102 protein-coding genes (1 of these 102 running past the window's edge) are annotated in these 115,343 nt (G+C 62.3%); 34 read left to right on the top strand and 68 right to left on the bottom strand.

The genetic code is table 11. From position 1 onward, the window contains the following. The 4 genes from MA07_RS16430 to MA07_RS27905 form a co-directional block, all read left to right on the top strand. Positions 1-1,131, top strand: partial view of a gamma-glutamyltransferase family protein gene (locus MA07_RS16430; protein ID WP_036353173.1) — the 3' portion only. The gene continues 663 nt to the left of window position 1, outside the view; the window shows 1,131 of its 1,794 coding nt (coding positions 664-1,794); the start codon falls outside the window, past its left edge; it ends in the stop codon at positions 1,129-1,131. A 12-nt stretch (positions 1,132-1,143) separates the two neighbouring features. Continuing rightward, positions 1,144-1,866, top strand: a complete 723-nt coding sequence (locus tag MA07_RS16425; RefSeq protein WP_036353172.1) for a DUF1028 domain-containing protein — start codon at positions 1,144-1,146, stop codon at positions 1,864-1,866. 79 nt (positions 1,867-1,945) lie between these two features. Then, complete coding sequence (locus MA07_RS16420; RefSeq protein WP_036353169.1) at positions 1,946-2,797, top strand: sulfite exporter TauE/SafE family protein; 852 nt, start codon at positions 1,946-1,948, stop codon at positions 2,795-2,797. A 46-nt stretch (positions 2,798-2,843) separates the two neighbouring features. Beyond that, positions 2,844-3,323 (top strand): opioid growth factor receptor-related protein, encoded by a 480-nt coding sequence (locus MA07_RS27905; RefSeq protein ID WP_052003236.1) that lies wholly within the window; start codon positions 2,844-2,846, stop codon positions 3,321-3,323. Positions 3,324-3,336: 13 nt separating this feature from the next. Here MA07_RS27905 and MA07_RS16410 read toward each other — a convergent pair whose 3' ends face one another. From MA07_RS16410 to MA07_RS16385, 6 genes are all read right to left on the bottom strand, one after another. Further along, positions 3,337-4,860, bottom strand: coding sequence for a carboxypeptidase M32 (locus MA07_RS16410; protein ID WP_036353167.1), 1,524 nt, complete (start codon positions 4,858-4,860; stop codon positions 3,337-3,339). A gap of 15 nt (positions 4,861-4,875) precedes the next feature. Further along, positions 4,876-5,880, bottom strand: coding sequence for an ABC transporter ATP-binding protein (locus MA07_RS16405; RefSeq protein ID WP_036353165.1), 1,005 nt, complete (start codon positions 5,878-5,880; stop codon positions 4,876-4,878). Then, complete coding sequence (locus tag MA07_RS16400) at positions 5,832-6,851, bottom strand: ABC transporter ATP-binding protein (RefSeq protein ID WP_036353600.1); 1,020 nt, start codon at positions 6,849-6,851, stop codon at positions 5,832-5,834. The genes MA07_RS16405 and MA07_RS16400 overlap by 49 nt, the downstream gene beginning before the upstream one ends. After that, on the bottom strand, positions 6,848-7,759 hold the full coding sequence (locus tag MA07_RS16395; RefSeq protein ID WP_036353163.1) for an ABC transporter permease: 912 nt from the start codon (positions 7,757-7,759) through the stop codon (positions 6,848-6,850). The genes MA07_RS16400 and MA07_RS16395 overlap by 4 nt, the downstream gene beginning before the upstream one ends. Next, positions 7,756-8,730, bottom strand: a complete 975-nt coding sequence (locus tag MA07_RS16390) for an ABC transporter permease (RefSeq protein WP_036353161.1) — start codon at positions 8,728-8,730, stop codon at positions 7,756-7,758. The genes MA07_RS16395 and MA07_RS16390 overlap by 4 nt, the downstream gene beginning before the upstream one ends. A 143-nt stretch (positions 8,731-8,873) precedes the next feature. Then, complete coding sequence (locus MA07_RS16385) at positions 8,874-10,454, bottom strand: ABC transporter substrate-binding protein (protein ID WP_052003235.1); 1,581 nt, start codon at positions 10,452-10,454, stop codon at positions 8,874-8,876. Positions 10,455-10,640: 186 nt separating this feature from the next. Between MA07_RS16385 and MA07_RS16380 the strand changes: the two genes are divergently transcribed. From MA07_RS16380 to MA07_RS16340, 9 genes are all read left to right on the top strand, one after another. Beyond that, positions 10,641-11,627, top strand: coding sequence for a GntR family transcriptional regulator (locus MA07_RS16380; protein WP_036353159.1), 987 nt, complete (start codon positions 10,641-10,643; stop codon positions 11,625-11,627). After that, positions 11,624-12,319: a creatininase family protein gene (locus MA07_RS16375; RefSeq protein ID WP_036353157.1), complete on the top strand. Its 696-nt coding sequence runs from the start codon at positions 11,624-11,626 to the stop codon at positions 12,317-12,319. Before MA07_RS16380 ends, MA07_RS16375 begins: the two co-directional genes overlap by 4 nt. Beyond that, positions 12,319-13,335, top strand: coding sequence for a 2-dehydropantoate 2-reductase N-terminal domain-containing protein (locus MA07_RS16370; protein ID WP_036353154.1), 1,017 nt, complete (start codon positions 12,319-12,321; stop codon positions 13,333-13,335). Before MA07_RS16375 ends, MA07_RS16370 begins: the two co-directional genes overlap by 1 nt. After that, positions 13,332-14,087, top strand: coding sequence for an SDR family NAD(P)-dependent oxidoreductase (locus MA07_RS16365; protein ID WP_036353151.1), 756 nt, complete (start codon positions 13,332-13,334; stop codon positions 14,085-14,087). Before MA07_RS16370 ends, MA07_RS16365 begins: the two co-directional genes overlap by 4 nt. A gap of 47 nt (positions 14,088-14,134) precedes the next feature. Next, complete coding sequence (locus MA07_RS16360) at positions 14,135-15,031, top strand: polysaccharide deacetylase (RefSeq protein ID WP_036353147.1); 897 nt, start codon at positions 14,135-14,137, stop codon at positions 15,029-15,031. Continuing rightward, positions 15,031-16,065, top strand: a complete 1,035-nt coding sequence (locus MA07_RS16355; protein WP_036353144.1) for a P1 family peptidase — start codon at positions 15,031-15,033, stop codon at positions 16,063-16,065. The genes MA07_RS16360 and MA07_RS16355 overlap by 1 nt, the downstream gene beginning before the upstream one ends. Before the next feature lie 25 nt (positions 16,066-16,090). After that, positions 16,091-17,065 carry an isoaspartyl peptidase/L-asparaginase gene (locus tag MA07_RS16350; protein ID WP_052003234.1) on the top strand — a complete coding sequence of 325 codons (975 nt, stop codon included), beginning with the start codon at positions 16,091-16,093 and terminating at the stop codon, positions 17,063-17,065. Positions 17,066-17,159: 94 nt separating this feature from the next. Beyond that, positions 17,160-18,014 (top strand): oxidoreductase, encoded by an 855-nt coding sequence (locus MA07_RS16345; RefSeq protein ID WP_036353142.1) that lies wholly within the window; start codon positions 17,160-17,162, stop codon positions 18,012-18,014. Between the two features lie 105 nt (positions 18,015-18,119). Beyond that, on the top strand, positions 18,120-18,578 hold the full coding sequence (locus tag MA07_RS16340) for a YbaK/EbsC family protein (protein ID WP_036353139.1): 459 nt from the start codon (positions 18,120-18,122) through the stop codon (positions 18,576-18,578). Positions 18,579-18,640: 62 nt separating this feature from the next. Here MA07_RS16340 and MA07_RS16335 read toward each other — a convergent pair whose 3' ends face one another. Together MA07_RS16335 and MA07_RS16330 are read right to left on the bottom strand one after the other, a co-directional pair. Then, positions 18,641-19,789, bottom strand: coding sequence for a glycerophosphodiester phosphodiesterase (locus MA07_RS16335; RefSeq protein WP_036353136.1), 1,149 nt, complete (start codon positions 19,787-19,789; stop codon positions 18,641-18,643). A gap of 105 nt (positions 19,790-19,894) precedes the next feature. After that, positions 19,895-20,632 (bottom strand): FCD domain-containing protein, encoded by a 738-nt coding sequence (locus MA07_RS16330; protein ID WP_052003233.1) that lies wholly within the window; start codon positions 20,630-20,632, stop codon positions 19,895-19,897. 377 nt (positions 20,633-21,009) lie between these two features. Between MA07_RS16330 and aldA the strand changes: the two genes are divergently transcribed. From aldA to MA07_RS16295, 7 genes are all read left to right on the top strand, one after another. Further along, positions 21,010-22,482: an aldehyde dehydrogenase gene (aldA, locus tag MA07_RS16325; RefSeq protein ID WP_052003232.1), complete on the top strand. Its 1,473-nt coding sequence runs from the start codon at positions 21,010-21,012 to the stop codon at positions 22,480-22,482. 77 nt (positions 22,483-22,559) lie between these two features. Then, complete coding sequence (locus MA07_RS16320) at positions 22,560-23,540, top strand: ABC transporter substrate-binding protein (RefSeq protein WP_036353132.1); 981 nt, start codon at positions 22,560-22,562, stop codon at positions 23,538-23,540. 71 nt (positions 23,541-23,611) lie between these two features. Next, the gene (locus MA07_RS16315; RefSeq protein WP_036353129.1) at positions 23,612-25,141 is read left to right on the top strand and encodes a sugar ABC transporter ATP-binding protein; all 1,530 of its coding nucleotides are present in this window, start codon (positions 23,612-23,614) and stop codon (positions 25,139-25,141) included. Further along, entirely contained in the window at positions 25,134-26,135 is a 1,002-nt protein-coding gene (locus MA07_RS16310) for an ABC transporter permease (RefSeq protein ID WP_036353126.1), read from the top strand. The genes MA07_RS16315 and MA07_RS16310 overlap by 8 nt, the downstream gene beginning before the upstream one ends. 8 nt (positions 26,136-26,143) lie before the next feature. Beyond that, positions 26,144-27,118: an ABC transporter permease gene (locus MA07_RS16305; protein ID WP_036353123.1), complete on the top strand. Its 975-nt coding sequence runs from the start codon at positions 26,144-26,146 to the stop codon at positions 27,116-27,118. 36 nt (positions 27,119-27,154) lie between these two features. After that, positions 27,155-28,243, top strand: coding sequence for a mandelate racemase/muconate lactonizing enzyme family protein (locus tag MA07_RS16300; RefSeq protein ID WP_036353121.1), 1,089 nt, complete (start codon positions 27,155-27,157; stop codon positions 28,241-28,243). A gap of 43 nt (positions 28,244-28,286) precedes the next feature. Next, on the top strand, positions 28,287-29,975 hold the full coding sequence (locus tag MA07_RS16295) for a GMC family oxidoreductase N-terminal domain-containing protein (protein ID WP_036353117.1): 1,689 nt from the start codon (positions 28,287-28,289) through the stop codon (positions 29,973-29,975). A 46-nt stretch (positions 29,976-30,021) separates the two neighbouring features. Here the strand turns inward: MA07_RS16295 and MA07_RS16290 are convergent, their stop codons facing one another. The 3 genes from MA07_RS16290 to MA07_RS30920 form a co-directional block, all read right to left on the bottom strand. Next, complete coding sequence (locus MA07_RS16290) at positions 30,022-31,332, bottom strand: HlyD family type I secretion periplasmic adaptor subunit (RefSeq protein WP_036353114.1); 1,311 nt, start codon at positions 31,330-31,332, stop codon at positions 30,022-30,024. Between the two features lie 16 nt (positions 31,333-31,348). Continuing rightward, a complete protein-coding gene (locus tag MA07_RS16285; RefSeq protein WP_244445270.1) occupies positions 31,349-33,055 on the bottom strand; it encodes a type I secretion system permease/ATPase in 1,707 nt (568 codons plus the stop codon). A gap of 163 nt (positions 33,056-33,218) precedes the next feature. Then, positions 33,219-40,931, bottom strand: a complete 7,713-nt coding sequence (locus MA07_RS30920) for a peroxidase family protein (protein ID WP_052003231.1) — start codon at positions 40,929-40,931, stop codon at positions 33,219-33,221. A 512-nt stretch (positions 40,932-41,443) separates the two neighbouring features. Between MA07_RS30920 and MA07_RS16270 the strand changes: the two genes are divergently transcribed. The 4 genes from MA07_RS16270 (at position 41,444) to MA07_RS16255 (ending at position 47,505) form a co-directional block, all read left to right on the top strand. Then, positions 41,444-42,745: an ATP-binding protein gene (locus MA07_RS16270; protein WP_036353108.1), complete on the top strand. Its 1,302-nt coding sequence runs from the start codon at positions 41,444-41,446 to the stop codon at positions 42,743-42,745. Beyond that, positions 42,735-43,394: a response regulator transcription factor gene (locus tag MA07_RS16265; RefSeq protein ID WP_036353105.1), complete on the top strand. Its 660-nt coding sequence runs from the start codon at positions 42,735-42,737 to the stop codon at positions 43,392-43,394. The genes MA07_RS16270 and MA07_RS16265 overlap by 11 nt, the downstream gene beginning before the upstream one ends. A gap of 328 nt (positions 43,395-43,722) precedes the next feature. Beyond that, complete coding sequence (locus tag MA07_RS16260; RefSeq protein WP_036353102.1) at positions 43,723-44,391, top strand: response regulator transcription factor; 669 nt, start codon at positions 43,723-43,725, stop codon at positions 44,389-44,391. 261 nt (positions 44,392-44,652) lie between these two features. Next, positions 44,653-47,505: a peroxidase family protein gene (locus MA07_RS16255; RefSeq protein ID WP_036353099.1), complete on the top strand. Its 2,853-nt coding sequence runs from the start codon at positions 44,653-44,655 to the stop codon at positions 47,503-47,505. Between the two features lie 121 nt (positions 47,506-47,626). Here the strand turns inward: MA07_RS16255 and fdhD are convergent, their stop codons facing one another. The 3 genes from fdhD to MA07_RS16240 form a co-directional block, all read right to left on the bottom strand. Then, entirely contained in the window at positions 47,627-48,442 is an 816-nt protein-coding gene (fdhD, locus tag MA07_RS16250) for a formate dehydrogenase accessory sulfurtransferase FdhD (RefSeq protein WP_152568892.1), read from the bottom strand. Continuing rightward, positions 48,439-50,751, bottom strand: coding sequence for an FdhF/YdeP family oxidoreductase (locus MA07_RS16245; RefSeq protein WP_036353096.1), 2,313 nt, complete (start codon positions 50,749-50,751; stop codon positions 48,439-48,441). Before MA07_RS16245 ends, fdhD begins: the two co-directional genes overlap by 4 nt. A 151-nt stretch (positions 50,752-50,902) precedes the next feature. Next, positions 50,903-51,985, bottom strand: coding sequence for a D-TA family PLP-dependent enzyme (locus tag MA07_RS16240; protein WP_036353093.1), 1,083 nt, complete (start codon positions 51,983-51,985; stop codon positions 50,903-50,905). Positions 51,986-52,355: 370 nt separating this feature from the next. Between MA07_RS16240 and MA07_RS16235 the strand changes: the two genes are divergently transcribed. The 4 genes from MA07_RS16235 to MA07_RS16220 all read left to right on the top strand — a co-directional run bounded on the left by MA07_RS16235 (position 52,356) and on the right by MA07_RS16220 (position 59,067). Continuing rightward, positions 52,356-53,690 carry a dienelactone hydrolase gene (locus MA07_RS16235; RefSeq protein ID WP_036353090.1) on the top strand — a complete coding sequence of 445 codons (1,335 nt, stop codon included), beginning with the start codon at positions 52,356-52,358 and terminating at the stop codon, positions 53,688-53,690. Positions 53,691-53,930: 240 nt separating this feature from the next. Further along, entirely contained in the window at positions 53,931-55,718 is a 1,788-nt protein-coding gene (locus tag MA07_RS16230; RefSeq protein WP_052003229.1) for a FlgO family outer membrane protein, read from the top strand. 32 nt (positions 55,719-55,750) lie between these two features. Next, complete coding sequence (locus MA07_RS30505) at positions 55,751-56,968, top strand: phosphatase PAP2 family protein (protein ID WP_152568891.1); 1,218 nt, start codon at positions 55,751-55,753, stop codon at positions 56,966-56,968. 38 nt (positions 56,969-57,006) lie between these two features. Continuing rightward, positions 57,007-59,067, top strand: coding sequence for a hypothetical protein (locus tag MA07_RS16220; RefSeq protein WP_036353088.1), 2,061 nt, complete (start codon positions 57,007-57,009; stop codon positions 59,065-59,067). An 87-nt stretch (positions 59,068-59,154) separates the two neighbouring features. Here the strand turns inward: MA07_RS16220 and MA07_RS16215 are convergent, their stop codons facing one another. Next, positions 59,155-59,511 carry a DUF2934 domain-containing protein gene (locus tag MA07_RS16215; protein WP_036353084.1) on the bottom strand — a complete coding sequence of 119 codons (357 nt, stop codon included), beginning with the start codon at positions 59,509-59,511 and terminating at the stop codon, positions 59,155-59,157. 218 nt (positions 59,512-59,729) lie between these two features. On the opposite strand from MA07_RS16215, the gene MA07_RS16210 reads away from it, so the two are divergent. Beyond that, a complete protein-coding gene (locus tag MA07_RS16210; protein ID WP_152568890.1) occupies positions 59,730-59,957 on the top strand; it encodes a hypothetical protein in 228 nt (75 codons plus the stop codon). A gap of 67 nt (positions 59,958-60,024) precedes the next feature. Here the strand turns inward: MA07_RS16210 and glgB are convergent, their stop codons facing one another. The 4 genes from glgB to otsA all read right to left on the bottom strand — a co-directional run bounded on the left by glgB (position 60,025) and on the right by otsA (position 70,507). After that, entirely contained in the window at positions 60,025-62,232 is a 2,208-nt protein-coding gene (glgB, locus tag MA07_RS16205) for a 1,4-alpha-glucan branching protein GlgB (RefSeq protein ID WP_036353078.1), read from the bottom strand. Beyond that, positions 62,229-65,543, bottom strand: a complete 3,315-nt coding sequence (gene treS, locus MA07_RS16200; protein ID WP_036353076.1) for a maltose alpha-D-glucosyltransferase — start codon at positions 65,541-65,543, stop codon at positions 62,229-62,231. The genes glgB and treS overlap by 4 nt, the downstream gene beginning before the upstream one ends. Positions 65,544-65,548: 5 nt before the next feature. Beyond that, positions 65,549-68,833: a maltotransferase domain-containing protein gene (locus MA07_RS16195; RefSeq protein ID WP_036353571.1), complete on the bottom strand. Its 3,285-nt coding sequence runs from the start codon at positions 68,831-68,833 to the stop codon at positions 65,549-65,551. Positions 68,834-69,073: 240 nt separating this feature from the next. Continuing rightward, positions 69,074-70,507, bottom strand: coding sequence for an alpha,alpha-trehalose-phosphate synthase (UDP-forming) (gene otsA / locus MA07_RS16190; RefSeq protein WP_244445269.1), 1,434 nt, complete (start codon positions 70,505-70,507; stop codon positions 69,074-69,076). Between the two features lie 469 nt (positions 70,508-70,976). On the opposite strand from otsA, the gene MA07_RS16185 reads away from it, so the two are divergent. Beyond that, a complete protein-coding gene (locus tag MA07_RS16185) occupies positions 70,977-73,460 on the top strand; it encodes a glycogen/starch/alpha-glucan phosphorylase (protein WP_052003226.1) in 2,484 nt (827 codons plus the stop codon). Positions 73,461-74,774: 1,314 nt separating this feature from the next. On the opposite strand, the gene MA07_RS16180 is transcribed toward MA07_RS16185, so the two are convergent. From MA07_RS16180 to ugpC, 11 genes are all read right to left on the bottom strand, one after another. Continuing rightward, complete coding sequence (locus MA07_RS16180) at positions 74,775-75,545, bottom strand: sulfite exporter TauE/SafE family protein (RefSeq protein WP_036353072.1); 771 nt, start codon at positions 75,543-75,545, stop codon at positions 74,775-74,777. Between the two features lie 3 nt (positions 75,546-75,548). Then, positions 75,549-77,552: an alpha-glucosidase gene (locus MA07_RS16175; RefSeq protein ID WP_036353069.1), complete on the bottom strand. Its 2,004-nt coding sequence runs from the start codon at positions 77,550-77,552 to the stop codon at positions 75,549-75,551. Between the two features lie 7 nt (positions 77,553-77,559). Beyond that, positions 77,560-78,324, bottom strand: a complete 765-nt coding sequence (locus tag MA07_RS16170; RefSeq protein ID WP_036353065.1) for an SDR family oxidoreductase — start codon at positions 78,322-78,324, stop codon at positions 77,560-77,562. Positions 78,325-78,336: 12 nt separating this feature from the next. Beyond that, positions 78,337-79,218 (bottom strand): SMP-30/gluconolactonase/LRE family protein, encoded by an 882-nt coding sequence (locus tag MA07_RS16165; RefSeq protein WP_036353061.1) that lies wholly within the window; start codon positions 79,216-79,218, stop codon positions 78,337-78,339. Next, positions 79,215-80,102: an aldose 1-epimerase gene (locus tag MA07_RS16160; protein WP_036353059.1), complete on the bottom strand. Its 888-nt coding sequence runs from the start codon at positions 80,100-80,102 to the stop codon at positions 79,215-79,217. The genes MA07_RS16165 and MA07_RS16160 overlap by 4 nt, the downstream gene beginning before the upstream one ends. A 21-nt stretch (positions 80,103-80,123) precedes the next feature. Next, positions 80,124-80,933: an aldolase/citrate lyase family protein gene (locus tag MA07_RS16155; protein WP_036353057.1), complete on the bottom strand. Its 810-nt coding sequence runs from the start codon at positions 80,931-80,933 to the stop codon at positions 80,124-80,126. Positions 80,934-80,943: 10 nt separating this feature from the next. Further along, the gene (gene araD / locus MA07_RS16150) at positions 80,944-82,677 is read right to left on the bottom strand and encodes an L-arabinonate dehydratase (protein ID WP_036353054.1); all 1,734 of its coding nucleotides are present in this window, start codon (positions 82,675-82,677) and stop codon (positions 80,944-80,946) included. 12 nt (positions 82,678-82,689) lie between these two features. Then, a complete protein-coding gene (locus MA07_RS16145) occupies positions 82,690-83,541 on the bottom strand; it encodes a carbohydrate ABC transporter permease (RefSeq protein ID WP_036353052.1) in 852 nt (283 codons plus the stop codon). Between the two features lie 5 nt (positions 83,542-83,546). Next, positions 83,547-84,485 (bottom strand): sugar ABC transporter permease, encoded by a 939-nt coding sequence (locus tag MA07_RS16140; RefSeq protein ID WP_244445268.1) that lies wholly within the window; start codon positions 84,483-84,485, stop codon positions 83,547-83,549. Positions 84,486-84,563: 78 nt separating this feature from the next. Continuing rightward, positions 84,564-85,823, bottom strand: coding sequence for an ABC transporter substrate-binding protein (locus tag MA07_RS16135; protein WP_036353050.1), 1,260 nt, complete (start codon positions 85,821-85,823; stop codon positions 84,564-84,566). A gap of 65 nt (positions 85,824-85,888) precedes the next feature. Next, positions 85,889-86,962 (bottom strand): sn-glycerol-3-phosphate ABC transporter ATP-binding protein UgpC, encoded by a 1,074-nt coding sequence (gene ugpC, locus MA07_RS16130; RefSeq protein WP_036353048.1) that lies wholly within the window; start codon positions 86,960-86,962, stop codon positions 85,889-85,891. Positions 86,963-87,224: 262 nt separating this feature from the next. Here ugpC and MA07_RS16125 point away from each other — a divergent pair, with 262 nt between their 5' ends. Further along, positions 87,225-88,283, top strand: a complete 1,059-nt coding sequence (locus MA07_RS16125) for a LacI family DNA-binding transcriptional regulator (RefSeq protein WP_036353046.1) — start codon at positions 87,225-87,227, stop codon at positions 88,281-88,283. Positions 88,284-88,396: 113 nt separating this feature from the next. Next, positions 88,397-89,251 (top strand): alpha/beta hydrolase, encoded by an 855-nt coding sequence (locus MA07_RS16120; RefSeq protein WP_036353044.1) that lies wholly within the window; start codon positions 88,397-88,399, stop codon positions 89,249-89,251. Positions 89,252-89,302: 51 nt separating this feature from the next. On the opposite strand, the gene MA07_RS31210 is transcribed toward MA07_RS16120, so the two are convergent. The 3 genes from MA07_RS31210 to MA07_RS16110 all read right to left on the bottom strand — a co-directional run bounded on the left by MA07_RS31210 (position 89,303) and on the right by MA07_RS16110 (position 91,687). Beyond that, complete coding sequence (locus MA07_RS31210) at positions 89,303-89,428, bottom strand: hypothetical protein (RefSeq protein ID WP_280114244.1); 126 nt, start codon at positions 89,426-89,428, stop codon at positions 89,303-89,305. Positions 89,429-89,521: 93 nt separating this feature from the next. Further along, positions 89,522-91,261: an ATP-dependent zinc metalloprotease FtsH gene (gene ftsH / locus MA07_RS16115; RefSeq protein WP_244445267.1), complete on the bottom strand. Its 1,740-nt coding sequence runs from the start codon at positions 91,259-91,261 to the stop codon at positions 89,522-89,524. Between the two features lie 150 nt (positions 91,262-91,411). Further along, positions 91,412-91,687 carry a GNAT family N-acetyltransferase gene (locus MA07_RS16110; RefSeq protein ID WP_036353042.1) on the bottom strand — a complete coding sequence of 92 codons (276 nt, stop codon included), beginning with the start codon at positions 91,685-91,687 and terminating at the stop codon, positions 91,412-91,414. A 148-nt stretch (positions 91,688-91,835) separates the two neighbouring features. Here MA07_RS16110 and MA07_RS16105 point away from each other — a divergent pair, with 148 nt between their 5' ends. Next, on the top strand, positions 91,836-92,303 hold the full coding sequence (locus MA07_RS16105; RefSeq protein ID WP_036353040.1) for a hypothetical protein: 468 nt from the start codon (positions 91,836-91,838) through the stop codon (positions 92,301-92,303). 10 nt (positions 92,304-92,313) lie between these two features. On the opposite strand, the gene MA07_RS16100 is transcribed toward MA07_RS16105, so the two are convergent. Next, the gene (locus tag MA07_RS16100) at positions 92,314-92,904 is read right to left on the bottom strand and encodes a GNAT family protein (protein WP_036353038.1); all 591 of its coding nucleotides are present in this window, start codon (positions 92,902-92,904) and stop codon (positions 92,314-92,316) included. A gap of 124 nt (positions 92,905-93,028) precedes the next feature. Next, a complete protein-coding gene (locus MA07_RS16095) occupies positions 93,029-93,490 on the bottom strand; it encodes a hypothetical protein (RefSeq protein WP_036353036.1) in 462 nt (153 codons plus the stop codon). A 206-nt stretch (positions 93,491-93,696) separates the two neighbouring features. Between MA07_RS16095 and MA07_RS16090 the strand changes: the two genes are divergently transcribed. Continuing rightward, positions 93,697-94,305, top strand: a complete 609-nt coding sequence (locus MA07_RS16090) for a hypothetical protein (protein ID WP_052003255.1) — start codon at positions 93,697-93,699, stop codon at positions 94,303-94,305. A 4-nt stretch (positions 94,306-94,309) separates the two neighbouring features. Here MA07_RS16090 and MA07_RS16085 read toward each other — a convergent pair whose 3' ends face one another. From MA07_RS16085 to tuf, 33 genes are all read right to left on the bottom strand, one after another. Next, complete coding sequence (locus tag MA07_RS16085) at positions 94,310-95,569, bottom strand: RluA family pseudouridine synthase (RefSeq protein WP_036353034.1); 1,260 nt, start codon at positions 95,567-95,569, stop codon at positions 94,310-94,312. Between the two features lie 42 nt (positions 95,570-95,611). Beyond that, on the bottom strand, positions 95,612-95,998 hold the full coding sequence (crcB, locus tag MA07_RS16080; protein WP_036353032.1) for a fluoride efflux transporter CrcB: 387 nt from the start codon (positions 95,996-95,998) through the stop codon (positions 95,612-95,614). Between the two features lie 9 nt (positions 95,999-96,007). Next, a complete protein-coding gene (locus MA07_RS16075; protein ID WP_036353030.1) occupies positions 96,008-96,721 on the bottom strand; it encodes a hypothetical protein in 714 nt (237 codons plus the stop codon). Between the two features lie 55 nt (positions 96,722-96,776). After that, entirely contained in the window at positions 96,777-98,084 is a 1,308-nt protein-coding gene (locus tag MA07_RS16070) for a replication-associated recombination protein A (protein ID WP_036353027.1), read from the bottom strand. A 61-nt stretch (positions 98,085-98,145) separates the two neighbouring features. After that, a complete protein-coding gene (locus tag MA07_RS16065; RefSeq protein ID WP_036353024.1) occupies positions 98,146-99,552 on the bottom strand; it encodes a Do family serine endopeptidase in 1,407 nt (468 codons plus the stop codon). Between the two features lie 145 nt (positions 99,553-99,697). Beyond that, positions 99,698-100,120, bottom strand: a complete 423-nt coding sequence (gene rplQ, locus MA07_RS16060) for a 50S ribosomal protein L17 (protein ID WP_036353021.1) — start codon at positions 100,118-100,120, stop codon at positions 99,698-99,700. A gap of 123 nt (positions 100,121-100,243) precedes the next feature. Next, positions 100,244-101,260: a DNA-directed RNA polymerase subunit alpha gene (locus tag MA07_RS16055; RefSeq protein ID WP_036353551.1), complete on the bottom strand. Its 1,017-nt coding sequence runs from the start codon at positions 101,258-101,260 to the stop codon at positions 100,244-100,246. A gap of 95 nt (positions 101,261-101,355) precedes the next feature. Beyond that, positions 101,356-101,745: a 30S ribosomal protein S11 gene (rpsK, locus tag MA07_RS16050; protein ID WP_036353018.1), complete on the bottom strand. Its 390-nt coding sequence runs from the start codon at positions 101,743-101,745 to the stop codon at positions 101,356-101,358. A gap of 80 nt (positions 101,746-101,825) precedes the next feature. Beyond that, the gene (rpsM, locus tag MA07_RS16045) at positions 101,826-102,194 is read right to left on the bottom strand and encodes a 30S ribosomal protein S13 (protein ID WP_036353015.1); all 369 of its coding nucleotides are present in this window, start codon (positions 102,192-102,194) and stop codon (positions 101,826-101,828) included. Between the two features lie 198 nt (positions 102,195-102,392). Continuing rightward, positions 102,393-102,974, bottom strand: coding sequence for an adenylate kinase (locus MA07_RS16040; RefSeq protein WP_036353549.1), 582 nt, complete (start codon positions 102,972-102,974; stop codon positions 102,393-102,395). Between the two features lie 54 nt (positions 102,975-103,028). Next, positions 103,029-104,366 carry a preprotein translocase subunit SecY gene (gene secY / locus MA07_RS16035; RefSeq protein WP_036353013.1) on the bottom strand — a complete coding sequence of 446 codons (1,338 nt, stop codon included), beginning with the start codon at positions 104,364-104,366 and terminating at the stop codon, positions 103,029-103,031. Positions 104,367-104,472: 106 nt separating this feature from the next. Further along, the gene (gene rplO / locus MA07_RS16030; RefSeq protein WP_036353009.1) at positions 104,473-104,946 is read right to left on the bottom strand and encodes a 50S ribosomal protein L15; all 474 of its coding nucleotides are present in this window, start codon (positions 104,944-104,946) and stop codon (positions 104,473-104,475) included. Between the two features lie 10 nt (positions 104,947-104,956). Further along, the gene (gene rpmD, locus MA07_RS16025) at positions 104,957-105,163 is read right to left on the bottom strand and encodes a 50S ribosomal protein L30 (RefSeq protein ID WP_036353006.1); all 207 of its coding nucleotides are present in this window, start codon (positions 105,161-105,163) and stop codon (positions 104,957-104,959) included. 14 nt (positions 105,164-105,177) lie between these two features. Beyond that, positions 105,178-105,747, bottom strand: a complete 570-nt coding sequence (gene rpsE / locus MA07_RS16020; protein WP_036353003.1) for a 30S ribosomal protein S5 — start codon at positions 105,745-105,747, stop codon at positions 105,178-105,180. 64 nt (positions 105,748-105,811) lie between these two features. Next, entirely contained in the window at positions 105,812-106,174 is a 363-nt protein-coding gene (gene rplR, locus MA07_RS16015; RefSeq protein ID WP_036353000.1) for a 50S ribosomal protein L18, read from the bottom strand. A gap of 12 nt (positions 106,175-106,186) precedes the next feature. Next, positions 106,187-106,720: a 50S ribosomal protein L6 gene (rplF, locus tag MA07_RS16010; RefSeq protein ID WP_036352996.1), complete on the bottom strand. Its 534-nt coding sequence runs from the start codon at positions 106,718-106,720 to the stop codon at positions 106,187-106,189. A 36-nt stretch (positions 106,721-106,756) separates the two neighbouring features. Beyond that, positions 106,757-107,152: a 30S ribosomal protein S8 gene (gene rpsH, locus MA07_RS16005; protein WP_036352993.1), complete on the bottom strand. Its 396-nt coding sequence runs from the start codon at positions 107,150-107,152 to the stop codon at positions 106,757-106,759. Positions 107,153-107,167: 15 nt separating this feature from the next. Beyond that, on the bottom strand, positions 107,168-107,473 hold the full coding sequence (rpsN, locus tag MA07_RS16000) for a 30S ribosomal protein S14 (RefSeq protein ID WP_036352989.1): 306 nt from the start codon (positions 107,471-107,473) through the stop codon (positions 107,168-107,170). A 39-nt stretch (positions 107,474-107,512) separates the two neighbouring features. Then, a complete protein-coding gene (rplE, locus tag MA07_RS15995; protein ID WP_036352985.1) occupies positions 107,513-108,079 on the bottom strand; it encodes a 50S ribosomal protein L5 in 567 nt (188 codons plus the stop codon). Continuing rightward, entirely contained in the window at positions 108,072-108,389 is a 318-nt protein-coding gene (gene rplX / locus MA07_RS15990; protein WP_036352982.1) for a 50S ribosomal protein L24, read from the bottom strand. The genes rplE and rplX overlap by 8 nt, the downstream gene beginning before the upstream one ends. Next, positions 108,389-108,757 carry a 50S ribosomal protein L14 gene (rplN, locus tag MA07_RS15985; protein WP_009764309.1) on the bottom strand — a complete coding sequence of 123 codons (369 nt, stop codon included), beginning with the start codon at positions 108,755-108,757 and terminating at the stop codon, positions 108,389-108,391. Before rplN ends, rplX begins: the two co-directional genes overlap by 1 nt. Positions 108,758-108,920: 163 nt before the next feature. Then, positions 108,921-109,160, bottom strand: coding sequence for a 30S ribosomal protein S17 (gene rpsQ / locus MA07_RS15980; protein ID WP_036352979.1), 240 nt, complete (start codon positions 109,158-109,160; stop codon positions 108,921-108,923). Positions 109,161-109,172: 12 nt separating this feature from the next. After that, positions 109,173-109,385 (bottom strand): 50S ribosomal protein L29, encoded by a 213-nt coding sequence (gene rpmC, locus MA07_RS15975; RefSeq protein ID WP_036352976.1) that lies wholly within the window; start codon positions 109,383-109,385, stop codon positions 109,173-109,175. A 10-nt stretch (positions 109,386-109,395) separates the two neighbouring features. Next, on the bottom strand, positions 109,396-109,809 hold the full coding sequence (gene rplP, locus MA07_RS15970) for a 50S ribosomal protein L16 (RefSeq protein WP_036352973.1): 414 nt from the start codon (positions 109,807-109,809) through the stop codon (positions 109,396-109,398). A 24-nt stretch (positions 109,810-109,833) separates the two neighbouring features. Beyond that, positions 109,834-110,538 (bottom strand): 30S ribosomal protein S3, encoded by a 705-nt coding sequence (rpsC, locus tag MA07_RS15965; RefSeq protein WP_036352970.1) that lies wholly within the window; start codon positions 110,536-110,538, stop codon positions 109,834-109,836. Positions 110,539-110,549: 11 nt separating this feature from the next. Then, a complete protein-coding gene (rplV, locus tag MA07_RS15960) occupies positions 110,550-110,930 on the bottom strand; it encodes a 50S ribosomal protein L22 (protein WP_036352967.1) in 381 nt (126 codons plus the stop codon). Between the two features lies 1 nt (position 110,931). Continuing rightward, the gene (gene rpsS, locus MA07_RS15955; protein WP_036352963.1) at positions 110,932-111,210 is read right to left on the bottom strand and encodes a 30S ribosomal protein S19; all 279 of its coding nucleotides are present in this window, start codon (positions 111,208-111,210) and stop codon (positions 110,932-110,934) included. Positions 111,211-111,225: 15 nt separating this feature from the next. Beyond that, a complete protein-coding gene (gene rplB / locus MA07_RS15950; protein WP_036352960.1) occupies positions 111,226-112,062 on the bottom strand; it encodes a 50S ribosomal protein L2 in 837 nt (278 codons plus the stop codon). A 20-nt stretch (positions 112,063-112,082) separates the two neighbouring features. Beyond that, the gene (locus tag MA07_RS15945; protein ID WP_036352957.1) at positions 112,083-112,379 is read right to left on the bottom strand and encodes a 50S ribosomal protein L23; all 297 of its coding nucleotides are present in this window, start codon (positions 112,377-112,379) and stop codon (positions 112,083-112,085) included. Continuing rightward, positions 112,376-112,996, bottom strand: a complete 621-nt coding sequence (gene rplD, locus MA07_RS15940; RefSeq protein ID WP_036352955.1) for a 50S ribosomal protein L4 — start codon at positions 112,994-112,996, stop codon at positions 112,376-112,378. Before rplD ends, MA07_RS15945 begins: the two co-directional genes overlap by 4 nt. Then, positions 112,996-113,724 (bottom strand): 50S ribosomal protein L3, encoded by a 729-nt coding sequence (gene rplC / locus MA07_RS15935; protein WP_036352952.1) that lies wholly within the window; start codon positions 113,722-113,724, stop codon positions 112,996-112,998. The genes rplD and rplC overlap by 1 nt, the downstream gene beginning before the upstream one ends. Before the next feature lie 47 nt (positions 113,725-113,771). Then, the gene (gene rpsJ, locus MA07_RS15930) at positions 113,772-114,080 is read right to left on the bottom strand and encodes a 30S ribosomal protein S10 (RefSeq protein ID WP_009764298.1); all 309 of its coding nucleotides are present in this window, start codon (positions 114,078-114,080) and stop codon (positions 113,772-113,774) included. Positions 114,081-114,148: 68 nt separating this feature from the next. Next, complete coding sequence (gene tuf / locus MA07_RS15925; protein WP_036350570.1) at positions 114,149-115,339, bottom strand: elongation factor Tu; 1,191 nt, start codon at positions 115,337-115,339, stop codon at positions 114,149-114,151. Between the last annotated feature and the right edge of the window lie 4 nt (positions 115,340-115,343).

Genomic DNA, 115,343 nt, shown 5'->3' with positions numbered 1-115,343 from the left:
TTCGTGGCCGAGGCCATCGACGCATTCGTGCGCAAGACGGAGGTGATGGACCAGAGCGGATCGCGCCATCGCGGCGTGCTCACCGCCGACGACATGGCGAAGTGGCAGGCGTCCTACGACGCTCCGCAGACCTATGACTACCATAACTACCGGGTCAACAAGATCAGGCCTTGGGGCCAGGGTCCTGTGTTCCTGCAGACACTGGCGCTGCTGAAGGGCTTTGATCTTGCTGCCATGGGCCCCACCAGCGGCGAGTTCGTTCACACGGTGGTCGAAGCCATGAAGCTCGCATTTGCGGACCGTGAGGCCTATTACGGCGATCCCGATTTCATCGACGTGCCGATCCAGACGCTGCTGTCGGACGCCTATAATGACGAGCGCCGCAAGCTGATCACCGACAAGGCCTCCCTCGAACTCCGCCCCGGCCGCGTCGAGGGCTACGAGGCCCAGGTCGAGCGTACCCTGAAGGCGCTGCGCGAACTCTCCACCACGGACAAGAAGGTTTCGGGCGGCGAGCCGACTCTGGCTTCCATGCGCTCAGCCCGGCGCGGCGACACGGTTCATATCGACGTCGTCGACCGCTTTGGCAACATGATCGCCGCCATGCCTTCCGGCGGCTGGCTCCAATCCTCTCCGGTCGTTCCGGAACTCGGCTTCATGCTCAACTCCCGGGCCCAGATGTTCTGGCTGGAAGAGAACCTGCCCGCGAGCCTCGCGCCGGGCAAGCGGCCGCGCACCACGCTCACACCGACCCTCGCGGAGAAGGACGGCGAGCCCTACATGGTGTTCGGCTCCCCCGGCGGCGACCAACAGGAGCAGTGGCAGATGCTCCTCTTCCTGCGCCACGCCCACCACGGGCTGAACCTGCAGGAATCTATCGATCTGCCGATGTCGCACACGGCGCACTTCCCCTCCTCGTTCTACCCGCGCGAGCAGAAGCCCGGCCACTTGATGGCGGAGGAGACCTACGGGGCTGAGGTTCTCGATGATCTGCGCGCCCGCGGGCACGAGGTCGAGGTTGCGCCGGCTTGGACGGTCGGACGCCTTGTGGCTGCCAGCCGCGACAAGGACGGACTGCTCCATGGCGCCGCCACCCCGCGCCTCATGCAGGCTTACGCAGTCGGACGCTGAGGAGCCCAGATCATGACTTGGTCGATCATCGCAAAGGATCCCGAGACCGGCTCATTCGGGGTTGCCGTCACCACCAAGTTCTTCGCCGTGGGAGCACTCTGCCCCCATGGCACGGCGAAGATCGGCGCACTTGCCACGCAGGCCCTCGTCAATCCACTTTACGGAACCGACGGCATGAGATTCCTGGCCGAGGGACGGAGCGCCGAGGAGATCGTGACGGTTCTCACTGCACAGGATCCTGGACGGGAATCCCGCCAGCTCCACGTAATCGACCGGGACGGCAGGACCGCGGCGCATACAGGCCGGGACTGCGTCGACTGGTGTGGGCACCTCACGGATGAGGGCGTGTCGGTGGCCGGCAATATGCTGGCTGGCCCGACAGTGGTCCAGGCCACCCTCGACACTTACAAGGAGCGCATGGACCTACCGTTTGCCGACCGGCTTCTGACCGCACTCGATGCGGGACAAGCCGAGGGCGGCGACAAACGCGGCAAGCAATCAGCTGCGCTCAAGGTCTGGCGCGATGAGCCTTACCCCATGCTGGATCTTCGCGTCGACGACCACGCTGAACCGCTGGACGAGTTGCGCCGCCTGTATGGTGTGGCCCACGAGCGTTTCCTGGCCTTCATGGACGCCATGGCAACCCGCTCCAACCCTGGCGGAGTCACGGATCGTGCCTGGATCGACCAGAGAGCGAGCGAGTATCAGGCGCGGCTTGCCGGAAGCGCGTCTTAGAGCGGCTTCTGCAGCACTCTCACTTGCCGTAGGGTCCAAAAGATCCTACGGCCGTTCTGCTTTGTAAGGTGACCTTCCGATGTTCGGCATACCTCTCTTCGACCTCGCCTGGCTCGTGGTTGCGCTCCTGGCGGCTGGCGCCATCACCGGTCTGCTGGCGGGCGTGTTCGGCGTCGGCGGCGGTGCCGTTGCAGTGCCGATCCTTTACGAACTGTTCCGGATCCTAGAAGTGCCGGAGGACGTGCGCATGCCACTCTGCGTCGGCACGTCGCTGGCGATTATCATTCCGACCTCAATCCGCTCCTTCAATGCCCATCGGGCTAAGGGCGCCGTCGACATGACGATCCTTCGCATCTGGGCCGTGCCTGTGGTGCTCGGCGTTGTGATCGGAAGCGTCATCGCCCGCTATGCCCCTGCCGACCTGTTCAAGGCGGTGTTCGTGGTAGTGGCGGGCATATCGGCCATCCGCCTGCTCTTCGGCAAGGATACCTGGCGCTTCGGGCTCGACATGCCGGCAAAGCTCATCATGATCGCCTATGGCTGGCTCATCGGCATTCTCTCGGCGCTCATGGGCATTGGTGGCGGCCAGCTCTCCAACCTGTTCATGACCTTCTACAACCGTCCGATCCATCAGGCAGTGGCTACCTCGTCAGGGCTCGGCATTCTCATCTCGATCCCTGGCGCCCTCGGCTATATCTACGCAGGGTGGCCGCACATGGCTGACTATCCCGACGTAGTCGCCTTTCAGCTGCCCTTGGCTCTCGGCTATGTCTCGCTTCTCGGTTTCGTGCTGTTCATCCCCACCAGCACCTGGATGGCGCCCGTGGGGGCGCGTCTGGCTCATCGCCTCTCGAAGCGTCGGCTCGAAGTGGCTTTCGGCATCTTCCTGCTCCTTGTCTGCGCCCGCTTCGCCGCTAGCCTCCTCACTTGAGCCATGAAAGATCTCCAATCTGCAACGCCAGAAAGGAGATGGCGCGATGACTGAAGCAACGGCAGGACCCCTGCATGCCTTCCTTTCTGGCGTGGGGCGGGACGGTCGCGGGCGCCTGGCTGCCGATGTGCTCGGCTTTCCCGATAAGAATCTGGAAGCCGTTCACGACTACATTCAGTGGCTGTTCCCGCTCCCGACCCGCAGCGCAGCACAGCCGCACTCTCCTATTCTCACACCAGCCGAAATCGCAGCAATCAGAGCCGATCCGCGCGCTGTCGACACCCTCAAGGCGGCGACTGGGCGTATGCTGTGCTTCTATCGGGACACGCGCTGGTGGCTGAGCTCGCACGACCACAATCACCTGCGGATCACGCGAATTCTACACAGCCTTCGGCTGCTCGTAGGGCCCGGCGAGGCGAGGGCTTTTCACAAGGCGATCCTCGCTCTGCACGCGGCGGCCGGAGCCCCCGTCAATCCCCGCAGCCTGCATTATTGGGCTGAGGCCGCAGGCGGCGTGGGCTCTTGAGCGGCCACGTTACTCAGGAAGCATACTTGTTGTGCAGATAGGTAAGGTAAGGCGCCGGGTCGAGACGGCGGCCCGTTTCCCGCTCCAGCAGCTCGTCGCGCATGAAGCGGCGCCCATGCTGCCAGATTCTGGTGCGAAGCTCCTCGGACAGAACACTGTAGTCGCCCGCTTCGATGGAAGAATCGACAGATGGGTTCTGCCTGCGCAGGGTCTCCATCACCTGCGCACCCATGACGTTGCCGATGGTGTAGGTCGGGAACGAGCCGATATAGCCGGTCGACCAGTGGACATCCTGCAGCACGCCGTTGGCGTCGTTCGGAACGGTCAGGTCGAGATCACGCTTGATCGCTGCGTTCCAGGCACCGGGAAGGTCGGAGACCGGAAGCGAGCCGTCCATCAGCGCGCATTCGATGTCGACGCGCAGCATGATATGGAAATCGTAAGTGAGTTCATCCGCCTCGACCCGGATGAAGCCGGGCTCGACTCGCGTGACGGCGCGATAGAACTCCTCGGCACTCACGTCGCCGAGTTGATCGGGGAAATGCCGCTGCAGGTCAGGGAAGTGCCGCTCCCAGAACGTGCGGCTGCGGACGATGTGGTTCTCCCAGAGGCGCGACTGGGATTCGTGGGCGCCGAAGCTGGTGCCGCCGACTGCGTAAAGCCCCACAAGATCCGTCGCCAGGGTCGTGCGGGTATAGGCCGGGTCGACGCCCTGCTCGTAGAGCCCGTGGCCGACCTCGTGAGCCGTGCCGAACATTGATGCAGGAAGATAGTTGCGGTTGTAGCGGGTGGTGATCCGCACGTCGTTGCGAGTGAACGAAACCTCGAAGGGATGTACGGTGGTATCGAGACGTCCGCGCTGGAGATCATAACCGAGCTTCTCCGCGAGGCTCAGGCCGAAAGCCCGCTGCCCCTCATCCGGAAAATCGCGGAACAGGAAATCCGATCGCGGCCGCGGCCGTGAGCGGGCGGCGGCGAGGATCGGCAACAATCCGTCCCGCAGCTTCGAGAACAGTCCCTTGAGGCTCGCTGCGGTTTCGCCGGGCTCGTAGATCGACACCATGGCATCATAGGGATGCTCGGACCAGCCGATGCAATCGGCATAGGCACGGGAGAGCTCGACGGTCTTTGCCAGATGAGGCTCATAGATCGAGAACTCGCTCTTAGACCGCGCCTCGATCCAGGCCGACTGCGCCACGGTGCGTAGGGACGCCCGTTCCTGGATCAGGGATGCCGGCACGCTGCGGTGATGCTCAACGGCGTGCCGCGTCTGCTCGACCATGCGCCGCTCGGCCGCGTCCGCCGGCACTCCTTCGAGAGCCCGCTCGGCCTCGTTGAGAGCCCTTTCCGTCTCGGATGCGAGAAGAAGATCGCGGGCGACGCGGGTCAAGGTCGCGATCTGATGGCCACGGGTTTCCGCGCCGCCCGCAGGCATCATGGTGCGGGAGTCCCATGTGAGCAGGGAGGTTGCGTTCAGCACGTCGTTGACGGCGGCAATGCGCTCCTGGAGCGCTGCGAAGGAGGCTTGCTGGGTCATTGTCGATCTCTGATCTTATTCAGTGCCGCCGGTGTTGAGATGGCAGGCGGAGAAGCGGCCGGGCCCGATGGCCGCCAGCGGCGGGGCCTCGCGCTTGCAGCGTGGGCCGGCGAAGGGGCAGCGGGGGTGGAAGTGGCATCCGCTCGGCGGATTGAGCGGAGATGGAATTTCGCCCGCGATGGGGCGGAAATTCTTTCGGCCCACGCCCACACGAGGAACGCTCTCGAACAGCGCTCGGGTATAGGGGTGATTGGGATTGGCGTAGAGCTCGCTGGTGGGCGCCAGCTCGACGATGCGCCCGAGATACATGATCGCGACACGGTCGGACACGTGGCGCACCACGCCGAGATCGTGGCTGATAAAGATACCTGTCAGGTCGAGATCCCGGCGCAGATCCATGAACAGGTTGAGCACCTGTGCCTGGATCGACACGTCGAGCGAGGCCACGGGCTCGTCGAGCACGAGGAGATCCGGCTTCATGGCGAGCGCACGCGCAATCGCGATGCGCTGCCTCTGCCCGCCGGAGAACTGGTGCGGGAAACGGCGGCGGTAGCTCGGGTCAAGACCGACGCGGCCGAGCATGTCGGCCACGTAGGAATCGGCCTCTCGCGACTTGACGATCTTGTGCGCGACCGGACCCTCGGCCACCGTATCGCCGATGCGGATGCGCGGGTTGAGGCTGGCAAACGGATCCTGATGGATCATCTGAACGCGTGTCGTCAGCTTCTGCGTGCGCCGCCCCTGCTCCTTAGCAACGGGAGCGTTGCCGAACAGAATCTTGCCGTCGCTCGGCGTATAGATCCCGGCAATCATGCGCCCCAAAGTCGACTTTCCGCAGCCGGACTCGCCGACGAGGCCCACGACCTCGCCCTTGCCGACGCTGAGGCTGACATCCGTCACGGCACGGACGACCTCGGTGGTTCGGCCGGCGCCGAGGAGGCCTGCGATCCGCTCCCCGAGATTGGGGTGCTTTACGAAGCGCTTCGATACGTGGTCGATGTCAAGGAGAGCGGCTGGCATGAAACGGGCTCGATCGGGTAATGGCAGAGGGCGGTGCGTCCGTCCTCGAAATGCTGGACAGGCGGAGTGGTGGTGCAGGCAGGCCCTGCTTTGGCGCAGCGAGGCGCGAAGGCGCAGCCTTGCGGGAGATTGGCAAGGGACGGAGTCGAGCCGGGAACCTGCGGCAGCTTCGTGCCGGGCTCGTGCTCGGCCGGCACGGAGGCCAAGAGCCCTGCCGTGTAAGGATGACGCGGCGACGCGATGACGTCGGCGGCAGGACCGCTTTCGACTACACGTCCCGCATACATGACGCAGATATCGTCTGCGAGGCTCGACACAACGGCGAGATCGTGTGTCACCCACACGAAAGCTGTGCCCGTCTCATCGGCGAGACGTCGCACCTCCGCGAGAATCTGGCCCTGGATGGAAACGTCAAGCGCTGTGGTAGGCTCATCGGCGATGATGACCGCCGGGCTGTGCAGAAGCGCCGTCGCAATGGCTACACGCTGACGCATGCCGCCGGAGAGCTGATGCGGATAGGCCTCGAGACGCTCCTCAGGACTCGGAATGCCGACCTTGGCGAGCGCATCACGTGCCTTCAAACGAGCAGCCTTGCGGGAGACCTTTGCGTGCGCCCGCACTGCAGCGATCATCTGCGTCCCGATCTTTAGAACCGGGTTCAGCGTCATCATCGGGTCTTGGAAGACCATGGCGATCTGGGCGCCGCGGACCTGACGCATGGCATCGCCCTTGAGGCGGGTGATATCCTTGCCATTGAGAAGGATTTCGCCGCCTGCGACTTTGCCAGGTGCTTCGATCAGACCCAGGATCGAGTAACCCGTCACGCTCTTGCCCGAGCCGGACTCGCCCACGAGCCCAAGGATGCGGCCGCGGGCTACCTCGAAGCTGACGCCATCGACTGCCCTCAGAACGCCAGCTCGTGTCTGGAACTGTGTCTGCAGATTGTTGACGCGAAGAACGGCATCGCTCATCGGCTGTTCCTCGGGTTCAGAATGCTGCGAACTTGGTCGCCCACGAGATTGATGGCAACGACCGTCAACATCAGGGCGATGCCCGGGTAGATCGAGATCCAGTAGCGGCCGGACAGCAGGAACTGGAAGCCGTTGGAGATCAGTGAGCCAAGCGACGGCTGGGTGATTGGAAGGCCGAGGCCGAGGAAGGACAGCGTCGCTTCGAGCGCAATGGAATTTGCCACCTGCACCGTCGCCACGACAATCAGAGGCGGCAGCGCGTTGGGAAGGAGGTGTCGGAACAGAACATGGCGCGCTGGAAGCGGTGTCGAAAGCGCGGCCTCGATATAGTCCTTGCGCCGCTCGGCACTCGCCGCGCCATGGGTAGTGCGGGCGAAGTAAGCGTATTGCGCGGCGACCAGCGCGGCAACGAGCTGCATGAGCCCCTGCCCAAGCATTGCAACGAGAACCAGTGCCAAAAGGATCGCCGGCAGGGAGAGCTGCAGGTCGATGACGCGCATGATCAGCGCCTCGACGCGGCCGCCGTAATAAGCAGCGATGAGGCCGACCGTGGTGCCAAGGACCAACGCCAGGGTGCCGGCCATGACGCCGACGATCAGGCTCGTGCGCAGTCCGTAGAGGATCGCGGAAAAGATGTCGCGCCCGGCAGCATCGGTGCCGAGCCAATGGACATAGCCGCCTGATCCCACCTCACCGGGCTCAAGTCGCGCATCGAAGAGGTCGAGCGCCTCCTGATTATAGGGGTCCTGAGGCGCCACGAAAGGGGCGAGGACGGCCATGAGCACCACGACCACCACGACGATCAACGCGGCTACAGCGACGGGACTCTGCCGATAGTCCGACCAGAAGCTGGAAAAACGAGTCCAGGTCGTCTCGGCAGGCAGAGTAAGTGCGGGAGAGCTAGTCATGAGGCGGCCTTTACGCGAATGCGCGGATCGAGTTGGCCGTAGATGAGGTCGACCACGAGATTGATCATGACGAAGAGGAACACCACAAGGATGAGATAGGCGACCATTACAGGACGGTCGAGCACGGTGATGGAATCGATGATCAGCTTGCCCATGCCAGGCCAGTTGAACACCGTTTCCGTCACCACCGCGAAGGCAAGGGTCGAGCCGAGTTCAAGGCCAAAGACCGTCACGATCGGGATCGAGATGTTCTTCAGCACATGCAAGCCCACGACTTTGCCTTCGGAGAGGCCCTGGGCGCGGGCGAAGCGCACGTAGTCTGAGCTCATCACCTCGACGGTGCCGGCTCGCGTCAGGCGAATGAGGAGACCGAGCTTGAACAAGGCAAGATTCAACGCTGGCAGGAGGATGTGGCTCCACCCTTCAAGCGAGGTAATCGACAGGTTCATGCCGAGCACTTCCGTCGTCGGCCCACGCCCTCCGGAGGGCAGCCATCCCAGTTCGACGGCGAAGACCATGATGAGTAGCAGCCCGACCCAGAAGCTGGGCACGCTGAAGCCGAGAACCGAGAAGCCCATGATCGCCTTGGCGGATAGCGAGTCCGGCTTGTATCCGGCCCACAGGCCGAGCGGAATTCCAAGGCAGGTGGCAATCAGCATCGCCGTCAGCGCGAGCTCCAGTGTTGCCGGCAAGCGCGACAGGATCAGGCTCAGCACGGGGAGGCGGTAGATGAACGACTCGCCCAGATCTCCGTGAAGCATGTTGTTCATGAAGACGAAGTACTGTTCGACCAACGGACGGTCGAAGCCGTAGCGCTGGATCAGCGCCTCGCGAAGCGCTTGGTCGGAGGCCGGATCGATCATCACGTCGATCGGGTTGCCGATAGCATAGACGCCCAGGAACACGATGATCGACATGGCGATCACGACCATGAGTGCCTGCAGAACGCGTTGAATGAGAAAACCGATCATGCTGTCCCGTGAGTGGACTTCAATCTGGGTGCCAGGCGACCACCACCCGGCATTCCACGAATGTCACCAATGAAAAAGCCGGAGGGAAAGCTCTTTCCCTCCGGAAGAAACCAGCCGGATGGCTCCGGCTGATGGTGTCGGGATCAGCTCTTCGGCTTGATCTCGTAGGCCAGGGTTTCCTGGTCAACCCGCGGCGGGATGGTCAGCATGCCCTTCTTGGCAGCCCAGACCGTCTGGATCTGCACGGTCGGGATCAGCGCGCGGTCGTTCATGGAGACCTCTGTAACCTTCTCGAACAGGGCGCGCCGCTTGGTGTCATCCATCGTGCGTGAGCCTTCCTGCAGCAGCTTGTCCACCTCCGGGTTGGAGTAGCCCTGCTTGTTGAAGGCGCCGAGGCCAACCTGCGGGTCTGCCGTGTGAACGAGCGAGCCATAGGTGTAGCTCGCCTCGCCGGTCAGCGTGCCCCAGCCGCTCATCCAGAGCGAGAACTCGCCCTTCTGCTGAGCCGGGAAGAACACAGTGCCGTTAAGGGCATTGGCATTCACCTTCAGGCCTGCACGAGCCCACATCTGCGAGAGAGCCTCGCACACCGCCGCATCGCCCGGAAGACGGTTGTTGGTGCAGTGGAAGTCGATCTCGAAGCCCTTGGGATAGCCCGCATCGGCCAGAAGCTGCTTCGCCTTCGCCAGATCGTAGGGCTTCTCCGGCAGGTTCTTGTTGCCACCAAAGAAGGTAGCGGGCATCAGCTGGTTGGCCGGACGGCCCAGGCCCTCGAGCACGACCCGCACGAGCGTCTTGCGGTCGATGGCGAGATCCATGGCTTCGCGAACCTTGGGATCGCGCAGCGGGTTGGCATCGATCTCCTTGCCGTCGACCTTGACCTTCTTGGGCAGGGTCTCCTTCACGTTCGGCGTGAGATTCAGGAAGTAGACCGAGTCGGCCACGAAGGTGTCGACCGACTTGTCCTTCTGCATCGCGGCATAGTCGGTGGCCGGCACGTAGTTGACGAGGTCCACCTGGCCGGATTTCATCGCCGCCATGCGGGCCGGATCGCTCGGGATCTCCTTGCGGACGACCTTCTGCCAAGGCTGCTTGCCGCCCCAGTAATTCTCGTTCCGCTCGAGGACGAGGTCGCCCTTGGGCTCCCAGGAGACGAACTTGTACGGGCCGGTGCCGATGGCAGCCTTGCCGGAGTTGAACTGCTCGTTACGAGCTTCCATGCCGACATTCTTCGAAACGACGAAGAGGCGGATGAAATCGTTCGGCAGAGTCGGAGCCGGGGCCTTCGTCTTCACGTGCAGGGTGTACTTGTCGGCGACTTTCGTCTCCGCCACCTGCTTCGTGTAGATCGTCATGCTCATCGGGCCGGTCACGACCGGAATGCGGTCGATCGAGAACTTCACGTCCTCGGCTGTGAGCTCGGATCCGTCGTGGAATTTTACACCCTCACGGATCTTGAACTCCCAGGTCGTATCGTCGATCGGCTTCCACGAGGTCGCAAGACCTGGCTTCAGACCGAGATTGTCGTCCGACATGACAACGGTATCGAAGATATGGCGCAGAGCCTCCGCCTGGCTGCCCAGGGTCGACCAATGCGGATCGATAGAGTCCGGACCGGCACGCAGACCCATGGTGAGAGTTTGCGCCGATACCCCGCCGCTGAGCACGGTACCAAGGACGAGAGCTGCTGCGAGTGTTCCGCCCAGCTTGAAGTTTTGTTTCAATTCACTTCCCCTCTTGCTAAGACCCTGGCTTTTCGTCCAAGGTGTTCTTATCGATTAGAACGGTAGGTCACCCGAACAAGAAAAGTCAACAGCACCTTGCCCAAACTCCAATCAGCACCTGACGCTTATGAAGGCATCCGTTATAGTGAAACGGAACAGAGCCCTGATGAGCGGATTCTTGCCAGCTTGGCGGGAGCGCTTGATCGCACTCTCCCTGTGCCGCTTGGCACGCAGCTGCGTGGACTGATCGAATTCGGGATTGCTCTGGGCGAATTGCCGACCGGCCAGCGCCTGCCCTCCGTGCGTGAGTTGGCGGAGCGGGCTGGGATCGCGCATATGACCGTCGCCACGGTCTACAGGGAGTTGCGCGAGTCCGGCCTCATCGAGGCAAAGCCAGGAGCCGGCACCTATGTAGGCGATGGGCATAACAGCGACGGTCTGCGCTCCCTTGCCATTCGGAAAATCCAGCGTCGGGTTGAAATGCTCTTCAATGAGGCGGAACAACTGGGACTTGCTCCATCGGTTGTGTCGTCGCTCGTGAATGCCCGCGCCGCGCGCGGCCCCACGCCGACGCGCCCGCTGCGTCTCGTCATGGTCGGCAACTTCATCGAGACAACCCAGCAATACGCCAACCGCATTCAGGACCATCTCGGCTCTGAAGACACTATCGCCGTCACGACGGTGGACGCCCTTCATGCAGGAGAGGCCTTTCCCCTGCCCTGTGACATCTGCGTGACGCTGGCGCATCGTCGCGGCGAAGTCGAACACCTCGTACCAACCGGCATCCCGGTCGTCGGGCTGAGCTTCATCCCTGCCGAGGAGACGCGAGCCCAGCTCGCGATGCTCGATCCCATGGCACGGGTTGGCCTCGTGTCGATCTTCCCCGAATTTGCCGCTTTGATGAAGCCCGGCGTTCTGCGCTTTGCGCCTCACGTATCGGCGGTGGACGTCCGGCTGATCACGGCCCCCGATCTTGCGACCTTTCTCACCCAGGTCGACGTGGCGATCTACGCCAGTGGCGCCGAATCGGCAGTGAGAAAGCTCCTACCGCCCGGTCGGCAGGCCCTGGAATTCCGTTATGTGCCGGACCCGCATGCAATCCGCGCCACGCTGCTGCCCGTGATCGAGCGTCTGCGCTCGTCGATCGTGTTTCAAGAGGAAGTGCCTTCATGAAAATCAGTGAGATGAACTGGCTTCAGGTGGAAGAATACCTGAAGACGGATGATCGCGCCGTCGTACCGCTGGGCTGCACGGAGCAGCACGCCTATCTAAGCCTTTCGGTTGACAGCATCCTAGCCGAGCGTGTGGCCTCTGAAGCCGCTGCACCGACGGGCGTTCCGGTCTTCCCGGTTCAGGCCTACGGCATCACCCCTTATTTCATGGCTTATCCCGGCACGGTCTCGCTGAAGGCCGACACTTACCTGCGGATCATCACGGATATTCTCGATTCCCTGAAACGCACCGGCTTTCGCCGCATCCTCTTCGTCAACGGGCATGGTGGCAATACGCCGGGCCATACAGCAGCTATCGAATGGATGGGCGAGAATCCCGAGTGCCGTGTGAAATTCCACAACTGGTGGAATGCTCCCCGCACCTTCGAGAAGGTGAAGGAGATCGACCCAGTCGCCTCGCATGCCTCCTGGATGGAGAACTTCCCCTGGACACGCCTGCCCGGCATCGAGCAGCCGTCTCATCAGAAGCCCATGGTCGACTTGGAGCGCATGCGGACCTTCGGCCCTGAGGGCGTGCGCGAGATCCTGCAGGATGGCAATTTCGGCGGATACTTCCAGCGGTCCGACGAGGACATGAACGCCATCTGGTCGGTGGCCATCGACGAGACCCGCGCGTTGATCGAGAACTGGTGATGAACGAGAACACGATCCTGATCTGGGGCGCCGGCGCTATCGGCGGCACGCTCGGCGCCTATTTCGCCCGCGCGGGCGAAGATGTGCTTCTCGTCGACCTCGTCGAGCCACATGTGGAGGCGATGAAGCGCGACGGCCTATTCATCGAAGGTCCTGTGGAAACCTTCCGCCAGCCCGTGCAGGCCGCGGTGCCCGCCGAGGTGACGGGGCAATTCAAACGCATCATTCTCGCGGTCAAGGCGCACCATACCCGTGATGCCGTGCGCGCCTTGAAGCCCCATCTGGCGGAAGACGGCACCGTGCTCTCCGCCCAGAACGGGTTGAACGAAATCATCATCGCCGAAGAGATCGGCGCCGAGCGCACGGTCGGATGCTTCGTCAATTTCGGCGCCGACTGGCTGGAGCCTGGGCGTATTCTTTTCGGCAACCGCGCGGCCGTTGCGGTTGGCGGGCTAGACGGACAGGCGACGGACATAGTGCGCGACTATCACCGCCTGCTCTCAATCTTCGAGCCCAGGGCGGTGCTCACCGACAACATCTGGGGCTACCTCTGGGGTAAGCTCGGTTACGGCTCCCTGCTCTTCGCGACTGCGCTGACGAATGCCTCCATGTCGGAAAACCTGGCTTCGGAGTGCCACTTCCCGGTCTATCACCTTCTTGGTCAGGAAGTGATGGCGGTGGCGAAAGTCCGCGGCGTAAAGCCTCTGGGCTTCAATGGTTTTGATCCCGACGCCTTCATGCCCGGCTCGGACGAGGCCGCCGCGAGGCGCTCCGTTGCCGACATGGCCGAATTCAATCGTCACACGGCGAAGACCCATTCCGGCATCTGGCGCGATCTGGCCGTGCGCAAGCGCAAGACCGAGGTTGACGCACAAATCGCCATCATTGGCACCCTCGGCCAGGAGGCGGGCATCCCCACGCCGGCCATCAACAAGCTTGTTGCGCTGATCCACGACATCGAGGACGGCCGCCGAGAACAATCCTGGTCCACGCTCGACGAGATGCTCAACCTATGAAACTCGACTTTACCAACCGCCGTGTTGCTGTCACCGGGGCGGCACAGGGCATCGGGCGCAGCATCGTCCAGTCTCTTGCAGCTGAGGGCGCTCATGTATGGGCCCTCGATCTTGATGAAGCCGGCCTGCGTGTAGCCACCGAAGCTGGAGCCAACGCAACCCGAACCCTCGACCTCGCGGATCGCGCTGCCGTCACGGGTGTCTTCGCCGATATGGCGGAGGCGCTTGGGGGCATCGATATCCTCGTCAACTGCGCCGGAGGCGTCCGGGGCCAGGTGGCGAGGCCCATCGAGGAGGTGAGCGAGCAGGATTGGCTCGTTCTGTTCGAGGCTAATGTGCATGGCGCATTCTGGTGCTCGCAGGCAGCGGCTCCTCACATGAAGCGTGGACAATTTGGGCGCATCGTCAACATCTCGTCCGGCGCCGGACTGCGTCCGAGCCTTACTGGCATTCAGGCCTACACCGCCTCCAAGCACGCGCTCGTCGGTCTGACCAAGCAGCTGAGCTTCGAACTTGGCCCGTTCGGGATCACCGTGAACAGCGTGGCGCCCGGCTTCGTGCTGTCGAACCCTGCCACGCAGCGTCAATGGGAGAGCTACGGCCAGGAGGGGCAGGCGCGCTTGGTGGAAAGCATCCACACCCGCCGCCTTGGGTATCCGCAGGACATTGCCAACGCAGTGATGTTTCTCGCGTCCGATGCGGCTGCCTGGATCTCGGGGCAGATCATCTCCGTGGATGGCGGGCGATCCTGAACCGCCACCGAACCTCAGATGACGTCAGACAAGGAATTGTGAGCACCATGGACGATATGAGCAGCCAGCCCTGGACATGGGATGAGCAGACCTGGCGCGACAAGGTAGACCATGTGCGCGCCGGGCGCTCGTTGAAGCCTGCTCGATGGAAAAACGGTGCCCGCTGCGCCGTCGCCTTCTCGTTCGATTCCGACCATGAGACGAACGAGCTGCGCGATGGCGGTAAGTCCATCGGCCGCATGTCGCAGGGCCAGTACGGCAACCGCCAAGGCGTGCCGCGTATTCTGAATGCTCTTGCCAGATACGATGCCAAGGCGACATTCTTCGTCCCGGCCGTCGCTGCCCTGCTGTATGAAGACGAGCAGCGGCGCGTCGTGGCGGAGGGTCACGAGATCGGCATCCATGGTTGGATCCACGAGCTCAACAGCCAGCTGCCGTACGAGATCGAACGGGACCTGATGTTCCGCGCGACGGACACCCTGGAGCGGATCACGGGCGTGCGCCCGGTCGGCCTGCGCACTCCTTCCTGGGATTTCAGCCCGAGCACGTTGCGGATCGAGCGCGAGCTCGGGCTCCTGTATGATTCTTCTCTGATGGCCGACGATGACCCTTACGAGCTGCTGGAACAGGGAGAGCCGACAGGCATCGTGGAACTGCCCGTGGAGTGGATCCGCGACGACGCGGTCTATTTCAACATGCACCGCTTCAACGGCCTTCGCCCGCATACCCCGCCGACCGCCGTCTACGACATCTTCTTCCGCGAGTTCGAGCGGGCCTATGAAGAAGGTGGCCTGTTCCTTCTGACCATGCACCCGCACGTGACCGGTTACCGCTCCCGCATCTGGATCCTGGAAAAGCTTCTGGAGGAAGTCACACGACGGTCGGACGTATGGGTAACAACCCATGCGGAGATCGCAGCTTTCGTGAAGGAGCAGGGCCTCTGATGGAGCGTCCTGCTCATGCCCGCGATGTCGGCCTCGCCTGCGGCGCTCTGCCGACGGGTGAGATGAACAGCATCACAGATGTGCCGGGTGTTCGTGTCGGTCACCGCACCCTCGTGGATGGGGAGATCCGCACCGGAGTGACAGCCATCATCCCCCATGCCGGAAACCTCTATCGCGAGAAGCCGATGGCGGCCGTTCACGTGCTCAACGGCTTCGGAAAGAGCGCCGGCTTGGTGCAGGTGGAGGAGCTGGGCACGATCGAGACCCCGATCCTTCTGACCAACACCCTCTCGGTCGGCACCTGCTGCACAGCGCTGGTGCGTCACGCAATTGAACACAACCCAGACATCGGTCGGGAGACCGCCACGGTGAATCCCCTCGTGTTCGAATGCAACGACGGCTATCTCAACGACATCCAGGCGCTCGCTGTTACCGAGGAGGATGCACGCATCGCTCTGGCGAACGCCTCCTCCCACTTTGATGTCGGCTCGGTGGGTGCCGGCTGCGGCATGAGCACCTTCGGCTTCAAAGGTGGCATCGGCACCTCGTCCCGGCGCCTCGACCTCGAAGGCCATAGCTATCACCTGGGCATTCTCGTCCTGTCCAATTTTGGGCGGGCCGGCGATCTGCGCCTCCCTGACGGCAGGGTCATCGCTCCACCTCAAATAGCGACCGACGGGCGGGCCACGGAGAAGGGCTCGATCATCATCATTGCAGCCACTGATGTTCCAATGAACGATCGACAGCTCAAGCGCGTCATCCGCCGCTCCGGTGTCGGACTCGCGCGCCTCGGATCCTTTTGGGGCCACGGCAGCGGTGACATTGCGCTAGGTTTCACAACGGCCAATGTTCTCTCACACGACGAGAGGACGGCGCTGATCGGCATCCGCATCCTGAACGAGAACCGCATCGATCTGCTCTTCGAGGCCATGGCCGATGCCACGCAGGAGGCCGTTCTCGATGCGCTCGTCGCCGCCGGCTCCATGACCGGCCGCTCCGGACACCATCGACCCGCCCTGACCGACGCTCTTTAACTCTTTTCAGAGGACGCCCGACCTCATGACCAGCAACAGCATATCCGGCAACGACTTCGCCCTGGCCGTTCATGGCGGTGCGGGAACGATTCTGCGCAGCAAGATGACGCCCGAGCGGGAGGCGGCCTACCACGCTGGCCTGCGCCGTGCCCTCGCAGCAGGCCGTGTCATTCTCGCCGACGGCGGCAGCGCGCTCGATGCAGCGACCGCCGCCGTAATGGCTCTCGAAGACGAGCCGCTTTTCAACGCCGGACGAGGTGCGGTCTATACCTCGGCCGGCAAGCAGGAAATGGATGCAGCCGTCATGGACGGGCGCGACCGCTCTGCCGGTGCAGTTGCCGGAATCTGCGGCCCACGCAATCCGGTTCTCGCCGCCCGGGCCGTGATGGAGCATTCCGGCCACGTGCTGCTCATCGGTGAAAGCGCCATGGAGTTCTGTCGCCGGCAGGGCTTGGCTTTCGAGGAGACCTCCTACTTCTACACCGAGCAGCGCTGGCAGGCCCTGCAGGAGACGCTCGCCATGCGCCAGAGCGGCGCGGACGACCAGGACGAGTCGCGCAAGCACGGCACGGTCGGGGCAGTGGCCCGCGACCAGCATGGCAATCTCGCAGCTGCCACCTCCACGGGCGGCATGACGGCGAAATCCCCTGGGCGGGTGGGCGACAGCCCCGTCATCGGCGCCGGAACCTGGGCGGACAACGAAACCTGCGCCGTGTCGGCGACCGGCCATGGAGAGATATTCATTCGCTACGCAGCCGCGCACGAGATCGCCTCCCGCATGCGCTATGCCGGCCAGAGCTTGGACCAGGCATCGCGTGCCGTCGTCATCGACATGCTCGCTCCGGCAGGCGGCTCGGGCGGCATCATTGCCGTGGATCGCGCCGGGAATGTGTCCCTGCCCTTCAACTGCTCCGGCATGTACCGCGGCATCGTCAGACAGGATAGCAGGCTCCTCACGGGGATCTACGACGAGCCCCTCGTCGAATTCCAAGAAGCTTAGCCCTCCTGAAAATCGAGAGGAAGGAGCCGGTTCATCGCCATGGATCCGGCCCTATATGCCCTTGCCGTACCCGTCCGAGCAGAGGAGACCGCGCATGCCACTGAACGACAATCCCGTCTGGTTCATTACGGGTTGCTCCACCGGCTTCGGGCGAGAGCTCGCCCAGGCTGTCCTGCGCCGGGGGTGGCGCGCGGTCGTCACGGCCCGCGACGTCGGCAGGGTGCAGGATCTGACACAGGGGCATGAGGATAACGCCCTCGCCCTGTCGCTCGACGTTAACAAGCCCGGTCAGATCGCCGCTGCCGTGAAAGCGGCGGAGGACCGCTTCGGGTCCATCGACGTGCTGGTGAATAATGCCGGCTACGGCTACCAATCCTCCATCGAGGAAGGCGACGACGCCGAGATCCGGGCTCAGTTCGATACCAACGTCTTCGGCCTTGCGGCCATGACCCGGGCCGTGCTGCCCGGCATGCGTGCCCGCCGCCGCGGCCATATCATCAATATCTCCTCCCAGGCGGGCTTCATCGGCTTCGAGGGTTCCGGATACTATGCGGCGACCAAGCATGCCGTGGAGGGCATGTCCGACTCGCTCTCCCGGGAGGTAGCTCCGCTCGGCATCAAGGTGACCTGCGTCGAACCGGGGCCGTTCCGCACGGACTGGGCCGGTCGATCCCTGCAGCAACGGCGCCCGATGATCGCCGATTACCAGAACACCGTCGGAGCACGGCTCGAGGCCACCGCCAATATCAGCGGAAAGCAGCCGGGCGACCCAGTGCGGGCGGTGGAGGCGATCATCAAGGTGGTCGAGGCGGAGGACCCACCCAAGCATCTGGTGCTAGGCTCCATCGCTCTCGAAGGGGTCCGGAGCAAGCTGAAGGAAACCCTGGCGGAGATCGAAGCCTGGGCCGAAACGAGCCGGGGCGCGGATTACCCTGAGGGTGAACGCTAGGAGCGGTTTGCAGTCCCGGCAAGCCGGCGGTTATCATAAGAGCAGTCCTGGCGCCTGTGAGGCGCACCCGCATATCCCCGCTATCCTGAAGGGAGTTGACCGGCCATGAGCCTTGAATCCGTTCGCGCCTTTCTCGCCCAGAACGCACCGGATCTCGAGATCATGGAAATGCAAACGAGCACCGCCACTGTTGCCCAGGCGGCGGAAGCTCACGGTGTCGGGCCGGAGAGAATCGCCAAAACCCTGTCCTTGAGAGTCGGCGAGAAAAGCTTCCTCGTAGTTACGAGCGGCACTGCGCGGTTGGACAACAAGAAGGTGAAGGCGACGTTCGGAGGCAAGGCGTCGATGCTGGATGCGGTGCAGGTCCACGCGTTGACAGGACATCCCGTCGGCGGCGTCTGCCCTTTCGGCTTGGCAACGCCCTTGCCCGTCTATTGCGACATCTCGCTGAAAGCCTACGACGAGGTCGTGCCGGCTGCGGGCTCTACCCATACGGCCGTGCGCATCGCCCCCCAGCGCATGGCCGATCTTGTCGGCGCCGACTGGGTGGATGTGTGCCAGTAACGTGCTGAGCATGCAAAAACCCGGCATCTTACGATGCCGGGCTTATCAGAAAATCCTGGAGATCAGCGGGCCTTCATGGCCGTATCGGGGAAGTCGCTGAAGAGGCCGTCGACGCCGAGTGCGTAGAACGCCTTGTACTCGGCCGCCGGATCGCCCTTGAAAGTCGAGGCCAGACGCTTCGCCTCGTTGCGGAAGGTCCAGGTGAACACTTGGAGGCCCGCGGCATGGGCGTCCTTCACGACGCTGGACGGTTCGGCGAGAACACGATCCTGCTCGTCGGCTTTTCCGTCACCGTTGAGATCATCCGCCTTACCGTCGTTGTTCTGATCGACCTGCTTGGTTGGGAGGATGTAGGGCTTCCACGGCGCCAGGATGTCGGCGTAGGACTTGACCTCGGCCAAACCTTCCTTCGTCAGAAGGTCCTTGTAGGTGCGCTTGTCGCCGACCACGACGAAGTCATAGGGTTGGGCGTAAGGCGCGCTGAGGACGATGTTGCCGTCCTTGTCAACGTCCTCCGCGTCCAGCAGCTGCGCCAGCTTAACGTCGATTCGCGTATTCAGGTACTTCAGGTTTGCCACCTCGAAACTCTGGATGACGACGGGGGCAGATGCATCGGCCCAGCCGGCCTCCTTCAGGACGTTCACCAGCCGGTCTTCCATCGGCAGGCCGAGAGCGGCATGGAAGGTGGAGTGCTTGGTCTCTGGAGCGATGCCAACAGCCCTCCCCCTTGCAGAGCCCTCCTTCTTGGCGAGATCGATCACCTCCTGCAGGGTCGGAACCTGGAATTGGCCGTTCTTCGATTGATCGCGATCAGCCATGGCCTGCTTGGCGCGAAGCTGCTTGATCTCGGCGAGGGTGAAGTCGCTCGCGAACCAGTCGGTCGTATCGACACCATCGACCTTGCGGGTGGTCTTGCGGGACGCAAACTCGGGCCGGTTCGCCACATCGGTCGTGCCGCTCAGCATCGGCTCGTGCCGAGCGATCAGCACGCCATCCTTGGTTACGACGAGATCGGGTTCGATGTAGTCGGCCCCCATGTCGATGGCCATCTTGTAGGCCTCAAGGGTATGTTCGGGCAGATAGCCGCTGGCGCCACGATGGGCAACCACGATAGTCGGCGCACCGGTCAGTGTTTTTTCCTGAGCCTGGGACGATCCGATCATTGTCGGCAGAATGACAGTGACGGATCCGAGCAGTGCAAGATAGTTCATGATATCTCCTCCTGGACAGGTCTCTAGCGACGCTTCTGTGACGCCGTGATGACCATCGCATCGCCGCAACTATCGCAGTCGAAATCTGATGCAACAAGCGCCGGTTCAGCTATCAGACGGAAAGGTGGACCTCACGAATTCCCATGCGGCCACGAGATGGCGGCGCATGGCCTCCTCCGCGTTGTCGGGATCACGGGCGAGGATGGCTTCGAAGATAGCTTCATGTCCGGCGCAGTTCATCTGGTCGATGCCCGCACCGCGCTTCATGGAGCGCCAATGCTGGGTCAGCCAATCCACATAGGCCTTATGGATCGCCGGGTAGATCGGGTTTCCAGGGATTCGATAAAGGACCGCGTGAAACGCAGCGTCGGTCTCGTCAAACAGAACTGAATTTCCGATTGCCTCCCGGTTGGCGTCGAGGGACGCCCGGAGATCTTCGAGGTCGTCACGCCGCGCGTGCTTGGCGGCCCAGCGCGCGAGCGCCGTCTCCATGAAGATCCGGGTCTCGAAGAGATTCCAGACACCTTTCCGGTCGACCATAAGATGACCGACAAGATTACCCACTTTGTCGACGGCGATCTCATAATCGGGTTTCCGGACGATGGGGCGGTGTCCGAGGCGAGTTTCGACGAGACCACGATTAGCGAGCGAGACGATTGCTTCTCGGACGGCCGCCCGACTCACACCGTAGCGCTGCATCAGGTCGCGCTCCGCCGGAAGGCGTTCACCCTCCTGAAGGCCGCCGGTTTCGATCATCCGCACCAGTTCGGCCGCCACAGCATCCGACCGCCGCGTGCCTGCCCCTGTGGCCGCGTGGCCATGCAGCTTCTCGCTCTGGTCCATGCTCCCCTCGTTCCTGTACACATCCAGCCCTCGGTGGGAATTCTACGCGAGCCAAACCTGATCTGCCGGCAAGTGAACGTAGCACATGGTCCGACCAAAATCCATGGACCCATACCTGAGGCGCCTAACATCCGCCTGAATTAATCAGCAGAAACGCAGCATCTGAGTGAGAAGGCTGGAAACGATAGGCCTTGACAGCTCACGACCGTCTGACCATCCTAATTTCGGTCGAACCAAATAGACCAGAAATTGACGTTTGGTTTGACATTGCTCAGCTTGAGCAAACAGGGAGAGAGACTGGTGACGCCAACGCAAGGCACCCCGCTGTCGAACTCTAGCCTGCAACTCCCCTGGAGGGGATTTGGCGAGGGCCGGCTATGACCACCTCGGTTCAGGTTGGCCCCCAAGAGGCTGTGACCCATTATCAGATGTATATCGACGGGGCTTGGACCGAGGGCCGGTCTGAAGGACGCTCCGAGGTTGAGAACCCCGCCAACGAAGTCGTCTTTGCCTCTGTGCCGGCGGGAACCGCCGAGGACGCAAATGATGCCCTGGAGGCGGCACGCCGCGCCCAGCCGGCTTGGGCTGCTCTTCCGCCTATCGTCCGCGCCGGTTATGTCAGCGATCTCGCTGCTGCGGTGAAACGGGACAAGGCACATCTCGCCCGCATTGTGGTGCTGGAGCAGGGCAAGCCCCTGAATCAGGCCGAAGGCGAAATCGATGCTGTCATCACGTTTCTGACGTTCGCCGCCGAGAGCGCACGCCGCATCGAAGGCGATATTCTCCCTTCTGACTTTCAGAACGAAGAGGTCTGGATCCGTCGGGTGCCCTTTGGTGTGGTCGTCGGCTTGACGGCCTGGAACTATCCCGCCGCCTTGGCGGCTCGCAAGATCGGCCCTGCCCTCGTGGCCGGCAACACCATGGTGGTCAAGGGGCACGAATCAACGCCCCTGTCGGCACTCGAAATCGCCCGCCTCGCACACGAGGTCGGAATTCCGAAAGGCGTGCTCAATGTGGTGACCGGTGACGGGCGTACGGTCGGCGACGCTCTGGTGCGCTCGCCCATCAGCGCCATGATCACCATGACAGGCAGTGTTCGCGCCGGACGGGAGATCTATGCCGCTGGCGCTCATGAGCTCAAGGTCGTGCGCCTCGAACTCGGCGGCAAGGCGCCATTCATCGTCCTTGACGATGCCGACATCGAAGCGGCGGTAGAGGCGGCCATCGTCTCGCGCTTCACCAATTGTGGTCAGATCTGCACCTGCAACGAACGCATGTACCTGCACCGCGACATCGCGGAGCTCTTCCTCGACAAGTTCGTCTCCCGGGTGAAGCAGATGCGGGTCGCCGACCCCATGACGAACCCCGACATGGGGCCGAAGGTGAACCGGCCTGAGGTCGACAAGGTCGAGGAGATCGTGAACGACGCCATCGCGGCCGGCGCCGAAGTTCTCGCCGGCGGGCGCCGTCTGACGGAGGGAGACTTCTCCCGTGGCCATTGGTTCGAACCCACGGTGCTGCGGGTCGACACCAACAAGGCTTCGGTCATGCAGCGGGAGATCTTCGGTCCGGTTGCGCCGGTCATGACCATCGACAGCTTCGAGCAGGCGCTGAGCTTCGCCAACGACAGCAGCTACGGCCTGTCGGCCTATGTCTATACCAACGACCTGCGCCGGGTGATGCGGCTCTCGCGGGAGCTCTCCTTCGGCGAGCTCTATGTCAACCGCCCTTGCGGCGAGCTGGTTCAAGGCTTCCACAGCGGCTGGAAGCATTCTGGCCTCGGCGGCGAGGATGGGAAATATGGTTTCGACGGATACCTGCGGAAGCAGACCACTTATGTCCGTTGGTGACGACCCGCAGCCATAAAGAGCAGCGGCAATACCTCAAGAACCCCGAAAAGGGGCATAAAAAAACCTGATGGAGGAAGATGATGCTGAGAAGGACTTTCCTTGCCCTCGCAACGGGTGTTGCTGCCATTGGTCTGGGACTTGGCGGCGCGTCCGCGCAGGACCTACCCAAGCTGAAGCAGAAAGAGAAATACAAGGTCGGCTTCGCCCAGACCGAGTCGAACAATCCCTGGCGCATTGCGCAGACGGAGAGCATGAAGGCTGAGGCCGCCAAGCTTGGACATCAGTTGGTCTACACGGATGCTGCCGGTTCCGCCGCCAAGCAGGTGGCCGACGTCAACTCGATGATTGCCCAAGGTGTCGACTTGATTTTTCTTGCCCCCCGCGAGGAGAAGCCCTTGATCCCGGCTGTGATGGCCGCCAAGCGTGCTGGCATTCCGGTTGTTCTGCTTGATCGCAACGTAGACCAGAGTCTCGCCAAGGCCGGCCGCGACTACGTCACTTTCATTGGCTCCGACTTCGTGGACGAAGGCAAGCGTGCCGCCGAGGCTCTCACCAAGGCCATGAACGGCAACGCCAAGATCATCCAGCTCGAGGGCACCACGGGATCGTCGCCGGCCAATGACCGCCGCAAGGGCTTCGAGGATTACATCAAGGCCCATTCCGGCATGAAGGTCGTGGCGTCGCAATCCGGCGACTTCGCCCGTGACAAGGGTCGACAAGTAGCCGAGACGCTGTTGCAGGCGCACCCCGACGCGACTGCCATCTATGCGCACAACGACGAAATGGCCATCGGTGCGATTGCGGCTCTTGAGGCGGCTGGCAAAAAGCCCGGCAAGGACGTGATCGTCGTGTCGATCGACGGCACGCGCGATGCACTGCAGGCCATCATCGACGGCAAGATGCTCGCCACCGTGGAGTGCAATCCGAAGTTCGGGCCTAAGGCCTTCGAGACCCTGGCCCGCTATGCCAAGGGCGAGCAGATCGAGCCTTGGGTGGTGAACACCGACCGCTTCTTCGATAAGTCGAACGCGGCTCAGCTCATCGCGGACGCCTACTGAACCTCAAAGGCGCTGCCCATGACACTGGGCAGCGCCTTTCTTATATGGCTGAACCCATGAACGGAGCTTCCATGGCGCCGCTTCTTTCCATGCATGGCATCGACAAGCGCTTCGCCGGCATACCGGCGCTGCGCTCGGCCGAGCTCGTAGTGGAGAGAGGCGAAATTCATGCACTGATCGGTCAGAACGGCGCCGGCAAATCCACGATGATCAAGGTCCTGACCGGCTACTACAGGAAGGATGCCGGCGAGATCCTGTTCGACGATAAGCCGGTGGAGTTCTCCTCACCACAGGAAGCGCAGCGCTCCGGCATCAGCACGATCTATCAGGAAATCAACCTGGTGCCTTACCGCTCGGTGACGGAGAACATCTGCCTTGGCCGTGAGAAGCGCCGCTTTGGTCTCCTCGACTGGTCCGCCATGCATGCGGAGGCCCGGGGTCTGCTTGCCCGTTTCAATATCGATATCGACGTCCGCCGCGCGCTTGTGACCTATCCCACGGCCGTGCAGCAGATGGTCGCCATCGCACGCGCCATCGGTTTCGAGGCCAAGCTGGTCATCATGGACGAGCCCACCTCCTCTCTCGACGAGCGGGAGGTCGAGGTGCTGTTCGGCGTGATCCGTCAGCTTAAGGAGGCCGGCGTCTCGGTGATCTTCGTGAGCCATAAGCTCGACGAACTCTACGCCGTGTGCGATCGGGTCACCATCATGCGCGATGGCCGCACCGTGCAGGTCGCCCCGATGACCCAGCTCTCCCGGCTCGATCTCGTCACCTCCATGCTTGGGCGCGAGCTGTCGCAGGTTTTGCACGAGGGCCGTGACATGGCCGATGCGGCGGGCGAAGCACGTGAGCCCGTGCTGAAAGTCCGGAACCTCGCTGTCGGCCGCAAGGTCAGCGATGTCACTTTCGATGTCAGGCCTGGCGAAATCGTGGGTCTCGCCGGTCTCCTTGGAGCGGGCCGAACCGAGTCTGTGCGGGCGGTGTTCGGAGCGGACAAGCCGGATGCCGGCACGATCGGCTTCGCAGGCCGCGAGAATGCCATCGCGGCGCCTTCGGACGCCATCCAGGCCGGCATGGGTTTCTGTTCGGAGGATCGAAAGCTCGAAGGCATCATCCCTGACATGTCTGTACGCGAGAACCTGACGCTCGCCCTCATGCCGCAACTGGCCCGGCGCGGCATCGTGGATGAGACTCGCAGCCGAGAGATCGTCGACCGCTTCATTAAACGTCTTGGCGTCCGCTGCACCGGACCGGAACAGCGGATCCGCGAACTCTCCGGCGGCAACCAGCAGAAGGTGCTGCTGGCCCGCTGGCTCTGCATGAATCCCAAGCTCCTTATTCTGGACGAGCCGACCCGGGGCATCGATGTCGGCGCAAAAGCAGAAATTCTCAGCCTGATCCGGGAGCTGGCGGGACAGGGCATCGGCGTCCTGATGATCTCTTCGGAGCTGGAGGAGGTCGTGGAGGCGGCCAGCCGCATCTTTGTCCTTCGCGACGGCCGCACTGCAGCCGAGTTGAGGGGCGACGCCGTGAACGAGCAGAGTGTGATGACTGCCATGGCCCATGGGCACGACAACGCCCGGGAGACCGCTCATGGCTGATACGGCGACCACCCTGCCTCCGGCACATAGAGCGCCTCGGTTCGACATCAGAACCGTTTTAACGCGCTACGGCGCCTGGATTGCGCTGGCGCTCCTGATCCTGGTCAACCTTGCCATCACGCCGAATTTTGCCACGTGGCAGACGCTCAACGTCAATCTCACCCAGGTCTGCGCCATCGTGATCGTCGGCGTTGGGATGACATTGGTGATCGCCACAGGCGGTATCGATCTCTCGGTCGGCGCCCTCATGGCGATTGCAGGCGCGCTCGCGCCGCTGATCTTCCTCGGCAAGCTCTTCCCCCTGCCCCACCCGGCCATCGGCATCGCGCTGGCCTTCATGGTGCCGGTTCTCGTTGCAGCGGCACTCGGCTGGTTCAATGGCTGGCTCGTGACTCGCCTGCGCATCCAGCCGATCATCGCGACGCTTGTGCTCTTCATTGCTGGGCGCGGCATTGCCCAGGTCTTCACCAACGGCAATCTGCAGGTGTTCAACCTGCCGAGCTTCCAGTTCATCGGCCTCGGGCGCGTTTTCGGCATCCCATTCCAAGCCATCCTGATGATTGTCATTGTGGCTGCAGCAGCCTGGATGCTCCGGCGGACCGTATTCGGCCGACAGATCCTTGCCATCGGCGGCAATGAGAAGGCCGCCCGCCTGTCCGGTATTCCAGTGGCATCCGTAAAACAGCGCGTCTACCTGATCAGCGGTCTTCTCTCCGGCATCGCGGGTCTGATCGTCATCGCCCGCAACTCCGCCGCAGACGCCAATCTCGTCGGGCTCGGCATGGAGCTCGATGCCATCGCGGCAGTAGCTGTGGGCGGAACGCTTCTCACCGGCGGCCGGGCCACGGTCATCGGCACGCTGGTCGGAGCGCTGATCATCCAGCTCGTCCGTTATACGCTTCTGGCAAACGGCGTCCCCGATGCGGCCGCCCTTGTGGCGAAGGCCGCGATCATCGTGCTGGCCGTCTGGCTGCAGCGGCAGAGCCACCGCTGAGGTCGCCGATGCATACAACATCTCTCAAGCTGTTTCAGGGGATCGGTCGCTACGGGGTGCTCCTCGCCCTTATCGCCCTCGTCCTGTTCGGTTGGCTGCGCTACGAGAACTTTCTCGGCGCCTTCAACGTACTCTCCGTGCTGCGCTACAACAGCATGTTCGCCCTGGTGGCGCTCGGAATGTGCTTCGTCATCATCACCGGTGGTATCGACCTCTCAGTTGGTTCGACGGCAGCCCTCGGCAGCGTCGTCGCTGCCCTGCTCTCCCCCTATGGCGCGGTACCCGGACTTCTCGGCGGCTTGGCGGCTGGCCTGGCGGTCGGCGCCTGCAATGCGTTCATCATCACCCGGCTCAATATACTCCCCTTTATCGTAACCCTTGCCACGATGCTGGCGGCAAGCGGCTGCGCACTGCTGCTGGCCGGCAACCAATCGGTCTCCGTGTCCTATGAGACCGGGTTTGTGGAACTCGGCCAGGGTGATTTCCTGGGCTTTCCCATTCCGGCCTGGATCGCGCTGATCGCTTATCTCCTGGCTTCGATCATTCTCAACTTCACCTCGTTCGGCCGTACCGTTCTGGCGATCGGCGGCAACGAGGATGCGGCCCATCTCATGGGGCTTCCCGCTCGGCGGGTGAAGGCGCTTGTATACCTGGCGAGCGGTGGGCTCGCGGGCCTTGCGGGCGTGATCCTCGCGGCGCAATTCGGCGCTGGCCAACCCATCGAGGGTGTCGGCTGGGAGCTGTTCGCCATCGCGGCCGTCGTGGTAGGCGGAACACTGCTCACGGGCGGCGTCGGCTCGGTCGGCTCGACGTTGGCCGGCGTGCTCCTTCTCGGCCTGATCTTCAACATTCTGAATTTCGAGAACGGCCTCGGCTGGATCAGCCTCTCGGCCTATTGGCAATCCGTCATACGCGGCGCGTTCCTGCTGCTCGTCGTCGCCATTCAGGCCCGGCTGAGCATGCGCGCGGAAGAGGCCGCCTGACGACTCCGCATATCATTGAGCAAGTGAAGGACAACCATGCCCCGGATCACCTCCATCGAACCCGGCTTCTACCGCATCCCGCTGCCGACCGTTCTGACCGATTCCATGCATGGCGAGATGCGTGCTTTCGAGCTGAACACGGTACGCATCCGCGATTCCGACGGCGCCGAGGGCGTCGGCTACACCTTCACGGTCGGACGCAACGGTGCTGCCATCGACACGATCCTCGCTCGAGAGCTGCCCGAGATCATGGACGGCGAAGAGGCTGACGAGATCGAGCGCCTTTGGCACAAGGCCTGGTGGGCGCTCCATTACGGAGGCCGCGGCGGTCCGACGGTCCTGGCGCTCTCGGCATTCGACATGGCTCTTTGGGACCTCAAGGCCAAGCGCGCCAACCTTCCGCTCTGGAAGGCGCTTGGCGGCTTCGATGCCAAAGTGCCCTGCTATGCGGGCGGCATCGATCTGGACCTGCCTCTCGACAAGCTCCTGCGCCAGACCGATGACAACCTCGGAAAAGGTTTCCGTGCCATCAAGATGAAAGTCGGCCGCGCCAACTTGTTCGAGGACGTCGAGCGCGTGAAGGCTATGCGCGAGCATCTCGGCGCCGGCTTCCCGCTGATGGTCGATGCGAACATGAAATGGAGCGTTGATGGTGCCATCCGGGCGGCCCGCGCGCTCCGGCCGTTCGACCTTACATGGCTTGAGGAGCCGACCATTCCCGACGATCCGGCGGGCCATGCCCGCATCGTGCGCGAGGGCGGATTGCCGATCGCCGCCGGCGAGAATCTCCGCACCCTGTGGGAGTTCAAGCTCTATGTGGCGGGCGGCGCGGTGACCTATCCGGAACCGGATGTCACAAATTGCGGCGGCGTCACCCCCTTCATGAAGATCGCCCATCTGGCGGAGGCATTCAATCTGCCGGTCACCAGCCACGGCGCTCACGACGTGACCGTGCATCTCCTCGCCGCCTGTCCAAACCGTTCCTACCTTGAAGCCCATGGTTTTGGACTCGAGCGCTATATCGCCGAGCCCTTGAAGATCGAGGATGGCTTCGCATTGGCGCCCGACCGGGCTGGCCACGGCATCGACTTCGACTGGGAAGGCCTTGAGAGGATCAGAGCCTGAGGGATCCGACATCCTTCGGCCCAACGTGAAGCAGGATGCACGAATGAAAGAGCGTTTCGACTATATCGTGGTGGGCGGCGGGTCTTCAGGGTCTGTGGCTGCCGCGCGGCTCGTCAATGAGGGCAGGCGCGTTCTGCTCCTCGAGGGCGGGTACTCCCATCGCCATCCGCTTCTCGACATGCCACCGGGCATCTTCAAGATGATCAACGGCAGCAAGTATATGCGCTACCATCACACGGTGCCGCAGGAGCATCTCGACGGGCGCGTGCACGACATCCCGCAGGCCAACGTTCTCGGCGGAGGCTCCTCCGTCAATGCACAGGTCTACATGCGCGGCCGGCCGTCCGATTACGATGAATGGCATGAGACGCTGCACGGGGAGAACGACTATCCCGGATGGAGTTGGGCCGACGTTCTCCCCCACTTCCGTACCATGGAAGGCAACAACAGGTTCTACAATGAACTGCATGGCGCCGATGGACCTCTGCTGGTGTCGGATCCGGGTCACATCAACGACATGTCACGCTGGTTCGTGCAGGCTGTTCAGGGCCTGGGTGAGCCCTTCAATCCGGACTTCAATGGCCCCAAGCAGCGGGGCGTCGGCTTCTACCAGTTCATGAACCGGCGCGGCCGGCGCAGCAGCGCGGCCTATGCCTTTCTGGCGCCGCTGGCCGAAAATCCGAACCTCGTCATCCGCCTGCAATCGCGGGTGCGTAAGATCGAGATAGAGAACGGACGAGCCGTTGGCGTGACCTATCGCGACGCCAAAGGATTGGACCATCAGGTCTATGCGGACGGTGAGGTGATTGTAGCGTCCGGCGCGCTCGTGACGCCACAGCTTCTGATGCTCTCAGGCATCGGTCCGGCCGATCAGCTGCGGGAGCACGGCATCTCGTGTGTCGCCGATCTCCCTGGCGTCGGTGAGAATCTGATCGACCACCCGGAGGTTCCGCTGATCGCGAAAGCCAACGGGCCCTATGGCTATTACAAGCAGGGTGTCGGCTGGCGCATGCTGCTCAACGGCATCCATTTCCGGCTGTTCGGCTCCGGGCCGATCCTCTCGGCCGGCGTCGAAGCCGGCGCCTTCGTCAACCCGACCGATCCCGAGGCTGAGCCGACGATCCAGGCCTTCTGCGTGCCCATCGTCTACCTGGACCGGGATACCCTCACCCTCGTGGATGACACCTATGGGCTGACGATCACGACAGTCGTCGTGAAGCCCAGGTCCCGAGGCTATGTTCGCCTGCACTCGGCCGATCCGGACGATATGCCGCTCGTCTCACCCAATCTGCTGAGCCATCCTGACGACGCCCGCGCAATGATCGACGGGCAGCGTTTCTTCCTCCGCGCTTTCCAGACCACTCCTCTCGCCGAGCGAATCGAGCGCATTTCCATTCCCGACCCGAGCGACCTCAGCGACGAAGCTATCATGAAGCATTGCCGCCGCTTCGTGAAAACGAACTATCACCCGAGCGGAACCTGCCGGATGGGCAAGGCCAGCGATGAGATGGCCGTTCTCGATTCCAGGCTGCGCGTCCGCGGAGTCGAGAACCTGCGGGTCTGCGACCTCTCGGCCATGCCCAACATCAATGCGGGCAACACGAATGCGCCCGCAATGATGCTCGGAAGCCGTTGCGCAGAACTCATCACCGGCCGTCCGACCATCAGCACCTCCCAGTTCGGCCCTCGTCTGTCCGAACAGGGGGACATGAGCGTCGCCACCCTGAGCTGAGGCGGAAAGAGGAACCGGAGCTTCAGAGCCCCGGCTCCCTCCACCGCTACTCCTCGCGGAATGCTTTGGCCATGTTGTCGGCGACGGGCTTGGTCAGGTAAGAGAACACGGTGCGGTATCCTGTCTGGATCAGTCCTTCCACGGGCATTCCGGGAACCAGCTTGAGATCGCCCAAACGCGCACGCTCGCCGTCTGCGAATGCTACGCGCACGGGATAATACTGCATGCCCGAGCGCTGATCCGTCACCAGATCGGCCGCAATCATGCTGACTTTGCCCTTGAGTTCCGGCGTACTCCGCTGGTTGAACGCCGACATGCGCAGCACCGTGTCGAGACCGGGGCGGAGCTGATCGATATCCTGCGGCATGACCTTCACCTCGATGGACAGCTCGTCCGCCTCGGGAACGATCAGCATCAGAGGCTCGCCGGCATTGATCACACCGCCGACCGTGTGCACGATCGACTGGTGCACGACGCCGTCCTGTGGGGCCCGGATGTCAATGCGCTTGAGCTGATCCTCGGCCGTGGTCTTACGCTCCACGAGTTCCGCAACCTTGGCCTGCACCTCGCGCAGCTCCTTGGACACCTCGCTCCTGAGATCCTGGTCGATCTGGAGAATCTGGAGCGATGTTTCGCTGATCCGCCCCTTAGCTTGCGCGATGTTCGAGATGAGCTGCCCGCGCTCTCCCCGCAGCCGCGTCTCCTCACGCTTGAGAGATGTGACGCGGGTAATCGGCACGAGGTTCTTGCGCCAGAGCTGTTCCACCCCCGTCAATTCGTCCTGGATCAGCTGGATCTCGTCCCCTTTCGCAGAGGCCTGCAGCTTGAGGCCGTCGATCTGTTCCTGCAGCTGTGCGATGCGCTCCTGCAGCTGCGCCTTCTGGCCGGCCCGGGCTTCGCGGCGATCCTGGAACACGTTGGTCTCGCCCTTGATCAGACCTGCGAGCTCGGGATCCTGCAAACGGCTCTTGAACCCAAGCGGAAAGGCGATCTGCTCCGATCCGTCTCGCTCAGCTTCGAGGCGGCTCTGACGGGCTGCCAGCTCGTCCAAGCTCTTCGACACCATCGACAGGCTTGCCCTTGCAACGGTCTCATCCAGGCGAACCACCACATCGCCAATCCTGACGCGGTCACCGTCGCGGGCGAGAATCTCACCGACAACGCCACCGGTGGGGTGCTGAACCTTCTTGACGTGGGTGTCGACCACGATGGACCCTGGCGCCACCACGGCTCCAGACAGTTCCGTCACGGCGGCCCAGCCTCCGAGCCCGCCGACAAGGAAGAAGGCGGAGGAGAGGCCGACCAGAGAGTAGCGGCGGATCGCCGTGCGGGCACTTGTTTTGCGTTCGGACTTCATGACAGACCCCCAGATTCTAGACAGCTTTCAGCGAAGTGGCGGTAGCCACCCGTGGCTCGGCGCTTTGCGGGGCCGGGACCGCGCGCAGCACCTTGCTCAAGACTTCTTCCTTCGGGCCGAAGCTCTGCATCCGACCCTCGCCCATCACGAGCACCAGATCGACGCCGGCAAGGGCACTCGGTCGATGGGCGATGACCACCACGACTCCCCCGCGCGCCCGGATGCTCATAATCGCAGCCGTCAGGGCCTGCTCGCCTTCGTTGTCGAGATTCGAGTTCGGCTCGTCGAGCACCACCAAGAAGGGATCGCCATAGAGCGCGCGGGCAAGAGCCAGGCGCTGACGCTGCCCGCCGGACAGGGCGGCGCCTGCCTCGCCCACTTGAGTCTCATAGCCATCCGGGAGTTGCAGGATCATCTCGTGGACGTTGGCAGCCTTGGCAGCTGCAATGATTGCTTCGGCCTTAGGCTCCGGATCGAAGCGCGCGATGTTCTGCGCCACCGTTCCGGCGAAGAGTTCCACATCCTGGGGGAGATAGCCGATGTGCTGGCCAAGATCCTCCGGCAGCCATTGCTCGACGGCGGCTCCGTCGAAGCGAACCTTGCCGCGCCATGTCGGCCACACGCCGACGATCATGCGGGCGAGGGACGACTTGCCGGAGGCGCTGGGGCCGATGATGCCCAAGCCGCTTCCAGCTCTCAGTTCAAAAGACGCGTCCTGCACCGAGAACCTCTGCCCGCCGGGCGCTCCGGTGCCGGCATTCTCAACCGAGAGAACAGACCGAGGCGCTGGCAGCTTCAGGGGCTCCTCGGCCTGGACATTCGCTTCAAGGAGCTTCTTGAGGCGGTGCCAGCCCTGGCGGGAGCTGACGAAGCCCTTCCAGTTGCCGATGGCGAGTTCGACCGGTGCCATGGCACGTGAGGTAAGGATCGAGCTGGCAATCATGATGCCGCCCGTCGCCTGTCCGTCGATCACCAGGTAGGCACCGATTGCGAGCACCATGGATTGGAGCAGCATCCGGAGAACTTTCGACATGGCGCCGAAGCCGCCCGCCACGTCTGATGCGCGCTGCTGGTGAGAGAGGTAATCTGCATTGGCATCCCCCCAGCGAACGCCGATGCGCCTGGCCATGCCCATAGCCTGGACGACTTCCGCGTTACGGCGCGCGCCCTCGGAGATCCCATTGCGAACGAGGGCTGCACTCACGGCTGCTTTCGATGCCCCTTTAGTCAACACCTCCGTCAGAAGCGTGATCACTACGAGAAGACATGCTCCGCCGAGGGCCGCAAGGCCGATCCAGGGGTGAAAGGCGAAGCAGATGAACAGATAGAGTGGCATCCACGGCAGGTCGAAGAGTGCGGACGGCCCGCCGCCGGCAAGGAACGCCCGCAGTTGGTCAAGATCGCGCAGGGGCTGCTGACCGTCGCCATCGACCTTCCCCTTGAGAGGGGCCTTGAGCTGGCCCTGGAAAATCTGCTGGCTCAAGTCTTCGTCGAGGGCTGCACCGACACGCGCCATGATCCGGCCGCGGAGCGCGTCGAAGAGACCTTGAAAGAGGTAGAGCACCACGATGATCACGGAAAGACCGACAAGTGTCGGGATGCTCTGGCTTGGGAGAACCCGGTCGTAGACTTCCATCATGAAGATGGAGCCCGAGAGATAAAGCAGGTTGATCAGGCCGCTCAACACTGCGACGCCCAGGAAGGCACCGCGACAGGAGGCCATGATACTGAGGCGTTTCTTGAGAGGGCTGGTCATCGACTTGTACCTTGGGAAGTTTGCGTCACATAAAGTACCTTCAAAGGCACCGGACTTGTTTGAGTAACCCCGCCGGGAGCTTTGGGGGGCATAGCTCCCGGCGAGGTCACACCGATGTCGAGCGGCAGCGTCAGAAGATGAAGTCGCTGCTGTCGAGATCGGATTCCTTGACGCCATTGAGGACAAGGACGGCGGACTGGTGCCAGATCACGGTGCTGCTACCGGACTGCCACATGTACAGATCGGACATGTTGTCCACTCCGGACAGGCCACTCACATCCACCCTGTCATGACCTGCTCGGAAGTCCGTCACCGTGTCCGTGCCATGCTGCTTGTTGAACACGAAGATGTCGTCGCCCGAGCCGCCCGTCAGCCTGTTGTTGCCACCGCCGCCGTCGATACGATCGTCGCCGGAGCCGCCGTTCAGGCGATCATTGCCCTTTCCACCGTAGAGCTGATCGTCGCCGCCTCCACCTTCGAGCTTGTCGTTGCCGGACCCGCCATACAGCTTATCGTTGCCGGCCATGCCCTTGAGCGTATCGCGGCCCCCTCCGCCTTCGAGGACGTTGTTCCCGCTGTTTCCGATGAGGCTGTTGTTCAGGCTGTTGCCGGTGGCGTTCAGGTTGGCCGAACCCGTCAGCACGAGTTTCTCGACGTGAGTTCCAGCCAAGGAGTAGGACACGCTTGCCTTGATCGTGTCGAAGCCCTGGTTGCGGCTTTCGTGGACCCGGTCGTTGCGGTCGTCAACGATATAAGTGTCGTTGCCGCGGCCGCCCCACATCCTGTCGGCACCGGCACCACCATCGAGATGGTCGTGTCCGCTACCGCCCCTGATCTGGTCGTCTGCATCGTCCCCGACGAGCCGGTCCTGACCGCGACCGCCTGTCACGGACATGGGAGCCGGTTTATCGACGGTGATGGACACCTTGCCTTCGGTGTAGCCGCCCTGACCGTCCGACACCATGTAAGTGAAGGATGCCTCGCCCGTGAAGCCGGCCCGCGGCGTGAAGGTGATGGTTCCGTTGCTGTTGAGAACAACCGTCCCGTGCTCGTCCTCATCGAGTGCGACGATGGAGAGCGTTCCGCCGTCGATGTCGAGGTCATTGGCGAGCAGCTGCGCTGCCGTCAGGTTGAGCACCTCTCCTTTCCTGATCGTGAAGCGGTCGTCGGTGACAACGGGCTTTCTGTTGTCGCTCGGCGCCTGGTTGTCGTCTGGATCCTCCTCGTGTTCATGGTCGTCGTCATCTCCATATTCCCTGATGACCGGATCCTCTTCGCACAGGTAGGTGACCGAATGGGTGGCGCTTGCCAGGGTCGTGGTTCCATTCGCGTTTACCGTCTTGGTGTAATCACCAGCGGTGAGGCCCGGTGCCAGCTCGATCACATCTTGGGCCCGCAGCGTGCCGACGATGGTATCGTGACCGCCATTGGACTTGAACACCACGCGGTGAGCCGACTGCAGAGAGCTGATGTCGACCGTATCGTCCCCTTCGGTTCCCTCCAAGGTGATTGTGCTGGTCAGCAGACTGGTCCCAGCAAAGTTGCCGATCGGCAGGAAGGTGTCGCCACCACCCATGCCGTTGATCACGATCTCCTCAACGTTGTCGAGTTCGGCAACGATCGAGGCAGCGTTAGTGCCATTGCGGGTGACAACGATTTCCGTATTGCCGTTGATCTGGGCCGCGGTGTTGCCCTGGGCTGCCAGCCATTCGGCTCGCGAGTAGATTCGGAAGGTTTCCGCTTCCGTCGCGCCTTCCAGCCGGTATGTGTCGATCCCGGTTCCACCATCGACCCGATCCCGTCCGCCGACGCCAGCAACCTGAACGATCAGATCGTTGCCTGTACCGGCGTTGATGATGTCGTTGCCAGCACCGCCGAAGATGGTGTCGTTACCGCCGGCGGCCTCAACGGTCGTGCTGGTATTATTCACCAGGATGATGTTATTGCCGTTCGTGCCGTTGAGCGCTCCGACCGTGTCCCGGTCGATCGTGACGCGGCCCGTGTTGGTGGCATTCGCAGTCCCGGTGCCATCGTTCACGGTGTAGTCGAAGACGCCACCCGTGCCGTTGGCCTGATCGACCACCGTCACCGATCCGGGATTGGTCGCCAGAGAGGCACTGACAAGAGTATTTCCGACAACGCTCACTCCGTTGATGTCGAGGGAGTTTCCATCGACGTCGCTGTCGTTCGCCAGCAGAACCCACTTCGGTATCACAATCGGCCCGGTCGTGTGGTTTGTGATGACGGAGTCGTTACCCGCTACCGGCCTGTCATTGACCGCCGTGACAGTAATCGTCGTCGTAGCGACGTTGCTGTTCAGGAAGCCGTCATTGACCGTCACCGCAATCGTGCGCTGTCCCTCCGCAGGGTTCTGGGAAGTGCTACGGTAGGACACTGCCTGAATGGCATCCTGATAGGCTGCCGTTGACGCCGCACCTGTGAGGGTGACGGTGATCGTCCCCGGCAAGGTGCTGACGATGGTTCGAGTGATCCCTGCCGGGAGCGTGCCGACGAGGAGCTCATCGCCAAGCTGCGCATTGGTCAGGACGATCCGTGCCGATGCAATCTCGCCGCTATCCTCTACGATGCCCGGACCATCAGCGATGGTGATGGGTGCACCTCCTTCAGTGAAGCTGGTGGCGAGGTTCACGGACGGATTCGGATCCGGCAGAGCAGGTCGTACGACAAGGTTGTCGATACTAACCCCCTCGCCCGCATTCATGCTCGTCCCAGCGAACTTGATCTTAGCGTCGGCACTGAATGGGCCAGTCAGAGTGAAGGTATAGCGCTGGCTTCCTCCATCGCCTCCAATCGTCGCCAGCGACACGAAGTTTATGCCGTCGGCTGCAAAGAGGAACTGAACGTTCTCGCCCGCATCCAGATCGTCGGGATCGGCATCGAAGCTGATCGTCACCGATCCCGCCGTCGAGAGATTGACGCTACGGGTGATTTCGGCACCGTCGGCGACACCGGCTGTATTGGACCCCACGAACTGCAACTGGTTGGTCGAGAACAGGTTCAAGAACCCTGTCGGCGCATCGAGCTGGATCTGCCCGGTGGTCAGGCCACCGCTGTCGTTGGATTCGACCCAATCCGGCCCCCAGGCCGTCGCGCCATCCGAATTGCCCCAGCTGCGGTCATCGAAGTCGTCCCGATAGTCGAGATAGTCGAAGGCGCGCAGCTTGAGTTCCGGCGGGGTAAGAACCACATCGCCATCGGCGAAGCGGAGAACCTCGATGTTGGACAACCGGTCGGTGCCATCCGAGATACGGTTGCTGCCGGTCAGCGGGTCGGTCCCTTCCGTTACCGTGACGTGCCGCACGGTGATGCTACCGTCCGCGTTGCTGGTAATGGAATAGTTTGCCCGGACATCGTTATAAATCGCGATGTCGGTATCCCCAGCTCCGTCGTCCTTAACGATCTCGCGAACGATGGAGAGGGCACTCGGCTTGACTTCGCCGCTGAGCATCAGCGAGTTGAGCGTTCTTCCGGAGAAGGCCGGGGCCTCACCAGGAACAGGCCGCCCATCCTTGTAGTTGGCGATGGCATAAACCTTTCCGCCCATGCTGTCGGCTGTGTACTCCACTCCGTTGTGCAGGATCTTGATGCGAACGTTCAGCCAGCGGTCACCGTCGATCACGTCATCTCCGCCTCGGCCCTGCAGGATGTCGCTGCCGCCGCCGCCGAGCAGAATGTTACCGTGGAACACGTTCTTCACGGCGCCGGTGCTGTCCGCCCAATACCTGTCCTGGTGCAACAGGTCCGGAGTTACGATTTGGCTCAGGCCTGCAATTCGGGCAATGCCCGCCTCGTCCAGTTCATTGTACTTGAAGGTGGAGTCGGCATTGGCGCCGGGAGCGACTTCGGCATTCGGATCGCCACGGTTGTCGCCTCTTAGCACATCGTTCTTGTCCCAGCCTGAAAGGGCCTCAACTTGGTCGAACCGATTGCGGAGGATGTCCTGCTCGTCCGTGGTGAAGATGGGAGTCAACAGGTCGGCATCGGCGGCCTTGTTGCTACCCTTGTAGATGGACCAGTCATAGCCGAACATGCCCTCGTTGCGCATGACGCTCTCGCCCTGGACCATGATGTCGTCGCCGGACTCGGCGTCGAAATCGTGCTCGTCCTGCCCGGCGAACATGACGTCGTGGCCGATAATGGTCGAGTTGAAGTTCAGTTCGGAGTTGTCGCCAGCGGTCGTGTCGAAGCCGGGTCCAGCCTCGATCCAGTCGTCACCTTCGTTGCCGAGGAGGAAGTCTCCGCCCTCCCCGCCCATGATGAAGTCATTGCCGGTTCCGCCGAACACCTCCTTGCCGTCAGGGCCGGCGATCAGGTAATCGCGCCCCTCATTGCCGAAGACCAGGGCAAGGCCGCTGCCGCCGTGGATAACGTCATCGCCACCTTCGCCGTGAAGCATGTCGACCTCACCGATATCCGTGCCGGAATTGGTGATGATGTCGTTGCCCTCACCGCCATGGATCTTGTCGACGCCGTATCCTGCTTCGATGGTGTCGTCGCCACCCATGCCCCATACCGAGTCATCGCCGCCGCCGGCCACGATTTTCTCGGAAGCACCTGTGCCCTGGATGAGCACATGGTCATTGCCGTTGTACCGGAGGTATTCGGCAATACCGTCATTGTTGGCGTCAACTCGTTCCACGAGCTTAGAAATCGCCTGAAGGTAGGGGTCGTCGTGCTTTGGATCCACGTATCCGAATTTGGTCTGGATGGCTTTGTCCATGTACAGGACGTGGTCCGGCACCGAGAAAATATCGCCAGGCAAGGCGTAACCCAGTTCTCCAAGATCAGTGTTGTTCAGCACCATCTTGGCGAAGGAGTTATTCTCCAGCTCGTTCAACAGGTTGAGACCCTGAACGCGGGACAGGTAATAGAAGCGGTCGGCATTCTGGAGGTTCTCGAGCTGAAGCTCGAAGATGAAGGAGAAGGTCGAGCCCAGCATACCGCCGAACGCCATCTTCTTCTCGGCCATGCCGCCGACCCAAAGGTCGACATCCTCAAGGCCACCAAGCTTCTGCGCATACTGGCCCGTGCCGTTGAGGAAGGCTTGGCGGTCGGCCTCATCAAGGCTTGGATCGCCAAAGACGAGCTTCATGGCTGCGTCGCGCTTCGCCTGGGCAGTGGTTGCACTGGTGATTGTTCCATGCGTGCCGTAGGCCGCGATGAAGTTCACGATCGAAGCCGGGTTCTTCAGGTTGAGCATGAAGTCCGTCCAGCCCGTATAGGCGTCGAGCTGGGTATCGCCGTTTGCTATGACCTGGAACTCGCGACGAGCCTGGTTCAGCGGCGGTATGCCGGTATCCCGACCACGAGCGATGTTGAGAGCCGCGAGGTCAAGCGGGATGCCAAGGAGTTTGTTCCGGAGCACGTCCGTGACGAACTCGTCAATCTCGCTACCGACTTGGCTGGTCATGCCGCGGACGATCGCGCCGGCAGCAGTGTCGTGGTTGATGCCATTGCCGCCGAATGCCAGCGGGTTCAGGAAGGCATCGAAGAGGTTCATCGGCGTGAAATTGCCGTCGTTATCAATGAGGTCGACGGTTTCGCGGAGCATCGAGTGGCCGAAGCGGTACACGACGTGAGCGAACTCAGCGAAGATCCCCGGATTGATGTCGATTGACGCATTGAACACAAAGGCATCGACATCCGGCTGGATCTTGCGGGCGAACTCCTCGAATACGAGATGCTGATACTGCATCTCAGTCGTGAAACGTGCGGCCTGGAACAGGCGGGCTCCATCCCATTTCAGAGCGTTAATGGCCTCCGAAGTGGTCGGAATTGCCGTCACATCCTCGCGCAGCCACTCGTTCAGGAAGGCCAGATCTCCGGACTCCAGTGCCTTCGCCTTCACCTGCTCGACTACATGGTTGTGCTCGGAGTGGAAGATGTGGTGGACAGCCGAAAGACCGATATTCTCATTGCCGCGGCCGTCACCAGTGATGTAGTGCGCGTCGAGCATCTCGTTGTCGTATGCAGTCTGAGTGCCACGAACAGTGAAGCCGCCGCTATACCCAACAGCTGTGTCGCCATCTGCCTGAAGCACACCGTTCAGGAAAACCGGTGCGGCAGCGTGGGCGATGTCGTCCAAGAAGGCATGACCGGTCCGGATGGCGCCGGCTGTGGGAATCGGAGCTTCGGGATTGCCCTCTGCAATGACGTCGTCCCCGCCACCGGGCTTTCCGTCGGCACCGAAGGACCTCACGATCTGCGGAAAACCGTTCTGACCGCGGATGAAGTTTCCATATTCGTCCATGAGGAAGAGCGGAACGTTCGTCACATCGGCGTCGGTCAGCTCGATGCCGAGCTTTTCACGCGCTTGATCCTTAACCTCCTTCCAGGTCGCCAATCCGCGGGCGCCGGAGAGCATTTTGCCCGTCGCGACCGGACCGTCTTCGGTCATTTCATACTCACGCATGAACAGCTGCTTGGAGGAATGCGAGCTATAAGTCTGGTTCTGATCCACCCAGGGCGTGGTCAGGTTGACCGCATCGGTCGGCGCGCGGGTGAGCACCATGAAGTTGGTGTGCGGGCTGTTCGGGTTGTACAGCGGGTCGTCCGGCTGCAGCGGGATGTAGATCGTGCCATTGCCGCCTTTGGTGACCAGATCGAGACCGTGGTCGAAGAACTGGCCGAAGAGGGTGAACCAGCTGTTGTAGGGAGCAGAGAGACCTTCATCCGGCGCAACATTGGGAAGAACCACGCTCCCATTCTCGACCTCGACGCCGTGTACGGCCAGAACGTCATCCAAAGCTTTCTCGGCGGTGACAACCGACGCAGTTGCACTGGTGTTTGCATTCTGCGCCTGGGTCAGATTTTGCTGTGCAGCAAGCAACAGGCCTTGAGTCTGAGACACCAAGACGCCAGCAGAACTAGCGGCGCTGCCGGAGGCCTCCGAAGCCAGCCGGAGCGTATTCGCGGCATCCTGTTTCTCGATGAGAGAGGTTTGGGCGGCCGTATAAACTTCGTTTGCCTTGTCAATTGCCTCTTGCTGCTCCTGATCTGGTATCTCGTCATCAGCGAGAGCTTTCACTGCAGCAGCTGCAAAGTCGAGATCCGCTTGGGCAGCATTCACTAGGGAGACTGCCTGCGAATAAGCGGCAGCATCCTCCTGCGCTTTGGCTTGGGCCGCGAGTGCGGCATTCGAGGCGGCGGCTGCGTCAGCCAGAGCCTGACTCACTGCCTGCTGAAGCGCCGGGATTGCTCCGGCAGCGGATCCAGCGTTGGCCTTAGCCAGATCAAGGGCAGCCTTGGCTGCTCGGATCTCATTCAGCGCCGGCATGATGGCCGCACCTGTAACTCCGGCATAGGTCAAAGCGGCATAGATGGCTGCCGGGTTATCTAGGGTCTGGTCGACGATCAGGTTGGAAATGATGCGCGGATCTGCGTCGACGAGCGTTCCACCTCCGAGCCCGGAGGAGTCAGATGGAAGACCCATCTCCCCATAGTTCCCGTCCGCGAAAGTGACCGCTCTGGTCGACCCCTGCCCGAACGTGATGCTGTCGCCATCGTTTTCATTGCGCCAGTAGGGTTTCGTGATGCGCAGGAATTCCGCGTCTGCGGCACCCCATTCGTTGCGCCCCTCGACAATGTTGTTCCAGCTTCCATCCACGGTGCGAAGGCCATAGGGGGACAGAGGGCTGGGGATTGCGAGCGGCAGTGCAGCAAGGTCGGCCGGAGCCGTATTCAGATAGAATGCCCGGTCGGTGATGACGTTGCCGTTCTCATCAAGCCTGATCTGATTAAGCGGCGTGCCGTTGGAATGCGCTTCGGCGATCTTGATCTGCTTCAGCATGAACTCGAGATCGTGCTTGACGAGATTAACCATAGTTGTCCCCTCCGGTTTTGTTGCCGCAATGTCGACGGCACCTGGACACATTCTGGTCAGATTTACGGACGGTTAACTACACGGCCTGAAGTCCTAAGAGTTACTCCGGTACCAAGGTCCGACAGTGGTCTTGAGATCTTGTCAGACCTCGGTCGGTAAGCCGACTATGGTCTTACATCCGGCATTTCTGCGGGCCTGAATTCAGGACACAGGGCGGCCAGACAGATCTTGACCAGACTATAAACCTATGAATATATTGAAATATCCTTCACAATATATCGATCCTCTAGGAAAGGGCGCGGCCTTACCCGGCGTATCTACCTCTTTCGGATAGTATTTACCTGTCTGGTAGATAGGATCTACTTTGATGAAGTCTCTGCATCCTGGCACTAATAAGCGGGACCGGGGACGGGGGGATCGCCACTTTGTACGCTTCCAGTGACAGAGGCCTTGATTGTGCTCCAGAGGGCACGAATACGCGTGGGCGAACTCTCTCCGGGCAATTCCTGATCATGGCTTTTGCGGTCATGGTCATCGGGATGGCCGCCATGGGAACCTTGGTGACATGGCGGATCGAGAAGAGCGTGACGACTGTCAAGGCGACCTCGGCAGTCTTCTCAGTCAACAACTTCATCGCTCCACATGTTCAGGAGCTCGCCTCAAGCGAACAGCTCTCACCAAGGAGCATCCAGAGTCTGAAAAGCGCTATTGATCAATCCGGTCTCCGCACTGAGGTGGTGTTTCTCAGCATCTGGAGACAGGATGGTCTCGTCGCCTATAGCGACAATTCCCATCTGATTGGGCAGAGATTTTCAAGGAGTTCCGGTCCGCCGCAAACGTGGTCTGGAGCCGTTCAGGTGCAGTTCGAGAGCGCCAGCAACCCCATCATCAAGGTCTTCGCCCCGGTTCGGGATCCGGCGACAGGATCCGTCATCGCAGTCGTCGAGTTGCACGAGCGGGTAAGTGCTCTGGATTCGGAGTTGGTCGCTTCGAAGTGGCAGATTTGGCTCGCCACCGCCCTGATTACCTTAAACATGATGGGCTGCCTTTTCGTGGTCGTGGCTCACAGCGGCCGGATCATAGACCGGCAGCGCCTGGCGCTGATTGAGAGGGTCTCCCAATTGTCCGAACTCCTGCGTCAAAACAGTCTTCTTAAAGGTCGTATCGAGCGCGCCGCCCGCAAGGCCACTGAGGACAACGAGCGCCTCCTACGCCGAATGGGCTATGACCTTCATGACGGCGTCGCCCAATTGATCAGCCTCGCACTTCTTCGCCTCGACAAGATCAAGAGTTCGCCGCAGGAGAGCGACAACCTGCATAGAATTCATAAGGCACTGTCGGATGCCCTTGGCGATATCCGCCACATCTGCAAGGGACTGCTCCTCCCCGAGGTTCGAAGCATGACTCTTGAGGAGGCGCTGCTGTTCATGATCCGGTCGCATGAGCGTAGAACGGGAACGACGATCGAGTGCATGGTTTCCGAGCTTCCAAAGGAGGCTCCTGAATTTGCAAAGATTGCCCTATGCCGTTTTATCCAGGAAAGTTTGAACAACGCCTACAAGCACGCAGGAGGGCAAGGGCAACGGATCGACATCGCGTGGGACGGCATCCACATCACGGTCGAGGTATCGGATCAAGGTCCAGGCATCCGTGACGCCGATACCGATACGCGGGAGCCGGGGCTAGGCTTGGCAGGACTTCGAGATCGGATCGAGAGTATTGGTGGGGACGTGATGATAACGAGCGCACCGGACGCGGGAACATGCGTCAGGGCCTCCCTCCCCCTCAAGATGGAGATGTGCGATGCAGCGTAAGATCCGGGTCGGAGTCGTTGATGACCACCCTCTTTACCGCGATGGGGTGATCTTCGCCCTCGAATCCGAAACCGACATGGAAATCGTTGCTCAAGGCGAGTCCGCGGGCGATGCGTACCAAATCGCTGTCGACCAATCTCCCGACGTGCTCCTTCTGGACATGAACATGCCGGGCGGCGGCATCAATGCGGTTGCCAAGATCGCTCTGAGGTGCCCGTCGACGAAGACGCTCATGTTGACGGTCGTCGATGACGAGGACGAGGTGCGCAGCGCTCTACGCAAGGGAGCCCGCGGCTACTTGCTGAAAGGAACGAGCAGTTCCGAACTGGCCAGTGCCATCCGGATCGTCAGCAGGGGTCAGAGTTATGTGTCGCCCAGCTTCGCCGCGCGGCTCATCATGTCACGGGGCGCGGAGGAGAGCGAACCCCGGGACGCGACGGGCAAGTTTCCCGAACTCTCAGAACGGGAAGTACAGATCCTGTTGCTGATCCATCGCGGTCTCAGCAACAGGCTCATCGGTGACGAACTGGGACTGACCGAGAAGACTGTAAAAGGCTATGTGACGAACATCATGGTGAAGCTCCACGTTCGAAACCGCGTGGAAGCAGCTATGATTGCTGCAGAGCGAACTGTCGTCAGGAAGCAGTAACCCTCGCCACCGAAAAGAAGGTCACCGAACTCTCCACTGAGACATTGACTGGTCTCGTCGAGTTTTGCAGCATGCACACACCTTGCTTCTCTGCCCTGCTGATCGACGCCTTCGAACAACCCCTGAACAGCCCTCTCGCGATCATACCCCTTTTGAGTTAACTCCGAAGGGGGATGTATGACACTATTCCCGCGATTTATAGTTATTGCTAAGTATTTTAAGAATTTATTATCATAGGATTATTGGCGATGCTCCTTTGATGCATCAAGCGGCAAATGAATATCCGCCTACGCCATGTTTGATATTCTATTGGAACTGGGGGGCTCCAATGAAACAAGGTATACGTGTCTGCGTGGTGGATAAACACCCGCTCTTTCGAGACGGCGTGATCCTCGCGCTGAACTCCCAAGCGGACATTGAGATCGTCGGCCACGGGTCCTTGATCGAGGACGCTATTCGGCTTGCGCAGGATCAGATGCCGGACGTCATCGTAATCGACACCGGCACTCTCGGCCGGAGTATGGAAGCCGTCGAGGCAATCCTCCAGCAGGACTCTGGAATCGGCATCCTGTTTTTGGCCGACACTGCCGAGGAGGAACATGTCTATGCCGCCCTGAAGCGGGGTGTCCGCGGTTACATCCTGAAAGGTGCCAGCCGGGCCGAGCTGCTTCAGGCGGTCCTGGTGCTGGGACAGGGACAAAGCTTCATATCTCCGAGCCTCGCAGCAAAACTGCTCATGCGCTCGGGCACTGCACACTATGTCGAGCTGAAAGCCAGCAGTCCGAACCTTCCGCACCTGACACCTCGCGAGCGGCAGATCCTCTCCATTCTCGTTCAGGGTCGGAGCAACAAGGAAATTGGCAACTCCCTCGACCTGAGTGAGAAGACCATCAAGCATCATCTGACGAACATTCTCCAGAAGCTGCGCGTGCGCAATCGCGTCGAAGCTGCCCTCATGATGTCCAGCCACATGCCGCAGCATCAGCCTCACTCCTGAGCGGACCCGCTGATGCTGCCGGCCTAACAATTGACTTCCACTATTCTTACAAATCAGTTGAGTACGGCCGATCCAGGAGCGCTCTCTGTAGCGCCATTCCTTTAACCCTCGGATAAGGCTGATATAACCAAGCCCCCCTCTCCCGACTTTCGTCCGACGTCTTCTCAGACCTTCGCCCGCTCGACGTCAGTCCGACTAGTCTTCCTCCTCAATGCCAATCAGCATGGAAGGGACCATTCGGCCAAACGCGGAGGGAGTGCGATGGCTTTACAACTCGACAACGAGGATCTGCAGGACATTCTTCATCTCGTCCGTACCGGGCAGATCCGCGACTCCAGCGGCTATGGAAACAACGGTGGCAACCCGAACTGGGGCAAAGCCGGGCAGCAGTTCATCCGTTTGACGGATCCGCACTACACCGACGGCGCGACAGGTATCCGGACGACGGTGAACACGCCGCGCGAGATCTCGAATATCGTCTCCAATCAGGACAACAACGGTGACGGTATCGAAGAAAACATGCCGAATGCGTTCGGCGGCAGCGCATTCCTGACCTTCTTCGGCCAGTACTTCGATCACGGGCTCGATTTCGTGCCGAAAGGCCAGCCCGGTGTTGTGCAGATCGGCGCAGACGGCTTCCCGATCTCTGCGTCACGAGCCAATTACGCGCCCGGCACCGGAATCGACCCGGACGGCATTCCCAACAACGGTGATGAAGTTGCGGCCCAGCACATCAACATGACCTCGCCCTATGTGGACCAGAATCAGGTCTATGGCTCCCATGAGCAGGTGACCGATCTTCTGCGCAAATGGGATCAGGGTCCAAACGGCCCGAAGCAGACGGCCTATATGCTCACAGGAGAGATCGACGGTTCAGGACGCGCCCTGCTTCCGACGCTCAATCATGTTCGCGAGAACTACCGCATTATGACGGGCGGACAGGAGCTGACCTCCACCGATATGTCGAATTTCGACGGCACCGGTCATGCCTTGCTGCTCGACTTCATCCCGTCCTATGTCGGCAACAATCCTGCCAACGGCTATGATCTCGACAAGATGGGGGATTACTACATCACGGGTGATGGACGAGCGAACGAGAATGTGATGCTCACGTCCATGCACACGATCTGGGCGCGCAATCACAACTTCTGGGTCGATCAGCTCAAGGCGCGCACCAACGGCACCTGGACAGAAGAGGAGTACTTCCAGGCAGCGCGGATCGTTAATACCGCAGAATACCAGCGTGTGGTGTTCACCGAGTTCGCCGACGCAATGGCAGGCGGCATCGCTCCGGGAGAGAATGAACACGGCTTCGACGGATACGATCCTACCGTCGATGCATCCATCTCGGCTGAGTTCGCGCACGTGGGCTACCGTTTCGGCCACTCCATGCTCAACGAGACCGTGAGCTACAAGGACGCGAATGGCCAGATGCACGATATCTCGCTGGTTCAGGCATTCCTTAGCCCGAACAAGGTCTTGGAACTGGGCATCGACGAGCTCCTGCTGGGGGCGACCGGGGTCGCCCACCAAGCGATCGATGTGGATATAGTCAATGCACTTCGTAACCAGCTCGTCGGGCGGCCGCTCGATTTGGCTGCTCTCAACATCTTCCGTGGACGCGATACCGGTATCGCACCCTTCAACTCCGTGCGTGAGCAGCTCTTTGAGAAGACCGGCATTGCAAGCTTGAGGCCCTACTCCGGCTGGGAGGATTTCCAGAAACGGAATGGATTGACCGACGGCTTCATCAACCAGCTCAAGGAGGCCTACCCGGAAGGGTTCGATGCCATGGACCTGTGGGTCGGCGGCCTGGCGGAAAAAGCGACCAAGGGGCAACTCGGCTCGACCTTCGGCTATCTCTTCCTGGAGCAGCTTGATCGCCTGCAGGACGGAGACCGCTTCTACTACCTTGAAATTCTCGACGATAGCCTGTTCGAGGACAGCGGACAGACCTTCGCCGATATCGTCATGCGGAATACCGGTATTACGGGCCTCTCCAACGTGTTCAAGGTCTCCTCAGGCGGTCAGACCAGCGGCAGCCGTGTTCCGCGCGAGGAGCCGGTCTACCATGCCCCAACCGACATCTCCCTCTCGAACAGATCTGTGAAGGAAAACTCTGCGGCCGGAACCCTCATTGGTGCCCTCTCAGCTGTCGATAAAGATGCGGGAGATACGTTCACCTACACTCTGTCCGGACCCTCAGCGGGGCTCTTCAAGATCGTCGGCGACAAGCTTGTGGTTGCCGAGGGAGCCAAGCTGGATTATGAAACGGCGAAATCCCACGACATCACCATCAAGGTGACGGACAATACCGGGCGATCGTACTCCGAGACGGTTACGATCAACGTGCAGGATGTCTCTGAGCCGAAACCCGAGATACCGAAGCCGCCTCAGCCCCCGAAGGATCTTCTGGTCAAAGGGACCCGCGGCGACGACAATCTCTACGGCGGTGACGGCAATGATCGCCTATATGGCGAGAAAGGGAACGACAGTCTCGACGGCAAAGCCGGCGATGACGGAATGTATGGCGGCGACGGCAACGATCTCCTTCGCGGCGGCACCGGGGCGGACCGGATGTGGGGCGGGAAGGGCAACGACACCTACGAAGTCGACAACCGCAAGGATGAAGTCATCGAAAGCCGCGGTCAGGGCACCGATATGGTGAAGGCTTCCGTCTCCTACTCTCTGGGCAAGGACGTAGAGAATCTGACACTCATCGGAAGCCAGCATCTCAATGGCTCCGGCAACGAACTCGACAACACCCTGATTGGGAATTCGGGCAACAACATTCTCAAGGGCGGTGGTGGCCAGGACATCCTCAAGGGAGGCGACGGAGCCGATATCCTCATGGGTGGCAAGGGCAAGGACGAAATGACCGGGGGCGCCGGAAAAGACATCTTCGTCTTCGAGCGATCAGGCCACGACACAGTCACCGACTTTCGTGACGGTGAGGACAAGATCGACGTCAGTCGCCTATCCGGGGTCGACAGCCTGTCTGATCTCGCCATATGGCAGGCCGGCAATGATGCCGTGATCTGGTACAAGTTCGACTTGATGCTTCTAAAAGGCGTCACTGCATCAGATCTCGGCAGCAACGACTTCATTTTCTGATGTTCGTTCTCTGAAACAGCCTGCTTCCGTCGGGAGTGCGACCCAGCGCTCCTGACGGAATTTCCCTAGTGTAAGGAGATAAACCAGAGCATAAAGCGAGATGCTCTGCATCGCTCTTCGATTACATTCCTAAGTGCTCGATCCGTTCAGGATGCGTGAAGACCTCGAAGGAGTCCTCGCGTGCCACGGCCACCAGGGTAAGCCCGCAGCCCTCTGCGACCCTGACGGCCAAGGCCGTGGGGGCTGAGATCGCTGCGATGATCGGGGCTCCCATGCGGGCTGCCTTCTGCACCATTTCCACCGACACACGGCTTGTCAGAAGCACCATGCCGGCTGAACAGGACTCACTGGCTCTTGCGAGCGATCCGGCCAGCTTGTCGAGAGCATTGTGCCGCCCGACATCCTCACGGATGCCAATCAAGCCCTGTCCAGGGCGCCAGAAGGCCGCGGCATGGATGGCTCTCGCTTCTCTGTTGAGCCGCTGGGCTTTCGACAAGTCCGCCATGGCGGCGGCAATTGCCCCTGGAGACAACTGGAGAGTGCCGACGACCTTCGACGCTGGTCGTACGGCCTCTGCCAGAGATTCCACCCCGCACAATCCACAGCCGACAGGCCCAGCCATGGCACGCCGCCTGGACTGATAGGCGCCACGGCAGGTCTCCCGCAGCCACATCCTGACCTCGCAGCCAAGATCGTGCTCGACGATCTCCATGGAAGTCAGGTCCCCGGGCTCGGCAATGATCCCTTCCGACAGGCTGAAGCCGAGGGCAAAATCCTCCAGGTCAGCGGGACTGGCCATCATCACCGCGTGGGTGGATCCATTATATGTGAGCGCCACCGGGGTCTCTTCCGGCAGCACACGCTCCCCGGCAATGAACGCCCCCTTGGCCACGCTGGTCTGCGGCAGGCGGATGACCGGCTCCAGGTGAAGGCTCATTCCGCTGCCTCTGGCAATTGCTTCTGCTGGAGCGTGATACGAATGGGGATCGACTTCGCCGCCGGCACCTTGCTTTTGTCAGCGTGGTGCCAGACCGGGATCAGGGGATTGCATTCGGGATAATAGGCTGCGCAGCATCCTTCCGGAATCTCATACGGTGTGACCCGCAATCCGCTCACCTGACGCACGATGCCATCGTCCACGGCCGTCGTGAGGGTGACCGTGTCCCCCTCCTCAAGGCTCAGCCGGGCGATATCGTTGCGGTTCATGAACAGCACCATGCGCGTGCCCCTGACGCCCCTGAACCGGTCGTAATAACCATAGACCGTCGTGTTGAACTGGTCGTTGGAGCGGACTGTCATGAGCTTGAAGATGTCGCGATGGTTCTCCGCAATGCCGAGATCGGCTCCGAGGCTCTGCGGCACGATAAAGTTCGCTTTGCCAGTCTCGGTCTTCCAGCGCCGCTCGCGCGCTGCGATCGGGCGATGGAAGCCGCCGGGCTTCCACATGCGCTTGTTGAAGTCGCGAAAATTCTCCGGATAGGTTTCCTCGATGGCATCCCTGACGCGGGCGTAATCACCTACCCATTCATCCCACGGCACTTTGGGATTGGGCGGGAGAGTTGCCTTGGCGAGTTCTGCCACGATCCGCGGTTCGGAGAGGAGGTCCGGGCTTGCAGGCTTCGCGACGCCCTTGGAGCCGTGGATGCAGGCGGTGGAATCCTCAACCGCAACAGCCTGAGGTCCTGTCGCCTGTTCGTCGATCTCGATACGTCCGAGGCATGGAAGGATATAGGTGACTTCGCCCGGAATGAGGTGATTGCGATTGAGCTTGGTCGAGATCTGTACCGAAAGGCGCAAACGCGTCCAGGCCTCCTCCAGGGCTGCTGTCTCCGGCGCAGCGCGCACGAAATTGCCGCCGAGAGCGACGAAAGCCTTCACCTCGCCCTTGATGACACCCTCGCAGACCTCCACCGTGGTCATGCCTTTCCACCGCGGCGGCTCGAAGCCGTACTGCTCCTTGAGCTTGTCGAGGGGCACGAGCTCTGGCTTCTCCGCGATGCCGACCGTGCGCTGGCCTTGAACGTTGGAATGGCCGCGCACCGGGCAGATGCCTGCCCCCGGCCTGCCGATGTTCCCGCGCAGGAGCAGCAGGTTAACCACCATCTGCACGTTCTCGACACCCGCCTTGTGCTGGGTAAGGCCCATCCCGTAGATGCCAATGACGGCATTTGCGCGGGCATAGACTGTCGCTGCAGCCTCCAGGGTCGCCTGGGACAGGCCCGAACGACGCTCCAGCTCGGGCCACTGCGCTTGCCGGGCGGCCTGCGCGAACTCCTCGAAGCCATGAGTGTGTTCGGCGATGAAGGCATGGTCGAGAACGGGTCTTCCCCCGGTGGCGCGCGCCTTGTCGTCGGCCTCGATCAGGATCTTGGCCAGACCCATCAGAGCCGCGATGTCGCCACCGATCTTCACCTGATGATATTGCGACGAGATGCGGGTCTCCGACCCGGTCAGCATTTCCGTCGGCGCCTGCGGATTAGTGAAGCGCTCCAGACCGCGCTCCTTCAGAGGATTGAAAGTGATGATGGGCACACCGCGCTTGGAGGCTTCCTGGAGCGGATGCAGCATGCGCGGTGAGTTGGTGCCGACGTTCTGGCCGAAGAACAGGATGCAGTCGGTCTGTTCGAAATCGTCGAGGATCACCGTACCGACGGGGACGCCGATGCTCTCCGGCAGCGCCACAGAGGTGCTCTCGTGGCACATGTTGGAGGAATCCGGCAGGTTGTTGGTGCCGTAGAGCCGGGCAAAGAGCGCCCACATATAGGATGTCTCGAGCGAGGCGCGGCCTGAAGCGTAGAGCACCACCTGACGCGGATCGAAGCCTTTCAGCTCCCGGCCGATCTCCTGGAAAGCCTCGTCCCAGCTGACAGGGACATAGGTATCGGAAGCACTGTCGTACCTCATAGGGTGAGTGAGGCGGCCCGCTTCTTCGAGATCGTGATCCGGCCACGTCCGCAGTTCTGCCAGCGTGTGCTTGGCAAAAAATTCCGGCGTCACCCGCTTCGTGGTGAGTTCCCAGGCAGTCGCCTTGGCGCCGTTCTCGCAGTATTCGAAGGGGTGTGGGTCTGCCGGTTTGGCCCAAGCGCAGCTGACGCAGGCATAACCTTCAGGCTTGTTCTGTTTGAGCAGAATCGCGTTGCCGCTGACCAAGCGCCCTTCCTTGGCCAGGATACTTTCGACGGAGCGGACGGAGCCCCAACCGCCTGCAGGACCTGGATAGGGCTTGATCTTCGGCTCATCGCTCATCTCGGACAGCCTCCCGTTTGCCGCCGCTCATCGGCGGCGTTTCAACTAAACCTATGTAAATGATCGGGAGACATGACCATTCAAGTGGCCGAAACCGCCAGAGACGATGCTTGCAGACCTTAGCTGCCCGGTTCTTTCTTCTCGGCACCTGTCAGGTCAGACGCCCTCGGGCTGCAACGGGCAGCTCGCCGACGATTTCATGGCCACGGACTGCAACAAGGCGATCAACCATGTTGACCACGACGCACACGTGATTGGGAATGACCCGGACGATGTCGCCGATATTCGGGCGATCGTTGCAGGCTGATAGGTCCAAGAAGCCATGCTCCTCCGCAAAGCGGGCGATCTTTGCTTGCGGATGCTCTAGGATAAGGCCATGCCCGTCGAGCCCACCGGTGTCGCTCGTCAGGGTTTTCGACCCGGAATCGAGAATGCCCCGCTCCGATGAGGCACGGCTCACCACGGTGGCGTAGACCGTCAGCGCGCAATCCTGCAGCTGCGCGACGCCTGCTGCCAGCATCATTCGATCGTTGAACACCGATGTTCCGGCCCGATGCTCGGTCACGCCCTTGATCTTGCCTAGGTTCAGGAGGTTGGGTGTCCCGCCGGACGACACGATCTGCGGCTCGAGGCCCAAGCCACGGACCCCGGCGACGGCGGCATCCAGGAAGGCCTGTGTCTCCTCCATGGCGTTTTCCGGCGGGTACAGCATGAACCCTGCGAACGAAAGTCCTGGACGCGACGCGATATCCTTCGCCAGGGCGACGGCCTCTGCGACCGTCTCGACCCCTGCCCGACTGCGACCGGTGTCGCATTCCACCACCACGCCCAGGTCTCGCCCGGCGATGGCGGCGGCTTCCGGCAGGCCTGCCACCACAATGGGGTTGTCGGCTGCGACGGTTACCTTCGCCTCGGACAAGAGCCTGCCGAGGCGGCCCAGTTTCTCCTCGCCCAGGATGTTGTAGGCAATCAGGATGTCGTTATGCCCGGCTTCAGCCATGACCTCCGCTTCGCCGATCTTCTGGCAGGTGATGCCGCGAGCGCCGACATCCCGCTGCATGGATGCGATGACAGGGCTCTTGTGCGTCTTGATGTGGGGCCGGTTGGCCACGCCGGCAGCATCGCACAAGCCCTGCACTCGGGCGATGTTGCGTTCGACCACATCCAAGTCGACGACCACCGCGGGCGTTCCGAACTCACGCGCAACTCTGGCCTTGAGATCCTCGATACTCATGATTCCTGTTCCCAGAATTCCCGGGTACGATAAGCCATCGCACCCCAGGTGTCTGCCTCGCCCATCAGTGAAACACTGATTCAGTTCGGGGCACCATTTTCAATGTGAGCTTTCACTTATTTTCGACCGCGGCCCCGCTATATGCGAGTTCATCCTCGGCTAATATGGCACACGAAGACGCCTTCAGATGGATTCGTGCCGGGGTTGGAGGCCTGATCAACGCCTGTACAAGTTCACCGCACCGTAACCATCTGCAGTCCCCTGCTCGAAACGTCGTCACCGTGTCACAGGGCAGTGCATGATCAGCGTTCCGAAGGCGACCGGCTGGCTCGGCGCCCACCAAGTTCTTAGATCATCCAGGAGGACCCTCGTGAGAAGTGCAGCTTTGGCGACCTTGATCCTGTTCGCTATTCCCTCCCTCTCATCCGGGCAGGACATGACTCACTACAATCGCATCGACCTGATCCGCCCCGATGCGCCGGCCCTCGCCAAGCATGGCGAGCACGCAATCGGCGTCCGCACGATCGAGGTGATCAATAAGAATCAAATCGACGTCCTGAAAGCGGCAGCCGGCCAGGAGCCTCCACGGTATGACCGGAAGCTTACCCTGGAGGTCTGGTACCCGGCGGAGACGGACGGCAAGCAGTCCGGCACCTATCCCGGGGTGTTCCTGCGGGATGGCAAGACCCAGGTGACGCTCCATGGCAAGGCAGTGCGCGACGCCCAGCCCAAGAAGGCGGCCGGCAGCCCCTACCCGCTGGTGATCGTCAGCCACGGCTATCCCGGCAATCGCTTCCTGCTCAGTCACCTCGCGGAGAACCTCGCCACCAAAGGCTATGCGGTGGCAGCCATCGATCATGCGGATTCCACCTACAACGACCAGGGCAAGTTCGGGTCGACCCTGATCAACCGGCCTCTCGACCAGGTTTTCGTGCTCAACGCGATCGATCAGCTGTCGAAGGAGAACGGGCATTTCCTGAACGGGCTGGTCGACACCTCCCGCACGGGCCTCATCGGCTATTCGATGGGCGGGTACGGTGCGGTGATCACCGCCGGGGCCGGTGTCACCAAGGAAGCCGTGGCCTACGACTCAGGCGTGCCGGCAGGCATGCTGTCCGTGCACCTGGCCGAGTCCGAGACCCACAAGAAGCTACGGGATGAACGGATCAAGGCTGTGGTCGCCATCGCGCCCTGGGGCATGCAGCGCGGCTTCTGGAACCAGGAGGGGCTCACCGGGATCACGACGCCGATCCTCTACATTGCCGGCAGCAAGGATGATGTGTCGGGCTATGAAAAGGGCGTCCGTGCGCTCTACAGCGGCACCGTCAACGCCGACCGCTTCATGCTGACTTTCGAGAACGCCAATCACAACGCCGCAGCCCCCATCCCGGCGCCGGTCGAAAGCTGGCAGACAGCGGAGGGTGGAAGCTCGACGCCCTTCAACCACTATGCTGACCCGGTGTGGGACACGGTCCGCATGAACAACATCACGCAGCACTTCGTCACAGCCTTCCTGGGGCGCTACGTGAAGGCGGACACGGAACTCGGCACCTATATGGACGTGCCTGTGGAGCGCGCGAGCGAGGGCGTCTTCGCAGCCACCAAGGACGGCTCTTTCAAGCCCGAGCATACCTACTGGAAAGGCTTCGCCGCCCGGACCGCCGCCGGCCTTACCCTCGAGCGTGGCACACGAAGTGCCAACTGATCACTGCTTGAAATGAAAAGGCCCGGCAGATGCCGGGCCTTTTTCCCATTGGCAGTCCTCATACGGAGACGGGTCGCCAAGAACTCTTCAGTCGCTTCCTGAAGGCAGGTTGGGTACTCACTCCTGGACTGTCAAACTGGGCCTGAATGCGTTAGGATTAAACAAAAAAGACTTCCCAACATCGTCCGTCACCCAGCTGAGCCACTCCGTGGACAGGAACAATGTTGCGAGCTTTTTTCAATGCAGATCGGCCAGCAATCCGGAGATCCCTTCCCTGCCGCCATACGGGCGAAGCGGGCGGTTCTGATCCTCGATGTGGTCGAGTCCGTTCGTCTCGTCGAGCAGGACGAGTCAGAGTTCATCTCCCATTGGCTAGCCTTCGTCGAGCACGTCCGGAGCCGTATTCTTCCTGATCACAACGGCCACTTCACGAAGGGCCTGGGTGATGGAATGCTGTTGGACTTCGACGATGTCCGATCCGCCGTTTTGGCCGCCTTCTCGATCCAGCAGGAACGCAATCGACAGAACCAGGCGCTTCCCCCAGCCCAGCAGATCATGCTCAGGATGGGCATCGAGATCAGCGACGTGATCATCGATCAAGCCGATCTCTACGGCCGTGGCGTCAGCCGGGCAGCACGGATCCTTACCCTTGCAGGCCCTGGCGAGATTGTCATCTCGGCCAATGTGCGCGACCAGCTCACGGCCGATCTCGATGCAGACATCGAGGATCTCGGTGAGTGCTACCTCAAGCACATGCCGCAGCCCGTGCGAGCTTATCGCGTCGGGCCGCCCGGACCGCGACCCGTGATCGAGACCGGTTATGCCTTCGAAGGCTTGCTTCCGACCCTGGCGGTGGTCCCGTTCACAACGCGCGATCCGGAAGACGAGCATCATGTCCTGGGGGAGGTGCTTGCCGAGGAGCTTATTCAGGACCTCTCACGCTCTCCTGAGCTGCACGTCATATCGCGCCTGTCGACGACCGTGTTTCGCGGCAGGGATGCGTCCCTGGCCCAGGTCAGCGCCAACCTCAACGCAAATTATGTGCTGTCCGGCTCCTACCGGGTCCAGAACCGGCAAGTGATGGTGGAGGCCGAACTCGCCGAAGCGAAGTCAGGACAGGTTGCATGGTCGGCTCGTTACAAGGGGCAGCTGAGCGGCATCATCTCCGGCAAGCGCGACCTGATCGATGAGATCGCTGCCAATGTGAACGCCGCGATCATGGTCAGCGAGCTCCAGCGGGCTCAGTCCCAGGCGCTGCCGACCCTGAAAAGCTACACCCTGCTGCTTGCCGCCGTGGCGCTGATGCACCGCCTGTCTCCTCATGATTTCAGTGAGGCACACAGGCTCCTTGAGGCTCTGATCGAGCGAGCTCCGCGCCAGGCCATCCCTCGCGCGTGGCTTGCCAAGTGGCATGTCCTGCGGGTTCAGCAGGGCTGGTCGGACGATCCGCATCAGGATGCGCAACTTGCCCTGCGCTGTACGAAGCAGGCCTTGGATGCCGATCCGCAATGCTCCCTGGCGCTGGCCATCGACGGCTTCGTCCATACCAACCTTTTGAAGAAGCTCGACGTTGCGACAGAACGCTATGATCTCGCTCTGCTGAACAATCCGAACGACTCTCTCGCCTGGCTGCTCAAGGGTACGCTTCATGCGTTCAAGGACGAGGGTCAGCAGGCTGTGAGCTGCACGCAGCGGGCCCGGAAGCTTTCGCCGCTCGACCCTCACCGTTATTTCTACGATTCACTTGCCGCGACCGCTCACCTTACGGCTCATCAATTCGATCGCGCCCTGAAGCTCGCGCAGCGCTCGCTCAAATCCAATTGCACCCACACCTCGACCCTGCGCGCCATGGCAATCGCGCAGTGGGAACTCGGGCATCATGACGATGCCCGTCGCACGGTGGGCAGACTCATGCAGCTGGAGCCGCATCTCACCATTCGCAGCTGGCGGGAGCGCTCGCCGAGTACCGGATACAGGATTGGGGAAGAATGGGCTTCCGTGCTGCACCAGGCGGGAGTGCCTGAATAGCCGGGGCTTCGACAACGAGGGAGCAGACCAACGTGAGCTACTTATCAGCAGGGATCGGACCCCTCGGCGGGGTTGGCGGAGTGGGTGGCGTAGGCGGTGTCGGAGGCGTGGGTGGGGTTGGCGGCGTAGGCGGCGTCGGGGGTGTAGGCGGCGTTGGAGGAGTGGGCGGCGTCGGTGGGGTTGGCGGTGCCGTCTACGACTCGCCACTCATGAGCGATGCCCTCATCCGCAGCCGTGATGGAATTGTCGGACAATGGCGCGCACCTGCGACTATTCCCGATCAGCTCGACCTGGAAGACGCCGATAACCTCGATCGCTGGTCTCCCTGGGTCCGTGCCGCGATCTTCGATGCGGAGCTGGTCTCGCGCCTCGGCTTCACACTGGAAGACAATACCATGGCTTCGCGCCATATGGCGGTCTGGCATCTCGAGGTTCCGGCACCTGCCGGAGGCAATGCACCCGCGCCGGTCTACAAGCCCCTCATTCTGATGGCACGCCCGACAGAAGCCATCTTCAAGGCACAGCTCACCTTCGTGAACCACTATGCCGAACTTCGTCCGGATCGGCAGGGCGAGGTTCTGGCGCAGGTCGGCGGCGGCGTCACCTTTCTGAGCTCCATCGCTCAACTCCACCCTGACCGGACACCCCATACGCTGGAGCTGCTGGCCGCTATCCTGCGGCTGGCGCTGTTCGTGCACCTGCGCGTGAAGCAGGGGCTCGCGTGCCGGCGACCGCTCGAATACTCGCCGCAGATTCAACCGATGATCGTCACACCGGCCCATGGAGCACTGCCGAGCGGACATGCGACGGAATCGTTCGCGGTGGCTCTTGTGCTGTGGCAACTGATGAAGGCCTCCGGAAGGCCCGGATACGACAGCGTAGATTGGCGTACCCAGCTTCTCCGCCTCGCGGCAAGGATCGCCATCAACCGGACCGTCGCAGGCGTGCATTTTCCCGTCGACAGCGCCGCCGGTGCGGTTCTCGGCCTCACGCTCGGCCAATACTTCGTCAACCGCTGCTCCGGCGCAGCCGGATACAGGGCATGGCGTTTCGAAGGCGAGAACTATCCTGAAGACGGCGACTTCATCTGGCACGATCTTTATGACGTGACGAACGAGACGCTCACATCGATGCCGGGCGCGACAGGCTACTCCGTAGAATACGCAGCCAACGACCAGGTCATCGACCCACAGCACCAATCCTACGTCCTCGCCTGGCTCTGGGATAAAGCGAAGGCGGAATGGGAGTGAGTACACATCGTTCAATACTTTGAAAACAGGAGCGCCCCATGGCATGGACGCGCGTTCAACCGAAGATCGACCCTAATTCGCGGTCTGTCGTCGATCCATATTCCTACTGGGCCCTGGGTGCTGGTTTGCAGGACTTCCGGCTGCCATCAGTCGCCGAACAGAGCATTCCGGTCCTCCTGCGCCGCAAAGCGGAGCCATGGAACGAGGGGGCCTGGGCGCTCTGGCGGGACACCACTGAAGACCCCAACATGCCGGAGAAACCGCCTCGTGATGCGGAACCCTTCGACGTCCGGTTTCTGCCCCTCACAAAAACCCTCCGGTTGATCGAAGACCGCAGATTTCAGCGCTTCCTCGGGAGCCTGGAGCGCTTCACCCTCGGCCCACCCCTGCCCTCCTCGTCCGTTGCTCCGTCAGGATGGAAAGGAGTCCGTCCGGTTCAATCTCCATCACCGGGGGTGACACCAGGCACTGTCATCATCGGCATCATCGACGATGGCATTCCCTTTGCACATGAACGCTTTCGCAGACCCGACGGCACGACCCGGGTCGAGTCCGTGTGGGTGCAGCACGGCCCCGCCACCAACGTGCCGATCGGGTTCGACAATGGGCTCGAGATCTCCAAGGCGGATATCGACAACTATCTCGCGACCTGCCGTCAAGGAGATTCCATCGACGAGGACGAGATCTACCGTCGCGCCGGGGTCGCCGACTTTGCTCTCGAAGGACGAAAGAGCCTGGCATGGAGCGCCTCCCATGGCGCCCACGTGATGGACCTCGCCTGCGGATGGGATCCGGATGAGGCGCCGGACTGGCGGATCATCTGCGTTCAACTGCCGAGCGCCACAACGGCCGACTCGTCGGGAGCCAGTCTGGCGCCTTATGCTGTCAGAGCCTTGGAGTACATTCGCAACACGGCTCAGGCCATTGCTGGAGCAGGACAGAGCCTGCCGGTCGTTGTCAACTTCAGCTACGGGCTTCTCGCCGGCCCTCACGACGGCACCCACGAGATCGAGCTGGCCTTCGACAGGATCCTGCGCGAGCACAACACCACGAAAGGCAACAAGCCGATGCGGGTCGTCATCCCGTCCGGTAACAGCCATCTGGCGCGGGCCCATGCGACAGTCTCATTCCAAGCCGCAGGCGACGAGGCAACTCTCCCCCTGCGCGTATTGCCTGATGATCTCACGCCGAGCTTCGTCGAGATCTGGCTCCCGCCTGCCGCCGCTGCGGGCAATCGGGTTGAGCTGACCATCGCGACCCCGCAGGGCGACATCAGCCCCCCGCTGGAGGAGAACGACAACTTCATTCTCCGATATGACGTAGGTGGAAAGGCGCTCTGCGAGGCTCGGTACCATTTCTTCCCTGCGCCCACGGAGCGCGGGATGTTCCTGATCTCTCTGCAGCCGACCATGCGGATTGAGTCGGAGAACTCCCGTGTCCCCACCGATCCGGTTGCTCCGGCGGGACTGTGGAACCTCGTTCTGAAGAACAATGGTCTATCTTCGCACGAGGCCGTCGAAGCCTGGGTCCAACGGGACGACGCGCCTGTCGGCTACCAGCGCCGGGGGCGCCAAGCCTATTTCGATGTGCCCGGTTATGAGATCTATGGCCATGACGGCAGACCTCTCGAAGAGGACGATCCGGCATGCCCGGTGAAGCGGGCGGGCTCGATCAACGCGATAGCCACGGGCAGGGAGACAATTGTGATCGGCGGCCTGCTGCGCAGGGAGTTGCGGCCGCCCGCCTATTCCGCAGGTGGACCGATCACGACGCCTGCCGGCGCACCTTCGCCCCATCGCTGCGGCCCCGACGCGTTGACGGTGAGCGACGATTCCATCGTTCAGTCGGGCGTTCTCGCAGCCGGAACACGCAGCGGCTCCGTTGTTGCCATGAACGGCACAAGCGTCGCCGCGCCGCTGATCACCCGATGGATTGCCGGTGAACTCGCAGATGGACGCCTCGGGAACAGAGAAGCAGTCGGGAAGCTGGCCGATGACGGTGAGCTTCTTCCGCTTCCAGGACCCAAGCCCTCTCCTGAGAGGGGTGGGGCTGGACGAGCGCCGCTACCGCCGGTCCGGCCGGTCAAGATCGACAGATAGCGAACTTATCAGCACCCGTGGCCGATACCCGCCACCGGTACGTGCGATGAAGCTGTGCGACAGGGCGTTACGACTAAGCCTTAGCCTCTAAGAAGTGCGTTTGCGCCTGGTTTTCTTCTGGGCGACCTCACCTCCAGGAGGCTGCTCCGTCACGGCTCCCGTTGCTTCACCAGCCGCGCCAGGGGGCGCATTCCCGGCGGTTGCGGAGGATTGTTCAGGCTGGCTCTGGTTCAGTTCACGCTCGGCCCTGTACCAATGATCGTGCGGATCGCCGGCGCGCCCTTCCCTCTCCCATATCTCGTAGGCTCTCTGGCGAATGGCCTCCTCGCTTGTGCTTGATTGCTGGTGCTCGTGATGACCACCGTTCTGGTCATCGAAAATCTGACGACCGAGATCGAGTCCAATGCGAGGTGTCGCATCTGGTCCGGTTTTGTCCTGGGTCATGATGGCTCCTCTCCTTCAGACGTGGGGTCAATGCCGCGTGTGTGAACAGGCTTCCTCATCACACGTGTGAACTTGCTTTCGGCTGCCGGGCAGACACTGTCCCAGAATGGCCGCACACCTAGCTTCGGCAGCAGTCAGGATGCAAGGTTCCCCTCGCCCGGTTTTCCATTCCCCTCGTGAAAAGTCTGGTATTGTGGAGGGTAGAAATGGAGGCCCGAATGATCAAAGAGGATCTTGCTCGTGAGCTTGACCATATGGATCCTGGTGCGACCCTTACGGTTCCGGAGGATGTGCTGGCTCGTATGTTCGGTGAGGACACGCTTTCATATGATTCTCAGGATGCGCTCAGACACATTGCCGCGTTCGCCCTCGAACACCGCTGCACCTTTTCATTCCATGAGCACGAAGGAGCGGTTCCATGCTTTCAGAAAGACGATGTCTTCTGAAGGTTTGGAACCGCTCCCGTTCTAAGCAACACAAGGAGCATCCGGCGGTCACGCGCCTCAAAGTCGGCTAACCCCAGCGGAGCATGATCGTGCTCAAGGGTGGAAGCACGAGGTTCAAGGAGAAGGGGCGCCCATGGGATGGAACCTCTTCGGCCTGCAGAGCCCCGCCATTCCCAAGATTGCCGCCGCCGTAGATCGCCGCATCCGTATTGAGAACTTCATGCCACAGCCCTGATCTCGGCACTCCGATGCGATAGGACATCCTCGGAACGGGGGTCATGTTGCTGACGGCAAGAATGATGGAACTTCCATCCCGTGCCAGCCGCAGCATGGCAAAGACGGAATTTCCGGAATCGTCCACCACCGCCCATTCGAAGCCGCTGGGATCGGCATCGGTGCCATGGAGGGCCGGTTCGGTCGCATAGATGCGGTTGAGATCGCCGATGAGCCTTTGAACTCCGGCGTGCCGCGGATTGTCCAGCAACTCCCACGAGATCGAGGCATCGTGGTTCCACTCCCGCTCCTGTGCGATCTCGCCGCCCATGAACAGGAGTTTCTTGCCGGGGTGCGCCCACATATACCCGAAATAGGCCCGCAGATTTGCGAAGCGCTGCCACTCGTCGCCTGGCATCTTCCGGATCAGCGATCCTTTCCCGTGCACGACTTCATCATGCGACAGCGGAAGGATGAAGCGCTCGGAATAGGCATAGACCATACCGAACGTGAAGGCGCCGTGATTGTAGCTGCGGTAGACGGGGTCCTGCTCCACATAATGGAGCGTGTCGTGCATCCAGCCCATGTTCCATTTGAACGTGAACCCGAGCCCGCCCTCTTCCGCAGGTTTGGTAACGCCTGGGAATGCGGTGGATTCCTCCGCGATGGTGATCGCGCCGCCGCAGCGGTGGGACACGATGCTGTTGAGATGCTTGAAGAACTCGATGGACTCGAGATTCTCTCTGCCCCCGTACTTATTGGGAATCCACTCGCCCGCCTGGCGGCTGTAGTCGCGGTAGAGCATCGATGCGACAGCATCCACCCGAAGCGCATCGATGTGGAAGCGCTCCAGCCAATGAAGCGCGCTGGCGATCAGAAAGCCCTTCACCTCGTTGCGGCCGAGGTTGTAGATCAGGGTGTTCCAATCCTGGTGGAACCCTTCCCTGGGATCCTGATGCTCGTAGAGCGCCGTCCCGTCGAACTGCGCAAGCCCCCAGACATCGGTTGGGAAATGAGCCGGAACCCAGTCGAGGATCACGCCTATGCCAGCTTCATGGCAACGGTTCACGAACTCGGCGAAATCTTCCGGGGTCCCATACCGACCGGTTGGGGCGAAGAGGCCGAGGGGCTGATACCCCCAGGAGCCTCCGAACGGATACTCGGTGATCGGCAGAAGTTCAATATGGGTGAACCCCAGTCCGGCCACATAGGGGATCAGGCGATCCGCCAACTCGGTCCAGTCGAGGCTGCGGTTTCCTTCATTCTCCAGTCGCATCCAGGAACCGGCATGGACCTCGTAGACAGAGATCGGCGCGGTCTCAGTCTGGCGCGCAGCCCTCGCCGCCATCCACTCGGCGTCCGTCCAGCGGAAAGGCTCCGAACGAGCGACGACGGATGCCGAGCCGGGAGCAGGCTCGGCCGCTCGCGCAATGGGATCGGCCTTCTGCGGCAGCAGCTGTCCGTGCGGTCCGACCACCTCGAATTTGTAGCGCTCGCCGGGGCCAAGGCGCGGAATGAACAGCTCCCAGATTCCGGCCTCCCGACGCAGGCGCATGGGATTGCGCCGTCCATCCCAGCTGTTGAAGTCTCCCACCACCGAGACACGACGGGAATTCGGAGCCCAGACGGCAAATCGCACGCCAGCCACACCGTCGATGGTCATGGGCTGTGCGCCGAGGACGGAGCCTAGTTCGTAGTGAGTGCCCTGCCCGATCAGATGCAGATCGAGGTCGCCGAGGAGCAGGCCGAAGCTATAAGGATCTTCCATCTCCTGGACGGCATCGGGCCAGTGAACGCGCAACCTGTAGCGTTCTCGATGGTCGACCGTTCCGGCAAACAACCCATCCGCATGCACGAGATGCAACCGGTCAGGCTCTCCATCTGTGTCCCTCCGTAGAACCTCAACAGACTTCGCACCCGGCATAAAGACACGGACAATGCTTCCGCCGCCTGCGGGATGCTGCCCGAGGATCGAGAACGGGTCCCCATGCCGCCCCTCGACCAAAGCCTGAACATTGCCTGGCTCGATGCCGGCAAGGAGATTGTCACGTCCGGGCGTCATTCATGTCCTCCGCGTCCCGCGTCTGCGAGGCGATGCACAATATCGGACAAGCCTTGGAGGGGGATCGCCAACCATCTCGGACGGTTGGAAGCCTCATACTGGACCTCGTAGGCAGCCTTCTCAAGCAGGAACAGATCGAGGAGCGACCGGTGCCTGTCAGGCGAGAGCCCGAGCTGTGGAGCCTGAGCAGTAGCATCCCAGTAAGCATCCAGGAAAGCCCTTTGCGCTCCTGCATAGAAGTTCTTGAGCAGCGAGCCGCGGATGCCGCGGAATTGCGGAGACGAGATATCCTCCTCAGGCATAGATGCGGTGACGGCCACGTAATCAAGGGAGCGCAGCAATCCGGCAACGTCCCGGAGCGGGCTTGTCTTTGCGCGCCTTTCCTCCAGCTCGCGTACGGGTTCGCCCTCGAAGTCGATGATGTAGGCATCCCCCTGCGCGACAAGGACCTGGCCGAAGTGGAAGTCGCCGTGGATTCGCGTCAGGAGCGTTCCACGGCCAGCCTCCGCAAGCCGGTCCACAGCGGTGATCAGCTCATCACGATGTTCGAGGATGCTGTCGGCGAGCGCACCGGTCTCAGGATCCAGATCGCCCCGAACATTACTCAATATATCAAGAGCAGACACGAGCTGCTCCTGGGCTCTCGTTTTCCAGCCATCGATCTCCCCAGCTCCAGCCGCGATCGGCGCAAAGGCCTGATCGTCCGTCTGTGCAGCCAGAGCCACGTGCAACTCGCCGAGGCGCTGTCCCACGACTTCGGCGAAATTCTCGAGGGTGGTGAAGATACCTTCCTCAGGGATCGTGTCGTTTTCGATCAGCTCGTACTCGTCGAGGGTGCGCTTCAGATTCTCGAGCATCCAGTTCCAGGCATCACCCTGATTGCGGATAGCGCCCTGGACAATGGCGAGGGTATGCGGTGTCCCATCCTCGGAGACCCGCAGGACCTGCCCCAGGAGAGGAGCGGAGTTCTGATAGTCGACTTTCGTCAGATATTGCGTCATCTCCGCTTCCGGGTGCGTACCGGCAAACACGCGGCGTACGAGCTTGATCATCGCAAGGTCGCCGACGATCAACGAACTGTTCGACTGCTCGGCCGAGAGCCAGCGGATCGGAGCATCGGACGTGACCTGCATGCAATCCAGTTCGGGCGTGCCCTCGAACCGGATTTCTCCGTCCGGGGTCCCAACCGTCGATCTCTCGCACAAGGCCTGCAGGACCGCATGCGCCCACCGGTCGACGGCAAAGCCGTCGGTCAGGAAGCCGACCCGGGGTCCTCTGCGGACTCTGGCTAGTGCAAGCTGCTGCGGCAATGGCAATCCCCCGGCGCTTTCCCATGCGATGCCCAAGGGCATGAAGTAGCGCTCCGTGCGCTGGCCGACGATCGCCTCGATCTCGCCCATCAGCACATCCTCGGCGAACGGCATCGGCACCGTCCACGGAATGCGCGCTTCGTGCAGCGTCTCATTCTTGGAGGCGAACCAGCGCCGGATCGGCAGATAGGTGGGCAGGACGTCCCGGGCGATCAGCTGAATGTGCCGCTCCTCCAGGCCTCCCTGATGACCGCCTCGCAGAACCAGGGTTTCGAACTCGGTCAACTGCTCAGGAGGCGCTGTCCGCCATTGTGGGCTTTCGACCTCCGTCGTGAGCTGGAACCAATAGAAGCCGTAGGGCGGAAGGGTCAGCAGGTAGGTCAGCTGGCCAATGGGTGGGAACGGCGACGGGCCGGTCATCTCCACGGGAACCCGGCCGGCGAATGCCGACAGATCAAGCTCGACCGCCTGCGGCGTCCGCGACAGATTTGCGACGCACAGAATGGTCTCACCCTCGTGCTCGCGCAGATAGGCCAGGACCTTGCGGTTGGCCGGATACAGAAGCCGGAATGTGCCGCGGCCGAAAGCATGGTGATTGCGGCGCAGCATCAGCATGCGGCGCATCCAGTTCAGCAGCGAATGCTGGTCACGGCTCTGTGCCTCCACGTTGACGGACTCGAAACCGTAAACCGGGTCCATGATCGCCGGCAGCACGAGGCTTGCCGGATCCGCCCTGGAGAAGCCGCCATTTCGGTCCGGCGACCACTGCATGGGCGTGCGAACGCCGTCCCGGTCGCCGAGGTAGATGTTGTCGCCCATCCCGATTTCGTCGCCGTAATAGACGACGGGCGTTCCGGGCATGGACAGGAGGAGCGCATTCATCAGCTCGATGCGCCGGCGATCCCTCTGCATGAGAGGCGCCAGCCTGCGGCGGATGCCGAGATTAATGCGAGCCCGCTTGTCGGCCGCATAGGTGTTCCAGAGGTAGTCGCGCTCTTCGTCCGTCACCATCTCGAGCGTCAGCTCGTCATGGTTGCGGAGAAAGATCGCCCATTGGCATTTCTCGGGAATTTCAGGTGTCTGGCGCAGAATATCGGTGATGGGAAAGCGGTCTTCCTTCGCGATAGCCATGTACATGCGCGGCATCAGCGGGAAATGGAAGGCCATGTGGCATTCGTCGCCGTCGCCGAAGTATTCCTGAGTGTCCTCCGGCCATTGATTGGCCTCCGCCAGCAGCATCCGGTCTGGATAGGTGGCATCGAGCGCTGCGCGGATCTTCTTGAGAACCACGTGGGTCTCCGGAAGATTCTCGTTGTTGGTGCCTTCCCGCTCGATGAGATAGGGAATGGCATCGAGGCGCAGCCCGTCGATGCCCATGTCGAGCCAGAACCGCATGACGCTCAGGACTTCCTTGAGGACACGCGGATTGTCGAAGTTCAGATCCGGCTGATGCGAATAGAAACGGTGCCAGAAATAGGCACCTGCCGCCGAATCCCAGGTCCAGTTCGATTTCTCGGTGTCGAGAAAGATGATCCGCGTCTCCGGATACTTCTGGTCCGTGTCGGACCAGACATAGAAGTCCCGTTCCTTTGAGCCGGGCTTTGCGTGGCGTGCGCGCTGGAACCAGGGATGCTGGTCGGACGTGTGGTTGATCACCAGCTCCGTAATGACGCGCAGCCCTCGGGCATGGGCTTCCCGCACGAAGGTCTTGAACTCCTTCAAGCTGCCATAGTCGGGGCTGACATCGCGGTACTCGGCTATGTCATAGCCGTCATCGAGCCGGGGTGACGGATAGAACGGCAGCAGCCAGATGGTGTTCACCCCAAGGGAGGCGATGTAATCCAGCTTAGCGAGCAGGCCTGCGAAGTCGCCGATGCCGTCGTTGTTGGCATCGAAGAACGACTTCACATGCAGCTGATAGATGATCGCATCCTTGTACCAGAGCGGATCGGTTCCAAGGGTGGTCTCGCTCTTGAGGGACGTGTCGTTCTTCTTGAGCATTCTTGTCAGTCCTTAGGGGCTATGCGCCAGATCGAGAAAGGAAGTTCGCCCGGATCGCAGCGGATGCGCTGATACTTGCCAGTCCAGGTGAAGCGGTGTTGACGCACGAGATCCTCGACCGCCACGGAGCCATGATCCGGCAGGCCGAACTTCCAGAGAGGCAGCTCCACATCGGCCTCCTGCACATTGTGGGGATCGAAGCTGACCGCCACGAGCAGGACGTTCTCACGCCCGGGTGTCGCCTTCTCATAGAAGATGATTTTATCGTTCGAGGCGTTGAGGAAAGAGATGTTGAGGTGCGTATGCAGGGCCGGGTTGTCGTGCCGGATCCGGTTCAGAATCGAGATCTCCCGGATGATGTTGCCGGGTCGATCCCAGTCCCACGCGCGGAGCTCATACTTCTCGCTGTCTGCGTATTCCTTCTTCTTGACGTCGGGCCGCCCTTCGCAGAGCTCAAACCCGCTGTACATTCCCCAAAGCCCGGAGAGCGTCGTGGCAAGAGCCGCACGGATCAGGTAGGCGGAACGAGGCGCATCCTGCAGGAAATCCGGGTTGATGTCGGGCGTGTTCACGAAGAAATGCGGCCGGAAGAAATCCTTCGGCGCCGTCTGCGAGAGCTCGTTCAGGTACTCCGCCATCTCCGCCTTCTCGTTGCGCCACGTGAAGTAGGTGTAGGATTGTGAGAAGCCGATCTTGGCGAGCCTGTACATGATCTTCGGCCGCGTGAAGGCCTCCGACAGGAAGGCAACATCCGGGTGGTCGCGGCGCACTTCCCCGATCAGCCACTCCCAGAACGGGAATGGCTTCGTATGGGGATTGTCGATCCGGAAGAGCTTCACCCCCTGTTCGACCCAGAGCAGAATGGTGTCACGCAGCTCAATCCACAGGGACGGCATCGCGCCCTTGGCATAAAAGTCCACGTTGACGATGTCCTCGTACTTCTTGGGCGGATTCTCCGCGTACTTGATCGTTCCATCCGGCCGCCAGTCGAACCAGTCCGGGTGCTCCTTCAGCCATGGGTGATCCGGAGAGGCCTGAACTGCAATATCTAAGGCAAGCTCCAGCCCGTGATCGGCGGCAGCGGCAACGAGACGCCGGAAGTCCTCGAACGTACCGAGCTCAGGGTGAATGGCGTCATGACCACCCGCCTCGGAACCGATGGCGTAAGGGCTGCCCGGATCGTCCGGACCTGCGTTAAGGCTGTTGTTGGGGCCCTTCCGGTGTGTTCGACCGATGGGGTGGATCGGCGTCATGTAGAGAACGTCGAACCCCATGTTGCGGATATATGGGAGCTTGCGGATCACATCATCGAACGTGCCATGACGCTTGGGATCATCGCTCATCGAGCGCGGGAACAGCTCGTACCAGCTGGCGAACCCGGCAGCCGTGCGTTCGGCATCGATGGAGATCGCCTGGGAGCGCAGCATGAACGGCCGCCGGTCCGCGGCCGTCATGACATCCGATGTCTCCGGCGCCAGAAGGATCTCGAGGCGGGCGCCATAATCCGCATCGACGAGCCTGTCGGCTAGGCTGTGGATGCGGTCGGCGATGTCACCCTGGACGTCGGCCCTTGCCTCTTCGACCAGGAGACGCCCCTCCTCCAGTTCCAGGGTCACGTCGAGACCGGCAGCGTATTTCTTTTCCAGTTCCGACCGGAAGATCGCGAAGGGATCACGCCAGGCCTGAACGACAAATTCGTGTCGACCCAGCCGCTCCAGCGGGAATTCCGCGCTCCAGCGGTCATTGACCAGGAGGGTCATGCGGGTTTCGCGCCACTGTTCCTCGTCGACAGCACGCCAAGCCAATGCGGCCATCAGAGGATCGTGACCATCGCCGAAGATGTCCGCCTCCACCCTGATCACTTCACCGACGATCCGCTTGACCGGGAACGCGCCTCCATCCACGGCTGGCGTGACATTCTCGATGACGAGCCGCGGTGCCACGATGGCCTGGTCGACAGCCGGCACTGATACCGCTCCTCTAATCGGCCTGGGGGGATGGCCCTCGAAAATCCTGACCTCGCCCGGATCGAGTCTGACAGTCGTTACCGGAGTGAGTTCGAAGCCGCCCTCACCCACCTCGCGAAACGGCATGAACTGGGCGCCGCTCTCCGACGCCAGGAACGCACCGGTTGCCTGGGCTGTCCGCCGGAGATCGGAGTTCGCGACGATCAGACGGGCTGCCTTGCTTTGCCGCACATCCTCCGCGTCTGTCCTCAGCAAAGCGGTCACCGGGGATGCATGCCCTACGACGAGATGCACCGGCTTGCAGGCGAACTGCTTATCATTGCCGGCGAGCAACTGGTTCGCCGCGCGGACCTCTCCCGTGAGTTCAAAGGCGATCCGTTCTCGCAGCCCCTTCAGTCCAGCTCCATCGCCGCGGGTCGGGTCGAATCTGTCCCGGCAACCGAATTCGAAGCCCATCGGCACGAGAAGGCCGTCACCGACGGACGCAGCAAGCCGCAACGCGCGGGTTGCGCGGCGCTCCAGCACATCCAGAGGCTCCACCTCGTGAGTGATGCGCTTGTCGAAGGGGACCTCCGGAAAGGCAATTTCGTAGCCGATGCTCCTCAGTTGTTCGTGTTCGTCGGCAATCCAGCTTTCCTTCAAGTCCCACCAGCACAGCGAGGAAAACGTCCCACTGAAGCCGGCACCACGGAGCGCCTGCCTTGATTGAAAGTTCGTTCCGGGGGTCCAGGCAAGAAATTGAAGATCGGGCGCGTGTCCTCTGACATCCGCTATGAAGCGCCTCAAAGCGGACGCAGGGACCCTGTCCCAGTGCAGGCAGCGAAAGCCTGTGATCCCAGCAGCGATGAGAGCACGCAGGCGCTCGGCCAGAGTTTTCAGGTGCGGATGATCGTCCGGGCCACCGCCATCGAACGGGATGATCACGGCTTCCCTTTCAGCAGGGTCCTGCCGTGGATCGAGGATGTCCGGGATTGGGGCATCGAGGCCGAGTTCGCGGGCGAAGGCGCTGTCAGCCGCCACCCGGTCAAGAACGAGGTCAAGCGCCAGGCCGAGGTTGCGGGCTCTGGCCTTTTCGGCAACCCGCGCAAGCCCATCCGCCGCCTCGCCGTGACCGAGGCTCGGGTGGAGCCGGGTCATGTCCCGTGGCAGGAAGATGCTGCCGCCATGTCCCGGCTCGAATGGCGGAGCCATCAGGATGGTGTCGAAACCCAGGGCGGCTGCGTGATCGAAGATCTCATCCCAGTTGTCCAAGGGTCCGGCCAGCAGCGGGTGTACGTAGTAGATCCGCGGAGCCTTGCGGCTTACGTCTTTCGTCCGCGCGATCTGGGAGCTTGCGAGGAGGCTGTCTGCTGGTGACACGGTTCGGCCCTGTCGCTATTCGATTGGATCAACCTGGGGTGAGTTCACCACCGGCATCGGAAAGACCGAGTTCTGACCGGCAGAGCCTCCCTGTCAGAAACAAGCCCCCTTGGCTTTGGTTCCTGTTCCCATCCAGATCGCTCGCGGCACTCTCAACGGAACTTGTCCGACCGAGGCCATGCAGCGGGAAATTCGAGGGCGACCTTAAGCCGGCGCAGCTTCGGAGAAGGGATACCGTCCATTCTCTGCGTTTGTTGAGATATGCGGTTCCAAGCCTCCATCGGAAGTGTCGCTCAAACTGGCGAGGAAATGCTGGCACCAGGCCTCGACGGTGTTGCTCCGCAACCGGGCCATCATCGAATCCCACCGTTCCCGCCTTTCCTCCAGCGGCATCCGGAGAGCCCGTGCAATCGCTGCAGCGCAGGCTTCCGTATCGTAGGGATTGACGAGAATGGCGCCGTCGAGCTCGTGCGCTGCGCCTGCAAAGCGCGACAGGATCAGGACGCCGGGGTCTTCCGGTTGCTGAGCCGCGACGAACTCCTTTGCAACGAGGTTCATCCCATCGCGCAACGGTGTCACGAGGCCAATCTGGGACATGCGATACAACCCGGCAAGGGCTGCATGCCCAACGGTTCTGTTGACATACCGCACGGGGGTCCAGTCGACCTCCCCGAGGCTTCCGTTGGTCCACCCCGCCTGCTCCGCAATCTCACGCTGCATGCGCTGGTATTCGGGAACATCCGAGCGAGATTTCGGGGTGATCTGGATGTAGGTAACGCGGTTGCGGAAGTCCGGGTTGGACTTGACGAAACAGGAGAACGCCTCGATCCGCTGCTTCAAACCTTTTGAATAGTCGAGCCGGTCCACCCCGATGATCAAAGCCCGGTCGCCGAGGCTCGCCTTGGTTCGGCGCACGAGAGCATTCCGTTCGGCGTTGGCGGCGGCACGAACAAAGGTTTCGGTGTCGATCCCCACCGGAAAGGCGCCGATCCGAACCTTATGACCGTCGATCTCGTGCTCTCCCGTTCCCGTTGAGGCTCCGATGTTCTCACGGATCAGGCAGCGCTGAAAATTCTCCGCATCCTGTGGTGTGTGAAAGCCGACCAGATCATAGGCGCCGAACCCTTGGAGAAGCTGCTGGTACGCTGGCAAAGCGCTGGCCACATCAGAGGGCGGCCATGGAATATGGAGGAAGAAGCCAATCCGGTTCTTGAAACCCAACCGCCGGAGCTCCGCAGCCAGGGGGATGAAATGATAATCATGAACCCAGATCACGTCGTCGGGCCGCAGCAATGGGGCCAGAGAGGCCGCAAAGGCTCGGTTGACCCGGAAGTATCCGTCGAGCTCTTGCCGCTCGATCTGAACGAGATCCAGCCTGTAATGGCAGACAGGCCACAACGCCCGATTGGCGAAGCCTGCATAATACTCGTCGTAGTCCTGCTGGGAGAGATCCAGAACCGCAAAGGTGATGTTGCCGGCCTGCGAGACCTTCGCTTGGTCGGAGGGGCTCTCGACCGTCTCGCCGGACCAGCCGAACCAGAGGCCGCCGCTTTGCTTCAACGCCCCCTCGAGCGCAACGGTCAGGCCGCCCGCCTTGCTTGTCCCCTCCTTGGGCACAGGAACCCGGTTCGAGACCACGACCAGACGCTGCTGATGGGACGGGGAAGCTTGTCTCTTGCTCCGGCCCGTTCGGGGCGGCCTCTTGGCTTTTGCAGGAGATTGATCCGGCGCTTCAGGCGGACTCTCCACCGGAGACGGAACCGCCCGATTCTGTGCTTCTCGCGTGATGTCTGGAATGTCGGCCATGACCTGACCTTGAACGAATGGTGAAGGTTAAACCATCCGAGCCGGAGGCAGTTCCCGCCGGCGCAAAATAAGCTGTTGGACCTTCGCATCCTTCAGCAACAACCTTGGCCTGAAAGAAAATTACGCCGTGAACTGCGGCGAGGCGTCACGCTCTCTGGGTAATTTGATAACTATTGTTGAGTATCATTCTGAAGTTGCTATCGGTCTGTTAAAAGAATGCCGACACAATACAGGCGAGATCGTTTCTTGCTTGATAATTGCAGACTAGGGGTTGCCTGTGGAGAGTTTCGATCAAAGCCTATTGCCCTCCGCCCTTCATCGTGACGAGGCTGAGCCCACCTATGCGGCGAGCGAGCCGTCACGTCCGGCGAGGGACCCCGAAACGGAAGCGTTCCAGCAGGCGATCCTGGCGAAGCTGACCTATGACGTCGGCACGAACCCGGCTCATGCGACCGATCACGACTGGTTCACCGCAACGGCCTTGGCCGTGCGCGACCGCGCCATGGATCGCTGGATGGTGTCCAAAGGGCAGAACCAGGCCGGTCACAAGCACGTCTGCTACTTCTCGCTCGAGTTCCTGATCGGGCGGCTGCTGTCCGATACCCTCAACAATCTCCGTCTGACCGATTGCGCCAGAGACGCTCTCGCCGGGCTCGGGGTCGATCTGGATCGCATCCGCGCGATCGAACCGGACGCTGCCCTTGGAAATGGCGGCCTCGGTCGGCTCGCCGCCTGCTTCATGGAGAGCATGGCCAGCCTTGAGCTCCCGGCCTACGGCTACGGGATTCGCTACGAGCACGGCCTGTTCCGCCAAGGCCTCCGGGACGGATGGCAGCAGGAGCTTCCCGAAGACTGGCTCGTTCGGGGAAATCCATGGGAGTTCGAGCGCTCGGATCTGGTTTATCAGGTGCCGTTTGGCGGCTTCGTCGAGGAGATGCCCGCATCGGACGGACCGGCAGGCTTTGTCTGGAGGCCCGCCGAAGCCATTCAGGCGGCTGCCTTCGATACTCCCGTGGTCGGATGGCGCGGCAATCACGTCAACACCCTAAGGCTTTGGTCGGCCCGGGCCGCCGAGCCGCTGCGGCTCGATGCCTTCAATTCAGGCGACCATGTCGGCGCGCTCGCCGACCGGACCCGTGCCGAAGCGATCTCCCGCGTGCTCTACCCCGGCGACGAGACGGAGGCCGGACGGGAGCTGCGCCTGCGCCAGGAGTTCTTCTTCACCTCGGCCTCCCTGCAGGACCTGCTGGCCCGGCACATCCGGCTGCATGGGGATCTCCACACGCTGCCTGATCGCGCAGCAATCCAGATGAACGATACTCACCCGGCTCTCGCCGTAGCGGAGCTGATGCGCCTTCTGGTGGATGAGCATCATCTTGCGTGGGACGGTGCTTGGGCGATTACGACCAGAACGCTGAACTACACAAACCACACCCTCATGCCCGAGGCCCTCGAGCGTTGGCCCGTGTCGTTGATGGAGCGGCTTCTCCCGCGCCACCTTCAGATCATCTATCATATCAACTGGCTGCACCTGGAGCCTTTGATCCGCCGGTCGGCCGATGTCGAGCTCATCAAGGCCGTTTCGATGATCGACGAGAGCCAGGGCCGGTATGTGCGCATGGGCCATCTGGCGTTCATCGGCGCCCATAAGGTCAATGGTGTGTCGGCGCTCCATACCGGCTTAATGCGCCAGACGGTGTTCCGCGATCTCAATGCGCTCTACCCGGGTCGCATCGTCAACAAGACGAACGGTATCACCTTCCGTCGATGGCTTCATCAGGCGAACCCGCAACTGACGCAGCTCCTGGTGCAGGAACTCGGCGAGGCGGTTCTGGACGATCCAGGAGCCTTGATCAGACTCGAGAGGCTGGCGGACGACAGCGCCTTCCAGGACCGGTTCAGGAACCAGCGCCGCGCATCGAAGGTGAATCTGGCCAAGGTTGTAGCCGAGCGGACGGGGGTGCAGATCGATCCGGACGCCCTGTTCGACGTCCATATCAAACGAATCCACGAATATAAGCGCCAGCTTCTCAACATCCTGGAAGCGATTGCACTCTACGATGCCATCCGGTCGGAACCCGAGCGGAATTGGGTGCCACGGGTCAAGATCTTCGCAGGCAAGGCCGCAGCCAGCTATCACCGCGCAAAGCTGATCATCAAGCTCGCCAACGATGTCGCCAGGACCATCAATTCCGACCCTGTCGTGTCCGGCCGTCTGAAGGTCGTTTTTCTTCCCAACTACAATGTCAGCCTGGCTGAGGCGATCATCCCTGCGGCGGACCTGTCCGAGCAGATCTCGACCGCCGGCATGGAGGCATCCGGCACCGGCAACATGAAGCTTGCCCTGAACGGCGCCCTCACGATCGGCACCCTCGACGGAGCGAACATCGAGATCCGCGAGTGTGTCGGAGCCGACAACATCTTCATCTTCGGGATGACCGCCGACGAGGTCGAGACATTCCACAAAGCCGGGATGCACCGCGACCGGTCGGAATGGTCGCCCCGATTTGAGAGAGCCATCAACCTGATGACGTCCGGGACCTTCTCGCCGGACGATCCGCACCGGTTCGACTCCCTGGCGCATGCCCTGTCGTTCGACGACACGTTCATGGTGGCTGCCGACTTCGACTCCTACTGGACGACCCAACGCCAGGTCGACGAGCTTTGGCAGCAGCCTTCCGCGTGGAGCCGAGCCAGCGTGCTGAACACCTCCAGGGTCGGCTGGTTCTCATCCGATCGTACGATCCGCGAATATGCCGATGAAATCTGGAAGGTTCCTGTCTGAACGAAAGCCAAGGATGGGAACTTTGATCCCGATTTGACCTTATGGAATAAAACCCCTGTCGGGAGACGAGGGGTTGATTGGTAGCCTCGTGGAGCCTGCCATGATCCACAAGTACGAAGTCGGCCAATCTGTCGTTCCGGCAAGCCCTCTGCGTCCGAGCCGGAACACCTATGTCGTCGTGAAGCAGCTCCCTCTCACGTCCTATGAACCGCAATACTGGATTCAGGGCGTCAGAAGCGGAGTGGATTGCGTCGTATGCGAGTCCCAGATCCAAGCCGCTGACGATCACCAGCCGCGACTGTCATTCGCAGCCTTGGGAGCCCTGGGGGCGAGAGCTCCAACCCGCAAATCTGCATAACAGTGGTCTAACGCAGCAGCACTCTGCGGACGGGCCGAGATCCGCATCTCGGCCCGTCCGACGTAGAACGCATCAGAAGCTGTTGTTCGTGTGGCTTGCCGCCTCGACATTGTCGTGGCTACGGAAGTGGCGGCCTCCAGACGCGGAGTGGGGTGCCGGGCGCCATGCCTGGGCTTCTGTGGGACGCCGGTTGGATCCCGCATGCCAAAGCCGTACGGGAGAAGCGCCGGATGTACGCCGGCCCAGCATCCATCCCAATGCACAACCAAGTCCTCCGACAAGGAGCAAAGCAGCAACCGGGTGTTCCTGCACCGGGCGAGCTATGGTTTCGGTCCCTTGCCGGTAGTAGCGCTCAGCCTCAGGCACATAGCGCCTGCCCCGCTCCAGGTAAGTTCGGCTTCGCTGATAAAGGTCACGGGCAGTGTCGGCGGCCTGCTCGGCTGTTGAGTGAAGAATGCTCGAGGATGGCTCCTCAAGCCCTTGCCCTGGGGGCGCAGGCACCTCATTCAGTGAGTCAGGCTCGCATTCTGACGCAACACTTTTCGAGGCTGACGTGGTCCAAGCGGGCGGGTCGCTGGCAGGAAAACTGTCGTCGACCGTGTCATCCACGTGGCGCTGTTGGATCGGTTTCTGCTCGTTCTGTGCGTCCACAGGGCGCTTCTGATCGATCTTCTCATCGGGCATCGGAGCCTCCATCAAGCTTCACAGAGCAATGGCGCTCAAGATAAATGGTTCCGAGCGGGGGATCCCTGATGACGGACCGACCAACAGGGAGCAGTCCGGCTGGGCCCGGCTTTGTATTTGCCACGCGCCGGCAAGGCTGATGCACTTGATCCTGAGGAAGCCACTGATGCCGTGCAGGTGCGCCGTCCGGCGTCACACATTCTCCCGCTGCACCAGAAGAATGAAACTTTTCAGCTCCTCAACACGATGGTCAACAGCCTTCAGCTGCCCGGTCATAACACAGCTTCCACAAGGTGGATGACGGCAGGCGCTCCAAGCGACACGCCCGAGAGGAACAGAAGAATGAATACGATGCGGCGCATCGTGGCCGCCGAAACCGGGGGCGGCCAGCGACGTGCCGCATAGGTCGCGCCCATAACCGCCGGAATGGCAAAAAGACCCGTGAGGTTCGAGCCGGATGGCAGGTCGCCGGAGAGCACCACGAGACCGATGCGGAAGACGGCATTGAGGGCAAAGACGGTGACGAGGGTTTCCCGGATCCTCACCAGGGGCATGGGCTGGCGGTAGAAATGGTAGACCAGCGGCGGCCCTGCGGTTGAAAACATCCCGCCCATGAGGCCAGCGATGGAGCCGAAGAAGAGGAACGATCCGTCACGTGACTGCTTCGCAAGCGGCTCCGGCTTTCGCGCCAGTTGCAGGCTCGAGACGATGATCACGAGCCCGAGGATCAGGCGCAGAAGATCGGCACGGGTTCCGGCAAGCCATTCCAGCAGCCAATAGCCGACGAAGAGCATTGGAATGCTGGCGGCCATGACGAAGGCGAACTCCCGCCACGCCACGTCGCGCCAGCCCTTCAGCAGCATCTGCGTGGCGTTCACCAGGGTCAGCACGCTGACGATCATGGCGGCATCGGGCAACGACAGAAGACCTGTCAGCCCAACGCCCCCCATGGTGATGAGGCCAAAGGCGAAACCGGTGAGAGTCTGAGCATAAGCGGCGGCGCCCGCCAGCAGAAGAAAGCCGATGAGTTCCGCAACCGACATCGCTCAGATTGTCCTCAGGCCTGCGAACAGCTCCGCGAAACGAGAGCCCACTCGATAGAATACGGGCGGCTGGCCGAAGGGCGCGGGTACGGTCACGTCTCTTCCGCCCGTAAAGGTCTCGTCCGTCCAGACATGAACCCAATCCGCTCCCGCGGGCAGGTAGGTGCTCCAATCCGTCTTCCCGGCCTGCGAGACAGGAGCAACGAGCAGGTCCGCGCCATAGAGATAGGCGTCCTGAATGGCATAGGTACGGGCATCGTCCTCGAAATGGAGGAAGAGCGGCCGCTGGACCGGCAGGCCTCGCGTGGAGGCCTCCGCCACGAGAGACTTCAGGTAGGGCACGAGATGCACATAAATCTGCGTCATCCGGGCGAAATGAGCCATCACCTGCGGGTCCTGATCGATCTGCAGGTTGTCGCGCGGGCGGTTGCCCTCGTGGGTGCGCATCACAGGCGTGAAGGCTCCCATCTCAGCCCAGCGCATGATGAGCTCCGCCGTGCGCACATTGCCGAAAAGGCTCGTATAGCCGCCGATATCCGAGTGATGGTAGGCATTGCCAAGGAGCCCCGACGAAAGCGCGCCGGAGATGACCGTGACGAGCCCGTCGTGGCGGGTGAAGTCGACCGATTGGTCACCTGCCCAAAGCAGCGGACAGTGCTTCTGCACCCCCGTGAAACCGGCCCGCATGAAGAACAGGATTTCGCCGGTCTTTCCCCTGCTCTCGACGGCGCGGGCATTCACCTCGGCCCACAGCGTCGGCCAAGCATTGTGCATGATCTTGGCATCGACGCTGTTGGCGAGCTTCACGTCGATGGGAAGATACTCGCCAAAATCGGCCATCCAGCCGGAGAGACCGAAATCGATCATGTTCTGACCGATGACGCGGTCAGCGAACCAGGCAGAGGCCTCCGGGTTCGTGAAGTCGACGACGCCGCAATCGAACTCGCCGAAATCGACAAGAGCCGTTTTGCCGTTCTCATCCGTCGCGAAGTAGCCTGCAGCCTCCGCCTCCGGGAACAGGGAGCCGTCGACGGCGAGGTAGGGGTTTACATAGCCGAGGAAGCGGATGCCGCGATCCTCAAGCTCAGCGATACGCTGGCGCAGCGCCGGATAGCGATCATCATTGGCTTTCCAATCCCAGAAGAGCCGTGCACCGAAGGAGGTGTGGCGCAGCCCCACCCAATCCTCGCACCATAGGCCTGAGACTTTCGTGCCTGCCGCGATGATGCGCTCAAGCCGCTCGAAGGAATTGGCCCCGTCCTTGAGCCCGATGATCGCGCCGCCATAGACCCATTCCGGCAGCGGCGGCTGACGGCCGAAGCGTTCGGCCATGGCCTCGACGAGCGCAATGAACGTCGGGCGAGCGGTGAGTTCGATGCGCTCTGGAACGGCCCAGATCTCGATCTCATGAAAGTCGCCGCGGCGAAAATCGAAGGCCGAGTAGGCACTCGTCTCCACGTGCAACGCATAGCGATACGATGAGAGGTAGGTCGGCTGCGGATAGTTGGTGTTCCAATAGTCGCCGCCCGACTTGCCGGTGACATCGGCCTTGAAGGTGATCTCTGTGGTCTTGTCGCGGCCCACCCCAGGCTCGGAGGTCCAGAGGGGAAAGCGCCGGCCGCGCATGTCGAAATAAGACATCTGCTCGCCGCCGCCCCACACATGCTCGCCGTCCTCCGCGGCGATGCGGATCCAGAGCCGGTTGATGGCGGAATCATCAGACCGAAAAGCGATGGCGCCGTTGCGCTCGTCGCCGGATACCTGCAGGGTCAAGCGCGGCTTCTGCCCGGGCGCATTCGAGAAAGCGATTTCGGAGCCCGACACGACCGCATGCGACAGGGGCGTGCGCTCGATGACGTAATCCTCGATGTCGAAGTTGCCGCGATACATGTCCATGCGTGCATCGCCCTGGCCGACGAAGAGGCACGGGGCCTCGCTGCGGTGGCGCAGGATCAGCCTGCCGTCGAGGACGAGGTCGAAGCCGTCGGAAGTGGTCTGGATCTTCATGGCAATCTCAATTCTGGGTCAGGCCGGCATCGACGATGAAGTTAGCCCCCGTGCAGCCGCCGCTCTCGTCGGAGGCCAGGAAGAGCGCCATCCTGGCCACATGGCCGGCGTCGAGCCGGAACTTCAGGGCCTGGAGGTCGAGAAACTGCTGGTTCAGCTCCGGCGTCAGCCACAGCGCCTTCTGCCGCTCGGTGAGGATCGCGCCAGGCACGATGCAGTTCACCCGGATCCCAGCGGGTCCCAACTCGCGAGCAAGGGTGCGGGTCATTCCGTTGATCGCTGCCTTGGCAGTCGTATAGCCAACCATGCCGGGACGTCCGCGCATCCAGGAGATGGAGCCGAGCATGATGACCGATCCGGCACCGCGCGCCGCCATGCCCTTCGAGACCGCCTGCGTGGCGAAGAACTGGTGATCCAGGTTGAGCGCGAGGGCGCGCCGCCAGTAATCAGGCTCCACCTCGGCCATGTCGTGCCGGTCGTCCTTGCCGGCATTGTTGACGAGGACATCCACGCCGCCATGATCGTCCTCGATGCGGGACAGCGCCTCGCGGAGAGCCGGAATGTCGGTGACATCGCAGGCATGGAAGCCGGCACCCGTCGCCTTGGCCAGCGCCTCCCCGGGCTCCTTGGCTATATCGATGAAGGACACGCGCGCGCCCTGCGCTACGAAGGCCTTCACCATTTCCTCGCCGATCCCGGACGCGCCTCCGGTGACGACGACCGATCGGCCCGCAAGGGAGCGATAGTGGGCGGTGGTGTAATCGAACGACATGGCAATGCAGCCTTAAACGGAAAGATCGAATGTGTATTCGGGCAGTCCCGGCACGTCGACCGGCATGGCGAACAGGCTGCCGGAATGTGGAAATGTCGACAGCTCATCCTCGGAGCGACCCGTGCGGGCGGAGGTCACGTAGAGCGTCTTGAGATCGGCGCCGCCGAAGCAGACCATGGTGGGGCAGCGGGCCGGAACGGGATATTCCGCGAGCAGGCGGCCGTCCGGCGCATAGCGCTGGATCCGTCCACCTTCGAACAGAGCAGTCCAGTAGCAGCCTTGCTCATCCACGGCAGCCCCGTCGGGGCGGCCCCGGTCGGTCTCTGTCGGCTGGAGACGCACGAACAGGGTCTTGTCCGTGGCCTCGCCCATTGCTGGATCATAGGCGTAGCGCCACACCGTGAAGGTGGGCGTGTCGGAGTGGTAGAGGGTACGCCCGTCGGGCGAGAAGGCGACGCCGTTCGATGTCAGAAGCCCGTCGGCAAGAGTCGAAAGCCCACGAGAGTCATAGCAGTAGAGATGCGCCTTGCCGCCATCCTTGGGCTCATCGATGGTCCCGGCCAGGTAGCGGCCGGCCGGATCGACGCGCCCATCGTTGAACCGGCTCGTGCGCTGGTCTTCCGGATTGTCGGCGAGCTTCTGCAATCGGCTGCCATTGGCATCGAGCAGCCAGAGGCCGGAGCGGAAGCCCGCGATGAAGCCGCCACCTTTCCTGAACCCGATGCACCCGATCTCCTCCGGCATCGCGAAGGTTCGATGCTCGCCCGTCGCGGGAGCAAAGCGGTGCAGCGCCCTGCCCTTGATGTCCACGAAGTAGAGCGCCTGCTCCTCCACGGACCAGATCGGGCATTCCCCCAGTTCGGCGCGAACATCCAAGGCGATTGTAAGACTCACGACAACACCTCCACGCCGAAGCGCACCTGCGCAGTCAGGCGCTCACCGGGTTGCAGCACCTTGAGGCCGTGCAGCGATGGATCGGGCCGGTTGATAGCATCGTTCATGTGGCTCACGGGCTCGACGGCAAAGAAGTCCCGCTCCGCCGGGACATACACCACGAGATGGCCGAACAGCGGATCGGCCTCGATGCTCAAGACGATGCTCTCCTGACCATAGGAAATGCGGGCCGTTCCGCCCCATCCCGCAAAGCAGTTGTCGAGACGCGGTTCGCCCAGTTCCCGCATTGTTTGGTAGTTCCAATCATTCGGAACCGGAGCGCCGTCCAGCGGAAGCGAATCCTCGCCATTAGGATAGACACGTTCGGCTGCGAACTGCAGGCGAACGCCAGGGCGCTTCGGGAAGAACGGATGCAGCCCCAATCCGGCCGGCATGGCGCGATGATCCTCGTTCTTCAGCGACAATGTCAGCATCAAGCCATCCGCAGACAGCTCGAAAAGCTGCTCGGCCCGGTAGGCGTAAGGCCAGCCCCCCGCCTCGTCTCCATCCGGGCGATGAGTAAGCGAAAGACGGCAGCGCGCCTCGTCCGCTTCCACCACCTGCCACGGCCTCTGCCAAGCGTTGCCATGGATGGAATGCGGATGATCGCCGAAGTTCAGCGCAAGTCGATGCTCGAAACCCTGGAACGAGAAGCGCCCCTGGGCGATGCGGTTGCTGTAGGGAATGAGCGGATAGCAGCAGGTCTGCCGCACCAGCCCGTCGCGCAGCGCCTGCTCGGGTGTTTCCCGCATCAGCGCCACGCGGTCATGCCGGAAGCTCGCGATGGCACCTCCGATGGAGGGCGCCAGATCGAGCCTTAGAGCACTGCTCCTGAGCGTGACGATCAGGATGGCCTCCTCAGGTTCTTAATATGCTGCGGCGGGCGCGACCGGAGCCGGGGCAGCGTCGCCCCTGAGAGCGCCGAGCCATTCGGAGGCGCGGCTCGTCATCATGGCGATGTCGGAGGCCACCGCCACGTAGCTGTAGCCGTATCCGATGAAGCGGCGCACCATGTCCGGATTGGGGCCGACGATGCCGACCGGCTTGCCGGCTTCCTGGGCTATCCTGGCGGCCCTCTCGATCAGCGCCTGAACGTCCGCGTGTGCGATGTTGCCGATATGACCCATGGCGGCGGCAAGGTCGCCAGGGCCCACGAATAGGGCATCGATCCCTGGAACGGCAGCGATCTCCGGCAGCCGCTCGATGGCCTCCGGGGTTTCGAGCTGGACGATTACTGCGATCTGATCGTTTGCGCGCTTGAGGTAATCCGCCGCGCGGCCGAACCGGGAGCCGCGATGCACGGCGGCCACGCCGCGCACGCCCTCCGGCGGATATTTCGCGAACGAAACGGCCTGACGCGCTTCCTCGGCGGTTTGGACGAAGGGCAGCATGATCGTCTGGGCGCCCGCATCGAGCACGCGCTTCACGAGCACCTGATCGTTCCAGGCGAGCCGCACCACCGCATCGGCCGGCGTGCAGCCGATGGCGCGCAGGATGTGCGCCAGATCCGACACTTCAATCGGCACGTGCTCCATGTCGACGACGAGGAAGTCGAAGCCGCTGTAGCCCATGGCCTCGGCAGTTGCAGGCGCGGCTGCCATGAGCCATGTGCCGAGCGGCGGCTTGGGTCCCTGCCCCTTCAGCCAGCCTTTGAAGCGGTTCTCGATGTCGATCATGACAAAACCTTTAGAAGATTGACGGCTCGGCTACGAGGCCGCGCGTGGACAGGAAGTCGAAGTCGCAGCCCTCGTCGGCCTGGGAGACGTGGCGCTGGTAAAGGGCCGCAAAGGAGCGCTCGTAGCGCAGCGCGCCTGGCTTCCAGTCGGCGCGGCGGCGCTCCAGTTCCTCATCATCAACCTTCATGTCGAGGCGCCCGGCTTCCACATCGAGTTCCACGAGATCTCCCGTCCTCAGGAGCCCGAGGGGTCCGCCGACCGCCGCCTCCGGCGCCACGTGCAGGATGCAGGTGCCATAGTGCGTACCGCTCATGCGTCCATCGCAGATGCGCACCATGTCGCGCACGCCCTGTTTCAGCAGCTTCTTCGGGATCGGCAGGTTGCCCCATTCGGGCATGCCCGGCGCGCCGACCGGGCCGGCATTGCGGAGCACGATCACCGTATCCTCCGTGATGTCGAGGTCGGGATCGTCGATGGTGCGGTTCATCTCGGCGGGATTGTCGAAGACCAGCGCAGGCCCCGTATGCTTGAGGAACTTCGGGTTGGCCGCCGAGGACTTCATGACGGCGCCATTGGGAGCCAGATTGCCGCGCAGCACGGCCAGAGTCTTGCCGCGCGAGAGCGGCACGACCGGGTTGTCCTCGCCCCGGACGACCTCGTCGTTCCAGCAGTCGGCTCCGGCGATGTTCTCGCCCAGCGTCCTGCCGTTCACGGTCATAGCGTCCTTGTCGAGATGGCGCTCCAGCTTCTTGAGCTGCGCCAGAATTCCGCCTGCAAAATAGAAATCCTCCATCAGGTATTCACCAGACGGAAAAAGATTGGCGCAGACCGGCACCCGGCCCGCCATATCGGACATGTCGTCGAGGGTGAGATCGACGCCCGCCCGGCGCGCCATGGCGATGAGGTGAACGGCGGCATTCGTCGAGCCGCCGAGCGCCATATAGGCGACGAGGCCATTGCGAAAGCTCCTGGCATCGAGGAAGCGGGAGGGCTTCCAGTCGTCCCAGATCATCTCGATGATGCGCTCACCGCAGGCCGAGGCCATGCGCGGGTGGCCGCTGTCGGCTGCGGGAATCGAGGACGCGCCCGGGAGGGTGAGACCCATGGCGTCCACGATGGACGTCATGGTGGAGGCCGTGCCCATGGTGTTGCAGGTGCCGATGGAACGAGTCATCCGGCTCTCCAGATCGACCCAGTCGTCCTGCGTGATGTTGCCGGCGCGAAGCTCGTCCCAGTATTTCTTGGTGTGGGTGCCGGCTCCGGTCTTGTGCCCGCGCCACTGCCCGTTCGACATGGGCCCTGCCGGGCAATAGATCACCGGGATGTCCATGCTGATCGCCCCCATGAGGAGGCCGGGCGTGGACTTGTCGCAGCCACCGAGCAGCACGGCGCCGTCGATGGGATGCGAGCGCAGAAGCTCCTCCACCTCCATGGCGAGGAAGTTGCGGTAGAGCATGGTGGTGGGCTTCACCATCACCTCGCCGACCGACAGGGCGGGCAACTCCACCGGGTATCCGCCTGCCTGCCAGACGCCGCGCTTCACCGCCTCGGCACGGTCGCGCAGGTGCGAGTGGCAGGGGCTGAGTTCGCTCCAGGTGTTGACGATGGCGACGACGGGCTTCCTGAGGAACTCCTCCCGACGCAAGCCCATCTGCTGCGTGCGCTGACGATGCGCGAAGCCGCGCATGTCGTCGGAGGCATACCAGCGCTGGCTTCGCAGCTCCCCGATTGTTCGGCGTGTCATGTCAGAGTGTCCTTATCCCTTGATGCCGCCGGAGGTCAGGCCGGACACGACGCGCTCCTGGAAGATCACGATCAGGATCGCGAGGGGCACGATGCCGACGACGAGCGCTGCCGAGATCACCGGCCAGGGGAACGCGAACTCGCCCTGGTAGAGCGTGATGCCCACGGGGAGCGTGCGCAGCATCGGGTTGGAGTTGAACGAAAGCGCGAGCAGGAACTCGTCCCAGGCGTTCACGAAGGCCAGGATGCCCGCCGTGAACACGCCGGGCGCCGAAAGTGGCACCACGACCTTGAACAGGGCGCCGATGCGGGTGCAGCCGTCGATCATTGCGGAATTTTCCAGATCGCGCGGAATACCCTCGAAGAACGAGACTAGGATGAGGGTGCAGACCGGCAGGCTCAGCACCGTGTAGGGCAGGATGAGGGCCACCCAGGTGTTGAGGAGGCCGAGCGCGCGCATGATCTCGAAGAGCGGCACCAGCAGCGTGACGAGCGGGAAGGTCGACACAGCGATGATGGCCGACAGGATGAGGTCTCGCCCGCGGATCTGGAGCCGCGCCAGCGCATAGGCCGCCAGCAGGGAAATGAGGAGCGTCAATGCAGTGGAGAGGATCGCCACCATGAAGCTGTTGAAAAGGAACAGCAGCAGAGGCTGGTCCGTGAAGGCGCGCAGATAGTTCGCGATGGTGGGCGCATGCGGCAGCCAGGTGATCGGCTTCACGGTCAGCTCGGCTTCCGTCTTGAGCGACGTGAACAGAATCCACAGCGCCGGGAACATCCCGTTCACGACCAGGATGAGCCCGATCAGGATGCGCAGAGGCTTGCCGGAGAAGATCGAACGGTCGGCGGTGGCGTTGTGGCTCATGGCTGTCACCCCTTGGTCCGGATCATGCGCAGATAGACCGCCGTCACGCCCATGGAGAGCACGAACATGACCATGGCGAGCGCCGAGCCGTAGCCGAGATCGAGGAAATCGACCGTGTTCTGGTGGATGTACATGGCGAGTGTCGCGGTGGACGTGCCCGGACCGCCACGGGTCATGGTGAACGGGATGTCGAAGGTCTGCAGCGCCGTGATGGTGCGGAAGATCAGGGCCACGACGATGGCGGGCTTGAGCAGCGGCAGCGTGATCTCGAAGAACTGCCTGAGGCGCCCTGCCCCATCGACGTCCGCCGCCTCGTAGAGGGACCGCGGAATGGTCTGGAGCCCGGCGAGGATGATAAGCGCCATGAAGGACGAGGTCTTCCAGATGATCGTGAGGCAGATCGCGGCAAAGGCCCAGTTGGCCGAGTTGAACCAGATCACACCCTCTATGCCGATCCTCCGAAGAACGTCGTTCACCACGCCGTATTCGGAATGGAAGAACCACGCGAAGATGAGGCCAGCGAACGAAAGCGGCAGCGCCCAGGGGATGAGGAGCGAAAGTCGGACCGGCCATTTCACGTTGAACGGCAGATTGGCCATCAGAGCGAGCGCCAGGCCGACGAGCAGCGCGCCCGGAACGGTGATGAGCGTGATGAGAACGGTGTTCCAGGTCGTCTCCCAGAACACCGGATCGTCCAGCATGAGACTGTAGTTCTCAAACCCCGCGAAGGTCGCCGGAACGCCGGAGGTGAGCGACAGGTTCTGGAAGCTCGTCCAGATCAGCCGGCCGACCGGATAGACGATGATGAGGGTCAGGAGCAGCGCCGCCGGCATCAGCAGCAGCACGGCCAGGGTGCGCTCGCTCGGATCAAGGAAACGCGTCCACCACTTCGTGCCGCTCTCGTTGTGCATGGTCACTAGAGTCGTTTCGCTGGCCGTCGCCATCGTCATCATCCTGCCCGGTTGCAGCGCTGGGGTGACGGACGCCCATGGGCGTCCGTCAGATTGGTATCGCTATGGGCCTTAGCGCAGCACGCGGCGCAGGCGGCCTTCCATCTGGGTGGCGCCTTCTTCGGGAGTCGACTGACCGGCGAGTACGCCATTGACGGTTGTGCGGATGATCTCGCTGACCTCATTGTAGCGCGGCGTCACGGGACGGGCCTTGGCCGTCTCGACCACCGGCTTTGCATTTGCGAACCACGGCACGGCCTTGGTTACGTCAGCGTCGGTGTAGACCTCCGGGAATTGCGGGAGCAGCGCTGCATTGATCGCCATGAACTCCGAGATTTCGGGGCTCGAAAGATACTGGACGAACTTCTGCGCCTCGGTCTTGTTGTTGGAATAGGCGGACACGCCCCATTCCCAGCCGCCGAGGCAGGAGGCCGGCTGGCCGCCCTGCACGGCCGGGAGCTTCACGACGCCGACCTTGTCCTTCACGGCGGACTCAGCACCCTGGAACTGACCCCAGGCATACGACCAGTTCACCGCGAACAGCACGTTGCCGGCCTGGAACTCCTTGCGGGTGTCGTCGGTCGCCACTTCCGCGATGTTCTTCTTGGCAACACCCTGATCGACGAAGTCCTTCCACAGCTTCAGCGACTTCACGGCAGCGTCCTTGTCGAAGGAGAGCTTGCCGTCGGAGACGAGCTGCTTGCCCATGCTCCAGTAGGGCAGAAGGAAGGTGCAGACCGCGCCCTCGATGGCCTTGCCCTGGAAGGAGAGTCCCTGAAGGTTCGGATCCTTCTCGGCGTCGGTCACCTTCTTGGCAGCGGCCGCGAGCTCGTCCCAGGTCTGCGGCGGCTGGATGCTGTGCTTCTCGAGCAGATCCTTGCGGTAGTAGAGGAACATGGCGTCCGCGAAGGCGGGCAGAGCCACGACCTTGCCGTCGACCGTATTGGCCTCGGCATAGGCCGGGAGATAGCGCTTCATGTAGCTGGCGGCATCGCTGCCGAGAGTCTCGTTGAAAGGAACGGTCCAGCCGGCGGCTGCGTACTGGGCCGGGCGGATCACGTCGAGGATCATGATGTCGAGAGACGAGTCCTTCGCGGTCATGACCGTGTTGAGGTACTGCGCCTGCTGCTCGGAGGTGTTGCCGCCGGTTTCGATCGTCACCTTCACGTTGGCGTTCTTGGCCTCGTACATGTCGAAAGCCTTGCGCCACACGTCCGGGCGGTGCTGGCTCGAGACGAATACCCGCAGGTTGGTCTGCGCTGTCGCGACCGACGCGGACAGGGTCACAGCCGCACCTGCCAGAAGCAGTGTCATGGTCTTGTTCAAAGTCATCGTTTCCTCCGTGGAAGTTTGACGATGCCGGTCGTTGCCGGCACCCTTTGTTCGGCCTTCGCCTTTCAGGCGATGGCCCGTTCCGTCGCCGCATCGAACAGATGGATCCGCGAAGGATCGACACCGATGGAGAGGTTCTCGCCTGGGTTCGGGCGCATCTCCGGCGCGACGCGCGCAGTCAGTGTGGACGAGCCGAGCATGAAGTGAATGAGCGTGTCGGAGCCCAGCGGCTCGACGACCTGCACGCGGCCAGACAGGGCATGGCCCTCGCCGGCCGGCACGAAGTGCTCCGGCCGGAGGCCGACCACGACATCATGCCCTTCGAGGCCGCCGGCTTTCCCGGCCGAGTGGCTGTGGAGCGGAATGCTGGCCCCACCGTCGAACATCACCTGCCCACCGCGGATCGTGCCCTTCGCGAAATTCATGGCAGGCGAGCCGATGAAGCCGCCGACAAAAACGCTGGCCGGCGCGTTGTAGACTTCGTCCGGCGTACCGACCTGCTCGATCTCGCCACCCTTGAGGATCACGATGCGGTCCGCGAGCGTCATCGCCTCCACCTGATCGTGGGTCACGTAGATGATTGTGGTTCCGATAGCTTGGTGAAGCCGCTTGATCTCCGTGCGGACCTGGCCGCGCAGCTTGGCATCGAGGTTGGAAAGCGGCTCGTCGAAGAGGAACACCTGGGGACGGCGCACGATGGCGCGCCCCATAGCAACGCGCTGGCGTTGGCCACCGGAGAGCTGGCTCGGCTTTCTCTCAAGAAGCTGCGTGATCCCGAGCATTTCGGCCGCCTGGGTGATGCGCGGCTTGATCTCGGCGGAGGGAATCCCGCGCACCTTCAGGCTGAAGGCCATGTTCTCATAGACAGTCTTGTGCGGGTAGAGCGCATAATCCTGAAACACCATAGCGATGTCGCGCTCGCGGGGCGGCAGCTTGTTCACCACCCGCTCGCCGATGCGGATCTCGCCGCCGCTGATGCTCTCAAGTCCTGCAAGCATGCGCAAGGTGGTCGACTTGCCGCAGCCGGAGGGACCCACCAGCACCACGAACTCGCGGTCAGCAATCTCCAGGTCGATCCCCTTGACGATCTTCAGGGCACCGTAGGTCTTCTCAAGCTTGCGGAAGCTGACAGACGACATGCTCCATCCCTGTTGCTCTGCGGCGCACTCGCATCCGGCACACCTGCACATACGCCCCTGCGACAAGTCCCAGGTTTTTCGGCTCATTGTGTGCATCATAGCGCTGCGATTTGATCTGCGCAAGCTGCTTTCAGAAGCCCTAGGAGCTGAGCAACAGAACAGGGATTCTGCCAGCCGAGCAGGCATTTTCCCTTGGGATATTACCTTTCCAACCCTATAATGCTGGAAACTATTCTCTCGGAGCGCTACGAAAGAGAAGCCCATGGATACTGGCACCAGCCTGCAGAATCGCATCCCGCGGAAGCGGCGCAAGATGCAGCGCGTGACCATGATGGATGTGGCCAAGCTCGCCCAGGTCTCCCCGTCCACTGTCTCGCTGTACCTGCGCAAGCCTGCAGCCGTTTCCCCCGCGGCAGGCCAGGAAATCGCCCGTGCGATCTCGACGCTGGGCTATGTTCCCAATCTGGTGGCAGGGGGACTGGCGGCCGCATCCTCGAAGGTCGTCAGCGTCATTGTCCCCTCGATCCGCAACGCCTTTTTCGCCGAGACGGTATCGACCCTTCAGTCCGAACTGGCGGTGGAGGGCCTGCAGGTGATCCTCGGCCATAGTGAGTATGGAGAGGAGCAGGAGGAGGCCCTGGTTCGAACCGCCCTCGCCTGGGCTCCGGCTGCCGTCGTCCTGACGGGTCTGTCCCACAGCGCCGAGACCCGCAAGCTTCTGCAAGCGAGCGGCGTGCCTGTCATCGAGATGTGGGAGATCGGTGGAAAGCCGATCAACATGGCTGTGGGGTTTTCACACCCACAGGTAGGTGCATCCGCCGCCCGGCACCTCCTGTCCAAGGAGCGCCGTTCCATCGCCTTTCTCGGCGCCCGCATGCAGGAGGATCACCGTGCGGCCAAGCGCGCGAGCGGCTTCGCCGAAGAAGCAAAGCGCGCGGCAGCACAGACAACCTGTGAAATCATCAATCATCCCGGAGCAGCCACGGTCGAAGCCGGATCACTCCTCTTGAACCGCGCCCTCCAGCAGATTCCCTCCCTCGACGGCATCGCCTGCTCGAATGATCTCATCGCCCTCGGCGCGCTCTTCGAATGCCAGCGCCAAGGGATTGCCGTGCCGGACAGGATTGCCGTGGTGGGCTTTGGAGATCTCGATTTCAGCGCCTCGTGCATTCCCTCCCTGACGACGATCCGCCCCTCCGGTGACCTGATCGGAAAGGAAGTCGCGCGCCTGATTCTCGGCGGCATTCACGGCGAACAGCCCACAGCCGCTTCCCGTATCATCGACACAGGGCATGTTCTCATCGAGCGGCGGAGCACCTGAGCGGAAGCGACGCCCTGCATCGCCGCTGAGCCTGCGCTCCGGCTCTGGCGTTCGCGTGCCATCTGCTGCAGCCTGTGCATACGACGACGCAGTCTCGTGGAGGAACCGTCCGCATGCCCAACAGCCTGATCGCAGCCCGAGACCGTTTCGCGGCTCGTCATCCCGAGCAGCGGATCCTCATCGGCACCCGCGAATGGGGATATGTGGAGGCAGGCGAAGCCGGGCCGGCGCTGCTCCTCATTCCGGGGACGCTGGGCCGCGGTGACATCTTCTGGCAGCAGATCGAGGCCCTGGAGGGCCGCGCCCGTATTGTCGCCATCACCTATCCCGGGAGTGGTGGCGTGGCCGAATGGGCGGGCGATCTGGCGGAATTATGCAACCGCCTCGGCCTTGGCCGCGCCACTGTGCTCGGCTCCTCGCTCGGAGGATACCTGGCACAGTATTTCGCCGCAGCGTATCCGCACATGGTCGAGAGGCTCATCGCAGCCAATACACTGCACTCGGTTGGTGGGATTGCCGCCAGACCGCCCTACTCATCCGATCTCGACAGTGCGCCGATCGATGAACTCCGCGCCGGTTTCGGTCGCGGTCTCAACGCCTGGCGGGACGCTCACCCGGAGCAGGCGGAACTCGTCGATCTTCTTTTGGCTGAAGTGGGAGGGCGCATCCAGGAGCCGGAACTGCGCACACGGCTCAACGCGCTCAAGCATGGGCCGGAACTGCCGCCTCTAGACCTGCCGCGGGAGCGAATTGCGGCAATCGAGAGCGCCGACGACCCTCTGATTCCACCGGCGATGCGGGAGGCGGTCAGAGAGCGCTTGCAGCCCTCGGTCGCCTACCGCTTCGAGTCAGGCGGGCACTTTCCCTATGTGGCGCGGCCGTATCTCTATGTAGCCCTGCTCGAAGAGCAATTGGGCCTGCCCGTTACACGCGACGGCTGGGGCGACGGAGAATTGCGGGCGCGATGACAGCGCCTGGCCTCGACGTCGGATCACATCCTGCCGCAGGGCGTATGAAGATCAGCCTTGCGGCTTCGCCTCGTGACAGACCTGCGGGGTATTGATGTTCCAGTTGCCGCACTTGTCGCAAGCCGTGGCCAGAAGGCCGATGCTGATAACGACAGCGGCACGGACGAGTTGTTTCATGTGAAGCCCCCAGATGTGGCGCAGCATATGAGAAAACAGGCCCCGTCGCCAGCACAGTGGTCGCGCACCCGTATTACCCGAGAGGCGGCCGGCTCAGGCCGCCAGTCTCGCCTGCTGCATGTGAACGATCCGGCGAACCTCGTCGCCTTCGATCGTCTCCTGCTCCAGCAACGCCTCCGTCAGGCCATCGAGTGCATCGCGGTTATCCTCGATGCAGGCCTTCGCGGCCTCGTACATCTCGTCGATGATGCGCCGGATCTCCTGCTCGACTTCCCGCGGGAGGTTATCGCCCGAGCGTGCCACGCGGACCATCCCAATGGCCGGGCTCATGCCCCACTCGGTCACCATCCGGGTCACGATGTTGGTGGCATGCGCGATGTCGCTAGCCGCGCCCGTCGTAACCTTTTTCGGCCCGAACACGACCTCTTCGGCCGCGCGGCCGCCCATGGCGACGATGAGATCAGCCTCGAGCTTCTCCACTGGGATGCAGAAACGGTCATGCTCCGGGAGGCGCATGACGAGGCCGAGCGCCTGGCCGTGCGGGATGATGGTGGCGCTGTGCACCTGGTCGGAGGCCGGGAGCAGGGTCGCGCACAGGGCGTGACCGGCCTCGTGCACCGCCACGAGCCTGCGCTCCTCGTCCGTGATCACGAGGGAGCGGCGCTCGAGCCCCATGATGATCTTGTTGCGCGCAGCTTCAAGATGCTCGCGGGTCACCTCCGCGACCCCTTCGCGCGCCGCGAAGATGGCGGCCTCGTTCAGAAGGTTGCCGAGATCGGCGCCTGAGAAGCCGGGCGTGCCCTTGGCGATGGCGGCAAGGCTCACCCCGTTGGCGAGCCGGATGTTGCGGGCGTGAACGTTGAGGATCGCCTCGCGGCCGGAGATGTCCGGCAGCCCGATATGGACCTGACGGTCGAAGCGGCCGGGACGCAGGAGCGCCGGGTCGAGCACGTCGACGCGATTCGTGGCGCCAATGACGATCACACCGGCGGTGGTGTTGAAGCCGTCCATCTCCACGAGAAGCTGGTTCAGCGTGGATTCGAACTCCCGATCGGCCGCCGATCCCCCGCCTCCGCGCTTGCGGCCGATGGCATCGATCTCGTCGATGAAGATCAGGCAGGGAGCCTTCTTGCGGGCCTGCTCGAAGAGCTTGGACACACGGCCTTTAGCGATGCCGATCAGAGGCGCGGAGAAGTCGCTACCCGACACGGCCATGAAGGAAACGCCCGCCTCACCGGCCAGGGCTTTGGCAATCAGGGTCTTGCCGGTCCCCGGAGGGCCCACCATCAGGAGTCCGCGGGGGATTCGGGCCCCCACCTTGGTGAAGGCTTCCGAGTCCTTCAGGAAAGCGATGACCTCCTGGAGTTCGGCCTTGGCCTCCTCCTGGCCCGCCACATCGTCGAAGCGGTTGGGAATACTGCGGACCACCTTGGGCCAGCGGGAGGTCGGCTTGAAATCGGTCTGAATGGCCAGCATGGCGAGCACGGCCAGCACCAGCACGATAGGCACGACGATGCTCGCCATATGGGCGGGATCGAAGCCGGGCTTCCTGAAATCGACCTCGGCGCCCGAGGCGGTGATGCGTTCGATATAGTCGGCGCTGACGAGACCATTCGGCATGCGGACGAAGACATTCCGATCGCCCAAGGAAACCGAGAGGCCGCCACTCTCGATCAGAACCTTTTGAACCTTCTTCTGGCCAAGCTCCCGCGTGAACTCCGAGTAAGTGATCTCGGCAACCGGCTGAGCCAGATAGCGGGGGGCGAGGAAGACGGTGGCGGCAATGACCAGGGCTAGGATGGCGGCTGAAATGGCCACGCTTCTTTTGGCCAAGAGCTGCCTTGCTTTTTCGAGAACGTTTGTCACCGGCGGCGCCCCCATAGCGCAGTTTGAATTTTTTAGAAGGAGCCGCTGTTTAGTTTATTTTGACGCAGTCCACAGTACGGCGAATGGGCACACCCGACAAACGGAGGGGTGTTCCGCTCAATTCAGGAGATCGCTGTATTCCTTGTGGCGGCGAATCCAGGTCCGGGCATAGCCGCAGAGGGGTGTAATCTTACGCCCCTCGGAGCGGGCGATTTCCACCACGCCCTGCATGAGGTCGCTGGCAGCACCCGTCCCCCGCAGAGGGAGAGCCGCCTCCACGTGCCGAATCACGAGATCGGACCCGCGCCGCTCGTATGTCGCGAAGGCGATCTCCCCGTTCCGCTCCAGTTCGAACCGGTGGCGGTCCACATTGTCCCGAACGTCACTGCTCATGGTTCAACTCACCTGACGAACATTGTTCAAAATCCAACGTGATCCGTCGGACAGCGTTCCGCGATCCGCCAAGCTTAGGGTGCGGGTAGGATAGGAACAATGCCAATCATCGCCGGTTTCGGACTGGTAGATGGGAGGGACAGCGCGCATGCCGACCGTGTTCTTGGATTGCGACGGAGTCCTGGCGGATTTCGACAAGGGTGCAGCCCGAATCTTCGGCATGCCGCCGGCCGAGTACGAGCGGCGGTTCGGCCTGAAGCGCTTTTGGTCGGAACTCGCCTCGGCCGGGGATTTCTTCAACAGCCTGGAGCCCCTGCCGGACGCCATGGAACTGTTCGAGGCCGTGAAGCACCTCAGCCCTGTGATTCTGACAGGCCTGCCCCGCGGCAACTGGGCAGAGCCGCAGAAGCGACGCTGGGCCGAGCGCCACTTTCCAGGCACGGAGGTCATCACGACGACGGCCGCCCTGAAGCGCGAACATTGCCGGCCCGGCGATGCGCTGGTCGACGACCGCGACAAGTACCGCCATCTCTGGGAAGGAGCCGGTGGCGTCTTCATCCATCACAGGAGCGCAGCCGCTTCCATCCGCTACCTGCGCGAGCACGGCTTCATCTGAGACGTGACGTCTATTCCGAAGCCATCTTCCGCTCGAGCCGGGCCTTCACCTCAGGCCACTCATCCCGGACGATGCTGTAGACCGCCGTGTCGCGGATATGCCCGTCGGGCATGATCATGTGCTGGCGCAGGATGCCGTCGAGTTTGGCGCCGAGACGCTCGATGGCCGCGCGGGATTGATCATTGAGGCGATGGGTCCGCAATTCCACGGCGTTGCAGCCCAGCCCCTCGAAGGCATGCTGCAGCATGAGGAACTTCGCATGGGTATTGACGAAGGTCCGCTGCCAGGATTTGGCAATCCACGTGGTGCCGATCTCGACTCGGTGATTGGCGGCATCGATGTTCATGTAGCGGGTCGAGCCGACCACTCGGTTCCCCTGGTTCACGACGGTCGTGAAGGGCAGTGCCAGACCAACCTCATGCAGTTCCAAGGCCTTCCGCACATAAGCCTCAAAACCTTCCGGCCGCGGCACGGTCGTGGTCTTCTTCTCCCAGAGCTCTCCGTCGCGGGCAGCCTCACCGAGAGCGGGAACGTCGGCAGGGCTCAAGGGCCGCAGGGTCAGGCGGTCCGTCGAGAGGGTTACGGGCTCGATATGCAGCATGTGAAGGTGCCTTAATCCAGTCTGCAGCTTTGTCTCCGATTCAGAGCAAGCCTGCAACGGCCAAGGCAACATCAGGAGACGATCAGTCTCCTGATGTGATTATCGGCAGCCGCTGGAATCCGCCTCAGCCCAACAGGTAGACGAGGCCCGGCAGGCTCACCGCGAGCGCCGCCAGAGCCCAGGCGCCCACCGCCGATTCCCAGGCGACGTTGCCGGTCGCATTCTGCAATCTCCGTGCACAGGTCGAGGCGTCCATCGTGCGCCCGCTGAGGCACGAGCAGAGGGCGAAATGGGCCTGCCCGTCGGAGAGCGCGAAATAGCGCATGGCATCGCCGAGCCTGTCGCCCGCAAGGCCATCGGCGCGCAGGATTGGATCCTCATAGGCGACCGTGAGCGGAGAGTTGTCCTCGCGGATCAACGCTCTCTCGGACGGCGGCTTGTACTCGATTTCACCGAGGGAGTTCAGAGAGCGTTTCGGATCCCGTTCGAGCAGATCTATCCAACGCTGAAGTCGTTCCTCACGGGACAAAGGTCTGGGCTTAATGTCGGCTACGCTACGGAGCTGATCAAGATGCTTGTGTTCCATCGATCTCCCTCCTTGCAGAGCACCGGACCCGAAAGCGGATTTGCACTTTCGGGATTCATCCGATGCTCAATCGTCAATGCTCAGACAACCGGATGGCTGAGTGAGACGACCGATGCTGCGCCGGCTGCGCGGCGAAAGTGCGACAGGATGGGAAATCAGCCGGCCTTGAGCTAGCTTGAAAGTCTCATGCATGCATGGAGCAGGTCATGGCAGGAAGTCAGGAGAACAGCAGCGGCCAGCGCAGGCATTTGTGGCGGATGGCGCTCTGGATGATGGCAGCGCTCCTCTGGCTGCTGCCGCTCGCCGCCATGCTGTTCACCGATGAAGTGAACTGGGATGAGACTGATCTCATCGTGTTCGGCGCCATGCTGCTCGGCGCCTGCGGCACCTATGAGCTGGCCACAAGGTTGACGGGAAACTCCGCGTACCGAGCCGCCGTCGGTGTTGCCATTGTGGCAGCCTTCATCCTCATCTGGATGAACCTTGCCGTGGGCATCATCGGGTCCGAGGATAACCCGGCCAACCTGATGTATGGCGGTGTGCTCGCCGCCCCGGTTTTCGGTGGCATCATCGTGCGTTTCAAGCCTTACGGCATGGCGCAGGTTTTAGTCGCGACGGCGCTTGCTCAGACGCTGGTCGGAGGCATCGCTCTGAGCGCCGGCTTGGGCGCCACTGGGGCGAACTGGCCACGGGTGATCGTGGTGCTGACCGGGTTCTTTTCCGCCCTGTGGCTCCTGTCGGCATGGCTGTTCCGGAAAGCCGCGCAGGAGCCAGCTTTCCCAAGCACCGAGCATAGATACGGAGTACCGAAGTGACGCCCTAGTCTTCGGGCGCCTCGACGATGGGATCGTACTGGCTCGTATCCAGGCCCAGCAGATTGAAGCTCTGCTGCATGTGCGGCGGCAGCGGCGCCGTCACGTCGATGGGCTTGCCCGTCCGCGGATGGGCAATGACGATGCGGCGCGCCAGCAGGTGCAGCTTGTTCTGGATGCCGCCGGGAAGCTCCCAGTTCTCGATGTCGAAATATTTCGGATCGCCCACGATGGGATGGCCGATATGGGCTGCGTGCGCGCGCAGCTGGTGCGTGCGCCCGGTGACCGGTTTCAAGGAGAGCCAGGCGAGCTTCTGCGCCGCCGTGTCGATCACGGCGTAATAGGTCAGGGCATGGCTTGCGCCCTCGTCCCCGTGCTGCGCCACCTTCATGCGCGCATCGCCCTCGTCGCCTTCCTTGGCGAGATAGGTCGAGACCCTGCCCTGCCGGACGCGCGGCACGCCGGCGACGAGCGCCCAGTAGATCTTGCGCGTGGTGCGGGCGCGGAACGATTTCGCCATGGTGGAGGCGGCAAAGCGCGTCTTGGCGATCACGAGGCAGCCGGCCGTATCCTTATCGAGGCGATGCACGAGACGCGGCTTCTGCCCATCTTCGCCGGTCAGGGAGTCGAGCATCCCGTCCACATGCCGCTTGGTGCCGGAGCCGCCCTGGACGGCAAGCCCCATCGGCTTGTTGATGATGAGGACGTCCTTGTCCTCATAGAGCGTGATCGACTTCAGGAAATCGCGCTCGTCCTGATCCTTGGCCGCAGTACGGGAAACCGGCCTGGGCTGGTCGAGCTTCAGCGGCGGCACCCGGACCTTCTGGCCGGCCACAAGCCGCTCGTTGGGTTGAGCTCGCTTCCCGTCGATGCGCAGTTCACCTTTTCGGACGATGCGCTGGATATGCGTGAAGGCCAGCTGCGGGAACCGGGCGACCAGGAAGCGGTCGACCCGCATGTCGGCCTCGTCAGGCTCGACCACGAGGGTCTGCACGCCCGTTGCAAGAACCTCCTGGGCCGCTGCCCTAGCCTGAGCCCGAGTCGGTCCGCGCGGAGCCTCTGCAATCGCGGGCTTTGCCTGTGGCCGTGCTGCGGGCTGCTCGCGTACAGCCGAGGGCGCCCGCGTCTTGGCCGCAGCCGATTTCACGCCGCGCGGCTTCGCCGGGGCAGCCTTGCGCGCAGGCTTGTCCTCGCGCGAGCGAAAACCCTGCCGTGAGCCCGACCGCCCGCCACGGGCACCATTCTGTCCTGAACCGCTTTTTCTCATGATCCGTGGGTACCAGAGCGCCGCGCGGGCGGCAATCGAGGTTTAGGCCGTGAACGTGCGGATCAGCGCCAGACCGGTGAGCAATCCGGCAACCGAAAGGATCACGGAAGCGCCGATGTACGCCACAGCGAGCCCCATCTGCCCCCGCTCCCAGATCAGCACCGCGTCGAGGGAAAAGGCTGAGAAGGTGGTGAAGCCACCCAGAATGCCGGTGGTCAGGAAGAGCCGAAGGGGCTGGCTCCATCCCTCGCCCGCCTTGACGGAGAGCCAACTGGCAATGAGCCCCATCAAGAAGGAGCCCACGACGTTCACCGTCAGCGTACCCCAGGGAAACGGGGACCCGCACAGGCGGGCGCAGCCGACATTCACCCCATGCCGCAGGGCTCCGCCGATGCCGGCACCGAGGAAGACGAGGAGATAGGAGAGCATGGCGCCAAGCTAGCAGCCTCCCTTCTGCCTCAACAAGGCCAGATCGCGCTCGACGTTCTCCATTTGCGTCCCTTTGACCTGAGCGGCGAGCCTGCAGGCCTCATCCCTGTTCCCGGTCTGCAGAGTGGCCCAGGCCAAGTTCATGCGTGGCACGGCCCAGTCGGGCGTGTCCTTCACGGGCTGCTCAAGAAGCGGCTTTGCCTCGCCGGGACGGCCTGCGATCAGCAGCATTCGCCCGTGATCGGCACGGAGGGACGCAGACGGTGACTTCATGCGCGCCGCCACCCGGTAGAGTTCGTCGGCGTAGGCGAAATCCTTGAAACGGGCCTCCGCCACCATCGCGAAGCCGTGGTAGATTCCGCTCTGCTGAGGATCCAACAGGTAGGCCTGATTGAAGCGCTTGGCGGCGGTCGCGATATCGTTCTCACCCAGGAAGGCACGCATGCCGGCGTCGATAGCCGTGCCCACCGCTCTCGAACGGTCAGGAACCCTTTCCAGCACTGCGGCGACGAGCTTCTGATCGGCGGCGACGAGCTTCTGATCGGCGGCTTTCTGCCCCTCCGTCTTCTCCGCGAAGTTGAAGAAAGGCGCCTCGTTGGCCGGTACCGGGTAGGTCTTGCGGCTGACGCTGACGTCGGGAGCGACCTCGGCTTTCTGAGCATGCGCCGGAGCGTAGATCGTGGCTGCCGCAAGCCAGATCAGTAAGGGGATCAGTCTCTTCATCGGTGCCTCCCTAACCTACCGATCCTAGCAGCAAGGAGGCTATATAGATATAAAGTTACCTACGTCTCTCTTTCCGGAGCCTCTCCCACCAGTCCAGCCGCTTCTTGATCTCCCGCTCGAAGCCGCGATCCACCGGCTCGTAGAAGGACTGCCCCCCGAGCTTCTCCGGCCAGTAGTCCTGACCTGAAAACGCGTCCGGCTCGTCGTGGTCGTAGGCATAGCTGTCGCCGTAGCCGATCTGCTTCATGAGCTTGGTCGGGGCGTTCAGGATCGTCTTCGGCGGCATGAGGGAGCCGTGTTCCTTAGCCACCCGCGTGGCGGATTTGTAAGCCACGTAAAGGGCGTTCGATTTCGGCGCCGTGGCGAGATAGACCGTGGCCTGGGCCAGCGCCAGTTCTCCCTCCGGCGAGCCGAGAAAATCGAAGGCATCCTTGGCCGCGTTGGCGATCACGAGGGCCTGGGGATCGGCCATGCCGATATCTTCCACGGCGGCCCGCACAAGCCGACGGGCGATGAAAAGCCTGTCCTCACCGGCATCGAGCATGCGGGTCAGGTAGTAGAGCGCCGCATCCGGGTCGGAGCCCCGGATGGTCTTGTGCAGGGCGGAGATGAGGTTGTAGTGGCCTTCCTGCCCCTTGTCGTAGATGGGTGCGCGACGCTGAATGATCTCCTGCAGTTGCTCCGCATCGAAGACCTCACCGGGCTTGGCCGAACGCCAGACCTCCTCGGCCAGCGTCAGCACTGCGCGCCCGTCGCCGTCTGCCATGCGCACGAGGGACGCCCTCGCCTCCGCGTCGAGCGGCAGGCTCTTGCCGGTGATCTCCTCGGCCCGATTCAGGATCCTTCCGATCGCCTCCTCGTCGAGAGACTTGAAGAGGAGCACCCGGGCGCGGGAGAGGAGCGCGGCGTTCAGCTCGAAGGACGGGTTCTCGGTGGTCGCGCCGACCAGGGTAATCGTGCCGTCCTCCATCACAGGCAGGAAGGCGTCGAGCTGGGCGCGGTTGAAGCGGTGGATCTCGTCCACGAAGAGCAGCGTGCCCGTGCCCATCGAGCGGCGGTGGCGCGCCGCCTCGAAGACCTTCTTGAGGTCGGCAACGCCGGAGAAGATTGCCGAGATCTGGTCGAAATGGAGGTCCGTCTCATGGGCCATCAGCCGGGCGACCGTGGTCTTGCCGGTGCCGGGAGGCCCCCAGAAGATCAGGGAGCCGAGGAACTTCGAGGCGATGAGCCGGGTGAGGATGCCGTCCGGGCCGACGAGATGATCCTGGCCGACCACTTCGGACAGCTTTGTCGGCCGCATCCGGTCAGCCAGCGGACGAGGCGCGTTCTGGTCGAGGCCGGCGGAGGAGAACAGGTCGCTCATGATGAACAGGGACTCAAATCTTTCCCTTCACCAATAACTCATCCGTACGGCGCCGTCGCGCTTAACGGCCAAGCACGGTGGTGAAGACCCGCCCGCCGCGACTGACGGTGATTTCCCAATAGCCGCCGTTCCGGTTGATCAGGCGGTCCGCATCCCGGGTGTTAGCCACACGCTCGCCGTTGATGGCGACGATCTGGTCGCCCTTCTCGAACCCGACGCTGGCAGCGACGCTGCGCTCCTCCAGCTCGGCGACGACGACGCCGTCGTCGGCCACGTCGATCTGCAGTTCGTCGGCCACCGCCGGCGACATGTTGACGAGGGTCGCGCCTGTAAACGGCGTCCGTCCTCGGCTGCGCACCGGATCCCGCGGCGGGTTTTCGGGCGGAGGCATGAGCCTGACCTGGATCGTGCTCTGCTTTCCGCTCCGCAACACGGTCAGCGGCGCCTGCCCCTGTGTTCCCTTGAGGGTAAAGCGATAGCCGAAGGAATCCGGATTATCGACGGGCTGGCCATCGACTTCCAGGATAGCGTCGCCGCGCCGGAGGCCCGCCTCGGCGGCCGGTCCCCTGTCATAGACGGAGGTGACCAGAACACCGGTCGGGCGCTCCAAACCCAAGCCGCTGGCAATATCGCCGTCGACGGGCTGGAGCCGCGCGCCAAGCCAAGGCCGCACCACGTTCTTGGCGCCGCCCTTGGCGGAATTGAGCACCACCCGGACCATGCTGGAGGGCACGGCGAAGCCGATGCCGATGCTGCCGCCCGAGCGGGAGTAGATGGCCGTATTGATGCCCACCACCCGGCCGTTCATGTCGATGAGTGCACCGCCCGAGTTGCCCGGGTTGATGGCGGCATCCGTCTGGATGAAGAACTGATAGTCGGAGATCCCGACCTGGGTCCGCGCCAAGGCTGATACGATGCCCTGGGTCACTGTCTGACCCACACCGAACGGGTTGCCGATGGCCAGCACGATGTCGCCCACCTGCAGGGCCTCCGAGTCGCCCAACTCCACAGCCTGGAGGTTGGTGGCGTCCTTCAGCTTGAGCACCGCGATGTCCGTGCGGGAGTCGCGCAGGAGGATATCGGCCTCGAACTCCCGGCGGTCGGCAAGCGCCACCTTCACCTCGTTCATGTTCTCGATCACATGGTTGTTCGTGATCACGAGTCCTGACGGGTCGACAATGACGCCCGAGCCGAGGGAGCTCTGGGATCGGCCGCGGGGAACGCCTGGCGCGTTGTCGCCGAAGAAGCGGCGAAAATACTCATCGATGGCGGCATTCTGCCGGCGGTCGTTGCGCTTGGCGTAGACGTTGACGACAGATCCTGCGGTCTGCCGCACGACAGGCGCGAAGGAGAGCTGGACCTGGGCCTTGCTCTCGGGCACGACCCTTTGCGTTTGGGCCTGCGTCCCGACGATTCCGAGAGCAAGCGCGGCAACAGTCACGGCAAGGCGAAGCAGCGAGATGCGCATGGCCAAGAATTCCTCGTTCAGCGATGCCCTTCGATAAAACGCCGGGCTCAAAAGTCCAAGCTCCAGCGGAGATATGGGGAGACGAATGCTCAAAGAAAAAGGGCGGCCCGAAGGCCGCCCTTGATCGGATCGACTGCGCCAAGGATTACTCAGCGGCCTCGATGATCTCTTCCTTCATGGTCGGGCCCGAATCCTGGCCGCGCGCATCCACGTCGCGGTCCACGAACTCGATCACGGCCAGAGGGGCGTTGTCGCCGTAGCGGAAGCCGGCTTTCAGGACGCGGGTGTAGCCGCCGTTGCGGTCGCCGTAACGCTTGCCCAGCACGTCGAACAGCTTCTTGACCATGGTTTCGTCGCGCAGCTTCGACATGGCGAGGCGGCGGGCATGCATGTCGCCGCGCTTGCCCAGCGTGATCAGCTTCTCGACGACCGGACGCAGGTCCTTGGCCTTCGGGAGCGTCGTGACGATCTGCTCGTGCTTGATCAGCGCAGCCGCCATATTGGCGAACATGGCCTTGCGGTGTTCGGTCGTGCGGTTGAAGCGACGACCACGGAATCCGTGACGCATTGGCTTTCTCCTAAATCTTCCGGCCGCCGTGCCAAGGGACGGACCGTCTCTCTTTTGATCCGCCGGTTTCCGACGGGGCTTGATCGAAGCCGCCCATCAAGGTGACGAGCGGCTTCGGAATTCTTAGTAGTGCTCTTCGAAGCGCTTCGCGAGGTCTTCGATGTTCTCCGGCGGCCAACCCGGCACGTCCATGCCGAGGTGCAGGCCCATTCCGGCCAGAACTTCCTTGATCTCGTTGAGCGACTTGCGGCCGAAGTTCGGCGTACGGAGCATTTCGGCTTCCGACTTCTGGATCAGGTCGCCGATATAGACGATGTTGTCGTTCTTCAGGCAGTTCGCCGAACGGACCGACAGCTCGAGCTCGTCGACCTTCTTGAGGAGCGCCGGGTTGAACGGCAGCTGCGGCGCGGCAGCGGCAGCCTCTTCCTTGCGGGGCTCTTCGAAGTTGACGAAGACCTGGAGCTGGTCCTGCAGGATACGCGCGGCATAGGCCACGGCATCCTCAGGCGTCACGGCGCCGTTGGTCTCGACCGTCATGATCAGCTTGTCGTAGTCGAGGATCTGGCCCTCACGGGTGTTCTCGATACGATAGGAGACCTTCTTCACCGGGCTGTAGAGCGAGTCGACCGGAATGAGGCCGATCGGCGCATCCTCGGTGCGGTTGCGCTCGGCGGGAACGTAGCCCTTGCCGGTGTCGACCGTGAACTCCATACGGATCTCAGCGCCCTCGTCGAGGCTGCAGAGCACGAGTTCGGGGTTCAGGATCTGAACGTCGCCAACCGTGTTGATGTCGCCAGCCGTCACGGCGCCAGGGCCGGTCTTGCGGAGCGTCATGCGCTTGGCGCCTTCGCTCTGCATCTTGATGGCGATCGTCTTCACGTTGAGGACGATGTCCGTCACGTCCTCACGGACGCCCGGGATAGACGAGAACTCGTGCAGAACGCCGTCGATATGGACGGCCGTAACGGCGGCGCCCTGAAGGGACGACAGCAGGACGCGACGCAGGGAGTTGCCGAGCGTCGTGCCGAAGCCACGCTCGAGCGGCTCCGCAACAACCGTCGCAATACGCTTCGGATCGTCGCCTGGGGAGACTTCGAGCTTGTTCGGCTTAATCAGCTCTTGCCAGTTCTTTTGGATCACAACCACACCTCTCGAGGTACGGCTTGAAGGGCTAGCATGGGAGCCATCCCTTGAAACCGGAACGCGCGTGGGGCTGCCCCACGCGCAGGATAACCTTAGACGCGGCGACGCTTGCGCGGGCGGCAGCCATTGTGCGGGATCGGCGTCACGTCACGGATCGACGTGACGGTGAAGCCGGCCGACTGGAGGGCGCGCAGGGCGGACTCACGGCCGGAGCCGGGACCCGACACCTCGACCTCAAGGGTGCGCATGCCGTGCTCGGAAGCCTTGCGGGCAGCGTCTTCAGCGGCGATCTGAGCCGCATAGGGGGTCGACTTACGCGAGCCCTTGAAACCCATCGCGCCGGCCGAGGACCACGAGATCGTGTTGCCCTGGGCGTCCGTGATGGTGATCATGGTGTTGTTGAACGAGGCGTTCACATGCGCCACGCCGGAAACGATGTTCTTGCGTTCGCGGCGGCGGACGCGGGTAGCTTCTTTAGCCATTCCAAAGATCCTTCAAGCGCGCCCGTCATGCCAGGCGCTCGGGAGAAAGGGCCACCCGCCAGGGGTGGCCGCTTGGGAAATTACTTCTTCTTGCCGGCGATCGGCTTCGACTTACCCTTGCGGGTGCGAGCGTTCGTGTGGGTGCGCTGGCCACGGACCGGGAGGCTGCGGCGGTGGCGCAGGCCACGGTAGGCAGCAAGGTCCATCAGGCGCTTGATGTTCATGGACACTTCGCGGCGCAGGTCGCCCTCGACGATGTAGTCGCGGTCGATGGTCTCGCGGATGGCCAGAACCTCGGCGTCGGTCAGCTGGTTCACGCGGCGCTCGGCCGGGATGTTGACCTTTTCGACGATCTCCTGGGCCTTCTTGGGCCCAATGCCGTGGATATACTGAAGCGCGATCACAACGCGCTTGGCAGTCGGGATGTTGACGCCTGCAATACGGGCCATCGTCCGTCTCCATGTGGGAAGCAAAAGCTTCGGGTTATGATTATCGCGCGTCCGGTGGAGGCCGGCCCCTGCGCGGGTTCCTTATGCGAAAAACACAACAATCCAGAGCGGCCTCTCATGAAGCCCTCTGGATATGCAGGTTCTTGTGCAAGAGCTTGCCCCTAACGGAAATTAACCCGTCCGTCAAGCCCCTGCCCCTCAGCGACCGAGGATTTCCTTGATCGCCTGGGTCACGTCGTCGATGGGTTTCATGCCATCGACGGTCTTCAGCATGCCCGTGCGCTCGTAATAGGCCGAGAGCGGGGCCGTCTGATTTCTGTAGGCGTCGAGCCGGGTCTTGAAGACCTCGGGGTTGTCGTCCTTGCGGACCGGCTCCCCGCGGGCCTCGGTTTCCTGCGCGCGTCGCACGATGCGGTCGACCAGCTCGATCTCGTTGACCTTGAACTCGATCACGGCATCCAGCTTCAGGCCCTTGGCGGCCAGCATGGAATCGAAGGCTTCGGCCTGGGCGACAGTCCGCGGAAAGCCATCCAGGATGAAGCCGCCTTTGGCGTCCTGCTCCTCGATTCGGTCCGCGATGATGCCGACGACGATATCGTCCGACACTAGCTCGCCACGGTCCATGACAGCCTTGGCCTTGAGGCCGACCGGCGTACCGGCGGCCACGGCTGCGCGGAGCATGTCGCCGGTCGACAGCTGGGGGATCCCCAGCCGCTCGACCAGACGCACAGCCTGAGTGCCTTTACCGGCCCCCGGCGGCCCCAGCAGGATGATCCTCATCGACGCCCCCATGACTTCGTCGAGACTACTCGCCTCCAGGCGAGGTATCTATCGTTAGCGTCTGCGCGCACCCTTGAGCTTCGCCTTCTTGACGAGGCCCTCATACTGGTGAGCAAGCAGGTGACCGTGCACCTGAGCAACCGTGTCCATGGTAACAGACACGACGATCAGAAGCGAAGTCCCGCCAAAGTAGAATGGCAAGGCCGCATAAGACACCAGCAGTTCGGGAATTAGGCAGATGATCACCAGGTAAATCGCACCCAGCACCGTGATGCGGGTCAGAACCTGGTCGATGAAGTCCGCCGTCCGCTCACCGGGACGAATGCCCGGGATGAATCCACCCTGCTTCTTCAGGTTGTCCGCCGTCTCCGTAGGATTGAAGACGATGGCCGTGTAGAAGAAGGCGAAGAACACGATCAGCGCCGCATACAGGAACATGTAGGCCGGGCGCCCGTGGCCGAGATAGGCGGTCAGGGTGGAAATGAACCCGGTCCCATCCGCGTTGCTCTGGAAGCTGGCGATGGTCGCCGGCAGCAGGAGCAGCGAGGAGGCAAATATCGGGGGGATGACGCCCGAGGTGTTCAGCTTGAGCGGCAGGAACGAGGTCTGGCCCTCGTACATCCGGTTGCCGACCTGGCGCTTCGGGTAGTTGATGAGGAGACGGCGCTGGGCGCGCTCCATGAACACCACGAAGTAGATAATGGCGATCGCCATCACGATCACGCCGATGATCAGACCGGTCGAGATCGCGCCTTGGCGGCCGAGCTCGAGGGTACCGGCAATCGCCGACGGCAGGTTCGCCACGATGCCGGCGAAGATGATCAGCGACGTGCCGTTGCCGATGCCGCGGGACGTGATCTGCTCGCCGAGCCACATGAGGAACATGGTGCCGCCGGTGAGGGTGATCACGGTCGAGATCAGGAAGAACGGACCGGGGGCATCCACGATATTGCCGGAGCTCTGCAGGCCCACCGCAATGCCCCAGGACTGGAACACCGCCAGCATTACCGTCAGATAGCGGGTGTACTGGTTGAGGATCTTGCGGCCAGCCTCGCCTTCCTTCTTGAGCGCCTCGAGAGACGGAAGGACGGAGGTCAGGAGCTGGATGATGATCGACGCCGAAATGTACGGCATGATGTTCAGGGCGAAGATCGCCATGCGCTCCACGGCGCCACCCGAAAACATGTTGAAAAGGCCGAGCACGCCGCCGCTGGCGTTCTGGAAGCTCTGTGCCAGCGCCTCCGGATTGATGCCGGGCAGCGGGATGTAGGTGCCGAGACGATAGACGATGAGGGCGCCCAAGGTGAACCAGATGCGCTTCTTGAGCTCATCGGCCTTGGCGATGGCGCCGAAATTAATATTTGCCGCAAGTTGCTCGGCTGCTGAGGCCATAGTGGTGTCCCCGAAATACTTGAACCGTGACGGTCATCACACAAGCGGCGGCCACGCGATCAGAACGCGGGCCGCCGCTTGGATCTTAGTCAATGTGGGCGCTGGCTCACGCCTGCGCAACGCCACCCAGCAGGGTGACAGAGCCACCAGCCTTCTCGATCGCTTCAACGGCCGACTTGGACGCGCCTGCAACCTGGAAGGAAAGCTTCGTCTTGAGCTCGCCGACGCCAAGGATCTTCACGCCGTCGCGCGGCTTGGAGACCACACCGGCAGCCACCAGAGTCTCGACCGTCACCGGAGCGCCCGTGCCGAGCTTGCCGGCCTCAATGGCCTGCTGGATGCGGCCGACATTGACCTCGTTGAGATCAATCTGGTTCGGCTTGTTGAAGCCGCGCTTCGGCAGACGACGGTGCAGAGGCATCTGACCGCCTTCGAAGCCCTTGATGGACACGCCGGTACGGGCCTTCTGACCCTTCACGCCGCGACCACCGGTCTTGCCCTTGCCGGAGCCAATACCACGGCCGACACGCATGCGGTTCTTGGTAGAACCTTCGTTGTCACGAATTTCGTTGAGTTTCATGACGCTCTCCTCACTGCCCGTCGACAACGCGCACGAGGTGCTTGACCTTCTCGATCATGCCGCGGATCGCAGGCGTGTCTTCCAAGGTCGAGGTGCGGTGAAGCTTGTTGAGCTTGAGACCGACCAGCGTCTGGCGCTGCTTGGCCTCGCGGCGGATCGGCGAACCGATCTGCTCAACGGTGATGGTCTTGCCAGAAGCGGCAGAGTTCTTTGCCATTGTCAAAGCCTCCCTTACGCTTCAGCGCCAGCGGCTTCGCTGGCATCGGCATCGCGGCGGCGAGCTTGCAGAGTCGAGACCTTGAGGCCACGGCGAGCAGCAACCGAACGCGGGCTATCCTCGTTCTTGAGCGCATCAAAGGTTGCGCGGACGAGGTTGTACGGGTTTGACGAGCCGAGCGACTTGGCAACCACGTCCTGCATGCCCACCACCTCGAAGACGGCGCGCATCGGGCCGCCGGCGATGATGCCGGTACCCTGGGGAGCGGCACGGAGCACGACCTTGCCGGCGCCGTGGCGGCCGTTCACGTCGTGATGCAGGGTGCGGCCTTCACGAAGGGCGACGCGGATCATGGAGCGCTTGGCAGCGTCCGTGGCCTTACGGATGGCTTCCGGCACTTCGCGGGCCTTGCCGTGGCCGAAGCCAACGCGGCCCTTCTGGTCGCCGACGACGACGAGAGCAGCGAAGCCGAAACGACGGCCGCCCTTCACCACCTTGGCAACGCGGTTGATGTGGACCAGGCGGTCCACGAATTCGCTGTCGCGCTCTTCGCGATCAGCACGTTCTCTTGGTTCTCTAGCCATGAGACCTCTCACTTGCGCGGGCGGCGGGCCCGCTCGCTAAGGGTTGCTTGGATTACACCCGCCGTTAAAAATCCAGACCGCCTTCACGGGCAGCGTCGGCCAGAGCCTTGACGCGGCCGTGATAGAGGTAGCCCGAGCGGTCGAATATGACCTGCTTCACGCCGGCAGCAACCGCGCGCTCAGCCACGAGCTTGCCCACTTCCTTCGCCGCATCAACGGTGGCTCCGGTCTTGAGCTTGCCCTTCAGGTCAGCCTCAAGGGTCGAAGCCGCAGCGACCGTATGGCCGCGAACGTCGTCGATGATCTGGGCGTAGATCTGCTTGGACGAACGGAACACCGACAAACGCGGACGACCGTTCGCTGCTTTCTTGATCGCACGGCGCACACGAGCCTTGCGGCGATCTTCAGCGCCTTTCTTCTCAGCCATGATACGTCGTCCTTACTTCTTCTTGCCTTCCTTGCGGAAGATGAACTCGTTGGCATACTTGACGCCCTTACCCTTGTAGGGCTCCGGACCGCGGTATTCGCGGATCTCGGCGGCAGTCTGACCAACGACCTGCTTGTCGATGCCGGCCACGACGACTTCCGTCGGCTTCGGCGTCGTGATCGTCACGCCGGCCGGAATCGCGTAGTCGATGTCGTGGCTGTAGCCCAGCGACAGCTTCAGCACCTTGCCGGCAACGGCGGCCTTGTAGCCGACGCCGTTGATCTCGAGGCGCTTCTCGAAGCCCTTGGACACGCCTTCGACCAGGTTCGCCACCTGGGCGCGGGACATGCCCCACTTCGCACGGGCCGTCTTGGACTCGTCGCGCGGGTTCACCGACACGGCGCCGTCCTCGAAAGCAACCAGCACTTCTTCGGGAACGAGGAACGAGAGTTCGCCCTTCGCGCCCTTAACCTTCACCATCTGACCGTCGACGGTCGCCGTCACACCTGACGGAACCGGAACGGGCTTCTTGCCTACTCGTGACATTTTCGAATCCTCGTGGTTCTGTGCGGGTGCCTGGCCTTAGAAGACCTTGCAGAGCACTTCGCCGCCCACGTTCTTCTCACGGGCCTCGTGATCGGCCATCACGCCCTGCGGCGTCGAAAGAATGGTGATGCCGAGACCGTCGGCCACGCGAGGCATGGTGTCGACGGAGGCATACACGCGGCGGCCCGGCTTGGAGACGCGCTCGATGGAGCGGATCACCGGCTGGCCGTCATAGTACTTGAGCTCGATCGAGAACTCGGTACGGCCATTGCCGAACTCGGTCTGCGAGTAGTCGCGGATGTAGCCCTCGGACTTGAGAACTTCGAGAACGCGGGCGCGCAGCTTCGAGCCGGGAGTGGAAACGGTACCACGACGCCGCATCTGCGCGTTGCGGATACGGGTGAGCATATCGCCCAACGGATCGTTGATCATATGATGCCCTCCCCCTTACCAGCTGGACTTCACGAGGCCCGGAATCAGGCCCTTGTTGCCGAGCTCGCGCAGAGCGATACGGGACATGCCGAGCTTGCGGTAGTAAGCGCGGGGACGGCCCGTGATCTCGCAACGGTTGCGGATGCGGGTCGGGCTCGCGTTGCGCGGCAGCTCGGCCAGCTTGAGGCGCGCCTCGAAGCGCTCCTCCATGGACTTCGACTCGTCGTTGGCGACCGCCAGGAGGCGCTCGCGACGGCCGGCGAACTTCTTCACCAGCTCACGACGGTGCTTGTTCTTCTCAATAGCGCTTTTCTTAGCCATGCTTTTATCTCCAGTGTCCGCGTTTGAGGACAGTTATCCTCACTGCCGGAACGGGAAGTTGAAGTGACGCAGCAGGGCGCGGGCTTCGTCGTCAGTCTTCGCCGTAGTGGTGATGATGACGTCCATGCCCCAAACCTGCTCGACCCTGTCGTAATTGATCTCAGGGAACACGAGGTGCTCCTTGATACCCATTGCGTAGTTGCCGCGGCCGTCGAACGACTTCGGGTTCAGGCCCCGGAAGTCGCGGACGCGCGGGAGCGCGATGGTGACGAAGCGGTCAAGGAACTCGTACATGCGAGCCTTGCGCAGCGTAACCTTGGCACCGATCGGCATGCCCTCGCGAACCTTGAACTGCGAGATCGCCTTGCGGGCCTTCGTGATCACCGGCTTCTGGCCGGCGATGAGTGCGAGATCGGCAGCGGCGACCGAAGCCTTCTTCGAGTCGGCGGTCGATTCGCCAACGCCCATGTTGAGGACGATCTTCTCGATCGTCGGCACTTCCATGGGGTTCTTGTAGCCGAATTCTTCAATGAGCTTCGGACGCACCACTTCCTCGTAGTGCTTCTTCAGCCGCGGCGTGTAGCCGTCCACCTGAGCCTTAGCCATCGATCAGGTCCCCCGAACGCTTGGCGAAACGAACCTTGCGGCCGTCTTCGAGAACTTTGAAACCAACCCGGGTCGGCTTGCCGTCCTTCGGGTCTGCGTAGGCCAGGTTCGACAGGTGGATGGCGGCCTCTTTCGAGACAATGCCAGCTTCCTGGTTTGCCGTCTGGCGCTGGTGACGCTTCACGACGTTCACGCCACGGACGACCGCGCGCTCTTCCTTCGGAAGCACCTGGACAACCTCACCGGTCTTACCCTTGTCGCGACCGGTCAGGACAACGACCTTGTCGCCCTTCTTGATCTTCGCGGCCATTAGAGCACCTCCGGCGCAAGCGAAATGATTTTCATGTGGTTCTTGGCGCGAAGTTCACGGGGAACGGGGCCGAAGATACGGGTGCCGACCGGCTCCTTCTGATTGTTGATCAGAACGGCGGCATTGCGGTCGAAACGGATGACCGAACCGTCAGCGCGGCGGATGTCCTTGGCGGTGCGCACGACGACCGCCTTCATGACGTCGCCCTTCTTCACGCGGCCGCGCGGGATAGCTTCTTTCACGGATACGACGATGATATCGCCCACGGAAGCGTACTTACGCTTCGAACCGCCGAGAACCTTGATGCACATCACGCGACGGGCGCCGGAATTGTCGGCGACGTCAAGATTCGTCTGCATCTGGATCATGGCTTTGATCCTTTCCTTTGTTTCAGACAGGTTTCCGGGCCAAGGCACGATTGCCCCCCGGACTACGCCTGACGGGGATCTGATGTCCCCTGCCCTTCAAATGTCGAGAGAGGCGGTCGTATACACGAACCGCCCCTATCGGACAACCCCAAAAAAAAGCTTTTTAGGCCTTCGCTTGGTCGACGAGCACCCAGGTCTTGAGCTTGGAGAACGGCTTGGTCTCTTCAATGAAGACCTGGTCGCCCACCTTGGCATTATTGTTCTCGTCATGAGCATGGTAGTTCTTCGTCTTACGCACGGTCTTCTTCAGAACCGGGTGCGTAAAGCGACGCTCCACCTTCACAACGACCGTCTTGTCCTGCTTATCGCTGACAACGACGCCCTGCAAAACGCGCTTTGGCATCTTGATTTCCTCTTAAGCCTTGGCCGCAGCGGCCTTCTGGCGCTGCAGTGTCTTGACGCGGGCGACATCCCGACGGACCTCACGGACGCGTCCGGTGTTCTCGAGCTGACCCGTGGCGCGCTGGAAGCGGAGGTTGAACTGCTCCTTCTTCAGGTTCAGCAGCTCGTCCGACAGCTGGTCAGCCGACATTGCCTTGAGGTCGGAGGCTCTCTGCTTAGACTTCATGATCCCCTCCTTACTCGGCAATGCGCTGGATGAAGCGCGTCTTGATCGGAAGCTTCGCCGCACCGAGGCGCAGGGCCTCACGAGCGATATCCTCCGGAACGCCGTCGATCTCGAACATGATACGGCCAGGCTTCACCTTGGCCGCCCAGAACTCGGGAGCGCCCTTACCCTTACCCATACGCACTTCGGTCGGCTTCGACGACACCGGCACGTCCGGGAAGATGCGGATCCACACCCGGCCCGCGCGCTTCATGGCGCGGGTGATGGCGCGGCGAGCCGCCTCGATCTGGCGAGCGTTGACACGCTCGGGTTCCATCGCCTTCAGGCCGAACTGGCCGAAGTTGAGGTCCGTGCCGCCCTTCGCGGTGCCGGAAATGCGGCCCTTGAACTGCTTACGGAACTTGGTTTTCTTCGGTTGCAACATGGCAAACCTCTCCTGACCTCTCGGTTACGCCGCTTGCTCGCGGCGGCCACCGGAGCGGCCTCCTTCGTCGTTCATCCGCTTGTCCTGGGCCATCGGATCGTGCTCAAGGATTTCGCCCTTGAAGATCCAGACCTTTATGCCGCAGGTGCCATAGGTCGTGAAAGCCGTGGACGTACCGTAATCCACATCCGCACGCAGCGTGTGCAGCGGAACGCGACCCTCGCGATACCACTCCAGGCGGGCGATTTCAGCGCCACCCAGACGGCCCGAGCAGTTGATACGGATGCCCTCCGCGCCCAGACGCATCGCCGACTGAACGGCGCGCTTCATGGCGCGGCGGAACGCAACGCGGCGCTCGAGCTGCTGGGCGATGGAATCGGCCACCAGCGTCGCGTCGACTTCCGGCTTGCGGACTTCGACGATGTTGATCGCCACATCCGCGTCCGTCATCTTAGCGACGAGCTTGCGGAGCTTCTCGATGTCGGCACCCTTCTTGCCGATCACCACGCCCGGACGACCCGAGTGGATGGTGACGCGGCACTTCTTGTGCGGACGCTCGATGACGATCTTCGAAACGGCGGCCTGCTTCAGCTGCTTCATCAGCGCTTCGCGGATCGCCATATCCTCGTGCATCAGCTTGGCGTACTCGCCCTTGCCGGCGAACCAGCGCGAGTCCCAGGTCCGGTTGATGCCGAGCCGAAGACCGATCGGGTTAACTTTCTGACCCATCTGGTTCTCCTTTATGCCTGTTCGGCAACTTCCCGAACCACGATCGTGAGGTTCGAGAACGGCTTTTCGATACGAGCACCCCGGCCACGGGCCCGGGCGTGGAAGCGCTTCATGACAAGCGCCTTGCCGACGAAGGCCTGGCTGACGACGAGATCGTCCACATCGAGGTTGTGGTTGTTCTCGGCGTTGGCGATGGCGCTCTCGAGGCACTTCTTCACATCGCGAGCGATGCGCTTGCGGGAGAACTCGAGATCGGCGAGAGCCGCAGAAACCTTCTTGCCGCGGATAAGGGCCGCAACAAGGTTGAGCTTCTGGGGGCTGACGCGCAGCATGCGAGCGACGGCTTGTGCCTCTGTGTCGCTCAGTGCGCGAGGAGTCGCGGCCTTACCCATCTTACTTCCTCTTCGCCTTCTTGTCCGCCGCGTGGCCGTGGAAGGTGCGGGTCGGCGAGAACTCGCCGAACTTGTGACCCACCATTTCCTCGCTCACGTTGACGGGAATGTGCTTCTGACCGTTGTAGACCCCGAACGTGAGGCCCACAAACTGCGGGAGGATCGTGGAGCGGCGGCTCCAGATCTTGATAACCTCGTTGCGGCCCGAGGAACGGGCAGCCTCGGCCTTCTTGAGGAGGTAGCCGTCGACGAACGGACCCTTCCAAAGCGAACGTGCCATGACGTGCCTCTATCCTTACTTCTTCCGAGCGTGACGGCTCGACACGATGAACTTGTCGGTCCGCTTGTTCGAACGGGTTTTCTTGCCCTTGGTCGGAACGCCCCAGGGGGACACCGGATGACGACCACCGGACGTGCGACCCTCACCACCACCGTGCGGGTGGTCGATCGGGTTCATGGAAACGCCGCGGTTGTGCGGACGCTTGCCAAGCCAGCGGTTACGACCAGCCTTACCGATCGAGGTGTTCATGTGGTCCGGGTTCGAGACCGCGCCGACGCTGGCGAAGCACTGGCCATGGACCAGACGCTGCTCGCCGGAGTTCAGGCGGACCGTCACGTACCCCTGGTCACGACCCACGATCTGGGCGTAGGTGCCGGCGGAGCGGGCGAGTGCGCCACCCTTGCCGACCTTCAGCTCCACATTGTGGATGATCGTTCCCACCGGCATGTTGCCGATCGGCATCGCGTTGCCCGGCTTGATGTCGACCTGCTCGCCGGCCGACACCTGATCGCCGACAGCGAGACGCTGCGGGGCCAGGATGTAGGCCTGCTCGCCGTCAGCGTAGCCGATGAGCGCGATGAAGGCGGTGCGGTTCGGATCGTACTCGATCCGCTCCACCGTCGCCACATCGCCCAGACGGGCGCGACGCTTGAAGTCGACCAGACGCAGGGTGCGCTTGTGACCACCGCCACGGAAGCGGACGGTCACGCGACCCAGGTTGTTACGGCCGCCGGAGGAGCTCTTGCCCTCCGTCAGCTTCTTGACCGGCTTGCCCTTGTAGAGCTCGCTGCGGTCCACGATCACCAGCTGGCGCAGGCCGGGGGTGATTGGTTTGAATGTTTTCAAAGCCATCGGATCACTCTCTCAACCGATCAGAGGCCCGTCGTGACGTCGATGGTCTGGCCCTCAGCGAGGGTTACAACCGCCTTCTTCACGTCCGACCGCTGGCCGCGGGTGCCGCGGAACATCTTCACTTTGCCTTTGGTGAGAACGGTATTGACGCTCTTCACCTTGACATCGAACAGCTTCTCAACCGCTTCCTTGATCTGCGGCTTCGTCGCATCCAGTCGAACCTTGAAGACGACCTTGTTCTGTTCGGACAGGGCCGTGGCCTTCTCGGTAATGACCGGGCTCACGATTACATCGTAATGGCGCGGGTCCAGGCTCATTTGAAGCGCGCCTCCAGCGCATCGACAGCCGCCTTCGTGAGAACGAGCTTCTCGCGACGCAGGATGTCATAGACGTTGATGCCCTGCACCGGCAGGACGTCGATGTTCGGGATGTTGCGAGCAGCCCGCTGGAAGTTGGTCTCGATCTCAGCGCCGCCGATGATCAGGGCGTTGCCGAGGCCGAGCTTGCCGAAGCGCTCGACGAGAGCCTTCGTCTTCGCCTCGGAGAGCTTCACATCGTCGATGACGATGAGGGAAGCGTCCTTGGCCTTGGACGAGAGCGCATGCCTCAGAGCGAGAGCGCGGACCTTCTTGGGCAGGTCGTGAGCATGGCTGCGGACCTGCGGGCCGAAGGCACGACCGCCGCCCCGGAACTGAGGGGCGCTCGCGGCGCCGTGGCGGGCGCTGCCGGTGCCCTTCTGCTTGTAGACCTTCTTCGTGGTCCGATCGATGAGCGAACGGTTCTTCACGGCGTGCGTGCCGGCCTGGCGCTTCGCGAGCTGCCAGCGGACGCAACGGGCCAGAAGATCGGCGCGCGGCTCGAGACCGAAGATGGCCTCGTTCAGGTCGACCGAACCAGCGGTGTTGCCCTCAAGCGTGGTGACATCAAGTTTCATCACGCATTCTCCTCTTGGGCCTGCTCAGCCTGGGCGGCCGGCGCAGCATCGTTGGCCGTGCGGAACGCGCCGGGCATCGGCACTTCCGCAGGCAGCTTGCGCTTCACCGCGTCGCGGACGAAGATCCAGCCGCCGGCGACACCGGGAACGGCGCCTTCGACGAGGATCAGACCGCGCTCGACGTCGGTCGACACAACACGCAGGTTCTGCGTGGTGACGCGCTCGACACCCAGGTGACCCGGCATCTTCTTGTTCTTGAACGTCTTGCCCGGATCCTGGCGTCCGCCGGTCGAACCGATCGAGCGGTGGGAGACCGAGACGCCGTGCGTGGCGCGCAGTCCGCCGAAGTTCCAGCGCTTCATGCCGCCGGCGAAGCCCTTACCGGTGGTGATGCCCGTGACGTCCACGAACTGACCGGCAATGAAGTGATCAGCGGTGATCTCAGCGCCGACCGGGATGACAGCATCCTCGGAGACGCGGAACTCCGCGAGCTTGCGCTTCGGCTCGACCTTGGCGATGGCAAAGTTGCCGCGCTCGGCCTTCGAAACGTTCTTCACCTTGGCCTTGCCGACGCCGACCTGCAGCGCGGTGTAGCCGTTCTTTTCCTTGGTCCGGTGGGCGACGACCTGGCAGCTGTCGACCTTCAGAACCGTGACGGGGATGTGTTCGCCGGCATCCGTGAAGATGCGGGTCATCCCGACTTTCTGTGCAATGACGCCTGAGCGCATGTGCGTATCCTCTCGGCGTGTCTACCGAAAGCTCCTAGCCTAACGGCTTAGAGCTTGATTTCCACGTCCACACCAGCAGCAAGATCGAGCTTCATAAGGGCATCAACCGTCTGCGGGGTGGGGTCCACGATATCGAGAACACGCTTGTGAGTGCGCATCTCGAACTGCTCGCGCGACTTCTTGTCGATGTGCGGCGAGCGAAGCACCGTAAAGCGCTCGATGCGCGTCGGCAGCGGGATGGGCCCGCGAACCTGAGCGCCGGTCCGCTTCGCGGTCGACACGATTTCCCGTGTCGAAGCGTCGAGGATCCGATGGTCGAACGCCTTAAGGCGAATACGAATGTTTTGACCGTTCATGGCTTATCCATTCAACAAGGGAAGCGGCCGAGCCGTAACCCGGCCGCTGTCCTTTGATCCTCTATCTATTAGTCCATCACGGCGGCGACGACGCCGGCGCCGACGGTGCGGCCGCCCTCACGGATGGCGAAGCGCAGCTTCTCCTCCATGGCGATCGGCGCAATCAGCGTCACTTCCATGGTGATGTTGTCGCCCGGCATCACCATCTCGGTGCCCTCAGGCAGCGTCACCACGCCCGTCACGTCCGTCGTGCGGAAGTAGAACTGCGGACGGTAGTTGCCGAAGAACGGCGTATGACGCCCGCCCTCTTCCTTCGTCAGGATGTAGGCCTCGGCCTTGAACTTCGTGTGCGGCTTGATCGAGCCCGGCTTGCACAGCACTTGGCCGCGCTCCACGTCCTCGCGCTTCGTGCCACGCAGCAGAACGCCCACGTTGTCGCCCGCCTGGCCCTGATCGAGCAGCTTGCGGAACATCTCGACGCCCGTCACCGTGGTCTTCACGGTGTCCTTGAGGCCCACGATCTCCACTTCCTCGCCGACCTTGACAACGCCGCGCTCCACGCGACCCGTCACCACCGTGCCGCGGCCCGAGATCGAGAACACGTCTTCGATTGGCATCAGGAACGGCTGGTCGATCGGGCGCTCCGGCTGCGGGATGTAGGCATCCACCTCAGCCATCAGCTTGAGAACCGCATCGCGGCCGATCTCAGGCTGGCGGTCCTCTAGAGCGCAAAGAGCCGAGCCCTTCACGATCGGAATGTCGTCGCCCGGGAAGTCGTACTTCGACAGAAGCTCGCGCACCTCGAGCTCAACAAGGTCGAGCAGCTCGGCGTCGTCGACCATGTCGACCTTGTTCATGAACACCACCAGGGCAGGCACGCCCACCTGGCGGGCCAGCAGGATGTGCTCGCGGGTCTGCGGCATCGGGCCGTCGGCCGAGGACACCACCAGGATCGCGCCGTCCATCTGAGCCGCACCCGTGATCATGTTCTTCACGTAGTCGGCGTGGCCGGGGCAGTCCACGTGGGCATAGTGCCGGTTCACGGTCTCGTACTCCACGTGCGCCGTGGAGATCGTGATGCCGCGGGCCTTCTCTTCCGGCGCCTTGTCGATCTGGTCGTACGCCGTAAACGTCGCCCCGCCAGACTCCGCCAGAACCTTCGTGATCGCCGCCGTCAGAGACGTCTTGCCATGGTCCACGTGACCAATCGTCCCAATGTTGCAGTGCGGCTTATTCCGCTCAAACTTTTCCTTCGCCATTGAT

Source organism: Microvirga sp. BSC39 (assembly GCF_000739015.1).
Classification (GTDB): Bacteria; Pseudomonadota; Alphaproteobacteria; order Rhizobiales; family Beijerinckiaceae; genus Microvirga.
This window is presented reverse-complemented; position numbering and strand designations above follow the sequence as displayed.

Coding starts and splice junctions, on each gene's coding strand:
- MA07_RS16260 (WP_036353102.1), top strand. CDS start 43,723: ATGAAACAAGGTATACGTGTCTGCGTGGTGGATAAACACCCGCTCTTT.
- MA07_RS16075 (WP_036353030.1), bottom strand. CDS start 96,721: ATGAAGAGACTGATCCCCTTACTGATCTGGCTTGCGGCAGCCACGATC.
- secY (WP_036353013.1), bottom strand. CDS start 104,366: ATGGCCTCAGCAGCCGAGCAACTTGCGGCAAATATTAATTTCGGCGCC.
- MA07_RS16265 (WP_036353105.1), top strand. CDS start 42,735: ATGCAGCGTAAGATCCGGGTCGGAGTCGTTGATGACCACCCTCTTTAC.
- rplO (WP_036353009.1), bottom strand. CDS start 104,946: ATGAAACTCAACGAAATTCGTGACAACGAAGGTTCTACCAAGAACCGC.
- MA07_RS16360 (WP_036353147.1), top strand. CDS start 14,135: ATGGACGATATGAGCAGCCAGCCCTGGACATGGGATGAGCAGACCTGG.
- MA07_RS16390 (WP_036353161.1), bottom strand. CDS start 8,730: ATGATCGGTTTTCTCATTCAACGCGTTCTGCAGGCACTCATGGTCGTG.
- rpsQ (WP_036352979.1), bottom strand. CDS start 109,160: ATGCCAAAGCGCGTTTTGCAGGGCGTCGTTGTCAGCGATAAGCAGGAC.
- rplF (WP_036352996.1), bottom strand. CDS start 106,720: ATGTCACGAGTAGGCAAGAAGCCCGTTCCGGTTCCGTCAGGTGTGACG.
- MA07_RS16425 (WP_036353172.1), top strand. CDS start 1,144: ATGACTTGGTCGATCATCGCAAAGGATCCCGAGACCGGCTCATTCGGG.
- rplB (WP_036352960.1), bottom strand. CDS start 112,062: ATGGCTTTGAAAACATTCAAACCAATCACCCCCGGCCTGCGCCAGCTG.
- MA07_RS16210 (WP_152568890.1), top strand. CDS start 59,730: ATGATCAAAGAGGATCTTGCTCGTGAGCTTGACCATATGGATCCTGGT.
- MA07_RS16100 (WP_036353038.1), bottom strand. CDS start 92,904: ATGCTGCATATCGAGCCCGTAACCCTCTCGACGGACCGCCTGACCCTG.
- MA07_RS16350 (WP_052003234.1), top strand. CDS start 16,091: ATGACCAGCAACAGCATATCCGGCAACGACTTCGCCCTGGCCGTTCAT.
- MA07_RS16300 (WP_036353121.1), top strand. CDS start 27,155: ATGCCCCGGATCACCTCCATCGAACCCGGCTTCTACCGCATCCCGCTG.
- MA07_RS16310 (WP_036353126.1), top strand. CDS start 25,134: ATGGCTGATACGGCGACCACCCTGCCTCCGGCACATAGAGCGCCTCGG.
- MA07_RS16420 (WP_036353169.1), top strand. CDS start 1,946: ATGTTCGGCATACCTCTCTTCGACCTCGCCTGGCTCGTGGTTGCGCTC.
- MA07_RS30920 (WP_052003231.1), bottom strand. CDS start 40,931: ATGGTTAATCTCGTCAAGCACGATCTCGAGTTCATGCTGAAGCAGATC.
- rplN (WP_009764309.1), bottom strand. CDS start 108,757: ATGATCCAGATGCAGACGAATCTTGACGTCGCCGACAATTCCGGCGCC.
- rplR (WP_036353000.1), bottom strand. CDS start 106,174: ATGGCTGAGAAGAAAGGCGCTGAAGATCGCCGCAAGGCTCGTGTGCGC.
- MA07_RS16395 (WP_036353163.1), bottom strand. CDS start 7,759: ATGACTAGCTCTCCCGCACTTACTCTGCCTGCCGAGACGACCTGGACT.
- aldA (WP_052003232.1), top strand. CDS start 21,010: ATGACCACCTCGGTTCAGGTTGGCCCCCAAGAGGCTGTGACCCATTAT.
- rpsK (WP_036353018.1), bottom strand. CDS start 101,745: ATGGCTAAAGAAGCTACCCGCGTCCGCCGCCGCGAACGCAAGAACATC.
- MA07_RS16170 (WP_036353065.1), bottom strand. CDS start 78,324: ATGTCGTTCGATTACACCACCGCCCACTATCGCTCCCTTGCGGGCCGA.
- rpmC (WP_036352976.1), bottom strand. CDS start 109,385: ATGAAGTCTAAGCAGAGAGCCTCCGACCTCAAGGCAATGTCGGCTGAC.
- araD (WP_036353054.1), bottom strand. CDS start 82,677: ATGACACGCCGAACAATCGGGGAGCTGCGAAGCCAGCGCTGGTATGCC.
- MA07_RS31210 (WP_280114244.1), bottom strand. CDS start 89,428: ATGAAACAACTCGTCCGTGCCGCTGTCGTTATCAGCATCGGCCTTCTG.
- MA07_RS16095 (WP_036353036.1), bottom strand. CDS start 93,490: ATGGAACACAAGCATCTTGATCAGCTCCGTAGCGTAGCCGACATTAAG.
- MA07_RS16125 (WP_036353046.1), top strand. CDS start 87,225: ATGGATACTGGCACCAGCCTGCAGAATCGCATCCCGCGGAAGCGGCGC.
- rplP (WP_036352973.1), bottom strand. CDS start 109,809: ATGTTGCAACCGAAGAAAACCAAGTTCCGTAAGCAGTTCAAGGGCCGC.
- MA07_RS16375 (WP_036353157.1), top strand. CDS start 11,624: ATGAAAATCAGTGAGATGAACTGGCTTCAGGTGGAAGAATACCTGAAG.
- MA07_RS16335 (WP_036353136.1), bottom strand. CDS start 19,789: ATGAACTATCTTGCACTGCTCGGATCCGTCACTGTCATTCTGCCGACA.
- MA07_RS27905 (WP_052003236.1), top strand. CDS start 2,844: ATGACTGAAGCAACGGCAGGACCCCTGCATGCCTTCCTTTCTGGCGTG.
- MA07_RS16220 (WP_036353088.1), top strand. CDS start 57,007: ATGGCATGGACGCGCGTTCAACCGAAGATCGACCCTAATTCGCGGTCT.
- rpsC (WP_036352970.1), bottom strand. CDS start 110,538: ATGGGTCAGAAAGTTAACCCGATCGGTCTTCGGCTCGGCATCAACCGG.
- MA07_RS16085 (WP_036353034.1), bottom strand. CDS start 95,569: ATGAGAAAAAGCGGTTCAGGACAGAATGGTGCCCGTGGCGGGCGGTCG.
- MA07_RS16400 (WP_036353600.1), bottom strand. CDS start 6,851: ATGAGCGATGCCGTTCTTCGCGTCAACAATCTGCAGACACAGTTCCAG.
- MA07_RS16240 (WP_036353093.1), bottom strand. CDS start 51,985: ATGAGTATCGAGGATCTCAAGGCCAGAGTTGCGCGTGAGTTCGGAACG.
- MA07_RS16090 (WP_052003255.1), top strand. CDS start 93,697: ATGGCAGGAAGTCAGGAGAACAGCAGCGGCCAGCGCAGGCATTTGTGG.
- MA07_RS16230 (WP_052003229.1), top strand. CDS start 53,931: ATGCAGATCGGCCAGCAATCCGGAGATCCCTTCCCTGCCGCCATACGG.
- MA07_RS16330 (WP_052003233.1), bottom strand. CDS start 20,632: ATGGACCAGAGCGAGAAGCTGCATGGCCACGCGGCCACAGGGGCAGGC.
- MA07_RS16340 (WP_036353139.1), top strand. CDS start 18,120: ATGAGCCTTGAATCCGTTCGCGCCTTTCTCGCCCAGAACGCACCGGAT.
- fdhD (WP_152568892.1), bottom strand. CDS start 48,442: ATGAGCCTTCACCTGGAGCCGGTCATCCGCCTGCCGCAGACCAGCGTG.
- MA07_RS16105 (WP_036353040.1), top strand. CDS start 91,836: ATGCCGACCGTGTTCTTGGATTGCGACGGAGTCCTGGCGGATTTCGAC.
- rplD (WP_036352955.1), bottom strand. CDS start 112,996: ATGAAACTTGATGTCACCACGCTTGAGGGCAACACCGCTGGTTCGGTC.
- MA07_RS16295 (WP_036353117.1), top strand. CDS start 28,287: ATGAAAGAGCGTTTCGACTATATCGTGGTGGGCGGCGGGTCTTCAGGG.
- rpsS (WP_036352963.1), bottom strand. CDS start 111,210: ATGGCACGTTCGCTTTGGAAGGGTCCGTTCGTCGACGGCTACCTCCTC.
- MA07_RS15945 (WP_036352957.1), bottom strand. CDS start 112,379: ATGAGCCTGGACCCGCGCCATTACGATGTAATCGTGAGCCCGGTCATT.
- rplE (WP_036352985.1), bottom strand. CDS start 108,079: ATGGCTAAGGCTCAGGTGGACGGCTACACGCCGCGGCTGAAGAAGCAC.
- MA07_RS16140 (WP_244445268.1), bottom strand. CDS start 84,485: ATGGCGACGGCCAGCGAAACGACTCTAGTGACCATGCACAACGAGAGC.
- MA07_RS16365 (WP_036353151.1), top strand. CDS start 13,332: ATGAAACTCGACTTTACCAACCGCCGTGTTGCTGTCACCGGGGCGGCA.
- MA07_RS16405 (WP_036353165.1), bottom strand. CDS start 5,880: ATGCCAGCCGCTCTCCTTGACATCGACCACGTATCGAAGCGCTTCGTA.
- rpsN (WP_036352989.1), bottom strand. CDS start 107,473: ATGGCTAAGAAAAGCGCTATTGAGAAGAACAAGCACCGTCGTGAGCTG.
- MA07_RS16355 (WP_036353144.1), top strand. CDS start 15,031: ATGGAGCGTCCTGCTCATGCCCGCGATGTCGGCCTCGCCTGCGGCGCT.
- MA07_RS16040 (WP_036353549.1), bottom strand. CDS start 102,974: ATGAGGATCATCCTGCTGGGGCCGCCGGGGGCCGGTAAAGGCACTCAG.
- rplQ (WP_036353021.1), bottom strand. CDS start 100,120: ATGCGTCACGGATTCCGTGGTCGTCGCTTCAACCGCACGACCGAACAC.
- MA07_RS16345 (WP_036353142.1), top strand. CDS start 17,160: ATGCCACTGAACGACAATCCCGTCTGGTTCATTACGGGTTGCTCCACC.
- MA07_RS16120 (WP_036353044.1), top strand. CDS start 88,397: ATGCCCAACAGCCTGATCGCAGCCCGAGACCGTTTCGCGGCTCGTCAT.
- MA07_RS16145 (WP_036353052.1), bottom strand. CDS start 83,541: ATGAGCCACAACGCCACCGCCGACCGTTCGATCTTCTCCGGCAAGCCT.
- rpsH (WP_036352993.1), bottom strand. CDS start 107,152: ATGATCAACGATCCGTTGGGCGATATGCTCACCCGTATCCGCAACGCG.
- glgB (WP_036353078.1), bottom strand. CDS start 62,232: ATGACGCCCGGACGTGACAATCTCCTTGCCGGCATCGAGCCAGGCAAT.
- tuf (WP_036350570.1), bottom strand. CDS start 115,339: ATGGCGAAGGAAAAGTTTGAGCGGAATAAGCCGCACTGCAACATTGGG.
- MA07_RS16305 (WP_036353123.1), top strand. CDS start 26,144: ATGCATACAACATCTCTCAAGCTGTTTCAGGGGATCGGTCGCTACGGG.
- rpmD (WP_036353006.1), bottom strand. CDS start 105,163: ATGGCAAAGAACTCTGCCGCTTCTGGCAAGACCATCACCGTTGAGCAG.
- MA07_RS16245 (WP_036353096.1), bottom strand. CDS start 50,751: ATGAGCGATGAGCCGAAGATCAAGCCCTATCCAGGTCCTGCAGGCGGT.
- rplC (WP_036352952.1), bottom strand. CDS start 113,724: ATGCGCTCAGGCGTCATTGCACAGAAAGTCGGGATGACCCGCATCTTC.
- treS (WP_036353076.1), bottom strand. CDS start 65,543: ATGCTCAAGAAGAACGACACGTCCCTCAAGAGCGAGACCACCCTTGGA.
- MA07_RS16065 (WP_036353024.1), bottom strand. CDS start 99,552: ATGCGCATCTCGCTGCTTCGCCTTGCCGTGACTGTTGCCGCGCTTGCT.
- ugpC (WP_036353048.1), bottom strand. CDS start 86,962: ATGTCGTCTGTCAGCTTCCGCAAGCTTGAGAAGACCTACGGTGCCCTG.
- MA07_RS16370 (WP_036353154.1), top strand. CDS start 12,319: ATGAACGAGAACACGATCCTGATCTGGGGCGCCGGCGCTATCGGCGGC.
- MA07_RS16270 (WP_036353108.1), top strand. CDS start 41,444: ATGGCTTTTGCGGTCATGGTCATCGGGATGGCCGCCATGGGAACCTTG.
- rplV (WP_036352967.1), bottom strand. CDS start 110,930: ATGGGTAAGGCCGCGACTCCTCGCGCACTGAGCGACACAGAGGCACAA.
- MA07_RS16110 (WP_036353042.1), bottom strand. CDS start 91,687: ATGAGCAGTGACGTTCGGGACAATGTGGACCGCCACCGGTTCGAACTG.
- MA07_RS16155 (WP_036353057.1), bottom strand. CDS start 80,933: ATGATCGACATCGAGAACCGCTTCAAAGGCTGGCTGAAGGGGCAGGGA.
- rpsM (WP_036353015.1), bottom strand. CDS start 102,194: ATGGCCCGTATTGCAGGCGTCAACATCCCGACTGCCAAGCGCGTTGTG.
- MA07_RS16285 (WP_244445270.1), bottom strand. CDS start 33,055: ATGGCCTCCTGTCGCGGTGCCTTCCTGGGCGTCGCAGTGTTGAGCGGC.
- rpsJ (WP_009764298.1), bottom strand. CDS start 114,080: ATGAACGGTCAAAACATTCGTATTCGCCTTAAGGCGTTCGACCATCGG.
- MA07_RS16180 (WP_036353072.1), bottom strand. CDS start 75,545: ATGTCGGTTGCGGAACTCATCGGCTTTCTTCTGCTGGCGGGCGCCGCC.
- MA07_RS16255 (WP_036353099.1), top strand. CDS start 44,653: ATGGCTTTACAACTCGACAACGAGGATCTGCAGGACATTCTTCATCTC.
- MA07_RS16315 (WP_036353129.1), top strand. CDS start 23,612: ATGGCGCCGCTTCTTTCCATGCATGGCATCGACAAGCGCTTCGCCGGC.
- crcB (WP_036353032.1), bottom strand. CDS start 95,998: ATGCTCTCCTATCTCCTCGTCTTCCTCGGTGCCGGCATCGGCGGAGCC.
- rpsE (WP_036353003.1), bottom strand. CDS start 105,747: ATGGCTAGAGAACCAAGAGAACGTGCTGATCGCGAAGAGCGCGACAGC.
- MA07_RS16320 (WP_036353132.1), top strand. CDS start 22,560: ATGATGCTGAGAAGGACTTTCCTTGCCCTCGCAACGGGTGTTGCTGCC.
- rplX (WP_036352982.1), bottom strand. CDS start 108,389: ATGGCCGCGAAGATCAAGAAGGGCGACAAGGTCGTTGTCCTGACCGGT.
- MA07_RS16070 (WP_036353027.1), bottom strand. CDS start 98,084: ATGAGCGACCTGTTCTCCTCCGCCGGCCTCGACCAGAACGCGCCTCGT.
- MA07_RS16135 (WP_036353050.1), bottom strand. CDS start 85,823: ATGACTTTGAACAAGACCATGACACTGCTTCTGGCAGGTGCGGCTGTG.
- MA07_RS16410 (WP_036353167.1), bottom strand. CDS start 4,860: ATGACCCAGCAAGCCTCCTTCGCAGCGCTCCAGGAGCGCATTGCCGCC.
- MA07_RS16175 (WP_036353069.1), bottom strand. CDS start 77,552: ATGAAGATCCAGACCACTTCCGACGGCTTCGACCTCGTCCTCGACGGC.
- MA07_RS16290 (WP_036353114.1), bottom strand. CDS start 31,332: ATGAAGTCCGAACGCAAAACAAGTGCCCGCACGGCGATCCGCCGCTAC.
- MA07_RS16215 (WP_036353084.1), bottom strand. CDS start 59,511: ATGACCCAGGACAAAACCGGACCAGATGCGACACCTCGCATTGGACTC.